Here is a 91,650-nt window from a genome sequence, read left to right as displayed (position 1 = left end):
GGCATCGTTCCACGATCGCGCAAGGGGTTTGACGGATTTATTTCGGCCCCGTCGATTCGGCCTTCCGGCCATGCCCGAGCACGAGACCGCTTATGGCGCAAAGAACGGACTAGAATGTGAGGTTCTTCGCCTCTTTCTATACGTATTTAATATGCGCCAGCGAATCGCCAAACGCCTCCCCCCCGACGCCGACAAACTGGTCGGCCTGTCGCTTGCGCTCTTCGCCTCGGGCAGCCGCATCGAGGATCGCTTCTGGGAAGCGAAGCTCGATGCGCTGCTCGCCAAGATCGTTCGCAACGGCAACCAGACCACGCTCGACGCGGCACTCGATCATCTGCAGCAGAATCACCCGGATGCATACGGCGCGCTCGCCGACATGGCCGAGACGCACAGCGAATCGATGGTGATCGACCACGATGGCCAGCCGTACGATGCCCTGCTGGTCGCCGTCCCCGTGCTCGCCTGGACGCGCTACATGATTCCGTCCGGGCCGCTGAAAGGCGACGTCGCCGACGCGCTGCGGGCTCACCTGCAGGCACACGTGCTCGCATCCGGCACGCTCGTGGGGCTCGCCCCGTTCCTGTACAGCATCGACCAGTTGCCGCGGCACCACGTCGAAACCTACCGGCTCGCGCAGCAACTCGCGCATGCGGCGATCGGTCAGCATGCGGCCAAGCTGGGCTTCGGCGACCTGCCCGAGACGTCGCCGATCCTGGCCGATCCGCGCTTCCTGCTCGCCGTCGTTGCCGCCCCCGCCGGCGCACCGCTGTTCCGTTGGCAGGAAGAAGAGCACGGCAACCGGATCGAACGCGGCCAGTGCCTCGAGCAATGGACGGCCCAGGGCGGCCCGAACCTGTCGGTGGCCCTTCCCGGCTGCGAATTCGAATGCCTGCTTCCGGACGCGTACTACTCCGCTTGCCGCGATGCGGACGAGCGCATTCGTCCGCACACGGTCCGAACGGCGATCCGTTATCTTTTCGACACACTTGGTGCGGCGCCGCAGGAGCTGCGAGCCGTGGTTGCGGGCTTCGGCGAACGGCGGATCGACGAGTATCGCGTCGGCTTCACACGGCGTGCCAGCAACGACGTGATCTACGGCGTCGTGTGGCCGCTCTACGGTCGCGAAAACGGCGACGTGTCGATCGATAGCGCGACGCTCGAAGGCGAAGCACCGATCGACGGGCCGCTCGAGGAAATCGTGAGCCTGCTGAAGGAATGCGGTGTAACCGACGTCCGGCGGCACGCGGGCCGCTTCGAGCCCGAATATTGCGACGACTGCGGCGTGCCGCTCTATGCGGATCCGCTCGGCGAAATCGTGCATGCCGAAATGCCGGAAGACGCGTCGCCCGCGCAACCGCACTTCCACTGATCGCGTCGCAGGCCGGCATGGCCTGCGCGCCCGAGGCCGCTCCCGGTTTCCGCCGGAGCGGCTTTTTTTTCGTCCACCGCTCCAGCCGTCGAAATTTCAGACTTTTCCTAAGCCTTTCAGCCAAGCAGACATCGTGTAAGGTCTTTGTCATTATCGGACCGAAGGCATGCCGACGGCAGCTCAATGACACATCTTACGGAGGTTGAATATGCGGTTCCTGGTGCTGAACTCAGACGCCGAACGGCGTGACGGACTGAAGACCCTGCTGCGGCAGATCGACCGTCACGCCAGCATCAACGATGCGCCCGATGGTTTTCAGGCGCGCCGGCTGCTGCGCACTCAGCGTTTCGACCTGGTCGCGATCAACTGGCCGGACGTCGGCCGGCTCAGCGAACTCCAGGCGCTCGCCAGCGCCTGCTCGCCCACCCCCACCGCGGTACTGATCGACGAATCCACGCCGCAAGCCATCCAGCGCTTCTACAACTACGGCGTCGCGGGCGTGATCCCGCATTCCACGCGGCCGCATCTGATCGTGCGGGCGCTCGAAATCGTCCTGCTCGGCGGCCACTACATCCCGCCGATCGCACTCAGCCTGCTGCCGTCCGCCGCCGCGGCACGCAACGACACCCACTTCCAGAAGCTCGCCGGATCGCTGCCGCGCCGGCCGCCCGTCGGCCTGCTGTCGCCGCGGCAGGCGCAAATCATGCGATTCGTCCACATGGGCAGCACCAACAAGATGATCGCGCGCACGCTCGGCATCAGCGAAGGCACGGTGAAGATCCATCTCGCCAGCATTTTCCAGCAGCTCGGCGCGGCAAACCGCGCCGCCGCGGTCGCGATCTACAACGGCTGGCTGTCGCCGCATCTCGAGGTGCTGCTCGCGAACCGCGACCGCGCCGGCAAGCCGGTCATCGGCGAACGCGGCCCGGTTCCGCTGCGCGCACAACGGAGCGAGCGCCCGTATCCATTGCCGGCGGCAAACACCGGCACCCGCGACTTGCCGCTCGCGGCCGAGCCACCGGCACGGTTTCGGCGCGAGCGCTAGCGGGACAGTCTCGATATTGCGACGGTCGGCATGTGCGAATTCCCACCTTTGATGCTCAACGAGTAATATGAACACATGGGTTTTCTTTTCACACCGCTTCCGCTCTGGGTAGGCGTCGGTGGCTGGATCGCCGCCGCGGCCCTGCTCGCGCTCGCGATCTGGAATCGTCCGTTCGTCCGCCTGCAGGACGCAACGCTCCAGCACGTGTGGCTCGCGCTCGTCACCGCGATCACGGTTCTGTGGGCCTCGAACGCGTGGCTCGAAGACGGGATCGTCATGCATCTGCTTGGCGCGACGCTGCTCGTCACGCTGTTCGACTGGACACTCGCACTGATCGCAATGGGCGCCGTCACGGGTGTCGCGGCGATCGTCTTCGATGCGCCGTGGCAAGGCGTCGGTCTCACCTATCTGGTGTACGGTGCGCTACCGGTCGCGGTATCCGCGTTGCTGCAGCGCGCGGCGATCGCGTGGCTGCCACACAATCTTGCGTCGTTCATTACCGGACAGGGCTTCTTGTCGCCCGCCATCGCAATCGTCGCGGTCGCCGCTGCCGCGGCCGGCGTGCAGCTCGCGCTGGCAGACGGCGTGCCCGTCGTGATTCCCGCCGGCTACGTGCTGAACACCGCGCTGCTCGCGCTCGGCGAAGCGTGGTTCACGGGCATGGCGACCGCGCTCATCGCCGTCTATCGCCCAGCGTGGGTCACGACGTTCGATGTCCGCCGCTATCGTCTCGGCGGCCCGCGCGCCTGAATGGCTCGCCGTCCCGGTGCACGCCGCGCACCCATCGGTCCGCTTGCGCACCGCGGGAGAGTGTGACGTCTACTGCCGCACGACTTTTTTACGCTAAGATTGAACTCCTGATCTTCATCGGGCATCTATACCTGCCCGATGCCTCATTCGCTCCTCACCAATAACCAGATGGACAGCTCTCCTGCCTCGCTCCGGATTTTCCGGGCGCTCGGCAAGCTGGCAGCCTGTGTCGCGGGCCTGTCGCTTGCGCTTCCGGCACCGGTATTCGCCGACCTCCTCGACCAGCGCTCCGAACTGATCAACAAATTCGTCAACGAGATGCACGCCGATCCGATCGTCGCCGATTGTGCGGCGCACGGCAGCTTCATCGCGAGCACGTCGTCGGCGTTCGACCGCGTCGACTTCGCGCCGAACGCATTCGAAAGCGGCAATGCGACGATCACGCCGTGGAACGATTCGTTCGATCAGGGCAAGCAGCGCGTGAAGGTCGACAACATCGTCACCGTGGACGGTCTCGGCGTTCGCAGCGACGGCAGCGCCCCGACACCGCTGAAATTTCGCTGCGGCTACGTCGGTCAGCAGATGCTCGCGTTCAGCTGGAACGATCCCGTCCCGCCGCTGAAGCCGCGCGTCGAGCGCCCGTCTTCGTCGACGAAGAAGTTCAAGGGCAAGTCGCACCGCGGCAAGGTGAAGGCCAAGGCAACCGGCCGCACCGGCAGCAAGAAGGCCGTCGCCACGAAGAAATCGACCGGCACGAAGAAAGCCGTGAAAAAGAAAACCGCGAAGAAGTCCTGATACGACGCAGCGGCAACGACAGAAACAAGAAAGCCGGCGCATCGCACGATGCGCCGGCTTTTTTCATATCGACGAATATCGATGACTGTGCGCTTACGCGAACGTCTCGACGTGCGCGAGGATTGCCGCGAGCATCGCCGCGCCGAGCGCCGCACTGCGCTGGCCGTTCCAGCCGACCCGCTCGTCGGGCAGGTTCGCGTTGTCCTTGAACGGCATCTCGAGCGTCAGCGACAGGCAGCCGAACTGGTGGCCGATGTACTTCGACGCGAGCTTGAGCGCGTCTTCCTTGTACTTGCTCGCTGCGTAGCCGTGCTCGGTCTGGAAATCCGGGCTCGCGACCTTGAACGCGTCGATGAACGCGGTCTGTTCCTCGCGCTGCTGCTCGGTGAAGCTCGGCAGCATCTCCGAACCCGCGACGAACACGTACGGCAGATCCTCGTCGCCGTGAATGTCGAAGAACATGTCGCAGCCGATCGCATGGATCGCATCGCGCACGACCAGCACTTCGGGGCTGCGCTCGGCATCGGGCTCCATCCACTCGCGGTTCAGGTTCGCACCGGCCGCGTTGGTGCGCAGGTTCCCGTGCACGCTGCCATCCGGATTCATGTTCGGCACGATGTAGAACGTCGCGTGGTCGTACAGCTTGCGCGCGACCGGATCGCCGGCCCAGTCGCCCCAGCCGGCGAGCCGCTTGACGAGCCCTTCGACGAACCACTCGGCCATCGTCTCGCCGGGATGCTGGCGCGCGATGATCCATACCTTCTTCTTCGACGCGCCGTCGGCTTCCGGCGTACCGAGCGTCAGCAGCGACATCGGCCGGCCTTCCACCGTGCGGCCGAGCTCGACGACGCTCGCCTGCGGCAGTTGCTGGACCGCGCCGAGGAACGCCGCATGGCGCTCTTCCGAATACGGTTCGAAATACGCGTAGTAGATGCTGTCGAATTCCGGCGTGTGATCGATGGTCATCGTCTTGCCGTCGAAGGTCGTCGGCACGCGGAACCAGTCGACGCGGTCGTAGCTCGCGACCGCGCTGTAGTTGCGCCATCCCGACGGATACGCGCAGTCGGCCGCATTCTCGAACGCCATCACGCAGCGCTCGCCGCGCGCGCCCGTCAGACGGAAGTAGAACCATTGCGCGAACTCGGAACGGCTGTCACCGCGCACGCGCAGACGGAGCGCGTCCGGGCTGTCGCACGACACGACGTCGATCGCGCCCGCGTCGAAATTGCTGGTGATCGAAAGGGTCATCTATCTCTCCAGTTGCGACCGGGACGGGCGGTTTGCCGCATCGCCGGCCTCATGCTCGCACCGGCCGTCTCGTGAACGGCCGGCAGGTCACTCGCCGATTCGCCGGCGATATACGTAAGTCGAATCGTTCGATGCGGCTGCGTCGAACGCATAACCTTCCGCCGCGAACTCCTTCAGCGCCGCCGGTTCGGCGATGCGGTTCTCCACGATATAGCGCGCCATCAGGCCACGGGCGCGCTTTGCGTGGAAGCTGATGATCTTGTAGCGGCCGCCCTTCCAGTCCTCGAACACCGGCGTGACGACCGGCGCGGCCAGCAGTTTCGGCTTCACCGACTTGAAGTACTCGGTGGACGCGCAGTTGACCAGCACACGCGCCGCGCCGACACGCGTCTCGAGCTGCTCGTTCAGCGCCCGCGTGATCCGGTCGCCCCAGAACGCATACAGATCCTTGCCGCGCGCGTTCGCGAAACGGGTGCCCATCTCGAGCCGGTACGGCTGCAGCAGGTCGAGCGGACGCAGCAGCCCGTACAGGCCGGACAGCACGCGCACGTGCTGCTGTGCGTAGTCGAGATCGGCGGCCGACAGCGATTTCGCGTCGAATCCTTCATACACGTCGCCGTTGAACGCGAGCACGGCCTGCTTCGCATTGGCCGGCGTGAAGCTCGGCGACCAGTCGGCGTAGCGCTGGAAGTTCAGCCGCGCGAGCGGGTCGGAGATGTCCATCAGCGTCGCGATGTCCTGCGGCGACAGCTTGCGCAGGCCGTCGATCAGTTCCGACGCGTCGTCGACGAATGCAGGCTTCGTGTAAGACGGGACGTGGGCGGGCGTATCGTAGTCGAGGGATTTGGCGGGAGAGAGAACGATTATCATAGAGGCTCGCTGGCACGCCGTGCCTTGCGGTCAGACGAAAACCACCGATTGTAACGAATGACCCGCTCCCTCGCCCCGCATGACGCGCTTCGCGTCGTGCTCGACTCGAACGTCTGGATCGACATCCTCGTATTCGACGATCCTGCCACACGCCCGATCCGGGCTGCGCTCGAGCGCGGCACGCTGGCCGCCGTGATCGACGGCCGCTGCCTGAACGAGCTCGAACTCGTGCTCGACTATCCGCAGTTCCAGGCACGCGCGATCGACAAGGCCGAAGCGCTCGCGATCGTCGCCCGCCTCACGACGCTCGTCGAGCCGCCGTCCGTCGTCGACGCCGACGCGCTGCCGCTGCCGAAATGCAAGGACCGCGACGATCAGAAATTTCTCGAGCTCGCGCGCGCCGCGCAGGCCGACTGGCTCGTGTCGAAGGACCGTGCGCTGCTCAAGCTCGCGAAGCGCACCGCGCGCGACTTCGGCTTCCGGATCGCGCAGCCCGCGCCGTTTACCGAAGCCTGCGCGCTCGATGCCGCGCCGGCCGTCACTCCCACGCCGGCCTGACGGGCCCGGCACCACCCGCTAGCGACCGTATCGATGAACGCTCCTTCCGACATGCCCAAGACTCCCGTTTTCCCCTCGCGCCTGCCGAACGTCGGCACGACGATCTTCACGGTGATGAGCGCGCTGGCCGCCGAGAAAGGCGCGGTAAACCTCGGCCAGGGCTTCCCCGATTTCGACTGCGACCCGCGCATCGTCGACGCGGTCGCGGCCGCGATGCGCAACGGTCACAACCAGTATCCGCCGATGGCGGGCGTCGCCCCGCTGCGCGATGCGATCGCCGACAAGATCGCGCACGTCTACGGCCGGCGCTACGATCCGGCCACCGAGATCACGGTGACCGCCGGCGCGACGCAGGCGCTGCTGACGGCGATCTTGTGCGCGGTGCATCCGGGCGACGAGGTGATCGTCGTCGAACCGACGTACGACAGCTATCTGCCGTCGATCGAGCTCGCAGGCGGCAAGCCCGTGTTCGTCACGCTGGAAGCGCCCGACTACGCGATCCCGTTCGACCGTCTCGCGGCCGCAATCACGCCGAAGACGCGGATGATTATGATCAACACGCCGCACAACCCGACCGGCACCGTGTGGCGCGAGGCCGACATGCGCAGGCTCGAGGAGATCGTGCGCGGCACCAACGTGCTGATCCTGTCGGACGAAGTGTACGAGCACATGGTGTACGACGGCGCGCGGCACGAGAGCGTCGCGCGCTACCCGGAGCTGGCTGCGCGCAGCTTCATCGTGTCGAGCTTCGGGAAGACGTACCACGTGACGGGCTGGAAGGTCGGCTATGTCGCGGCGCCGGCGGCGCTGACCGCGGAATTCCGCAAGGTCCACCAGTTCAACGTGTTCACGGTGAACACACCGATGCAGATCGGGCTCGCCGACTACCTGCGCGACCCGGCACCGTACCTGACGCTGCCCGACTTCTACCAGAAGAAGCGCGACTTCTTCCGTGCCGGCCTCGGGCGCACGCGCTTCAAGCTGCTGCCGTGCACGGGCACGTACTTCCAGTGCGTCGACTATTCGGCGATCAGCGACCTGCCGGAAGCGGAATTCTCGAAATGGCTCACGTCGGAGATCGGCGTCGCGGCGATTCCGGTGTCGGCGTTCTATCACGAGCCGCACGAATCGGGCGTCGTGCGCTTCTGCTTCGCCAAACAGGAAAGCACGCTCGCGTCCGCGCTCGAACGGCTCGCACGCTTGTAAGTCGGGGCAGCCGGCCAGGCGTGGCCGGCTGGGCGCTACCGGTCAGGGCGGCCGGCTGGGTGCGGCTGGTCACGCGCGGCCCGCCGGCCGCGCGCGACCGCGCTCAGGAACGCGCGGTACCCGCTGCTTCGATATAGGCCTTGCGATCGGCCGCCACGCGCTGCGCGGCCGGCCGCTCGCCGACCAGCTTCGCATGCGCCTTCCAGTCGACGCCCGCGTCGAGCAGGAAATCGCGGCCGAAGACCGCCTTCGTCGCCATTCCGATCACCGGCAGGTGGATTGCCGCGGCGATGTCAGCCAGGCTGAACGTATCGCCGAGCACGTACGGCGAAAACTGCGCCATTCGCTTGAATGCGTCGATCGCGCGCGGCAGGCGCTTCTCGACGTGCGCCTTCATCCCGTCGCTGACCTTGCCGCCGAAAAACGCTTCCGTATAGACCTCGCGCGCGGTCCATTCGAGATATAGCTCGAGCGTTTCGACGAGCTCGCGCACCTTCGCGGCCGCGAACGGACCGGGCGGAAAGATCGCCTTGTCGGGATAACGTGCGGCCAGATACTCGACGATCACCTGCGACTCGAACAGCGGGCCCTCTTCCGTCTTCACGAACGGAATCTTGCCGAGCGGCGAATCGGCGAGCAGAGCCGGATCGCTGATCGGCAAGCCGCACACCGCTTCCTCGAACGGGATGCCGTGCTCGAGCAGCACGAACTTCACCTTGTTGTAGTAGTTGGACAACGGAATACCGCACAGCTGTAGCATCGGAGTCTCCTTCGTTGCTGAAGCGCGGCCGCCGCGATACGGGCCGCATCGGGATGCGTCGCGCTGAAAAGCACGTTCGTGCTAGTCTAAAGCAGTTTCGCGTCCGTCACGACCACATTACATCCGCTGCGGCATCACGCTCGTCTGCATCCCCGACGCACGGCGCCGCAGCGTCGCCATCCGATGGAGACACACTCGCATGAGTGCTGAACTGCTGGCCTCGCGTCCGCCCGAGAGCGAATCGACGCTCGTCCTCACGCTGTCCAATCCCGGCGCGCGCAACGCGCTGCATCCCGACATGTACGCAGCCGGCGTCGAAGCGCTCGCCACCGCCGATCGCGATCCCGCGATTCGCGCCGTCGTGCTCACTGGCGCCGATCGTTTCTTTTGCGCGGGTGGCAACCTGAACCGGCTGCTCGACAACCGCTCGAAAGACCCGTCCTGCCAGGCCGACAGCATCGACCAGCTGGCCGCGTGGATCACGGCGATCCGCGCGTCGACGAAGCCGGTGATCGCGGCGGTCGAAGGCGCGGCGGCCGGCGCGGGCTTCTCGCTCGCGCTCGCGTGCGACCTGATCGTCGCCGCGCACGACGCGAAGCTCGTGATGTCGTACGCGCGCGTCGGCCTCACGCCGGACGGCGGCGGCTCGTGGTTCCTCGCCCGTGCGCTGCCGCGCGCGCTGGCCGCCGAAATCCTGTTCGAGGGCAAGCCCGTCGCGGCCGAACGCCTGCATGCGCTCGGCGTCGTCAACCGACTCGCCGCACCGGGCGCTGCGTTGTCCGACGCGCTCGCATGGGCCGACGCGCTCGCCGGCATCTCGCCGAACGCGCTGACGCGCATCAAGTCGCTGCTCGACGACGCGACCGCGCAGCCGCTCGACACGCATCTCGGCACCGAGCGCGATCACTTCGTCGCGTCGCTGCATCACGCGGATGCGTTCGAAGGCATTACCGCGTTTCTCGAGAAACGCCAGCCGCGCTACAAGCGCTGATTCCGCGAGACTGCGCCGTTCGAACGGCGTTTCCGCCGTCGTGGCGGGGCGCGCGCATGCGTGCGCCCCGCACGTTCCCGCCGCCTGCAGCCCGCGTCGATCCATGCTCTAATGACCGCCTGTCGCGGCGCCCTGCCGGCGCCGTTTTCGCACATGCAACGAAGGAGTTGACGATGATCGACGTCTACAGCTGGGCGACCCCGAACGGCCACAAGATTCACATCATGCTCGAGGAAACGGGCCTCGCCTATCGTGCGCATCCGGTCGATATCGGTGCGGGCGACCAGTTCAAGCCCGAGTTCCTGAAGATCAGCCCGAACAACAAGATCCCCGCGATCGTCGATCCCGACGGCCCCGGCGGCAAGCCGATCTCGCTGTTCGAATCGGGCGCGATCCTCGTCTACCTCGCGGAAAAAACCGGCAAGTTCCTGCCGTCGGATCCGGCGGCGCGCTACGCGACGCTCGAATGGCTGATGTTCCAGATGGGCGGCGTCGGCCCGATGCTCGGCCAGGCGCACCATTTCCGCATGTACGCACCGGAAAAGATCGAATACGCGGTCAATCGCTACACGAACGAAGCGAAACGCCTGTACAACGTGATGGACAAGCGGCTCGGCGAATCCGAATATCTCGCGGGCGACACGTACACGATCGCGGACATCGCGACGTTCCCGTGGACGCGGTCGTGGCAGAACCAGGGCATCGTGCTCGACGAGCTGCCGAACGTGAAGCGCTGGCACGACGCGATTGCCGCGCGTCCGGCCGTGCAGCGCGGCGTCGAAGTACTGACGTCGCTGCGCAAGGCGCTGCAGGACGACAAGGCCCGCGAGGTCCTGTTCGGCGCGACGCAATACGCGAAGCACTGAAACGGCGCACGACGCGCAAGCGCAGCGGCATCCGGCGATGCCGCTGCGCGCGTCAGAAGTAATGCAGCGTGATGAATTCCGCCGCGCACACCAGTAGCGGCGCATCGGGCCGTTCGGCCTGCACCGACACCGACCACGTGACCTGCACGCCACCGCGCGCGGCATCCGCGGTTTCCTTCACCGCGAACAGCGCACGCACGCGCGCACCGACCGGTACCGGCTTCAGGAAGCGCACGCGGTTCAGTCCATAGTTCACGCCCATCTTCTGCTCGAAGCGCATCGCGGCGGTCATCAGCGCCGGAATCAGCGACAGCGTCAGGAACCCGTGTGCGATCGGGCCGCCGAACGGCGACTCGCGCCGTGCACGCTCGGGATCGACGTGAATCCACTGGTGATCGTCGGTCGCATCGGCGAATCGGTCGACCCGGCGCTGGTCGATCTCGATCCAGCCGCTTGCGAACGGCTCCGCGCCGACCAGCGCATGCAGCGCCTGTGTCGATGCGATCAGCGGCAATGTCACGTCCGTCATGCGCCCGCTCCTTGCGGATGGCGCAGCCCGAAGATCACCTTGGTATGGACGGTGATCACCGTGTCGCCGGCGCCGTTGATCCCGATCCACTCCGTCGACACGATGCCGCGATCGGGCTTGCTCGCCGACACGCGCTTGTCGTGGACCTTCTGGTACATCGTGATCGTGTCGCCTGCGCGCACGGGCTTGAGCCAGCGGATCGAATCGATGCCGGGCGAGCCCATGCTGGTCGAGTCCGAGCCGAGCTTCTTGATGAGCAGGCCCATGAATACCGAACAGGTATGCCAGCCGCTCGCGACCAGCCCGCCGAACGGCGATGCCTTGCCGGCTGCCTCGTCGAGGTGGAACGGTTGCGGATCGTAGCGTTGCGCGAACGCCTTGATGTCGTCCGCCTCGAACGTGTAGCGGCCGATTTCGGTCGTGCTGCCGACTTCCAGATCTTCGTAGCTGATACCCACTTGTGTGTCTCCTGTAGCGCGCTCGCGCGTCGCCGTCACGCCGCGTCGGCCTGCGCGAAATCCGGCAGGGCCGCGATGCGCGCAAGGTGATGATCGGTGTCGCCGAGCGTGGTCTCGATGATCGACAGCCGCTTGAACAGGTGCGCGGCAGCAACCTCGTTGGTCACCCCCATCCCGCCGTGCAGTTGCACGGCCTGCTGCCCGACGAATCGCGCGGCCGACCCGACCCGCGCTTTCGCGGCGGACACTGCCTTGCGCCGCGCGTCGGCATCGCCGCCCGCGTAACGCACGGCTGCCAGGTACGTCAGCGAACGCGCCTGCTCCGCGTGGATCAGCATGTCGACCATCCGGTGCTGCAGCGCCTGGAAGCGCGCGATCGGTACGCCGAACTGCTCGCGCGTCTTCGCATATTCGACCGTCGCGCGGTTCAGTTCGTCGAGTGCGCCGATCGCTTCCGCGCACAGCAGGAAGGTCGCGTAGTCGGCAATCTGCTCGAGCGCGGCCGCATCGCGTGTGCCGCCGCTCAGTTGCCGCGCGGGCGATTCATGCAGCTCGATCGTTGCGGCGCGCTGGCCGTCGATCGTCCGGTAGTCGGCGAGCTTCGTGCCCGCGGCATCGCGTTCGACGACGAACAGGCCGATGCCGCCGTCGTCGACGCGCGCGGGCACGATCCACGCATGCGCCTGCGCACCATGCTGGACGACCGATTTCGTGCCGGTCAGCCGGTATGTGCCGCCCTGTTCGCGCGCGTGCGTATCGATTTGGTACAGATCGTAGCGCGCGCGCGGTTCGTGGAATGCGACGGCCAGGCGCTTCTGCCCCTGCGCGACCGCTTCCAGCAGCGCCGCATCGTCGCCCGTGCCGGAGCCGGCAACGCGCAGCGCCTCGATGCCGACCGCCGTCGCCCAGTACGGCTCGACCACGAGCGCGCGGCCAAGCTCCTGCATCGCGACCAGCATGTCGACCGGGCCGCCGCCGAAGCCGCCCTGCGCGTCCGGCACGGGCAGCGCGGTCAGGCCGAGCTCCGCGAATGCGCTCCATTGCGCGTCCGACACGCCCGCGTCGCTGCGCACGATGGCCTGGCGCGCGTCGAAACCGTATTGCTCGCCGAGATAACGGCGCAGCGCATCGGCGAATTGCTGCTGCTCATCGGTAAAGCTGAAATCCATGGTTGTCTCCGTTCCCTGATCACAGCCCCAGGATCATTTGCGCGATGATGTTCTTCTGAATTTCGTTCGAACCGCCGTAGATCGACGTCTTCCGATAATTGAAGTAGTACGCGGCAAGCGGCGCCGCATCGTCGTCGCCGGCGATGCTGTGTTCGCGCTCGCCGGCGAGGAACGGCACGTCGAACGGCGCGGCCAGCGGCCCGATCGCGTCGAACATCAGCTCGGTGAGCGCCTGCTGCACCTCGGTGCCCTTGATCTTCAGCATCGACGCCTCCGGGCCCGGCCCCTTGCCGCTCGTCTCGCGGCTCACGACGCGCAGCACCGTCACCTCGAGCGCCATCAGCTCGACGTCGAGCGCCGCAACCTTCGCGGCGAACACGGGATCGGCGAGCAGCGGCTTGCCGTTCTTGCGCTGGTTCGACGCCACGCGTTTCAGGAACGCGAGCTCACGCTTCGACGCGCCGACGCGCGCGATGCCGGTGCGCTCATGCCCGAGCAGATATTTCGCGTAGGTCCAGCCGCGATTCTCGTCGCCGACGAGATTCTCGACCGGCACCTTCACGTCTTCGAAGAACACTTCGTTGACTTCGTGATCCTCGTCGAGCGTGATGATCGGGCGCACCGTGATACCCGGCGTCTTCATGTCGATCAGCAGGAACGAGATGCCCTCCTGCTTCTTCGCCGCCGGATCGGTGCGCACGAGGCAGAACATCATGTCCGCGTACTGGCCGAGCGTCGTCCAGGTCTTCTGGCCGTTGACGACGTAGTGGTCGCCGTGGCGTTCGGCGCGCGTGCGCAGCGACGCGAGATCGGAACCGGAGCCCGGCTCCGAATAGCCCTGGCACCACCAGTCGGAGCCGTCGAGAATGCGCGGCAAATAGCGGCGCTTCTGCGCGTCGCTGCCGTATTTCATCAGCACGGGCGCGACCATCGACACGCCGAACGGCAGCACGGTCGGCGCACCGATGCGTGCGCACTCCTCGTCCCAGATGTGCCGCTGCGTCGCGTTCCAGCCCGGACCGCCGTATTCCACAGGCCATGCGGGCGCGGACCAGCCGCGCTGGCCGAGAATCCGGTGCCAGCTCGCGAAATCCTCGCGGTCGAGTCGTTTGTGATCGAGTACCTTGGCGCGCAGTGCGTGAGGCAGGTGCGCCTCGAGCCAGGCGCGGACGTCGGCGCGGAACGCGTCGTCGGCGGGGGAATAATCCAGATCCATGCGCAGTGTCTCCTGTCCGCGGCCGTCCCCGGCCAAGGACACACTGCGTACGTCATTGCAGCGGTTCTTTCAGCGCGGCAGGAATCGGCAGCGGCATCACGTCGATGCCTTCTTCGACCAAGGACTGCGCATCCTCCGGCGTCGTGATGCCGCGAATGCTGCGTGCCGGCGCCTCGTTGTAATGGATGCGCCGCGCTTCCTCGGCGAAGCGCTCGCCCACGTTCTCGGTTTTCTCCAGCACCTCGCGCAGTGCACGCATCACCTGCGCCTGCAGCGCGCGCGGATCGGCCGGCTGCGCCTGCGTCGCGCCCGACAGGTTCAGGCGCGGCGCCGACGGCATCCGGTTGATCTCCGTCGTTCCGCATACCGGGCATTCGACCAGCTTGCGGGACAACTGCGCTTCGAATTCATCGGCGGAAGCGAACCAGCCTTCGAACCGATGACCGTGCGGGCACTGTAAATCGAGGACCTTCATGCTGAATCAGGGCGTGTGACGAGTGTAGCGCAAAACGTGCTTTTGTGAACGACCGTGCTAAACCAGGATCGCGCGGCCGGGCGGCCGCCGCGTCACCGGATTGTAACGCGCCACCCCGCCCGCTGCAGACGCCCCGTCAGGCGTGCTCGACAGGGCCGAGCGGCCACGCGCCGGACAGCACCTTGTCGAGCCACATCGTGCCGATGATCGTCTTCACGTCGGTGATCTGGCCCGTGCGCACCCATTCGAGCAGGTCGGGCAGCGTCGCGGTGAAGGTCTCGAGGAATTCGCCTTCGTCGAGCTTGCGCTCGCCGGCAGTCAGCCCGCGTGCGAGATACAGGTCGATGAATTCGGTCGAATAGGAAATGATCGGGTGAATCCGGGCCAGGAACACGTATTCGCGTGCCGTATAGCCGGTTTCCTCGCGCAGCTCGCGCACCGCGCAGGCGAGCGCGCCTTCGTTCGGGTCGAGCTTGCCGGCCGGGAATTCGGCCATGACCTTGCCGATCGGATAGCGATACTGGCTTTCCATCAGCACGCGGCCGTCGTCGAACAGCGGGATCACCATCACCGCGCCCGGGTGCTGCACGTATTCGCGCGTGGCGCGCTTGCCGTCCGGCAGACGGACGGTGTCACGCTTGAGCTTGAGGAACGAGCCTTCGAAAATCGCCTCGCTCTCGAGGCAGGTTTCGGTCAGTGCGGCGTCGTGATTGGGTAGTTCGGCCATCGGCGGGCTCCGGAGGAATGAGCACGCGACGGCCGAAGCCGTCAGCGTCGTTTGACGAGATACTGGAACGTGAAGCCGGGAAATGCGAACACGACGAAGAGACTGAACGTGATCGCGTAAAACTGCCAGCCCTGTTCGAAACGGTTGCCGGCGCGCGACTCGAGCCAGAAGCCGAGCGCGCCGACCACGAAATACAGCACGATCAGCTCGCCGATCCGGATCCACGCGTTCTTCTTCGTCGCGCCGAGCGGCACGACGGCGAAGAGGCGTTGGTTCAGGAACGGCACGTTGGCGCCCGCGAGCGCCAACAGCACGATGAACCAGCCGGCTGCCGACATTACAGCGGCAGCGTGTGACGAATTGCCTGCAGGCAGGCCGTCAGCAGCGGGCTCGGGATCAGGCCGAGCACGACCACCGCGACGCCGTTCAGCACGAGAATCGTGCGCTTGCAGAAGTCGCCGGCGATCGGCGCCGTGTCCTGCGGTGCATCGAAGTAGATCAGCTTCACGATGCGCAGGTAGTAGAACGCGCCGAACAGCGACGTGATCACGGCCAGCACGGCCAGCCACGTGAGGCCCGCGTTGACGGTCGCCTCGAGCACCGCGAGCTTCGCGTAGAAGCCGACGGTCGGCGGAATGCCGGCCAGCGAGAACATCATGACCATCATCACGAACGCGAACACCGGGCTGCGCTTGTTGAGCCCCTTGAAGTCGTCGATCGTTTCCGCTTCGAAATCGCGGCGCGCGAGCAGCATCACCACGCCGAACGAGCCGAGCGTCGTGATCAGGTAGACGATCGCGTAGAACATCGCCGAGCTGTACGCGTTCGCCGGTGCGGCCGCGTCGCCCTTCACGATGCCGGCCAGCAGGCCGAGCAGCACGAAGCCCATGTTCGAGATCGCCGAGTACGCGAGCATCCGCTTGATGTTGCGCTGGACGATACCGGTGATGTTGCCGACGATCAGCGACAGCGCGGCGAGGATCACGAGCGCGGTCTGCCAGTTCTGTGCGAGCGGCAGCAGGCCCATCACCAGGAAGCGCAGGCCCCACGCGAACGCGGCAACCTTCGGGCCGCCGCCGACGAACAGCGTCATCGCGGTCGGTGCGCCCTGGTAGACGTCAGGCACCCACATGTGGAACGGCACGGCGCCGAGCTTGAACGCGATACCGGCGACGATGAAGATCACGCCGAACATCAGCACGGCCGCGTCGGTGTTGCCGCCGACCGCCTTGTACACCTCGCCCAGCTCGAGCGAGCCGGTCGCGCCGTAGAGCATCGAGATGCCGTACAGCACGAAGCCCGACGCGAGCGCGCCCAGCACGTAGTACTTCATCGCGGCTTCGCTCGACTGCGCGGCATCGCGGCGCAGCGCGATGACGGCGTACAGCGACAGCGACATCAGTTCGAGGCCGAGGTACAGCGTCAGGAAGTTGTTGCCCGACACCATCACCAGCTGACCGAGCAGCGAGAACATGCCCAGCAGGAACACGTCGCCGCGGAACATGTCTCGGTCTTCGAGGTACTTGCGCGAATAGACGAGCGTGACCGCGAAGCCGATCGACACGACGGCCTTCATCATGCTCGCGAACGAATCGACGACGATCATCCGCGAGAAGAAATAGTACTGCTGCGGATCCAGCGCCTGCACGGCGAACCACACGCCGGCGACGACCGACGAAACCACCGCGATCAGATAGGTCAGGCGGCGGCCGGCGGCACCGGTAAAGGTGTCGTTCAGCCACGCGACGACGACGGCGACCATCACCAGCGCGTCAGGCAACAGGACATTCATAGGAGCGTTCATGATCTTGAGTTCCTCCGCTCGCGATTACTGGGCCAGCGGCAGCTTCGACTGCGCGACATGGGAGAGGAGGTTTTCCACGGAAACGTGCATCACGTCGGTGAAAGGCTTCGGATACAGGCCCATCAGCAGCGTGAACGCGGCGAGCACGGCCAGCATCACGAATTCGCGACGGCCGATGTCCGTCAGCTTGGCAACGTGATCGTTCGCCACCGCGCCGAAGTACACGCGCTTGTACATCCACAGCGTGTAGGCCGCGCCGAGGATCAGCGTGAATGCCGCACCGAACGCGATCCAGAAGTTGTACTGGACGGCGGCGAGAATCACCATGAACTCGCCGACGAAGCCCGACGTGCCCGGCAGGCCGCAGTTGGCCATCGAGAACAGCATCGCGAATGCCGCGAACTTCGGCATCACGTTCACGACGCCGCCGTAATCGGCGATCTGGCGCGAGTGCACGCGGTCGTACAGCACGCCGATGCACAGGAACATCGCGCCCGACACGAAGCCGTGCGAGATCATCTGGATGATCGCGCCTTCGACGCCGAGCTGGTTGAAGATGAAGAAACCGAGCGTGACGAAGCCCATGTGCGCGATCGACGAATACGCGACCAGCTTCTTCATGTCGGCCTGCACCATCGCGACGAGGCCGATGTAGATCACCGCGATCAGCGACAGCGTGATCACGACCGGCGCGAGGAAGTGGCTTGCGTCAGGCGTGATCGGCAGCGAGAAACGCAGGAAACCGTATGCGCCGAGCTTCAGCATGATCGCCGCCAGCACGACCGAGCCGCCCGTCGGCGCTTCCACGTGCGCGTCCGGCAGCCAGGTGTGCACCGGCCACATCGGCACCTTCACCGCGAACGCGAGGAAGAATGCAATGAACAGCAGGATCTGCGGCGTCATCGCGATCTTTGCGTTCTGCCACGTCGCGAGGTCGAACGAATGCGTCTGCGTGTACAGGTAGATCAGCGCGACCAGCATCAGCAGCGAGCCGGCCAGCGTGTACAGGAAGAACTTGAACGCCGCATACACGCGGTTCGGGCCGCCCCACACGCCGATGATGATGTACATCGGGATCAGGGTCGCCTCGAAGAACACGTAGAACAGCAGGCCGTCGGCCGCCGAGAACACGCCGATCATGATCCCGGACAGGATCAGGAACGCCGCGAGGTACTGCCCGACGTTCTCGGTGATCACTTCCCAGGCGGCGATCACGACGATCACCGTGATCAGCGCGGTCAGCACGACGAACCACATCGAGATGCCGTCGACGCCGAGGTGATACGAGATGTCGAAGCGTTCGATCCAGGTCGACTGCTCGACGAACTGCAGCGCAGCCGTGCTCGAGTCGAAGCCCGTGATCAGCGGGATCGTGACCGCGAGGCCGAGCAGCGAACCGATCAGCGCGACCCAGCGGGCCGTCCTCGGATTTTTGTCGTTACCGACCGCGAGCACGAGGAGGCCGAAGACGATCGGCAGCCAGATCGCGGTACTGAGAATCGGAAAAGCGTGCATTAGTGTTGTCCCCCCGCCTTATTTGCCGCCGAGCGTTACAAACAGGGTCAGGAGCCCCAGCATGCCGATGATCATGGCGAACGCGTAGTGATAGATGTAACCGGATTGGAGGAAGCGGATCACGCCGGCGAACCAGCCGATGAACCGGGCGCTGCCGTTGACGAGGCCGTCGATCACGACGACGTCGCCTTCCTTCCACAGGCCGCGGCCGATCGCCACCGAACCACGGGCGAACACCACTTCGTTGATCTTGTCCATGTAGTACTTGTTGTCCAGCAGCGTGTAGATCGGACCGAACGCGCGGCGGATCGACGCCGGCAGATCCGGACGCTTCAGGTACAGGAACCACGCGACGACGACACCGGCGAGCGCCAGCCACACCGGCAGGCCCGACACCGAGTGCAGGCCCATGCCGACCCAGCCGTGGAACTCTTCGGCCATCTCGGCCAGTGCCGGATGGTTTTCGCCGATGAAGATCACCTTGTCGAAGGCAACGCCGTGCTGGAAGAAGTCGCCGAACAGCATCGGGCCGATCGCGATCGCACCGATGATGATCGACGGGATCGCCAGCAGCACGAGCGGCACCCACACGACCCACGGGGTCTCGTGCGGCTCGTGCGCGTGGTCGTCGTGACCGTGGCCATGGCCGTGATCGTCATGACCGTGGTCGCCGTGGCCGTGCGCGGCCGCCATGCCCATCGGCGATTCCGGATGCTTCGGATTGCGGAAGCGCTCTTCGCCGTGGAACACCAGGAAGTACATGCGGAACGAGTACAGCGCCGTGACGAACACGCTCGCGACGACCGCGAAGTACGCGAAGCCCGAACCCGGCAGGTGCGACAGCTTCACCGCGTCGATGATCGAGTCCTTCGAGTAGAAGCCCGAGAAGAACGGCGTACCGATCAGCGCGAGCGAACCGACGAGCGACGTGATCCACGTGATCGGCATGTACTTGCGCAGGCCGCCCATGTTGCGCATGTCCTGGTCGTGGTGCATGCCCATGATCACCGAACCGGCGCCGAGGAACAGCAGCGCCTTGAAGAACGCGTGCGTCATCAGGTGGAACACGGCGACCGGGTAAGCGGACACGCCGAGCGCGACGGTCATGTAGCCGAGCTGCGACAGCGTCGAGTACGCGACGACACGCTTGATGTCGTTCTGGACGATCCCGAGGAAGCCCATGAACAGTGCGGTGATCGCGCCGATCACCGTGATGAACGACAGCGCGGTATCCGACAGTTCGAACAGCGGCGACATGCGCGACACCATGAAGATGCCGGCCGTCACCATCGTCGCCGCGTGAATCAGCGCGGAGATCGGCGTCGGGCCTTCCATCGAGTCCGGCAGCCACACGTGCAGCGGGAACTGCGCCGACTTGCCCATCGCGCCGATGAACAGGCAGATACAGGCAACGGTCAGCAGGCCCCAGTCGGTGCCCGGGAAGTGCAGGCTCGCGAGCTCTGCGCGCTTCGCGAACACTTCGCCGTAGTTCATCGAACCCGCGAACGCGAGCAGCAGGCCGATGCCCAGCAGGAAGCCGAAGTCGCCGACGCGGTTCACGAGGAACGCCTTCATGTTCGCGTAGATCGCGCTCTCACGCGTGAAGTAGAAGCCGATCAGCAGGTACGACACCAGACCCACCGCTTCCCAGCCGAAGAACAGCTGCAGGAAGTTGTTGCTCATCACGAGCATCAGCATCGAGAACGTGAACAGCGAGATGTACGAGAAGAAGCGCTGGTAGCCGTCCTCCTCCGCCATGTAGCCGATCGTGTACACGTGCACCATCAGCGAGACGAAGGTCACGACGACCATCATCATCGCGGTCAGCGAATCGACGAGGAAGCCGACTTCGAGTTTCAGCGAACCGACGTTCATCCATTCGTAGACGGTCGCGTTGAAGCTTGCGCCGCCCATCACGTCGACGAAGACTTTCGCCGACAGGAGGAACGCGATCAATACGCCGAGGATCGTGATCCGGTGTGCGCCCTTGCGCCCCACTGCGTTCCCGAACAGCCCCGCAATCAGCGAGCCGGCCAGCGGAGCGAGCGGAATCGCCAGCAGCAGGTTTTCATTGAGTGTCGTTGACATAACAGCGTTGCCTGAAATTAACCTTTGAGCTGATCGAGATCCTCGACATTGATCGTGTCGAGCTTACGGAACAGGGTCACCAGAATCGCGAGACCGATCGCGGCTTCCGCTGCGGCGACGGTCAGCACGAAGAACACGAAGATCTGGCCGTGCACGTCGCCGAGGTAGTGCGAGAACGCGACGAAGTTGGTGTTCACCGCCAGCAGCATCAGTTCGATCGCCATCAGGATGATGATGATGTTGCGGCGGTTCAGGAAGATCCCGACGATCGCGATCGCAAACAGGATCGCGCCGAGCACAAGGTAGTGAGCAAGAGTCAGCATGGTTTTCTTTTCCTCCGCTTAGCCGTTGGTGCTCGTATCGGCTTCGCTCTGCGCCGTTTCCGGCTGCGGCTTTTCCGCTTCCATCTTCACGAGGCGCACGCGGTCGTCGCGGCGCACCTTGACCTGATCCGACACGCGCTGGCGCTTGCTGTCCTTGCCCTTGCGCTCGGTCAGCCCGATCGCGGCGATGATCGCGACCAGCAGCACCAGGCCGGCGATTTCAAACGCGAAGATGTAGTCGGTGTAGATGACCTTGCCGATCAGACGCGTGTTCGACCAGTCGGCCATCGCGCCCGTCGCCATCGCGTGCGCCGCGTGCGTGTCGCCGTAGCCGCGCCACAGGATCAGCGCGGTCTCGACCACGATGATCGCGCCGACCACGGTTGCCATCGGCACGAAGCGCTTGAAGTCGCGGCGCAGGTAATCGATGTTGATGTCCAGCATCATCACGACGAACAGGAACAGCACCATCACGGCGCCCACGTACACCAGCACCAGCAGGATCGCGAGGAACTCCGCTTCCAGCAGCATCCAGATCGCGGCGGCGTTGAAGAACGCCAGCACAAGGAAAAGCGCAGACGCCACCGGGTTGCGCGAAGTGATCACCTTCAGCCCTGATACCACCAGGAGCAGCGCGAAGATGTAGAACAGTACGGTCGTGAATTCCATGATTACCGGTTCATCGTTAGGCCATAGTCAGGCGCGGCTTGCGGGACGCCCGCACCCGTCGCGGCGGCTCGGCCCGTCGATCCCGGGCCGGCACTGCAAACACAATCAACGATACGGCGCGTCGGCGGCCTTCGCCGCGGCGATGTCCTTCTCGTAGCGATCGCCCACCGCGAGCAGCATTTCCTTCGTGAAATACAGGTCGCCGCGCTTTTCGCCGTGGTACTCGAGAATCTGCGTCTCGACGATCGAATCGACCGGGCAGCTTTCCTCGCAGAAACCGCAGAAGATGCACTTCGTCAGGTCGATGTCGTAGCGCGTCGTGCGGCGCGTGTTGTCCGCGCGCGTTTCCGATTCGATCGTGATCGCCAGTGCGGGGCACACGGCCTCGCACAGCTTGCACGCGATGCAGCGCTCTTCGCCGTTCTCGTAGCGGCGCAGTGCGTGCAGCCCGCGGAAACGCGGCGAGATCGGGGTCTTCTCTTCCGGGAACTGCACGGTGAACTTGCGCCGGAACGTGTAACGACCGGTCAGCGCGAGCCCCTTCAGCAGCTCCGTCAGGAAGAAGGTCTTAAAGAAGTGTTGGATTGCCGTCATGATTTCGTCCGATCTTTACTTCACCCAGATGTTGAGCGGCGACATCATCCAGAAGCCGACCACGACCACCCAGATCACCGTGACGGGCAGGAACACTTTCCAGCCCAGGCGCATGATCTGGTCGTAACGGTAGCGCGGGAACGTCGCGCGGACCCAGATGAACACCGACAGCAGCGCGAATACCTTCAGCACCAGCCAGAAGATGCCCGGAATGAACGACAGGAATTCGAACGGTGCGTCCCAGCCGCCGAGGAACAGCGTCGCGGCCAGCGCCGAGATCACGATCATGTTGATGTACTCGGCGAGGAAGAACAGCGCGAACGCCATACCCGAGTAATCGATCATGTGACCCGCGACGATTTCCGACTCCCCTTCCACCACGTCGAACGGGTGACGGTTCGTTTCGGCGATGCCGGACACGAAGTAGACGACGAACGCCGGCAGCAGCGGCAGCCAGTTCCACGACAGGAAGTTCACGCCGTGGCCGGCGAAGAAGCCGTGCTGCTGCGAGCCGACGATTTCCGACAGGTTCAGGCTGCCGGCCGTCATCAGCACGAGCACCAGCGCGAAGCCCATCGAGATTTCGTACGACACCATCTGCGCCGCGGCACGCATCGCGCCGAGGAACGCGTACTTCGAGTTCGACGCCCAGCCGGCGAGAATCACCGCGTACACGCCGATCGACGAGATCGCCATCGCGTACAGCAGGCCCGCGTTCACGTTCGCGAGCACGGCTTCGGCCTGGAACGGGATCACGGCCCACACGGCGAACGCCGGCACGACGGTCATGATCGGCGCGATCAGGTACAGCCAGCGGCTGGCGGCGCTCGGCTGAATGACTTCCTTCAGCAGCAGCTTCAGCACGTCGGCGATCGGCTGCAGCAGGCCGGCGGGGCCGACGCGGTTCGGGCCGAGACGCACGTGCATCCAGCCGATCAGCTTGCGTTCCCACAGAATCAGGTACGCGACGCACAGCAGGATCACGACGGCGACGACGAGGATGCGCACGAGCGCCCACACCGTCGGCCACGCGACGCCGAGAAGCTGGGCTCCGCCCGCGTTGATCGTATCGAACAAGCTCATTTACGCCTTCTCCACCACCAGTTCACCGGACAGGCTGCCGAGCGCTGCGCCGGCAGGCGTTGCCGCCGACACGCGAACGACCGTCTCCGCAAGATTCGCGTCGCGCACGGCCGGCAACTGCACCGCGCGCTCGCCCTGGCGCACGCGCACCGCGTCGCCTTCCTTCAAGCCCAGCTTGTCGAACAGCGCAGCCGGCAAGCCCGCGGCGTTCGCCACCTTCGCGGCGGCCGTCAGGTGCAGCGCACCCGCGCGGCGCACGAGTGCGTCGGCATGATAGATCGGCACATCGGCGAGGCGCTCGAAGCTGCCGTTCGCGGCAGGCGCCGCGACGCGAGCCGGTGCGACCGACGCCTGGTTCGACAGACGGTTCGCGACGCCTGCGTCGCCGAGCGCCGCGACGCGCACTTCTTCGGCCGTCTCGTACTCGAAGTTCGGCAGGCCGAGCAGGCTGCCGAGCACGCGCAGCACCTTCCACGCCGGGCGCGTGTCGCCGAGCGGACGCACGACGCCGTTGAAGCTCTGCACCGAGCCCTCGGCGTTCACGTACGTGCCGGCCGTTTCCGTGAACGGCGCGATCGGCAGCAGCACGTCGGCGTAATCGAGGCCGTGCTTGAACGGCGACATCACGACGACCATTTCGGCCTGGTTCAGCGCGGCAAGCGCCTGCGCCGGATCGGCCGTGTCGAATTCCGGTTCGACGTTCAGCAGCACGTAGCCCTTGCGCGGCTGTGCGAACGCTTCGCGCGCGTTCAGGCCGCCTTCGCCCGGCAGTGCGCCGACGACGTGCGCGCCGACCGTGTTCGCCGCTTCCGTCAGGAAGCCGAACGTGGCACCGGTGTTGTCGGCGATCCACTGCGCAACGGCGTGCAGCTTCGCGAATTGCGGATGACGAACCGCGACGTTGCCGAGCAGCACCGCGCGGCGCTCGCCGTTCGCGAGCGACTGCGCGACAGCCTGCGCAGCAGCCGATGCGGTGACGCCCGCGAGCGCGTCCGGCAGCGCGACGCCGCGCAGTTGCGCGACGGCCGCGGCGATACCGGCCAGTTCGTCGAGCCATGCCGACGGCGCAGCGACGATGCGTTGCGCGGTCGGGATCAGCGAGTCGTCGGCGGTCGCATTCAGGAAATGCAGCTTCGCGCCATTCTTCGCGGCCTGACGCAGGCGCGCGGCGAACAGCGGATGGTCGCGGCGCAGGAACGAACCGACGACGAACGCGGCATTCACGTTCGACAGGTCGGCGATCGGCATGCCGAGCCACGGTGCGCCCTGGACCGGCGCCGAGAAATCCAGCTGACGCAGACGGAAGTCGACGTTCGGCGTCTTCAGTTCGTTCGCGAGCTGCTTCACGAGGAACAGCTCTTCAGCGGTGCTGTGCGCGCTCGCGAGCATCGCCAGCGCGTTCGCGCCGTGATCCGCGGCGATGCCCTGCAGGCCCTTCGCGACATATTCGAGCGCGGTCTGCCAGTCGGTCTCGATCCACTGGCCGCCCTGCTTCAGCATCGGCTTCGTCAGGCGCTCTTCGCTGTTCAGGCCTTCGTACGAGAAACGATCCTTGTCCGAGATCCAGCATTCGTTGATCGCTTCGTTCTCGAACGGCAGCACGCGCATCACGCGGTTGTTCTTCACCTGCACGACGAGGTTCGCGCCGACGGAATCGTGCGGGCTCACCGACTTGCGGCGCGACAGTTCCCACGTACGGGCGCTGTAGCGGAACGGCTTGCTGGTCAGCGCGCCGACCGGGCACAGGTCGATCATGTTGCCCGACAGCTCGGAGTCGACCGTCTTGCCGACGAACGTCGTGATTTCCGAGTGCTCGCCGCGGCCCAGCATGCCGAGCTCCATCACGCCGGCGATTTCCTGGCCGAAGCGGACGCAGCGCGTGCAGTGGATGCAGCGCGACATTTCTTCCATCGAGATCAGCGGGCCCACGTTCTTGTGGAACACCACGCGCTTTTCTTCCGAGTAGCGCGACGACGACTTGCCGTAGCCGACCGCCAGGTCCTGCAGCTGGCATTCGCCGCCCTGATCGCAGATCGGGCAGTCGAGCGGGTGGTTGATGAGGAGGAATTCCATCACCGACTGCTGCGCCTTCACGGCCTTGTCGGACTGCGTGCGCACGATCATGCCGGCCGACACGGGCGTCGCGCAGGCAGGCACGGCCTTCGGCATCTTCTCGACTTCGACGAGACACATCCGGCAGTTGGCCGCGACCGACAGTTTCTTGTGATAGCAGAAGTGAGGAATGTACGTATCCGCCTTGTGCGCAGCCTGGATCACCATGCTGCCTTCGGGCACCTCGACCTTCTTGCCGTCTATTTCAAGTTCAACCATGATGGTGAATGGTCCTTAACCTATTTCCGCCCGTTCGCGCGTTCGCCCGACCGTGCGCTCAAATTCCGCAACCGGTGCTTCGCTTCAGGCTGCCGCCGCGTGCGCGTGGCCGCCGACCATGCAGTGCTTGTGCTCGACGTGGTACGCGAATTCGTCCCAGTAATGCTTGAGCATCCCGCGAACCGGCATCGCCGCCGCATCGCCGAGCGCGCAGATCGTGCGGCCCATGATGTTCTCGGCCACCGAGTTCAGCAGGTCCAGATCTTCCTGGCGCCCCTCGCCGTGCTCGATACGATTCACGACGCGATACAGCCAGCCGGTGCCTTCGCGGCACGGCGTGCACTGGCCGCACGATTCCTCGTAGTAGAAGTACGACAGGCGCAGCAGCGAACGCACCATGCAGCGCGTCTCGTCCATCACGATCACCGCGCCGGAGCCGAGCATCGAGCCCGCCTTCGCGATCGAGTCGTAATCGAGATCGGTCTGCATCATGATGTCGCCCGGGATTACCGGCGCCGACGAGCCGCCCGGAATCACGGCCTTGATCTTCTTGCCGCCGCGCATCCCGCCGGCGAGCTCCATCAGCGTCGCGAACGGCGTGCCGAGCGGCACTTCATAGTTGCCCGGACGCTCGACGTCGCCCGACACCGAGAAGATCTTCGTGCCGCCGTTGTTCGGCTTGCCGATCTCGAGGTAGTTCTGCGGTCCGATCGACAGCAGGAACGGCACCGCGGCGAACGTCTCGGTGTTGTTGATCGTGGTCGGCTTGCCGTACACGCCGAAGCTCGCCGGGAACGGCGGCTTGAAGCGCGGCTGGCCCTTCTTGCCCTCGAGCGACTCGAGCAGCGCCGTTTCCTCGCCGCAGATGTACGCGCCGTAACCGTGATGCGCGTGCAGCTGGAACGAGAATTCCGAGCCCATGATGTTGTCGCCGAGGAAACCTGCGGCGCGCGCTTCATCGAGCGCGGCCTCGAAGCGTCGATACACTTCGAAGATTTCGCCGTGGATGTAGTTGTAGCCGACGGTGATGCCCATCGCGTACGCGCCGATGGCCATGCCTTCGATCAGCGCATGCGGGTTCCAGCGCAGGATGTCGCGATCCTTGAACGTGCCCGGCTCGCCTTCGTCCGAATTGCAGACGAGGTACTTCTGCCCCGGGAACTGGCGCGGCATGAAGCTCCACTTCAGGCCAGTCGGGAAGCCCGCACCGCCACGGCCGCGCAGGCCCGACGCCTTCACGTCGGCGATCACCTGCTCCGGAGGAATCTTTTCTTCGAGAATGCGGCGCAACTGCTTGTAGCCGCCGCGCGCAACGTAATCTTCGAGATGCCAGTTCTCGCCGTTCAGACCAGCGAGGATCAGCGGTTTGATGTGACGGTCGTGGAGGGACGTCATTTCGAAAGCTCCTCAAGCAGCTGGTCGATCTTCTCGCGGCTCATGAAGCTGCACATTCTGTGATTGTTCACCAGCAGCACCGGCGCATCGCCGCACGAGCCCATGCATTCGCCTTCCTTCAGCGTGAACTTGCCGTCGGGCGTGGTCTCGCCGAAGCCGATGCCCAGCTTCTGTTTCAGGTAGTCGGCCGTCGCCTCGGCGCCGCCGTGCGGACCGAGCTGGCACGGGAGGTTCGTGCAGAGCGTGATCTTGTGCTTGCCGACCGGTTTGAGCTCGTACATCGTGTAGAACGTCGCGACTTCCTGGACGGCGACGGCCGGCATGCCGAGATAGTCCGCGACGAACTGCATCAGTTCGGGCGACAGCCAGCCGTGCTCTTCCTGAGCGACGGCCAACGCCGACATCACGGCGGACTGTTTCTGATCGGCGGGATACTTCGTCAACGCTCGATCGATTTCCTTCAGGCCTTCAGCTGAGATCATTTTCAGACACGACTCTTTCAATTCCTACCGAACGAACAACCTGCCGCACTGCTGTGCATGGACGGCAGACCTGGCGCTCACTGTTGACAGCTTGCGAAGCCGCGCCGATTCGGCGCATACCGCATGTGACTTCGCGTGTGACTGACTGCTCGCCGCCCGCTCGCACGGGCGGCGCAACCATTAGCGATCGATTTCGCCGAACACGATGTCCTGCGTACCGATGATCGTGACGGCGTCGGCAATCATGTGGCCGCGCGCCATTTCGTCGAGCGACGCGAGATGCGCGAAGCCCGGTGCGCGGATCTTGAGGCGATACGGCTTGTTGGCACCGTCCGACACCAGGTAGATGCCGAACTCGCCCTTCGGATGCTCGACGGCTGCGTATGCTTCGCCTTCCGGCACGTGAAAACCTTCGGTGAAGAGCTTGAAGTGGTGAATCAAGTCTTCCATGTTGGTCTTCATGCCGACACGCGACGGCGGCGCAACCTTGTGATTGTCGGTCATCACGGGCCCCTGATTCTTGCGGAGCCACTCAATACACTGTTTCGCGATCCGGACCGACTGGCGCATTTCTTCGACGCGCACCAGATAGCGGTCGTAGCAATCGCCGTTCACGCCGACCGGCACGTCGAAATCCATGCGGTCGTACACTTCGTACGGCTGCTTCTTGCGCAGATCCCACGCGATGCCCGAGCCGCGCAGCATCGGGCCCGTCAGGCCCATCTGCAGCGCACGTTCCGGGCTGACGACGCCGATCCCGACCAGACGCTGTTTCCAGATCCGGTTGTCGGTCAGCAGCGTTTCGTACTCGTCGATGCACTTCGGGAAGCGCGTGAAGAAGTCGTCGATGAAGTCGAGCACCGAGCCGCTGCGCGCTTCGTTCATCTTCGCGAGCGCCTTCTCGTTGCGAATCTTCGACGCCTTGTATTGCGGCATCGCGTCCGGCAGGTCGCGATAGACGCCGCCCGGACGGTAGTACGCCGCGTGCATCCGCGCACCGGACACCGCCTCGTACACGTCCATCAGGTCTTCGCGCTCGCGGAATGCGTACAGGAACACCGCCATCGCGCCGACGTCGAGCGCGTGCGCGCCGATCCACATCAGGTGGTTCAGCACGCGCGTGATTTCGTCGAACAGCACGCGGATGTACTGCGCGCGCTCCGGCACGTCGATGCCGAGCAGACGCTCGATCGCGAGCACGTAGCCGTGTTCGTTGACCATCATCGACACGTAGTCGAGACGGTCCATGTACGGCACGGACTGGATGAAGGTCTTGTTTTCCGCGAGCTTTTCAGTCGCGCGGTGCAGCAGGCCGATGTGCGGATCGGCACGCTGGATCACTTCGCCGTCGAGCTCGAGCACGAGGCGCAGCACGCCGTGCGCTGCCGGGTGCTGCGGGCCGAAGTTGAGGGTGTAGTTCTTGATTTCTGCCATGACGCCCCCTTAATGTTTCAGACCGCCATAGCGATCCTCGCGGATCACGCGCGGCGTGATTTCGCGCGGCTCGATCGTCACCGGCTGGTAGACGACCCGCTTCTCTTCCGGGTCGTAACGCATTTCGACGTAGCCCGACACCGGGAAGTCCTTACGGAACGGGTGGCCGATGAAGCCGTAGTCGGTGAGGATGCGGCGCAGGTCGGGGTGACCCTCGAACACGAGGCCGTACAGGTCGAACGCTTCGCGCTCGTACCAGTTCGCGGAGCTCCAGATGTCGACGAGCGACGCGACGATCGGCAGATCGTCGTCCGGCGCGAACACGCGCAGGCGCAGGCGCCAGTTGTTCGTGACCGACAGCAGCTGCGACACGGCCGCGAAACGCGGGCCGTCGTACGCGCCGTCGCCGTACGTTTGATAGTCGACGCCGCACAGGTCGATCAGTTGCTCGAAACCGAGCTTCGGATCGTCGCGCAGCGTCTTTGCGACTTCGAGGTAATCGCTCGCCTTCACGACGAGCGTCAGTTCACCGATCGCTTCGGTGAGGCTCACCACGCGCGCGCCGAGCGCGGCTTCGAGGTTTGCCTTGAGGGTCTCGATTTTGCTTGCCATATTGAGGGGACGCTCGGGGCTTTATTGACGGGCGATGGTGTTGGTGCGGCGGATCTTCGCCTGAAGCTGGATCACGCCGTAGACCAGCGCCTCGGCCGTGGGCGGACAGCCCGGCACGTAGACGTCGACCGGCACGATCCGGTCGCAACCGCGGACCACCGAGTACGAGTAGTGGTAGTAGCCACCACCGTTCGCGCACGACCCCATCGAGATCACCCAGCGCGGCTCGGCCATCTGGTCGTACACGCGGCGCAGCGCGGGCGCCATCTTGTTGCACAGCGTGCCGGCGACGATCATCACGTCCGACTGACGCGGGCTCGGGCGGAACACGACGCCGAACCGGTCCAGGTCGTAACGGGCCGCACCCGCATGCATCATCTCGACGGCGCAACACGCGAGCCCGAACGTCATCGGCCACAGCGAGCCGGTACGCGTCCAGTTGATCAGCTTGTCAGCCGTCGTGGTGACAAACCCTTCCTTCAAGACCCCTTCGATACTCATTTGCTTTCCACTCCAGACGAGCGGCCCAGCGTGGCCGCCCATGCAAACCGGCGATTAACCCATCACTCCCAGTCGAGGCCGCCTTTCTTCCAGATATAGGCAAAGCCCAGCAGGAATTCGAGCAGAAAAATCATCATTGCGATGAAACCCGGCCAGCCGATGTCCCGGAGCGCGACGCCCCACGGAAACAGGAATGCGGTTTCGAGATCGAAGATGATGAACAGGATGGCGACGAGGTAGTACCGGACGTCGAATTTCATCCGGGCGTCTTCAAAGGCTTCGAAGCCGCACTCGTACGGTGCGTTCTTGTCGACGTCCGGCTTGTTGGGACCAAGGAGCTTGCCGATGCTGACCAGCGCTATACCTAAACCAGTGCCCACGAGGAGGAACAACAAGACGGGGTAATAGGCTGCGAGGTTCAAGGCAATCCTCTATCGGTTGGTTCTGAGCGTCCGGAGAATACCACTTCCGGCGGAAGGAATCATTTCGGAGTGCAGGCGATCACAAGACAATCGCAAGGCACACCCCAGAAATGAAAAATGCCAGCCACTAGAAGCGGCTGGCATTGAGTAACTTTGGTGCCGACGGCGAGACTCGAACTCGCACAGCTTTCGCCACTACCCCCTCAAGATAGCGTGTCTACCAATTTCACCACGTCGGCACTGCATGCAACTCGGGTCGTACTGCTTGTTTCCCGCGAATCGCTTCAAGAATTAAATTCTAACCCGAGTTCCGGATTTGTTCAACGCACAAACCGAAAAATTTTAACTTTTTATTTCGGGACGTCCTGGCCCGGCGCGCTTGCGGCCGAACCCGCGGCAGCGGACGCGGCCACCGCCGGAACCGACGCTGCGGGGGCCGATGCCGGTGCGGTCGCGGCCGCGCCGAGCACGCCTGCCGACGGCGTCGACTTGTACGAACCGAGGTACGTCAGCGCGAGCGTCGCAACGAAGAACACCGTTGCCAGCACGGCCGTCGTGCGCGACAGGAAGTTCGCCGAGCCCGTCGCACCGAACAGGCTGCCCGACGCGCCGCTGCCGAATGCGGCGCCCATGTCGGCACCCTTGCCGTGCTGCAGCAGCACGAGCCCGATCACACCCAGTGCCGACAGCACCTGCACGACAATAATCAGCGTCTTGAATAACAGCATCACACCCACCCGATTGGATCAGGCGACCGGACCGACCGGCCGCCATCATGGTTCAATTCGATCCCGGACCGCTCAACGTGCAGCCCGGCAGATCGCCAGGAAATCTTCCGCCTTCAGCGACGCGCCGCCGATCAGGCCGCCGTCGATGTCCGGCTGCGAGAACAGCTCTTCCGCGTTGTCCGGCTTCACGCTGCCGCCGTACAGCACGGACACGTCCGCCGCCCCCTTCGCCGCGAGACGCGCACGCAGGAACGCGTGCACGTCCTGCGCCTGCGCCGACGTCGCGCTCTTGCCGGTACCGATCGCCCACACCGGCTCGTATGCGACGACGATGCGTGCCGCTTCGTCGGCGCTCAGCACCGCGAGCACGGCGTCGAGCTGCGCGCCGACCACCTGCTCGGTCGTGCCCGCTTCGCGCTCGTCGAGCGTTTCGCCGACGCACACGACCGGCGTGAGGCCTGCCGCGAGCGCGCGCTGCGCTTTCGCGGCGACCGTCTCGTTGCGCTCGCCGTGATACGCGCGGCGCTCCGAGTGACCGACGATCGCATACTGCGCGCCGAACTCCGCCACCATCGCGGCCGCCACCTCGCCGGTGAACGCGCCCTGCTCGTGCGCGGACACGTCCTGCGCGCCGAACGCGACACGGCTGCCGCCGAGCTGCGCCTGAACCTGCGCGAGGTACGGGAACGGCACGCACACGCCGATCGACGTTTCCGCCGCCACCGCGCCCGCACCCTGCACCACTTCGTTCAGCAGCGCCTGGTTGCCGGCCAGCCGGCCGTGCATCTTCCAGTTGCCGATCACTCGCTTTGTTCGTTGTTTCGACATCGTGTCTGTCTCGTCACTATCTTGTCATTAACGTGCCGGAACCCGGCCGTCAGGTTGGATCTGGCGAAGCAAACCCGCGATTTTACTGCGCGCGGCTTGAACCGGTCAAACCGCGCATGTCAAGCCCGCCGCGCGGGCCGTCACGCGTTCGTACCCCAATCGAGCACGATCTTGCCGATGTGCTCGCCGCTTTCCATCAGCGCATGCGCCTGTGCGGCGTCGCCAGCCGGCAGCACGCGGTAGATCACCGGCTTGATGCGGCCGTCCGCGAGCAGCGGCCACACGCGCGCGTTCAGCTGCGCGGCGATGCGTGCCTTGAACTCGACTGGCCGCGGACGCAGCGTCGAGCCCGTCACCGTGAGCCGGCGGCGCAGGATTTCGTTCAGGTTGACCTCGGCCTTCGCGCCGCCGAGCAGCGCGATCAGCACGAGGCGGCCGCCGTCCGCGAGCGCGGACAGCTCGCGCGGCACGTACGAGCCCGCGACCATGTCGAGGATCACGTCGACGCCGCGATCGTGCGTCAGCGACTTGACGACCTCGACGAAGTCTTCGGTCTTGTAGTTGATCGCACGCTCGGCGCCGAGCGCCTCGCATGCGCGGCATTTGTCCTCGTTCCCGGCCGTCGCGAACACGCGAAAGCCGAGCGCATGCGCGATCTGGATCGCCGTCACGCCGATCCCGCTCGAGCCGCCCTGCACGAGGAGCGTTTCCTGCTCGCCGCCCTCGCCCGCGCCGAGCAGCGCGCGGTCGAACACGTTGCTCCACACGGTGAAGAACGTCTCGGGCAACGACGCGGCTTCGATGTCGGTGAGCGCGTCGGGCACCGGCAGGCATTGCGGCAGCGGCGCGACCGCGTACTCGGCGTAGCCGCCGCCGGCGAGCAGCGCGCACACGCGGTCGCCGAGCTTCAGGCCGAACGGGTTCAGCGCGGGATCCGACAGGTCGCCGCCGACGATCTCGCCCGCGACCTCGAGGCCCGGCAGATCCGACGCACCGGGCGGCGGCGCATACGCGCCCTTGCGCTGGAATACGTCGGGCCGGTTCACGCCGGAAGCCGCCACCTTGATCAGCACTTCGCCGCGCTTCGGTTCCGGGCGCGGACGCTCCGCGAGCTTCAGCACGTCGGGGGCGCCGAATTCGGTGATTTCGATGGCTTTCATGGGAATCGCTCCAGGATCGGAATCGGATGATGCACCGTGCGCGGCACGGGCGCGTCGCCGGCGCTGCTGCGCCGCACAACGATGCTACAGAAAAAACGGCCGGCGCGCTTTCGCACTGCCGGCCGTTCTAACGCCTGTCCGCTTACTGCTGCGGCGGCGTATCCGACTGCGACGCCGCTGCTTCGTTCAGCAGCGCCTTCGCCGACAGACGCACGCGACCCTTCTCGTCCGTCTGGATCACCTTGACCTTCACCTGCTGGCCTTCCTTCAGGTAGTCGTTGATGTCCTTCACGCGCTCGTTGACGATTTCCGAGATGTGCAGCAGGCCGTCCTTGCCCGGCAGCAGGTTCACGATCGCACCGAAATCGAGCAGCTTGAGTACCGTGCCTTCGTACACCTGACCGACTTCGATCTCGGCCGTGATCTGCTCGATGCGCTTCTTCGCTTCGGCCATGCCTTCGCTGTTCGTGCTCGCGATCGTCACGACGCCGTCGTCCGAGATGTCGATGGTCGTGCCGGTTTCTTCCGTCAGTGCGCGGATCACCGAACCGCCCTTGCCGATCACGTCGCGGATCTTTTCCGGATTGATCTTGATCGTGATCATGCGCGGCGCGAATTCCGACAGCTGCGTGTTCGCACCCGAGACCGCCGACGTCATCTTGCCGAGGATGTGCATGCGGCCTTCCTTCGCCTGCGCGAGCGCGACCTGCATGATTTCCTTCGTGATGCCCTGGATCTTGATGTCCATCTGCAGTGCCGTCACGCCCTGCTCCGTGCCGGCCACCTTGAAGTCCATGTCGCCGAGGTGATCTTCGTCGCCGAGGATGTCGGTCAGCACCGCGAACTTGTTGCCTTCGAGGATCAGGCCCATCGCGATGCCCGCGACGTGCGCCTTCATCGGCACGCCGGCGTCCATCAGCGCGAGGCAGCCGCCGCACACCGATGCCATCGACGACGAACCGTTCGATTCGGTGATTTCCGACACGACGCGGATCGAGTAGCCGAATTCGTCGGCGCTCGGCAGGCACTTGACGAGTGCGCGCTTCGCGAGACGGCCGTGGCCGATTTCGCGGCGCTTCGGCGAGCCGACGCGGCCCGTTTCGCCGGTCGCGAACGGGGGCATGTTGTAGTGGAGCATGAAGCGCTCGCGGTATTCGCCTTCGAGCGCGTCGATGATCTGCTCGTCACCCTTCGTGCCGAGCGTCGCGACGACGAGCGCCTGCGTTTCGCCGCGCGTGAACAGCGCCGAACCGTGGGTGCGCGGCAGCACGCCGGTGCGGATCTCGATCGGACGCACGGTGCGCGTGTCGCGGCCGTCGATGCGCGGCTCGCCGTTCAGGATCTGCGAACGGACGATCTTCGCTTCGATGTCGAACAGGATGTTGCCGACGGTGGCCTTGTCGGCCGCGACCGTGCCGGCCGCCAGCGCGTCTTCCTCGAGCTTCGCCGACGTCGCTGCGTACACTTCCTTCAGCTTCGTCGAACGCGCCTGCTTGTCGCGCAGCTGGTAAGCCGCGAGCAGGTCGCCGTGCGCCAGTTCCGTCACGCGCGCGATCAGCGCCTCGTTCTTCGGTGCCGGCTGCCAGTCCCACTCCGGCTTGCCGCCTTCGCGCACGAGTTCGTGGATCGCGTCGATCGCCGTCTGCATCTGCTCGTGGCCGAACACGACCGCGCCCAGCATCACGTCTTCCGGCAGCTGGTCGGCTTCCGACTCGACCATCAGCACCGCACGTTCCGTGCCGGCGACGACGAGGTCGAGGCTCGATGCCTTGAGCTGGTCGCGCGTCGGGTTCAGCACGTACGCGTTGTCGATGTACGCGACGCGCGCGGCACCGACCGGGCCGTTGAACGGCAGGCCCGACACGGCGAGCGCGGCCGATGCGCCGATCAGCGCGGGGATGTCGGCCGGGATTTCCGGGTTCACGGACAGCACGTGGATCACGACCTGGACTTCGTTGTAGAAGCCTTCCGGGAACAGCGGGCGCAGCGGACGGTCGATCAGGCGCGACGTCAGCGTCTCGTGTTCCGACGGACGGCCTTCGCGGCGGAAGAAGCCGCCCGGGATCTTGCCGGCCGAGTAGGTCTTTTCGAGGTAGTCGACGGTCAGCGGGAAAAAGTCCTGACCCGGCTTCGCCGACTTCGCGCCGACGACGGTCGCCAGCACGACGGTATCTTCCACGTCGACGATCACCGCACCGCTCGCCTGGCGAGCGACTTCACCGGTTTCGAGGCGCACCTTGTGCTGGCCCCACTGGAATTCCTTCACGACCTTGTTGAACATGGACATGGTTGCTCCTTTGAATTCATTCATTTCATTCGCCGCCCGGGCCATCCCGCGCGGCGGCGTCCCGACCGAATCACCCGGAGCAAGGTGTGTTTTTTATGCCATTCCAGCGCGGCGCTCGACGCGCAGCGGCGCGCTGGAATGACACAAATCCCGACCCCGGTATCAGCCGTTCCGGCAGCCCGGCACCCACGTGCCGGAGAGCCTGCGGTGCGCGTGACGCTACGCACCGCGCAAAAACAAAATGCCTGCATCAGCGGACTGACACAGGCATCTTGCTGGCGGCAATCGCCTCGATTACTTACGCAGACCCAGCTTCTCGATCAGCGCGCGGTAACGGTCGGCATCCTTGCCCTTGAGGTAGTCGAGCAGCTTGCGGCGGCGGCTCACCATGCGCAGCAGGCCGCGGCGGCTGTGGTGGTCCTTCGCGTGGGTCTTGAAGTGACCCGTCAGTTCGACGATACGTGCGGTCAGCAGTGCGACCTGGACTTCGGGCGAACCCGTGTCGTTGGTACCGCGGGCGAACTGAGCAACGACTTCCGACTTCTTGATATCTGCAACAGACATGTGATTTCCTTTGATTCCTACTTGCTAACTGAACAGGCGGACACGGAAGAATGGCCGTGCCGTGACTTACAACCGGCGGGCATTGTAGCACAACTGCACGCCGTTCCCACCGCCGCCTGTCACGGGCGCGTCATCGAGCACGTGGACGGCATCTGCGTGCGCGGCGCGGGCAGCGCGAGGACCGTGCGGAACCCGTAGCCGGAACCCTCGTTGTCGAAACGCACGCCCGGCGTGCCGGCCTTGTCCATTTCCATCACGTAAAGGGGCTGGATCAGCTGGTGATCCTGCGCGCGCATCGTCGACGCGTGGAAGCCGTCGTCGAATGCCAGCCCTTCCAGCGCCCGCGCCACCGCGACGGGGTCGGCCGACCCGGCGCGGTTCAGCGCGGCGGCCAGCATCTCGACCATCAGGCTCATCCGCCGCACCGGATAGTCGTCCTGCGCGGCCGGGAAACGGGTCCGGAACGCACGATAGAACGCGTCGGACTTCGCGCCGCCCGCATTCGGATGCCAGTCCGCGACCGCCACCACCCGGCCGACGCCCGCGTCGCCGAGCGCGGCCGGCGCGCCGAGGCTGTTGCCGTAGAACGTGTAGAACTTCGCGTTCAGCCCCTGCTCGCGCGCCGCCTTCACGAGCAGCGTGAGATCGTTGCCCCAGTTGCCGGTGACGACGGCGTCCGCGCCGCTCGCGCGGATCTTCGCGATATACGGCGAGAAGTCCTTGATGCGGCCGATCGGATGGAATTCGTCGCCGGCGATCGCCACGTCGGGGCGCCGCTCGGCGAGCGCCTGCCGCGCCAGCGCGCTGACGTCGCGACCGAAGCTGTAGTCCTGGTTCAGCAGGTAGACCTTGTGCAGCGCGCGGTCGCGCGCCATCACGTCCGCGAGCGCGGCCATCCGCATCCCGGCGTGCGCGTCGAAGCGGAAATGCCAGAAGCTGCAGCGTGCGCCGGTCAGCGCCGGATCGTCGGCCGAATAGTTGAGGAACAGCATCCGGTTGTCGGGATTGCGCGCGTTCAGCTTGTCCAGCGCCGCGACGAGCGTGGCCGCGACCGCCGAGCTGTTGCCCTGCGCGACGAAGCCGATGTGCCGGTCAGCCGCTGCGCGCAGCTGCACGAGCGCCTCTTCCGGACTGCCCTTGCTGTCGAGCACGACGAGCTCGAGCGGATGCGCGCCGTCGCGCAGCTTCACGCCGCCCGCCGCATTGACCTGCTCGATGCCGAAGCGCAAATTGCGCTCGACCGCCGCGCCCGCGTTCGCGAACGGGCCCGACATCCCTTCGATCAGCGCGATCCGCACCGGCTCGCCCGCCGCGAGCGCGGACGACGCGACCATCCAGCCGGCGCTCAACGCGAGCGCGCATCGTTTCCACAGCTGCATCGGCTACCTGTCCTTCAATCTGTCCGGGAAGCGCGGATCATAGGCCGGCGGCGCTGCCGCCCGCAAGCATCGCGCGCAAACGAAGGCCGGCAGCGATCCGCACCGATTTTTTCGGCACGATGCGCGGTCGCGCGCCGTCCGTGATACAACTGAGCGGTTCGCGAGTTCTAGTTCTGGAGAATCCCATGCGCATTCGCATTCCCGTGCGCCTGCCGGTGCTGGCCGCCTGCGCGGCGGCGCTGCTCGCCGGCTGCGCACAACCGTGGCAGCAATACCAGGCCGGCCAGGACGAGTCGGCGATCGTCGCGCGCATGGGGCCGCCGCGCGAAATCTACGATCTGCCCGGCGGCGGCAAGCGCCTGATGTGGCCGACCCAGCCGATGGGCGAGGTCACGATCGCGGCCGATGTCGACGCGGCCCACCGGATCGTCAACGTGCGTCAGGTACTGCAGCCGAGCGAGTTCTATCGCGCCGAGATCGGCAAGTGGACCAAGACGGACGTGCTCGTCAACTTCGGCCGCCCGGTCGAGACGACCTACTTCCCGCTGATGAAGCGCGAGGTGTGGACCTACCGGTATCTCGAGGACAACGTCTGGTACATGATGTACAGCTTCTACTTCGACCCGCAGGGCATCCTGCGCACCACGCAGAAAACGCCGGATCCGCTGCACGACCCCGATCGCCGCAATCTGTTCTGATTCGTCGATTACGCATTTACGCGCAATTTTCACAATGGCCATTCACGCATCATTGCGGGAATGGCCATTTCCTTTTTTCCGTCATATTCGATTAACTGCCAATTCGGCGCGGTAATGCTTTCCGACGGATGTCCGCCGGACCGCCATCATTCCAACTCGTTCGCGCCCGGCCAGCCGCGGGAAACAGGCACCCGCAATGCATGTCATGCGTTGTATTGGTGCACTCGATGCACCGCGCCAGATCGAGTTGAAACAATTTGTATCAGTAACACCGGATGCTAGGGCATACCCCTAATATCAGTCGAAATTGAACCTTTCAATTTAGAAAGCATCCTATTGCTCCACTTCGTTCCGGTTTTCATTTATTTGCATTGATCAGAAAGGAGTCCTCATGAACCGCCCCAAGAGCATGCTGGTCGCCAACATCGCCTGGGCCCGCGAGACGCGCGAACATGCGCCCGGCTTCTTCGATGCGCTCGCGCGCGGCCAGAATCCGCGCGTGCTGTGGATCGGTTGCTCCGACAGCCGCGTGCCGGCCGAAACCATCACGCACAGCGTGCCCGGCGAGCTGTTCGTCCACCGCAACATCGCGAACCTGTTCCAGCCCGACGACGACAATTCCGCGAGCGTGCTCGAGTACGCGGTACGCGTGCTCGAGGTCGACCATGTGATCGTGTGCGGTCACTACGGGTGCGGCGGTGTACGTGCGTCGCTGCTGCCGCCGCCGGCCGACCTGCCGCACGTCGCGCGGCGCATCGCGCCGCTCTGCGCGCTTGCGCGGCGCCATCGCGGCACGCTCGACGGGCTCGACGACACGGTCGCCGCCGACCGGCTCGCCGAGCTGAACGTGCTCGAACAGGTGCGGCTGCTGCGCGCGTCGCCGATCGTGCGCGGCCGCGAGCGTTCGCCGCTCGTCCACGGCTGGATCTTCTCGCTCGCCGACGGCCGCCTGAAGGAGCTCGATTCCGGCTACGCGGCGCCGCCGGTCGAAACCGAACCGGAGCCGGCCGCCACGGCCGCCGCGCTCGGCTGAGCCGCGCCTCCCCCAACGTCCATGAAATCGCCCCAACCATGAAACTGAACGAGCGCCTGTCCACCCTGCCGCGCGACATCGTCGCCGGCATCGTCGTTTTTCTCGTCGCGCTGCCGCTCTGTCTCGGCATCGCCAATGCATCCGGCGTGGAGCCGTTCGCCGGGCTCGTGTCCGGCATCGTCGGCGGCATCGTCGTCGCGCTGCTGAGCGGCTCGTCGCTGTCGGTCAGCGGACCGGCCGCCGGCCTCGTCGTGATCGTCGTCGAAGGGATCGCGCAACTCGGCAGCTTTTCCGCGTTCCTGCTCGCGGTGCTGCTCTCCGGCGTGCTGCAGTTCGGCTTCGGCATGCTGCGCGCCGGCCGCTTCGCCGCGTATGTGCCGTCGCCGGTCATCAAGGGCATGCTCGCCGCGATCGGCCTGCTGCTGATCGTGAAGCAGATTCCGTTCGCGTTCGGTATCGGCGGCCCGGCCGCGCAATCGTTTGCTTCGTGGCCGGAGCTGCCGACCGCGTGGGCCGCGACGGCGATCGCAGGTGTGTCGCTCGCGCTGCTGATCGCGTGGGACACGCCCGCGCTCAAGCGCTTCGCGTGGGTGCGCTCGGTGCCGGGGCCGCTCGCGGTCGTCGTGTTCGGCATCGGCGCGACGCTCGCGCTCGGCGTCATCGCGCCGTCGGTCGCGCCCGGTGCCGCGCATCGCGTCACGCTGCCCGAGCTCGAGTCGTTCGCGGCGCTGGCCGCCTCGCTGAAGCATGCGGAGCTGGGCCCGAATTTCGCGCAGCTCGTCAATCCGGACGTGTGGCGCGTCGCGATCACGCTCGCGGTCGTCGCGAGCCTCGAGACGCTGCTGAGCCTCGAGGCGGTCGAACAGATCGATCCGAAGCGCCGCCCGGTGCAGCCGGACCGCGAACTGAAAGCGCAGGGCGTCGGAAATCTCGTCGCCGGCGCGGTCGGCGGGCTGCCGATCACGTCGGTGATCGTGCGCAGTTCGGTCAACGTGAACGCGGGCGCGCAAAGCCGGATGTCGGCGGTCGTGCACGGGATCCTGCTGCTCGCCAGCGTGTTCGCGCTGACCGGGCTGATCAACCTGATTCCGCTCGCGAGCCTCGCGGCGATCCTGATCCATACCGGCTTCAAGCTCGCGAAACCGGCGCTGTTCCGCTCGGTGCTGAAACAGGGGCCGGCCGCGTTCGTCCCGTTCGTCGCGACGATCGCGGGCGTACTGGCGGTCGACCTGCTGTTCGGGATCGCGCTCGGCCTCGCGTGCAGCGTGCTGGCGGTCGCGGTCGCGAACCTGAAGAGCCCCGTCTCGCTCGCGCAGCACGACGACCACTTCCTGCTGTCGTTCCGCAAGGATGTGTCGTTCCTCGGCAAGGTGCAGGTCAAACATCATCTGCGGCACATCCCCGATCGCGCGGCCGTGATCATCGACGCGACACGCGCCGACTACATCGATCACGACGTGCTCGAGCTGCTCGACGCATTCATCGCCGATGCGCCGCGGCGCGGGATCGCGGTCGAATTCCGCCGCCGCAGCCCGGCGGGCCGGCCGGCCGCGCGCCGCTGGTCGTTCCGCACGCCGGCTGCCGAATGACCGGCGCATGAAAAACGCCCCGGGCGGCGCAGGGCCGCACGGGGCGTTTCAGGTACGTCACGCGCCGAACGCGCGGCGCTTACGCGCGCTGCGGGTTGAGCTTGTCGTCCTTCGAGTGCAGCTTGTTCAGCGCCGCGATGTACGCCTTCGCGGACGCCGCGACGATGTCCGGATCGGTGCCGACGCCATTGACGATCCGCCCGCTCTTCGACAGCCGCACCGTCACTTCGCCCTGCGCCTGCGTGCCGGTCGTGATCGCGTTCACCGAGTACAGCAGCAGTTCGGAGCCGCTGCCCACTTCGCTTTCGATCGCGTTCAGCGTCGCATCGACCGGGCCGTTGCCGCGCGCCTCGCCGGTCACTTCCTTGCCTTCGACCGCGAACACGACCTTCGCCTGCGGCTGCTCGCCGGTTTCCGAGTGCTGCGACAGCGACACGAACTTGAAGTGCTCCTGTTCCTGCGCGAGCGCGGATTCCTCGGAGACGATCGCGATGATGTCCTCGTCGAAGATCTCGGCCTTGCGGTCGGCCAGATCCTTGAAGCGCATGAACGCGGCGTTCAGTTCGGCTTCGCTGTCGAGCGACACGCCGAGCTCCTGCAGGCGCTGCTTGAACGCGTTGCGGCCGGACAGCTTGCCGAGCACGATCTTGTTCGCGGTCCAGCCCACGTCTTCCGCGCGCATGATCTCGTAGGTGTCGCGCGCCTTCAGCACGCCGTCCTGGTGGATGCCCGACGCGTGCGCGAACGCGTTCGCGCCGACCACGGCCTTGTTCGGCTGCACGACGAACCCGGTGATCTGCGACACGAGCTTCGACGTCGGCACGATCTGCGTCGTGTCGATGCCGACGTCGAGGCCAAAGTAGTCCTTGCGCGTCTTCACCGCCATCACGATTTCCTCGAGCGACGTGTTGCCCGCGCGCTCGCCGAGACCGTTGATCGTGCACTCGATCTGGCGCGCACCGCCGATCTTCACGCCGGCGAGCGAGTTCGCGACCGCCATCCCGAGGTCGTTGTGGCAATGCACGGAGAAGATCGCCTTGTCCGAGTTCGGAATGCGTTCGCGCAGCGTCTTCACGAGGTTGCCGTACAGCTCCGGCACGCCGTAGCCGACCGTGTCGGCGATGTTGATCGTCGTCGCGCCTTCGGCGATCACGGCTTCCAGCACGCGGCACAGGAAGTCGAGGTCCGAGCGGCTGCCGTCTTCCGGCGAGAATTCGACGTTGTCGGTGAACTTGCGCGCGAAACGCACCGCGAGACGCGCCTGCTCGAACACCTGGTCGGGCGTCATCCGCAGCTTCTTTTCCATGTGCAGCGGCGACGTCGCGATGAACGTGTGGATCCGCGAGCTGTTGGCGGGCTTCAGCGCGTCCGCCGCACGCTGGATGTCCTTGTCGTTCGCACGCGCCAGCGAGCAGATCGTGCTGTCCTTCACGAGCCCTGCGATCGTGTGGATCGCGTCGAAGTCGCCGTTCGAGCTGGCCGCGAAACCGGCCTCGATCACGTCGACCTTCATCCGCTCGAGATGCTTCGCGATGCGGATTTTCTCTTCTTTCGTCATCGACGCGCCGGGCGATTGTTCACCGTCACGCAACGTCGTATCGAAAATGATCAGCTTGTCTGTCATGGGGGGCTCCAGGGCTCTTTATACGGGAATCAAACGTAACAAGATCGCGCCACCGCTGGCGACGCTCAACAACAGACGAGGCTTGACGGAGGGCGAGAACGGTCAGCGCGGCAGGCGCGCCAAAGCTAGCGCGCGTAGCGGCGCACCGGCTAGAAGGAGGGAGAGGCGGGGAAATGCAGTCATGCCGAAGACTATAGCGACATTCCGCCGGGTGCGCAATCGGACGGCGCCCCGGGATGACGGGCTGTGCAGGCGAAAAAGGGGCAAATGAAAACGGCGGCCAGAAGGCCGCCGTTTGTGCGCAAGTTGCGCGTCAGTGATCGCGCTGCGACGAGCGTGCGGGGTTCCCCCGCCCGCGCATCGCCTGGTAGGCCCAGAACACGTAGCCGGACAGCCCGTACAGCACGAACAGGCAGAACAGCATCAGCGGCGGGTCGGACGATACCAGCACGAACGCGACGACGACCAGCAGGATCGCCGCGAACGGCACGCGGTGCCGCACGTCGAGCGCCTTGCCGCTGTAGAACGGCGCGTTGGACACCATCGTCACGCCCGCGTAGATCGTCAGCGCGAACGCGACCCACGGCAGCCAGCCGAGCTTCATCGGCACGCGATTGTCGGTCGCGAGCCACACGAAGCCGGCGATCAGCGCGGCGGCGGCCGGGCTCGGCAGCCCCTGGAAGAAGCGCTTGTCGACCACGCCGATGTTCGTGTTGAAGCGCGCGAGCCGCAGCGCGGCGCCCGAACAGTAGACGAACGCGGCCAACCAGCCCCAGCGGCCGAGATCCTTGAGCACCCATTCGTACATCACGAGCGCCGGCGCGACGCCGAACGACACCATGTCCGACAGGCTGTCGAACTGTTCGCCGAACGCGCTTTGCGTATGGGTCATCCGCGCGACGCGCCCGTCCATCCCGTCGAGCACCATCGCGACGAAGATCGCGATCGCGGCGATCTCGAAGCGCACGTTCATCGCCTGCACGACCGCGAAGAAACCGCAGAACAGCGCGGCGGTCGTGAACGCGTTCGGCAGCAGGTAGATGCCGCGCGTCTTCAGGAACCGCTGGCGCGCGGCGCGGCGGCTTTCGCTGGGCACCGGATCGGGTGCCATCACCTTGTTGCGGCGGAACGGGCGCGGCGTCTGGCTGGTACCGTTGCGCGGCCGGCGCGGTTTGAATGCGGCCATCGTGCGTCCCGCCGCTTACTGTTCGAGCTCTGCGAGGATCGTCGACGACGCGTAGACCTTCTCGCCGATCGACACCTTCGCGCGGCTGCCGAGCGGCAGGTACACGTCGACGCGCGACCCGAAGCGGATGAAACCGTAACGCTGGCCGCGCGACAGCGGCTCGCCGGCGCGCACGTAGCAGAGGATCCGGCGCGCGATCAGGCCGGCGATCTGCACGGACGTGACGGTCTTGCCGCTCGCCGTCTGGATCACGACCGCGTTGCGCTCGTTCTCGGTCGACGCCTTGTCGATCGCCGCGTTCAGGAACGCGCCGGGGAAGTATTCGACCTTCGAGATCGCGCCGTCGACCGGCGAGCGCTGCGAATGGACGTTGAAGACGTTCATGAACACGCTGATCTTCAGCGCTTCGCGATTCGCGTACGGATCCTGCGTGGTCTCGACCGCGACGATGCGGCCGTCCGCCGGGCACAGCACCGCGTTGGGCTGCGCCGGGATCGGGCGCTGCGGGTCGCGGAAGAACTGGACGATGAAGACGAGCAGCAGCCAGAACGGCCATGCGAAGCCGAAGCCCCCGACGGCGTGGATCAACAACGCGATGACGGCTGCAATCGCGATGAACGGCCAGCCTTCGCGCGCGATGATCGGATGAGGATAGTTCATGGGTTCGTTCGGTGTTCGGTGAATTGCAAAGCCCGTAGGATAGCAAAAGCCGCCCGGGGCACTGCTGCCTTCGGACGGCTTTTTGATACCGACCCTCCACTCGAAGGGCCGGAACAGCACGTTTTGCTGCTATCGGTGCTTAGTTCTTCGTCTGGTCGACGAGCTTGTTCTTCGCGATCCACGGCATCATCGCACGCAGCTTCGCGCCGACCTGCTCGATCTGGTGCTCGGCCGTCAGGCGGCGGCGCGACTGCAGCGTCGGCGCGCCTGCCTTGTTCTCGAGGATGAAGCTCTTGGCGTACTCGCCCGTCTGGATGTCGGTCAGGCACTGCTTCATCGCCTTCTTCGTCTCTTCCGTGACGATGCGCGGGCCCGTCACGTACTCGCCGTACTCGGCGTTGTTCGAGATCGAGTAGTTCATGTTCGCGATGCCGCCTTCGTAGATCAGGTCGACGATCAGCTTCAGCTCGTGCAGGCACTCGAAGTACGCCATTTCCGGCGCGTAGCCCGCTTCGACCAGCGTCTCGAAACCAGCCTTGATCAGCTCGACGGTACCGCCGCACAGCACGGCCTGCTCGCCGAACAGGTCGGTTTCGGTTTCTTCACGGAAGTTCGTCTCGATGATGCCGGCACGGCCGCCGCCGTTCGCTGCCGCGTACGACAGCGCGATGTCGCGTGCCGCGCCCGACTTGTTCTGGGCAACCGCGATCAGGTGCGGCACGCCGCCACCTTGCGAGTACGTGCCGCGCACGGTGTGGCCCGGTGCCTTCGGCGCGATCATGATCACGTCGAGGTCGGCGCGCGGGATCACCGCGCCGTAGTGGACGTTGAAGCCGTGTGCGAATGCCAGCGCCGCGCCCTGCTTGATGTTCGCGTGCACTTCCTTCGCGTAGACGTCGGCGATCTGCTCGTCCGGCAGCAGCATCATGACGACGTCCGCGTTCTTCACCGCTTCCGCGACTTCCTTGACCGACAGGCCTGCGTTCTCGGCCTTGCTCCACGACGCGCCGCCCTTGCGAAGGCCGACCGTCACGTTCACGCCGCTGTCCTTCAGGTTCAGTGCGTGCGCATGGCCCTGCGAGCCGTAGCCGATGATCGTGACTTGCTTGCCCTTGATGAGGGAGAGGTCGGCGTCTTTGTCGTAGAAAACGTTCATGATGGTTCCTTCGCTAATTCAAAAATTCAACAATTCGTTCGGATTGGGTACTGCGGGCCGGGACATGACGGCGCACCCGGCGTGCCTTCTTGCAATATCGGCATCACACCTTCAGGATGCGCTCGCCGCGTCCGATGCCGGAGCTGCCGGTCCGCACGGTCTCTAGGATCGCGCTGGCGTCCAGCCCCTGGATGAATGCGTCGAGCTTGTCGCTCGCGCCCGTCAATTCGATCGTGTAGGTCTTTTCGGTCACGTCGATGATGCGGCCGCGGAAAATGTCCGACATCCGCTTCATTTCTTCGCGCTCCTTGCCCACTGCACGTACCTTGATCAGCATCAGCTCGCGTTCGATGTGTGCACCGTCGGTCAGGTCCACCACTTTCACCACCTCGATCAGGCGGTTCAGATGCTTCGTGATCTGTTCGATCACGTCGTCCGAGCCAATGGAAACGATGGTGAGCCGCGACAGCGATTGGTCTTCGGTCGGCGCCACCGTCAAGGTTTCGATGTTGTAGCCGCGCGCGGAAAACAGACCGACCACGCGCGACAGCGCGCCCGGTTCGTTTTCCAGCAGGACGGAAATGATGTGTCTCATGTTCGCTTCTTCCAGAATGTGTCCGTGTCGATTCACTCGCGCCGCGCGCCGCCCGGTGCCGCACCGCCCTTCGTGAAGGCGGCCGCTCCGGCCCCGGCGCGCGTCGCGCCGTTACAGATCTTCCGATCCGAGCAGCATCTCGGTGATGCCCTTGCCGGCCTGTACCATCGGCCAGACGTTTTCGGTCGGATCGGTCTGGAAGTCGAGAAACACGGTGCGGTCCTTCAGGCGCAACGCTTCCTTCAGCGCCGGCTCCACATCCGAAGTCTTTTCGATCCGCATGCCGACATGGCCGTACGCTTCGGCGAGCTTCACGAAGTCAGGCAGCGCATCCATGTACGAATGCGAATAGCGCTTGCTGTATTCGATCTGCTGCCACTGGCGAACCATGCCGAGATAGCGGTTGTTCAGCGAAATGATCTTCACGGGCGTGTCGTACTGCAGGCAGGTCGACAGTTCCTGGATGCACATCTGGATCGAGCCTTCGCCCGTGATGCACAGCACGTCGTCGTCCGGGTGCGCCATCTTGACGCCCATCGCTGCCGGCAGGCCGAAGCCCATCGTGCCGAGGCCGCCGGAGTTGATCCAGCGACGCGGCTTGTTGAAACGGTAGAACTGCGCGGCCCACATCTGGTGCTGGCCGACGTCCGAGCACACGAACGCGTTGCCGTCCGTCAGCTCCCACGCCTTCTCGACCACGTACTGCGGCTTGATGATCTCGCTGTCGCGGTCGAACTTCAGGCAGTCCTTCGCGCGCCAGCTTTCGATGTCCTTCCACCATTGCGCGAGCGCTTCGGTGTCGGGGCCATGCTCGGCCGTCTGCAGCTGCTCGATCAGTTCCTTCAGCACTTCCTTCACGTCGCCGACGATCGGGATGTCGACCTTCACGCGCTTCGAGATCGACGACGGGTCGATGTCGATGTGGATGATCTTGCGCGGACGCGACGCGAAGTGCGCCGGGTCGCCGATCACGCGGTCGTCGAAGCGGGCACCGATCGCGATCAGCACGTCGCAGTGCTGCATCGCCATGTTCGCTTCGTAGGTGCCGTGCATGCCGAGCATGCCGAGGAATTTCCTGTCCGACGCGCGATAGCCGCCGAGGCCCATCAGCGTGTTCGTGACCGGGTAGCCGAGCAGGTCGGCGAACTGGTTCAGCTCGCGCGCCGCGTCGGCGAGGATGATGCCGCCGCCCGTGTAGATGTACGGACGCTTCGCCGCCAGCAGCAGCGACACGGCCTTGCGGATCTGGCCCGAATGGCCTTTCGTGACCGGGTTGTACGACCGCAGCGACACGCTCTTGACCGGCTCGTACTGGCACGGCGTCTTGGAGATGTCCTTCGGGATGTCGATCAGGACCGGGCCGGGACGGCCGGTGCGCGCGATGTAGAACGCCTTCTTGACGGTTTCCGCGAGGTCGCGCACGTCCTTCACGAGGAAGTTGTGCTTCACGCACGGACGCGTGATGCCGACCGTGTCGCATTCCTGGAACGCGTCCTGGCCGATCGCGGCAGTCGGCACCTGGCCGCTGATCACGACCATCGGGATCGAATCCATGTAGGCCGTCGCGATGCCGGTCACCGCATTGGTGACGCCGGGGCCGGACGTCACCAGACAGACGCCGACGTTGCCGGTGGAACGCGCATACGCGTCGGCCGCGTGCACGGCCGCCTGTTCGTGGCGCACCAGCACGTGCTGAATCTTGTCCTGCTTGTAAAGCTCGTCGTAGATGTAGAGTACCGAGCCGCCGGGGTAGCCCCAGATGAATTCGACGTTCTCGTCGGCCAGTGCCTTCATGAGCACGGTGGCGCCGATGGAGTCGCCGCCGATGGAGTCGCTATCGGGAGGGGAATGGGGTTCCGACGTGGAGAATTCCGCGCTGGGCATGTTCATTTTGACCTTTCGAATTTTCGGCAAAAAATTGATCGGGTGCTCTCTGCCGGGCTTGTGGCTCGGGTTCAAGCGGCGCGTCCAGTTGAAGGGCGGGCTTCTTGGGCCAGCCTCAAATGAGACCTTCACTTCATGTTGCGAATCGCTGACGATAGCGGGTCGTGGTGGGGCCGTCAAGCAAAATATCCCGCAGCGCATCATGGCGCCCGCCCGCCGGTCCGCCCACGCGGCTCGCGCGCAACGTGCCGTGCTGCAACCGGTGCCAAGTCGCGCGAAAATTTGTTAGCATCCGCGGGTTTTACGAAATTTTTCGACCTTTCACACGCCGCAGTCCGCAGCGCATACCTTTACGGAATGGCATCAGACAAGGAACTCGCCGACTTTCTGGCGGGCGTCGAAAGGCGCGCGTTCAAGCAGGCTGCGTACGCCGTGCGGGACGACGATGCGTCGCTCGACATCGTGCAGGACGCGATGATCAAGCTGGCGGAGAAATACGGCGACCGGCCGGCGGCCGAGCTGCCGCTGCTGTTCCAGCGGATCCTGCAGAACGCGATCCACGACTGGTTCCGCCGCCAGAAGGTCCGCAACACGTGGGTCACCCTCTTCTCGTCGCTGAACAACACGGACGACGACGACTTCGATCCGCTGGAAACGCTCGAATCCGCGGACGACAATGCAGGTGTCGAGAGCACGGAACATCGCCTCGAGCGGGAACAGGTTCTGGCCCTGATCGACGAAGAGATCCAGAAACTTCCGACGCGTCAACGGGAAGCGTTCCTGATGCGTTATTGGGAAGATATGGATGTCGCCGAGACTGCCGCCGCAATGGGGTGCTCCGAAGGCAGCGTCAAGACGCACTGCTCGCGAGCCACCCACACCCTGGCGCAAGCGCTCAAGGCCAAAGGAATCACGCTATGAGCTCCGCTCCCGTAAATCGAGAACACGAATTCGCGCTGAAGGTACGCCGCGCGCTGGACGAACGTGCCGCGGCGCTGCCTGCCGCGACCACCGACCGTCTGGCCGCCGCGCGCCGGGCCGCGCTCGCGCGCAAGAAGCCGGAAGCCGCGACCGCGCCGGTGTTCGTGCCGGCGTTCGCCGGTGCGGCCGGCACGTATGGCACGCCGCCCGCGAGCCGCCCGCGCGCGTCGTTCGCGCGCCGCCTGCTGCGCGCGTGGCCGCTCGCACTGCTGCTCGCGGGGCTCGTCGGCATCGCGTACTGGGAAGACATGCAGCGCACCGCCGAACTCGCCGACATCGACGCGGCGATGCTCAGCGACGACCTGCCGCTCAACGCGTATCTCGATCACGGGTTCAACGCGTATCTTTCGCACGCACGCTAACGGACAATAACGAGGGGATCGCACGGGTGAGTCAGAAACGCGGCCTGGCCGTATTTTTCGGATGCGTGATCGCGATCGCCATATCGTACGTCGCCACCTATTCCCGATTCAACCCGCCCCCCGCGGCTTCCGCCGCGGCCAGCAGTGCACCCGCGCCGACCTCGGCCGCGGCCGGCCTGACCACCGAACTCCCGCCGCTGCCCCTGCCGCTGCCGGCCGCCAACGGCCCGCTGTCGTGGGCGCGCCTGACGCCCGCGCAACGCGCGGCGCTCGCGCCGTTCGCCGACCAGTGGGACGGCTTCAGCGACGCGCGCAAGCGCAAATGGCTGAAGATCGCATCGCGTTTCGCGAAGTTGACGCCCGATGCGCAGAAACACCTGCAGGAACGGATGTCCGAATGGGTGCGGATGACGCCCGAGCAGCGCCGCGTCGCGCGCGAGAATTATCAGAGCGCGAAGGAACTGTCCGCACAGGCGCGCGAGCGTGCATGGAAGGCCTACCAGCAGCTGCCTGAAGAACAGAAGCAGCGCCTCGCCGCGACCGAGCGCCGGCGCAAACCCAGCGTCGTCAGCGCGCCGCCGACCGTCGCCGACCGCGATGTGCGCCGCCTCGTCAATTCGCACGACCATCCGGCGAGCAGCGCGGCGCCCGCGCCGGTGCCCGCATCGGCCGGCGCCGGCGTACCGCCGCCTGCCGCGTCGGCGACGTCCGGCACCGGGCCCGCCGCCGCGCCGGCTGCCGTCTCGCCGGTATCGCCCGCCGACGCCCCGTCGCTGTTCAAGGGTTCCTGAGCGGCCGTGACGCACGTGCCCGCCTCCGCCGCTGCGGCCGCCCCGGCCGTCACCGCGCCGTCCGTGCGCCGCCGCCTCGCGGCGATGCTGTACGAAGCCGTGCTGCTGTTCGGCGTGGTGTTCTTCGCCGGGCTCGCATTCGGCCTCGCGACGCAGCAGCGCAACGGCCTCGTCCATCACAACCTGCTCGCCGCATGGATCGCGCTCGTCGTCGGCGCGTATTTCGTGTGGTTCTGGACCCACGGCGGCCAGACGCTGCCGATGAAGACCTGGCGGCTGCGGCTCGAATCGTCGAGCGGCCGGCCGCTGAACGCCGGCCACGCGCTCGTGCGCTACGCGCTCGGCTGGCTGTGGTTCCTGCCGCCGCTCGCGCTGCATCCGCTCGTCGGCCTGACGGTGCCCGTCACGCTCGCGATCGCGGCCGCATGGATTGCCGCGTGGGCCGCCGCCGCGCGCCTGCACGCCGGCCGCCAGTTCCCGCACGACCGCCTCGCGCGCACCCGCGTCGTCGCCATTCCGCGCTGACGCGGCGGATTCCGCGCAACCGGCGCTGCACCCGCAGCGAGCGTTCGGCCCGCGCCGCGCGGCAGCACATCCATCCGGCGAAATCCGTCGAAAACGCGCGCGGGACCGCCCCGCCCGGCCTGCCCGATACCGTCGCACCGGTCGGTTCGGCAGATTACGCAACGCCGCCGCATTCACTGCTAAACACGCGACAACGACAGTAATAAGAACGTCTCGTGACTGTCACGGCATGGTCACGCCCGCATGGCGCAATGCGTGCATGTCAACCGGCGCGAGTCATGCATGGGCCAGAAAACGTCCGCGACCTCCCTGTTCCGTCAACCGCTCGGCGCCCGCGCCGTCACCGCGTTCCTGTCCGGCGCGGCCGCAACCGATGCGCTGTCGTCGCACGAGCCGGCGACCACGCACGCCGCGCATGACGATCCCGAACCGTCCGCCCACCGCTACCGCACGATCTGGCTGTCCGACATCCACCTCGGCTCGAGCGGCTGCCAGGCGCCGTACCTGCTCGACTTCCTGCGCCACAACGATTCGGAATACCTGTACCTCGTCGGCGACATCATCGACGGCTGGCAGCTGAAGAAGGGCTGGTACTGGCCGCAGGCGCACAACGACGTCGTGCAGAAGATCCTGCGCAAGGCGCGCAAGGGCACGCAGGTCGTCTACATCCCGGGCAACCACGACGAAGGCGCGCGGCAGTTCTGCGATCTCGCGTTCGGCGACATCCAGGTGCGCGGCGAGGCGTTCCACACGACGCTCGCAGGCAAACGTTTGTGGATCGTGCACGGCGACCTGTTCGACGGCGTGATCCAGCACGCGAAATGGCTCGCGTATCTCGGCGACACGCTGTACACGCTGATCCTCGTGCTGAACCGCTGGTTCAACCGGATCCGCAGCCGGCTCGGCTTCCAGTACTGGTCGCTGTCGCAGTATCTGAAGCACCAGGTGAAGAACGCGGTCAACTTCATCTCGCAGTTCGAGACCGTGATGACCGACGAGGCGCGCCGCCGCGGCTGCGACGGCGTCGTCTGCGGGCACATCCACAAGGCGGAGATCCGCGACATCGACGGCGTGCTGTACTGCAACGACGGCGACTGGGTCGAGAGCCTGTCCGCGCTCGTCGAAACAATGGAAGGCGAACTGAAGATCGTCTACTGGACGGTGATGCGCAGCGCGCCGTCCGCCGCCCCGTCGCGCAAGGCCAAGGCCACCGCCTGACACCACTCCACTTACAGGACACATGCCGCGATGAAGATCATGATCGTCACCGACGCGTGGGAACCGCAGGTCAACGGCGTCGTGCGCACGCTGAAGAGCACGTCCCGCGAACTCGCCGCGCTCGGCCACCGGGTCGAAATGCTGACGCCGCTGGAATTCCGCACGGTGCCCTGCCCGACCTACCCGGAGATCCGCCTGTCGATCCTGCCGTACCGCAAGCTGCGCGCACGAATCGATGCGTTCGCGCCCGACGCGCTGCACATCGCGACCGAAGGCCCGCTCGGCCTCGCCGCGCGCCGCTATGCGCGCGCGCGCAAGCTGCCGTTCACGACCGCGTACCACACGCGCTTTCCGGAATACGTGCAGGCGCGCTTCGGCATCCCGCTCGCGGCGACCTACAAGTTCCTGCACTGGTTCCACGGACCCTCGCTCGCGGTGATGGCGCCGACCCCGGTCGTGAAGCAGGACCTCGAGAAGTTCGGTTTCACGAACGTCGTGCTGTGGACGCGCGGCGTCGACCTCGACATCTTCCGGCCGATGGAGTCGAAGGTGCTCAACACCGCGCGGCCGATCTTCCTGTACGTCGGCCGCGTCGCGATCGAGAAGAACGTCGAGGCGTTCCTGCGGCTCGACCTGCCCGGCTCGAAATGGGTCGCGGGCGAAGGCCCGGCGCTCGCCGAGCTGAAGTCGCGCTATCCGGAAGCGAACTATCTCGGCGTCCTGTCCCAAGCGGAGCTCGCGAAGGTGTATGCTGCGGCCGACGTGTTCGTGTTCCCGAGTCGCACCGACACGTTCGGCCTCGTGCTGCTGGAGGCGCTCGCATGCGGCACGCCGGTCGCCGCCTACCCGGTCACGGGCCCGATCGACGTGCTCGGCGGGGGCCATGCCGGTGCGATGCACGAAGACCTGCAGGAAGCCTGCCTCGAGGCGCTGAAGATCGAACGCGAGACCGCGCGCGCATGGGCGGAACGCTTCTCGTGGCGCGCGGCGTCCGAGCAGTTCGCATCGCACCTGAAGCCGCTGCCGAAGACCGCGTACTCGCCCGCCGAAGGTGCCGCCGTTTGAAACGAGACCTGAACGACAACCACCACCCGCCCCCTGCCGCGGCGGCGCATCGGCATCGTCCGTTCGACGAGGAAGAGCCGCACGCCGACGCGGACCTGCACCCGCACGAACCGCTCGGCCCGGACGATCGTCTGGCGCCGCTGCCGCCGAACCCGTACAAGCGCCACCGCGGCATCACGCGCGCGTGGTACGCGCTCAAGCATTCGCTGAACGGCTTTCGCGTCGCGATCCGCGAGGAAAGCGCATTTCGCCAGGAACTCACGCTCGCGGCGCTGATGCTGCCGATCGGCGCGTTCTCGCCGGTGCCGGCCGCGTCGCGCGCGCTGCTGATCGGCTCGGTGCTGCTGGTGCTGATCGTCGAGCTGCTGAACTCGAGCGTCGAGGCCGCGATCGACCGCATCTCGCTCGAGCGCCACGAACTGTCGAAGCGCGCGAAAGACCTCGGCAGCGCGGCGGTCACGGTCGCGCTGTTCGCGTGCGTGACGACGTGGGGCTTCGTGCTCGGCCCGGTCGTCGCGGGCTGGCTGGGGTTCTAGCCGCATCCGGCGGCGCCCGCCGCGATGCGGGCTTGCGGCGGTGCAGCACGCCGCCGCATGCATTGCGCACACGAAATGCGCCCGTTGTAAGGAAACAGCGGTTTATAATCGTCCGCCAGACTTAGAACAGCAACCCGCGCCGGACGAATCTCGCAGCATCGATTGCAGCGCCCGCCAGTCCGGCACACACAGGGCCGGACGACATGGAAGCGAAACCTCCCCGCCGCACCCGCGAACGGATTCTCGAGTTGTCGTTGAAACTCTTCAACGAGATCGGCGAGCCGAACGTCACGACCACGACGATCGCCGAGGAAATGGAAATCAGTCCAGGCAACCTGTACTACCATTTCCGCAACAAGGACGACATCATCAACAGCATCTTCGCGCAGTTCGAGCAGCAGATCGAACGGCGGCTGCGCTTCCCCGAAGATCACCGTCCGACGATCGACGAGACCTGGTCGTACCTGCAGTACATGGCCGATTTCATGTGGACCTACCGGTTCCTGTATCGCGACCTCAACGACCTGCTCGCACGCAACCGCACGCTCGAAACGCATTTCAAGCAGATCATCAGCCACAAGGTGCGCTTCGCGCACGACATGTGCGAGCTGCTCGTGTCCGATGGCGAAATGGTCGCGACGCCCGCCGAGATCGAAGTCATCGCCACCAACATGGCCGTGATCTCGACGTACTGGCTGTCGTATCAGTACGTGATGCACCCGCGCAAGTACAACGACCAGGACGCGATCCGCGAAGAGCTGCACCAGGTCAGCATGCACGTGATCTCGGTCATGGCGCCGTACCTGCGCGGCCGGTCGCGCCAGCTGTTCGACGATCTCGTCTCCGGCAAGCTGCCGAAGCGCCAGTTCACCGACTACCTGCCGCCGCGCGACGGTTCGCCGCGCCCGGCGGGCAGCCCGGTCGTGACCAAACCCGCCGCGAAGGATACGAAACAATGAAGGCAGTCTGCGTGTATTGCGGCTCGTCGTCCGGCGCGCGGCCCGTCTATGCGGATGCCGCGCGCGCGTTCGGCCGTGCGCTCGTCGACGCGGGCCTGACGCTCGTCTACGGCGGCGGCCGCGTCGGCCTGATGGGCGTGATCGCCGATGAAGTGATGGCGGCCGGCGGCCGCGCGGTCGGCGTGATTCCCGAGCTGCTGGTCGACAAGGAAGTCGGCCATACGGGGCTTTCCGAGCTGCACGTCGTGCCCGACATGCACCACCGCAAGAAGATGATGGCCGACCTCGCCGACGCGTTCGTCGCGATGCCCGGCGGCGCCGGCACGCTCGAGGAACTGTTCGAGGTCTACACGTGGGCGCAGCTCGGCTATCACCGCAAGCCCGTCGCGCTGTACAACATCGATTCGTTCTACGATCCGCTGATCGCGCTGCTGCGCCATACGGTCGACGAAGGCTTCATGCGCGCGACCTACTTCGACGCGCTGTGCATCGCTTCCGAGCCCGTCGCGCTGATCGAACAGCTGCGCGGCTATCAGCCGCCCGCCCGCGACAAGTGGGCATCGGGCGCGGCCAAGTAACGCTTTTCCGGAGCCGCACGCGATGTCCGCACCATCCGAGCGCAAGGCCGTCCTGATCACCGGCGCGAGCCGCGGCATCGGCCGCGCGACCGCGGTGCTCGCGGCCGCGCGCGGCTGGGACGTCGGCATCAACTACGCGCGCGACGCGGCGGCCGCCGAGCTGACCGCGCAGGCCGTGCGCGATGCCGGCGCACGCGCGTGCGTGGTCGCCGGCGACGTCGCGAGCGAAGCGGACGTCGTCGCGATGTTCGACACGGTGACGGCCACGTTCGGCCGCCTCGACGCGCTCGTCAACAATGCGGGGATCGTCGCGCCGTCGATGCCGCTCGCCGACATGCCGGTCGACCGGCTGCGGCGGATGTTCGACACCAACGTGCTCGGCGCATACCTGTGTGCGCGCGAAGCCGCGCGCCGGCTGTCGACCGACCGCGGCGGGCGGGGCGGCGCGATCGTCAACGTGTCGTCGATCGCGTCCCGGCTCGGTTCGCCGAACGAATACGTCGACTACGCGGGCTCGAAGGGCGCGGTCGATTCGCTGACGATCGGCCTCGCGAAGGAACTCGGCCCGCACGGCGTGCGCGTGAACGCGGTCCGTCCCGGCCTGATCGAGACCGACATCCATGCGAGCGGCGGCCAGCCGGGCCGCGCGGCGCGCCTCGGCGCGCAGACGCCGCTCGGCCGCGCGGGCGAAGCGCAGGAAGTCGCCGAAGCGATCGTCTGGCTGCTCGGCGACGCGGCGTCCTATACGACGGGCGCCCTGCTCGACGTCGGCGGCGGGCGCTGATCGTGCCCCGTAAAACGCCCAAATGGGCCGTCTGAAGCCCGCCGCGGTCACGACACCACAAATCTCCACAATATCGTGACGCTTTCAGTAAACATTCGTAACAGATCCGTGCTTTACTAGCGCCGAGTCGAACAGTCGGTCATCCGGCTGTCATTTCGCCACGATGCGACCCTTAATGGTCCGGCCCATGTCGCCGGACCGGCTTGACCCGACCGAGATCTTTTCCATGCCAGGAACCGCAGCGCCCGGCCGGCGACGCACGTCCGTGCCCGCTCCGGCCACGCCCGCCCGCTCAGCCGCCGATCCCGACCTCAGCTCGACACTCCATGCCGCCGGCACGCCCGCCGCGTCCGACACGGCCGCGCCGGACGCCTCCCGCGATCGCTTGCTGGGGCTCGGCTGGCGCGTGTGGCTGCTGGTCGCCGCGCTCGTCTGCGCGTATACGCTGCCCGGCGTGCTCGGCCACGATCCGTGGAAGCAGGACGAAACCTACACGTTCGGCATCATCCAGCACATGCTCGAGACCGGCGACTTCGTCGTGCCGACCAACGCCGGCCTGCCGTTCATGGAAAAGCCGCCGCTCTACGCGTGGGTCGCGACGAGTCTCGCATGGCTGCTGCAGCGCGTGATGCCGCTGCACGACGCCGCACGGCTCGCGAGCGCGTTGTTCGCGGTGCTCGCGTTCGGCTTCATCGCACGCGCGGCGCGCACTGCGAGCCGCGCCGAGCGCTGGCTCGACCTGCGCGTGATCGGGCCGGTCGTGCTCAGCGCCGGCACGCTCGTCGTCATCAAGCACGTGCACGACATGATGACGGACGTCGCGCTGTTCGCCGGCACCGCGATCGGCTTCTGCGGACTGCTCGAACTGGTGATGCAGCACGTCGCACGCGGACGGCAGATGCAGCACGGGCTGCCGGTGCGGCCGGCCGGCCGCTGGGCCGCGCCGATCTTCGGCGCGGGCGTCGGCATCGCGCTGATGGCGAAGGGGCTGTTCGTGCCGCTCGTGTTCGCGGCCACGGTCACGGGCGCGCTCGTGCTCTACCCCGCCTGCCGTACGCGCGCGTTCGCGCGCTCGCTCGGCGTCGCCGCGCTCGTGTTCGCGCCGTTCGCGCTGATCTGGCCGACCGCGCTGTTCCTGCGCTCCGAAACGCTGTTCATGACGTGGTTCTGGGACAACAACGTCGGCCGCTTCTTCGGCTTCTCGGTGCCGGAACTCGGCGCGGAAAACGACAAGCCGTTCTTCATCCTGCGTGCGTTCCTGCTGGTCGGCTTCCCGGTCGCGCCGCTCGCGATCGTCGCGCTCGCGCGCGGCGCCTGGCGCGACTGGCGCACGCCGCGCATCGCGCTGCCGGTGCTGTTCGCGGGCATCGGCCTCGCGGTGCTGCAGGTGTCGGCGACCTCACGCCAGCTCTACATCCTGCCGTTCTTCGCGCCGCTCGCGCTGGTCGCCGCGCAGGCGATCGAGCGCCTGCCGCGCGGACTGCATCTCGCGTGGGACTACCTGAGCCGTCTGCTGTTCGGCACCGTCGTCGCGCTCGCGTGGGGAATCTGGGCGGTGATGGCCGATCCGAATGCATCGCACGCGAGCGTCGCACTGCTCGGCCGCTGGCTGCCGCTCGACTGGACGATGCCGATCGTGCCAGCGCTCGTGCTCGGCGCACTCGTGCTGACGGTCGGCTGGCTGACGCTGCTGCCGAAGCTGCGCACGACCGGCCCGTGGCGCGGCGCGCTGTCGTGGGGCGCGGGCGCGCTGGTCGCATGGGGGCTCGTGTATACGTTGCTGCTGCCGTGGCTCGACGTCGCGAAGAGCTACCGCTCGGTGTTCGACGACCTGAACGCGCATCTGGCGCTCGAATGGAGCGACGGCGACTGCATGGCGAGCCTGCACGGGCTCGGCGAATCCGAAGCGCCGATGCTGTACTACTTCTCCGGGATCCAGCACACGCCGATCGACGACGCGAAGACGACGCGCTGCACGTGGATGATCGTCCAGGGCGTGCGGGCCGTCGATCCGGCACCGGGCAGCGAATGGAAGCTGTTCTGGACCGGTGCGCGCCCGGGCGACAACGAGGAACTGCTGCGCGTCTACGTGCGCACGCCCGAGGAACACGGCGTGCAGTAACCGAAACCGGCGCCGCTCGACGGCGCCGTCGTCATCCGCCCGGCGGCTGACGGAAGCTGCCGCGCGCGGCGCGAGAAAGCGGCTTCACTTCGGCCGCGCCGCCTCCCCGGCCCGTCAGAACGACGAACCCGGCTGCCGCAGGAAGGCCGCCTCGTCGTCGGTCGACGTACGGCCGAGGATCGCGTTGCGGTGCGGGAACCGGCCGAAGCGCTCGACCACGGCCGCGTGGCGCAACGCGTAGTCGTGATAGCTCTCGCATCCGGCCTCGCCGCGAATGCCCGCGCACAGCCGCACCGCCTCCCGCTGGCTTTCATCCGATTCGTCATGCTCGAACGGCAGGTACGCGAACGCGCGGTGATGGCCGCTCGGCAGCTGCGCGTCCCACCCCGCCGCGACGACCCGCCGAGCAAGCGCCAGCGCCTTCGGATCGGCGGCAAACGCGCGCGGCGTGCCGCGATGGATGTTGCGCGAGAACTGGTCGAGGACCACGATCAGCGCGAGCGCGCCGAGCGGCGTGCGCGCCCAGTGGTCGCACGCGCCGTCGCATGCGGCGTCGAGCAGCGCGCCGTAACGCGTGCGCAGCTCGTCGTCGAACGCCGCGCCGCCGTTGAACCACACCTTGCGCGCGTGGCCGAACGCCGCCGAATCCGGCGCGCCGAACCAGAAATCGAGAATCTCGCGCGCTTGCGGATCGAGCGCCGCGGCGCCGTCCGTCCGGTGATGGTCGTCGATCGTCATGCAAACTCCAGTACGAGGCGCCGTGTCCGCGCGCTCTTCTTTTCAAGTTTCGCGACCCGCAGGTCGCCGATTTCCAACGTATTGCGCACGTGCGTGCCGCCGCACGGCTGCAGGTCGATGCCGTCGATCCGCAGCAACCGCACGCGGCCGAGCCCCATCGGCGGCTTCACGCTCATCGTGCGCACGAGTTCGGGCCGCTCGGCCATTTCCGCGTCGGTGATCCATTCGGTCGTGACCGCATGCGCGCCGTGCACCAGCGCCGCGAGGCGGCGTTCGACGTCGGCGCGGTCGATCGCGTCCGACGTCGCGAAATCGAGCCGCACGTAGTCGGCCGTCACGCTGCAGCCGTCGACCGGATACGGCAGTACCGCGCACATCAGGTGCGCAGCCGTATGCAGCCGCATGTGCCGGTAGCGGCGCAGCCAGTCGATGTCGGCGACCACGCGCGCGCCGGGTGCGAGCGCCGCGAGGCGCGCCTCCTGGCCGGCTGCCGGCACGTGCACGGCATCGTCGGGCGTGGCGCCGTCGAACTTCGCCTTGCGCGTGTCGGCGATCGCGATCGTGCTGCCGTCGCGCAGCGTCAGCGTGCCGCTGTCGCCGGCCTGCCCGCCGCCGAGCGGATAGAACACCGTGCGATCGAGCCGGATGCCGTCATCGCCGACGGCCGCGACGATCGCGTCGCACTGCGTCAGATATGCATCTTCGCGAAACAGGGCCTGGGTCGTCATCGGGCGAGCCTCGTATCGATGGGGAAACGGTCAGTGTCGCGCCGCGCCGGACAGCCGCCCAGACGCAGATCGGCCGGCAGCCGGACAGCAGCGTACCGGTCGATCAACCGGGCCGGTTGCGCATCCAGTCGGCCGTGTCGTAGAACGAATGCATCAGCCGTTCGCGCAGCGGCTCGGCAAGCCCGATGTCGTCCATCGCCCATGCCATGCAGCGCAGCCACTGGTCGCGCTCGACCGACGCGATCGGGAACGGCAGGTGCCGCGCGCGCAGCCGCGGATGGCCGAACCGGCTGATGTAGTGGTCGGGGCCGCCGAGCCAGCCGCACAGGAACCAGAACAGCTTGTCGCGCGAGCCGTCGAGCGACGCCGGATGCAGCGCGCGAATCTCCGCGAACTCGGGTTCGAGATCCATCAGGTCGTAGAAGCGGTCCACCATGTCGCGCACGCGGGTTTCGCCGCCCACGAGCTCGAACGCCGTCGGCTGCGACGGCGCTTCATCATTCACATCGGTCATACGGATAATCGGAAACGGGATGGTCGGGGCCGCCGGCGACGCTCATGCGTCGCGCAGCGACTGCAGCGCCGGGCGCCGCAACACATTATGCAGGCTCAGCCAGCCGGCCGCACCGGCGCACGCGACGCCGGCCGCGATGCCAGCCGGCACGAGCCACGGATCGACGGCGAGCTGGAAGTCGAACACGCGCGACGCGAGCACCCAGCCGACCGCGATCGCGCCCGCCGACGCCAGCGCGCCCGCCAGCGCGCCGACGACGACGAATTCCGCGCGCTGCACCGCATTCACCTGCGCACGCGACGCGCCGAGCGCGCGCAGCAGCGCGGCCTCGCGCACGCGCTCGTCGCGCGAGCCGGCGAGCGCGGTGTACAGCACGAGCACGCCGGCCGCGAGCGTGAACGCAAACAGGAACTGCACCGCGCCGACGACCTGCAGCATCATCCGCTGCAGCTGCGCGAGGATCGGCGCGACGTCGATCGCCGTCAGGTTCGGGTAGCGCGCGATCAGCGGATCGAGCAGCGCCGCCTGCGCGGCCGGCAGGTGGAAGCTCGTCAGGTACACGGCCGGGAAATCCTTCAGCACCGGCGGCGGCATCAGCACGAAGAAATTGACGCGAAACGAGCCCCAGTCGAGCTTGCGCACGCTGGTGATCGGCGCGTCGACGGTCAGCCCCGTCACGTCGAAGCGCAGCGTGTCGCCCGGCTTCACGTTCAGCGTCTTCGCGAGCCCGGCCTCGATCGAGATCTGCGGCCGCGCCGAATTGCCGAACCAGTCGCCTTCGACGATCCGGTTGTCCGCCGGCAGCTCGGTCGTATACGACAGGTTGAACTCGCGGTCGACGAGGCGGCGCGCTTCGTCGGACGGATACGCATCGGGATTCACCGGCTTGCCGTTGATCGCGACGAGCCGGCCGCGCACCATCGGCGCGGGCACCGCGTCGCGCACGCCGTGCGCGGCGAGCCACGCGGCGACGTCGTCGCGCTGGTCGGGCTGGATGTCGATCAGGAACTGGTTCGGCGCGTCGGGCGGCGTCGACTGCCGCCAGCCGGCGACGAGGTCGTTGCGCGTGATCGCGATCAGCAGCAGGCACATCAGGCCGAGCGCGAGCGCGGTGATCTGCAGCGCGCTCGCCGTGCCGCGCCGGTGCAGCGATGCAAGCGCGTAGCGCCAACCGATGCCGGCGGCCACGCGTGCATTGCGCACCGCGCGCGCGGCGGCGTACAGCACGAGCCGCACGATCAGCGCGAACCCGACCAGCGCGCCCGCGAACCCGCCCGCGACGATCAGGCCGAGCTTCAGGTTGCCGGCCGCGACGATCAGCAGCCCCGCGAACAGCACGACGCCGAGCGCGTACGCGGCCCACGCGGTGCGCGCCGCGTCGCCCCAGTCGCGGCGCAGCACGCACACCGGCGGCACGCGCGTGAGCGGCGCGAGCGGCGGCAATGCGAAGCCGAGCAGCAGCACGAGCGCGGCGCCGATTCCGACGAGCGCCGGCCAGAGCGTCGGCGGCGGCAGCACGACGTCGATCAGGCCGCCGAGCGCGGCGAGCAGCGCCCAGTGGCCGCCGTAGCCGAGCACCGCACCGGCGACGCCCGACACGATGCCGATGCCGGCGAATTCGAGCGCGAACAGCGCGCCGAGCGTGCGCCGGCTCACGCCGAGACAGCGCATCGTCGCGCAGCCGTCGAGATGGCGCCGCATGTAGCGCTGCGCGGCCATCGCGATCGCGACCGCCGCGAGCAGCGCGGTCAGCAGCGCGACGAGCGTCAGGAAATGGCGCGCGCGATCGAGCGTCTGGCGCACTTGCGGCTGGCCTTCCTGCAGCGATTCGAGACCGACGCCGCGCAGCTTGCCGCCGTCGACGCGACCGTGCGCATAGGCCTCGAAGCGCGCGACGGCCGGCGTGTCGCCGGCGACCAGCAGCCGGTACGTGACGCGGCTGCCGTAGCCGGTGAGCCCCGTCGCCGCGAGTTCGTCCGCGCGCATCATCAGCCGCGGCGAGAAATTGACGAACGAGAAGCCGCGATCGAGTTCGCGGGAGATCGACGCGGCGACCGTGAACGTGCGCAAGCCGACGCGCACGGTGTCGCCCGCCTTCAGATGCAGCGCATCGAGCAGCGCGGGATCGGCCCACACGGTGCCGGGCGCGGGAATCGCGGTCGCCTTCAGCGCGACGCGCGCGCCGGCCGGCACGATCTCGACTGCGCCGCGCAGCGGATAGCCGGGAGACACGGCCTTCACGGCCGCGAGGCGTGAAGGCGCCGCGCCGCCCGCCTGCGCGCCGGCGGCCGGCGCGATCATGCTCGGGAAGATCGCGGTCGTCGCGGTGCGCAGCCCGAGCGCGCGCGCTTCGCGATCGAACGACGGATCCACCGGATGGTCGGCGCGCACGACGAAATCGGCGCCGAGCATCTGGCGCGCGTCGCGCTCGAGCCCCTGCCGCAACCGGTCGGCGAGAAAGCCGACGCTCGTCAGCGCGGCGACGGCCAGCACCAGCGCCAGCACGAGCAGCGTGAGCTCGCCGGCGCGCCAGTCGCGCGCGGTCATGCGCGCGGCCTGGCGGATCAGGTCGTGCCAGCCGAAGCGGCCGGCATGGGCAGGCCGCCCGGCCGGCGCGTCAGTGTGCCGCGGCTCGACGGGTGACGGCGCCTTCAATCGCGCTTGCCCCCGATCGAATTGAGCCGCGACACCATGTGGTTCGCCATCCCGCGGAAGCCGCCCGACACGCCGCGCCACAGACGCGGCAACGCCCACGCCGATGCCGCGATGAACGCCGCGAGCAGCACGAGGAACGCGAGCGGCACGAAGAACGCGAGCGCGAGGCCGCCGAACACGAGCCCGTCCTCGGTGGACGATGCGACCCAGTTCGAGATCGGTTCGGGAGACAGGTTGATCAATGCGCGCGTGCCGGCCTTCGCGACGTGCGCGGCACCGGCGAGCGAACCGCCGGCGAGCCCGGCGACCGCGAGCACCGTCGGGTCGGCATGGCCGAGCGCGCCGGCGGCGAGCACCGCGCCGGCCGGGATGCGGATGAACGTGTGCACGGCATCCCACAGCGAGTCGAACGCGGGGATCTTGTCGGCAAGGAATTCGGTGACGGCGAGCACGGCGGCAGCGCCGATGACCCACGGCGACGTCAGCACCGCGAGCGTATCGGGCAGATGGAGCCAGCCGACCCGCGCGAGCACGCCGGCGATCAGCACCGTCAGGTAAAGGCGCAGCCCGCTCGCCCACGCGAGCCCCGCGCCGAGCGAAATGGCTTCGATCATGGCCCTCTCCTTGCACTTTCCGTGCGATTTGCCGATTGATCGGATCGAGTCGGTATGACCGGCCGCGCGGCGCGTGGCGACCAGTGCCGCGTGCCGCGCACGGCACGACGGCATTCAGGCCCGAATACGTTCCATTATAGACAGGCTCTCGGGAGGGCCGGCGCAATTCCGCGGTGCATCACGGACGGGTGCGGGTGCGGGTGCGGGTGCGGGTGCGGGTGCGGGCAAGCGGCGCGCGGCGGCGCCCGCCGCGTCGGCATGTCGGCGTCAGGCGGCCGACGACAGTTTCAGTCCGATCAGCCCGATCACGATCAGCGACGCGCTCGCGACGCGGGCGACGGTCAGCGCCTCGCCCATCATCACGATGCCGAACACGAACGCGCCGACCGCGCCGATGCCCGTCCATACCGCATACGCGGTGCCGAGCGGCAGCTGGCGCATCGCGACCGCGAGCAGCCCGAAGCTGGCCAGCGCCGTGACGATCGTAAACACCGATGGTCCGAGTTTCGTGAAGCCCTCGGACGATTTCATGCCGGCCGCCCAGGCCACTTCCAGCAAACCGGCGATCAACAACAATACCCACGCCATCTCGACGTACTCCGTACCGGATGGGGCCGTCCCCGTTGAAGCGAATGACCCGCGGTCGTCCGCGGGCGGCGCCGAGTATAACAAGACGCTTACGAGGCTGCCGGATCGAGCCGGCGCCGGCCGGCCGTCGCGGGCGCCGCCGCGGTATGGCCCGGAAAGCGCTTTCCCGCCGCGCTCAGTCGCTCTGCGACGCGCGCCTGGCGCCGACGCCGCCGACGCAGCGGTCGTCGCGGTACAGCGCCCATTCGTCGCACACGCGGCCGTCCTTGAACACGCACATCCCGACCTGCCCGCGCGGCAGGTTGCGGATCACGTGCCGGCCGCCGAGCTTCTCGCAATTGACCGACGCGGGATTGGCGAGCGCCGCGCGCGGCGGCGCGGAAGGCTGCTGCCCCGGCGGCAGCGGCTGCGCGAGCGCGCCGGACGCGGCAAGCGCCAGCGCAGCGATGACGACCAGACGGACGGACATTGCACGCTCCTCGGATTCGTTCGCGGAACGGTCAGCATAGCGGGGAATGCGCGGCCGGTGTGCTTGGCACGCGCCCGCGGCGGCAGTGTCGCGCCGATGCCACTTCACCGGCCTGCGGCCTTGCATTCCGGCCGCATCACGCGGCATGGCGGCACGTCACGCGGCGCCGACGAGCCGGTAGCCGACGCCCGTTTCGGTGACGATGTGCTCGGGCTGCGCGGGATCGCGCTCGAGCTTCTGGCGCAGATGCGCCATGTAGATGCGCAGATAGTGCGGGCTTTCGACGTGCGACGGCCCCCACACGTCGCGCAGCAGCTGCCGGTGCGTGAGCACGCGCCCCGCGTGCCGCACGAGCGTCGCGAGCAGCCGGTACTCGAGCGGCGTCAGATGCACGATCTCGCCATCGCGCCACACCTGGCGCAGCGCGAGATCGACCGTCACGTTGCCGAAGCCCACCTTCGGCGACTCGTGCGCGCCGCCCTGGTTGCGCCGGCGCAGCTGCGCGCGAATCCGCGCGCGCAGCTCGGACACGCCGAACGGCTTGGTCAGGTAGTCGTCGGCGCCCGCGTCGAGCGCGGCCACCTTCTCCTCTTCCTGCGTGCGGGCCGACAGCACGATGACCGGCACCTCGGACCAGCCGCGCAGCTCGCGGATCACGTCGAGGCCGTCGGTGTCGGGCAGACCGAGGTCGACGATCACGAGATCTGGCTTGCGCGTCGCCGCGTCGATCAGCCCCTGCTTGCCTGTCTCGGCCTCGAACACTGCGATGTCCTCCTCCTCGAGCGCGGCGCGCACGAAGCGGCGGATCTGTTTTTCGTCCTCGATCAGGACGACGGTCAGGCTCGGTTCACTCATGGTCTGGCAAGGGCTCGGAGGAAGACGGCGCGCCGGGCGCGTCGAGGTCGTCGTCGGGTACGGCGGGCACGGGCGGCGGCGTGTCGACCGGCAGCGTGAACCAGAAGCGCGCACCCGTCACGCGGCCATCGGGCCCGGTACGGTTGAGCGCGCCGATTGTACCGCCGTGCGCGTCGACGATCGCGCGGCAGATCGCGAGGCCCAGGCCGATGCCGGGCGTCGCCGACTCCTTCTCGCCGCGCGTGAACTTGTCGAAGATCCGCGTTTCCATCCCGGCCGGCAGGCCGGGGCCGTGATCGTCGACGTACACGCGCACGAACGCCTGGCCGGCGTCGGTCACGCGTTCGGCGCCGATGTCGATCGGCGCGTCGGCCGGCGTGTACTTCGCCGCGTTCTCGAACAGGTTCGCGAACAGCCGCTCCATCAGCACCGCGTCCGTCTGCAGCAGCGGCAGGTCGGCCGGCAGCGCGACGTGCACCGGATGGCGCGCGAGCACGCGCTTGCACGCGGCGAGCGCAGCGCCGACGGTTTCCTCGAGCAGCGACCACTGGCGCTTGAGCTGCAGGCTCCCGGCCTGCAGACGCGCCATGTCGAGCAGGTTCGTGACGATTCCGGTCATCCGCAGCGCCTCGTCGTGGATCGCGTCGACGAGCTCGGCTTCGCGTTGCGCGGACCGCTCGGCCGCCGCGTCGCCGGCCGGCGCGCGGGCCGCGGCCGCGCGGCCGTTCGCGAGCATCGACGAAAAACCGACGATCGTCGTGAGCGGTGTGCGCAGGTCGTGCGAGATCGCCGACAGCAGCGAGTTGCGCAGCCGTTCCGATTCCATGCTGACGAGCGCGTCGCGCGCGATCTCGACGTAGTGCACGCGTTCGAGCGCAAGCGCGATCTGCGCGGCGAACGCATCGAGCATCCGCTGCTGCTCGGGCACCTCGAGTTCGCGCGGCTCGCGCGAGGCGACCGCGAGCACGCCGCGCGTGCGCATCGGCGCCTTCAGCGGCAGGTACAGCGCGGCGGTCGCGGGCAGCGTGTCGGTGCCGCGGCCGGCCGGCTTCTGCTGGTCGTACACCCACTGGCCGACATCGCTGTCGAGGTCCGCGCCGGTCAGCGTCACGGCCGCGTCGGGCTCCTCGATCTTCTGCCGCACCTGGTCCGCGCTGTCGGGCAGCAGGAACGCGACGCGCGCGCGGAACACCTCGCTCACGTGCCGGCTGCCGATCTCGACGATCTGCTCGGTCGTCAGTGCCGCGCCGAGTTCGCGCGCCATCGCGTAGATCGCGCCCGTGCGGCGCTCGCGGTGCTGCGCGACGCTCGCCTGGCGCGTGAGCGTCGACGTCAGGTGGCTGATCACGAGCGACGTGAGCAGCATCCCGAAGAAGGTCAGCAGATATTGCGTGTCGCTGACCGAGAACGACATCCGCGGCGGCACGAAGAAGAAGTCGAACGCGGCGACCGACAGGAACGACTGCAGCACGCCCGGGCCACGCCCGAGCCGCACGGCCGAGAACACGACGCCGAGCAGGTACAGCATCACGAGGTTGGTCAGGTCGAGCCGCGCGGACACGACGCTCGCGACGCCGGTAATCGCCGCGCAGATCGCGGCTGCATACACATAGTGGCGCGGCGGCGAACGCCGCGTGCCGAACTGCGCGAACGCATCGCGCCAGTCGCGGGCGCGCGCGTCGCGCGGCGCCGCCCGCGCGTCGTCGCTCGCCGATGCGCGGATCAGCATCAGGTCGACGTCGCCCGCGCGCTCGGCGAGCCGCTCGCCGAACGGCCGCGCGAAGCGGCGTGCGAGCCCGACCTTCGACGAGCCGCCCGCGACGATCTTCGACACGTTGCGCACCTTCGCATAACCGATCAGCGCGGCGAGCGCGTCGTCGCCGGCGAGCGTGGCCGTCTCCGCGCCGAGCTCGGCCGCGAGCTTCAGCGCGTCGAGCGTGCGCTGCCGTTGCGCGTCCGGCAGCCGCTGCAGCCGCGGCGTCTCCACGTATACGGCGATCCAGTCGGCCTTCACGCTCGTGGCGAGCCGCGCGGCCGCGCGCACGAGCGTCGGCGCTTCGGGGCCGGGCCCGACGCAGACGAGCAATCGCTCGCGCGCCTGCCAGATGCGCTGGATCGAACGGTCGGCGCGGTACTCGCGCATCTGCGCGTCGACGCGATCGGCCGTGCGCCGCAGCGCGAGTTCGCGCAGCGCGATCAGGTTGCCCTTGCGGAAGAAGTTGCGCACCGCGCGCTCGGCCTGCTGCGCGAGATAGACCTTGCCGTCGCGCATCCGCTCGAGCAGTTCCTCGGCCGGCAGGTCGACCAGCGTGACCTCGTCGGCCGCGTCGAACACGCGATCGGGCACGGTTTCCCATACGCGAATGCCGGTGATCGCGCCGACCACGTCGTTCAGGCTTTCGAGATGCTGGACGTTGACCGTCGTGTACACGTCGATACCCGCGTCGAGCAGTTCGTAGACGTCCTGCCAGCGCTTCAGATGACGTGCGCCCTGCACGTTCGAGTGCGCGAGTTCGTCGACGAGGATCAGCTGCGGCGCACGCGCGAGCGCGCCGTCGAGATCGAACTCGCCGAGCGTGCGGCCGCGATACTCGATGCGCGCGAGCGGCAGCACGTCGAAGCCGTCGAGCAGCGCCGCGGTTTCGCTGCGGCCGTGCGTCTCGACGATGCCGACGACGACGTCGACGCCGTCCTGCAGCCGCTGGCGCGCGGCCTGCAGCATCGCATAGGTCTTGCCGACACCGGCGGACGCGCCGAAGAAGATCTTCAGTTGGCCGCGCCGCTGCTTTTCTTCATCGCGCTGCAGCTTGTCGAGGAGTTGGTCGGGATCGGGGCGGTTCATGCGTCAGGATGGCGAAGCGCCGGTTGGCGCGCGGGATACACGCATTGTGGTTCCAAATCGCTGCAAAAGGCAAAGACGGCGCATGCGCCGTCGGTCAATGCCGGCGCGGCGCGCAGCATGCCGCGCCGCGCCGCGAGGCCGTCGCTCAGTGCGCGGCTTGCGCCGCGTCGAGCGCGAGGTTCAGCTTGAGCACGTTCACGCGCGGCTCGCCGAGCACGCCGAACTGGCGGCCCGTCGTGTTCGCGGCGACGAGCTGCGCGACCGCGTCGGTCGTGAGCTTGCGCGCCTTCGCGACGCGCTCGACCTGGTACGCGGCGGCGGCCGGCGTGATCTCCGGATCGAGGCCGCTCGCGGACGCCGTCACGAGGTCGGCCGGCACGGGCTTCGACAGGTCGGTACCCGCGTCGCGCAGCGCGGCGATGCGCGCCTTCACCTGGTCGGCGAGCGACGGATTCAGCGGGCCGAGGTTCGAGCCGCCGGAGCCGGCCGCGTTGTACGGCATCGGCGACGTGGCCGACAGCCGGCCCCAGAAGTACTTCGGCGCATCGAACGACTGGCCGATCAGCGCGGAGCCGACCACCTTGCCGTCCCGCTCGATCAGGCTGCCGTTCGCCTGCGACGGGAACACGGCCTGGCCGAACACGGTCATCGCCGCCGGGTAAGCGAGCCCCGTCACGGCGGTCAGTACGACGAAGATCACGACGAGCGGGCGAAGCAACGTTTTCATGATGGTTGTTCCTTTCAGGTATCGCGCATCACGCCCAGCCGAGCGCGGCGAGCGTCATGTCGATCAGCTTGATGAACGGGAACGGCAGCAGCACGCCGCCGAGGCCGTACACCAGCAGGTTGCGGCGCAGCAGCGACGCGGCGCCGAGCGGCCGGTACGTGACGCCCTTCAGCGCGAGCGGGATCAGCGCGACGATGATCAGCGCGTTGAAGATCACCGCCGACAGGATCGCCGACGCGGGCGACGTGAGGTGCATGATGTCGAGCACCTTCAGCTGCGGGTACGTCGTCACGAACGCGGCCGGGATGATCGCGAAATACTTCGCGATGTCGTTCGCGATCGAGAACGTCGTCAGCGAGCCGCGCGTCATCAGCATCTGCTTGCCGATCTCGACGATCTCGATCAGCTTCGTCGGGTTCGAATCGAGGTCGACCATGTTGCCGGCCTCCTTCGCCGCCTGCGTGCCGGTGTTCATCGCGACGGCGACGTCGGCCTGCGCGAGCGCCGGCGCGTCGTTGGTGCCGTCGCCCGTCATCGCGACGAGGCGCCCGGCCGCCTGGTGCTCGCGAATCGTCGCGAGCTTGGTTTCCGGCGTCGCTTCCGCGAGGAAGTCGTCGACGCCCGCCTCCGCCGCGATCGCCGCGGCCGTCAGCCGGTTGTCGCCCGTCACCATCACCGTCTTGATGCCCATCTTGCGCAGTTCCGCGAAGCGCTCCTTGATGCCGCCCTTCACGATGTCCTTCAGCTCGATCACGCCGAGCACGCGCGCGACGCCGTCCTGCAGCTCGGCCACGACGAGCGGCGTGCTGCCGCGGCGCGCGACGTCGTCGACCGCGCGGCGCACCTCGTCCGGGAAGCGGCTGCCGTGCGTCTCGACGTAGCGGCGGATCGCATCGGCCGCACCCTTGCGGATCTCGCGGCCGCGCGCGCCGGCGGACGTCCCCTGCGGGGCGAGATCGACGCCGCTCATCCGCGTCTGCGCGGAAAAGCCGAGGAACGTCGCATGCAGTTGCGCCATGTCGCGCTGACGGATGTTGAAGCGCTCCTTCGCGAGCACGACGATGCTGCGGCCTTCCGGCGTTTCGTCGGCAAGCGACGACAGCTGCGCGGCGTCGGCGAGTGCTTCCTCGGTCACGCCCGGCGCCGGCACGAACATCGACGCCTGACGGTTACCGAGCGTGATCGTGCCGGTCTTGTCGAGCAGCAGCACGTCGACGTCACCGGCCGCCTCCACCGCGCGGCCCGACGTCGCGATCACGTTCGCCTGCATCATCCGGCTCATCCCGGCCACGCCGATCGCGGACAGCAGGCCGCCGATCGTCGTCGGGATCAGGCACACGAGCAGCGCGACGAGCGCGGTGATCGTCACCACGTGGCCGGACTTCATCGCCTCCACCGAGAACATCGAGAACGGCAGCAGCGTCGCGGTCGCGAGCAGCATCACGATCGTCAGCGCGACGAGCAGGATCGTCAGCGCGACCTCGTTCGGCGTCTTCTTGCGCTTCGCGCCTTCGACCATCGCGATCATCCGGTCGAGGAACGCCTCGCCCGGGTTCGCGGTGACCGTCACAACGATCCAGTCGGACAGCACGCGCGTGCCGCCCGTCACCGACGAGAAGTCGCCGCCCGACTCGCGGATCACCGGCGCGGATTCGCCGGTGATCGCCGATTCGTCGACCGACGCGACGCCGTCGACGACTTCGCCGTCGGCCGGGATCACGTCGCCGGCCTCGACCAGCACGACGTCGCCTTTACGCAGGTCGGACGCGGTCGTGATGCGGATCGGCGACTTCGGGTGCGGCTCGTTCAGCTTCTTCGCCATCACGTCCTTCTTCGCGCTGCGCAGCGACGCGGCCTGCGCCTTCGAACGCCCTTCGGCGAGCGCTTCGGCGAAGTTCGCGAACAGCACGGTGAACCACAGCCACAGCGCGATCGCGAGGATGAAGCCGGCCGGCGCCTCGGCCTGGCCGGAGAGTGCCGCGATCCACAGGATCGTGGTCAGGATGCTGCCGACGTACACGCAGAACATCACCGGGTTGCGGAACTGCGTGCGCGGCGTAAGTTTCTTGAACGAATCCACGATCGCCGGACGCAGCAGCGCCGGATCGAACATGGACCGTGTTGCGGAATGTTGAGTCATTGCGATCTCTTCAGCTTTTTCAATGTATCGCCATGCGGACGGGTCAGGCGCCCAGCCACATCATCAGATGCTCGACGCCCGGGCCGAGCGCGAGCGCCGGCACGTAGGTCAGCGCGCCCACCAGCATCACGGTACCGAGCAGCAGCACGACGAACAGCGGGCCGTGCGTCGGCAGCGTCCCGCTCGTCACCGCGATGCGCTTCTTCGCGGCGAGCGAGCCGGCGATCGCCAGCACCGGCACGATCGTGCCGAAGCGGCCGAACCACATCGCGATCGCGGTCATCCAGTTGTAGAACGGCGTGCCGACCGTCAGGCCCGCGAACGCGCTGCCGTTGTTGTTCGCGGCCGAGCTGAACGCATAGAGGATTTCCGAGAAGCCGTGCGGGCCCGGGTTCGCGATGCCCGCCTTGCCCGCGTCGGCGAGCACGGCGATCGACGTGCCGACCAGCACGAGCAGCGGCGTGAGCAGCACGACGATCGACACCATCTTCATTTCGTACGACTCGATCTTCTTGCCGACGTATTCGGGCGTGCGGCCGATCATCAGGCCGGCGACGAACACCGCGAGCAGCGCGAACACGAGCATCCCGTAGAGGCCGGAGCCGACGCCGCCGTAGATCACTTCTCCGAGCTGCATCAGCAGCATCGGCACGAGGCCGCCGAGCGGCGTCAGCGAGTCGTGCATCGTGTCGACCGCGCCGCACGACGCGGCCGTCGTCGCGACCGTGAAGATGCCGGTCTGCGCGATCCCGAAGCGCGTTTCCTTGCCTTCCATGTTGCCGCCCGGCTGCAGCGCGCTCGCCGACTGGTCGACGTGCAGCGCGGCGAGCGTCGGGTTGCCACCCTGCTCGGCGCTGATCTCGACGCCGACCGCGACCGCGAACGCCACCGTCATCGCCGCGAGCACCGCGATGCCCTGCCGCCGGTCGCCGATCATCCGGCCGAACACGAGGCACAGCGCGGCCGGGATGATCAGGATCGCGAAGATCTGCACGAAGTTCGCGAACGGCGTCGGGTTCTCGTACGGATGCGCGGAGTTCGCGTTGAAGAAGCCGCCGCCGTTGGTGCCGAGCATCTTGATCGCTTCCTGCGACGCGACCGGGCCCATCGAGAGCGTCTGCTTCACGAGCGGGGTTGGCACCGTGACCGGATTGCCCTTGTCGTCCTTGATCGCGTTGCCCTGCGCGTCGAGCTTCGGCGCCGCGTAGGTGCTCGCCTGCAGCACCGGCACGTCCTGGTACGCCTTCATGTTCTGGATCACGCCCTGGCTCATCAGCAGCGCGGCGATCACGACCGACATCGGCACGAGCACGTACAGCGTCACGCGCGTGAGGTCGACCCAGAAATTGCCGATCGTCTGCGCGGTGTGACGCGCGAAGCCGCGGATCAGCGCGATCACGACGACGATGCCTGTGGCCGCCGACAGGAAGTTCTGCACGGTCAGGCCGAGCATCTGCGTCAGGTAGCTGACGGTCTGCTCGGGCGTGTAGTCCTGCCAGTTCGTGTTGGTGACGAAGCTGACGGCCGTGTTGAACGCGCCGTCGACGGTCATCGCGCCGAACTGCTGCGGATTGCCCGGCAGCAGGCCCTGCAGCCGCAGCAGGCCGTAGAGGAACAGCGCGCCGAGCGCATTGAACGCGATCGTCGCGAGCGCGTATTGCTTCCAGTTCATTTCGGTGCCGGCATCGACGCCGGCGATGCGGTACAGCGCGCGCTCGAGCGGCCCGAACACGCGCACCGCGCGCGATGTGCCGTCCATCACACCCGTCAGGTAGCGCGCGACCGGCACGGCCGCGGCCAGCAGCACGACGATGAACAGCAGCGTCTGAAACAGGTTGTTCGCGTTCATTCGATGTCCTCCGCGCGCAGCAGCGCAAAGACGAGATACGCGAACAGCAGCGCCGTCGAGGCGCCGGCCAGCCAAAGCATCCAGCTCATGCGCGCCCCCCGCGGCCGTATTGCGCGAGCTTCTCGCAACCGGCGATCAAACCGAGGATCAGCGCGGTGAAGACCACCAGTGCGCCGATGAAAACCCCATCCATTTTTGTTCTCCATCGTCGAAATCGGACGACTGGAACGTTATGGGAACGCGCGTAAAGGACGGGACAAAGGTGATCGGCCCGGTATAAAAAACGCGTAAACGCGTGCGGCGCGGAGCGGCAGGCGCAACGGTTGGCGCGACTTCGGCGGGTCGGGAGACAGGACGGGCGGCACACCGGTGCCGCCCGCCATGGAACGTGCCGGCGTGATGCCGGCACGGAGGGGATGCGTCAGGGAACGAGGACGGTCGAGCCGGTGGTCTTGCGCGACTCGAGGTCGGCATGCGCGCGACCGACTTCCGCGAGCGGATAGCGCTGGTTGATGCTCGTCTTCACGTTGCCCGACAGGATCACGTCGAACAGCTCGGCGGCCGCGGCTTCGAGATCGGCACGCTTCGCGATGTACGAGAACAGCGTCGGCCGCGTGAAGAACAGCGAGCCGCGCGACGAGAATTCCTTCGAGTCGATCGCCGGCAGCGGGCCCGACGCGTTGCCGAAACTGACGAAGTAGCCGAGCGGCGCGAGGCAGTCGAGCGAGCCGATGTAGGTGTCCTTGCCGATCGAATCGTAGACGACCGGCACGCCCGCGCCGTTCGTGATCTCCTTCACGCGCTGCGTGAAGTTCTCGCGCGTGTAGACGACCGGATGATCGCAGCCGTGCGCCTTCGCGAGCGCGGCCTTCTCGTCCGAGCCGACGGTCCCGATCACGGTCGCGCCGAGCGCCTTCGCCCACTGGCACACGAGCAGGCCGACCCCGCCGGCCGCCGCGTGGATCAGGATCGTGTCGCCGGCCTTCACCGGGTACGTGCGGCGCAGCAGGTAGTGCGCGGTCAGCCCCTGCAGCATCACCGACGCCGCGTCGTCGTAGCTGATCCCGTCCGGCAGCTTCACGACACGCTCGGCCGGCATCACGCGCTCCTGCGCATACGCGCCCGGCGGCTGCCCGACATACGCGACGCGGTCGCCGGCCTTCAGCGCGGTCACGCCGTCGCCGACGGCCGTCACCTCGCCCGCCGCCTCCATCCCGAGGCCGCCGGGCAGCGGCTGCGGATAGAGGCCCGTGCGGAAATACACGTCGATGTAGTTGAGCCCGACCGCGTGCTGCCGGATGCGGACTTCGCCCGCCTTCGGCTCGCCGACCTCGACATCGACCCACTTCATCACGTCCGGGCCGCCCGGCTGGTCGTATCGGATTGCTTTCGGCATCGTTTCGCTCCTCGTTTCAGAATCGGTCAGGGGATAGTCGGGCCGCGGGCGTGCGGACCTGCGCCGGCCGCTGCGCGCCGCGACGCCCGATTCTCGCGCGTCGCCGCCGCGCGTGCATGGCCCTGCCGTCAGCAGGGGCAATCGGGCTCGCCGGCGATCAGCACACGTCCTGCATGTTCCGCGCCAGATCGTCGAGCAGCATCCGCGCGGTTGCGACGTTGGTCGCGACCGGCACGTCGTGCACGTCGCATGCGCGCACCAGCGCGGTGATGTCCGGATCGTGCGGCTGCGCGGTCATCGGGTCGCGCAGGAACACGACGATGTCGACGCGGCCGTCGGCCAGCTCCGCACCGATCTGCAGGTCGCCGCCGAGCGGCCCCGACAGCTTGCGCTCGACGTCGAGCCCGTGCGCGGCGGCGATGCGGCCGCCGGTCGTGCCGGTCGCGACCAGCCGGCATTGCGCGAGCGTCTCGCGGTACTGGCCCGCGAGCGCGACGATCTCGTCCTTCTTCGCGTCGTGCGCAATCAATGCGATGCGGGGTTTGCTCATCTCCGTTCCTTCGTCGTTCAGTGGTTGTCGTAATCGTGAATGGCGCGGCGCGCGTCGGGCATCAGAACGTGCCCGGATACGCACCGCCGTCGAGCAGCCAGTTCTGCCCGGTGATGTAGCCGGCATGCACGCTGCACAGGAACGCGCATGCCGCGCCGAATTCCGCGCGCGTGCCGAGCCGTCCGGCCGGGATATCCTTGGTGCGGCGCGCGCGCAGTTCGTCGACCGTCACGCCCTGCGCCTGCGCCGATGCGGCGAGCGTCGTCGCGATCCGGTCGGTGTCGAACAGCCCCGGCAGCAGGTTGTTGATCGTCACGCCCTGCCCCGCGACCTTGCGCGACAGCCCCGCGACGAAGCCGGTCAGCCCCGAGCGCGCGCCGTTCGACAGCGCGAGCACGTCGATCGGCGCCTTCACGGCCGAACTGGTGATGTTGACGATCCGGCCGAAGCCGCGCGCGATCATCCCGTCGATGGTCGCGCGGATCAGCTCGATCGGCGTCAGCATGTTCGCGTCCAGCGCGCGGATCCAGTCGTCGTGCGAGAAATCGCGGAAGTCGCCCGGCGGCGGGCCGCCGGCATTCGTCACGAGAATGTCCGGCTGCGGGCACGCGGCGAGCGCGGCCGCGCGCCCGTCGGGCGTCGTGATGTCGCACGCGACCGCGGTGATCGACACGTCGGACGCGGCGCGGATCTCTTCCGCGGTTTGTTCCAGCGTGTCGCGCGTGCGCGCGACGATCACGAGATTCACGCCCTCGGCGGCCAGCGCTTCCGCGCAGCCGCGCCCGAGCCCCTTGCTCGCCGCGCACACGAGCGCGGTCTTTCCTGCGATGCCGAGATCCATCGTCGATTCCTTTGTGGCGACGCGCGCCGGCGCCTGCCCGCCGCGGCGCTGGACCGGCGACCGGACGCGAACGGCCGGAAGCCGGCCGAGCACCGGCCGAGAACCGGCGAACGCGGCGCGCGGATTGTCGTGAGACGTCGATAATATCCGGATCGCGCGGCGCGCCTTGCTAAAATTGCGGCCATAAGCGGCAACCGGCCCAGCGCCGCCGCCCCCGATCCTCTTTTGCCGCCAAGGCACCCCGTCATGAAACAGGACAGCCGTTTCCCGAACCTCTTCATCACCGATCACCCGCTGATTCAGCACAAGCTCACGCACATGCGCGACAAGGACACGTCGACGCGCACGTTCCGTGAACTCCTGCGCGAGATCACGCTGCTGATGGGCTATGAGATCACCCGCAACCTGCCGATCACGACGAAGCGGGTCGAAACCCCGCTGGTGGCGGTCGACGCGCCGGTGATCGCGGGCAAGAAGCTCGCGATCGTGCCGGTGCTGCGCGCAGGCATCGGGATGTCGGACGGCCTGCTCGACCTGGTGCCGTCCGCGCGCGTCGGCCATATCGGCGTGTACCGCGCCGAAGACCACCGTCCGGTCGAATACCTGGTGCGCCTGCCCGATCTCGAGGATCGCATCTTCATCCTGTGCGACCCGATGGTCGCGACCGGCTATTCGGCCGTGCACGCGGTCGACGTGCTCAAGCGCCGCAACGTGCCGGCCGCGAACATCATGTTCGTCGCGCTGGTCGCCGCGCCCGAGGGCGTGCAGGTGTTCCAGGACGCGCACCCGGACGTGAAGCTGTTCGTCGCGTCGCTCGACTCGCACCTGAACGAGCACGCGTACATCGTGCCGGGCCTCGGCGACGCGGGCGACCGCCTGTTCGGCACGAAGAACTGACGGGGACGCCCCCGCAGGCACGCCGGGACGGCCCGTCCGGCCGTTCGGCCATGCGCGGCGGCCCCGAAGCGGCGGCCGCCGCGTGATAAAATCACGTTCCACTCGACACGCGCGGCCCCGCGGCATCACGCCCGCCCACACGGCCGCCGATTCAACGACACATTGGCACAATCGCCCGCGCGAGCGCGCCCGGGCACGGAGAAAGGTATGGCTGGTCATTCGAAATGGGCCAACATCAAGCATAAGAAGGCAGCGGCCGACGCGAAGCGCGGCAAGATCTGGACCCGTCTGATCAAGGAAATCCAGGTCGCGGCCCGCCTCGGCGGCGGCGACGCGAGCTCGAACCCGCGTCTGCGTCTCGCGGTCGACAAGGCGGCCGACGCGAACATGCCGAAGGACAACGTCAAGCGCGCGATCGATCGCGGCGTCGGCGGCGCGGACGGCGCGAACTACGAAGAAATCCGTTACGAAGGCTACGGCATCAGCGGCGCGGCGATCATCGTCGACACGCTGACCGACAACCGCACGCGCACGGTCGCGGAGGTCCGCCACGCGTTCTCGAAGTTCGGCGGCAACATGGGCACCGACGGTTCGGTCGCGTTCATGTTCGATCACGTCGGCCAGTTCCTGTTCGCGCCCGGCACGTCGGAAGACGCGCTGATGGAAGCGGCGCTCGAAGCCGGCGCGGACGACGTCAGCACGAACGACGACGGCTCGATCGAAGTGCTGTGCGACTGGCAGGCGTTCTCGGCGGTGAAGGATGCGCTCGAAGCCGCGGGCTTCAAGGCCGAACTCGCCGAAGTGACGATGAAGCCGCAGAACGAAGTCGAATTCACCGGCGACGATGCGGTGAAGATGCAGAAGCTCCTGGACGCGCTCGAGAACCTCGACGACGTGCAGGAGGTGTATACGAACGCCGTCATCGTCGAGGAATGACATGCCGGCCGCCGTGCGCATCGTCGCGGCGGCGGCCCGACCGATTTCGCGGCCGGCGCGCCTGAGCGTGCCGGCCGCCCTGTTTTCTAGTCTGCGGGGAATCCCATGAAACTACTCGTCGTCGGTTCCGGCGGCCGCGAACATGCGCTGGCGTGGAAGCTCGCGCAGTCGCCGCGCGTCCAGATGGTCTACGTCGCGCCCGGCAATGGCGGCACGGCGCAGGACGAGCGTCTGAAGAACGTCGACATCACGTCGCTCGACGCGCTGGCCGATTTCGCGGAAAGCGAAGGTGTCGCATTCACGCTCGTCGGGCCGGAAGCGCCGCTCGCGGCCGGCATCGTCAACCTGTTCCGCGCGCGCGGCCTGAAGGTGTTCGGCCCGACGCGCGAAGCCGCGCAGCTCGAAAGCTCGAAGGATTTCGCGAAGGCGTTCATGAAGCGTCACGGCATTCCGACCGCCGACTACGAAACCTTCTCGGATGCCGCGGCCGCGCACGCGTACATCGACGCGAAGGGTGCGCCGATCGTCGTGAAGGCCGACGGCCTCGCGGCCGGCAAGGGCGTCGTCGTCGCGATGACGCTCGAAGAAGCGCATGCGGCGGTCGACATGATGCTGTCGGGCAACAAGCTCGGGGACGCCGGCGCACGCGTCGTGATCGAGGAATTCCTCGACGGCGAGGAAGCGAGCTTCATCGTGATGGTCGACGGCAAGCATGCGCTGGCGCTCGCTTCGAGCCAGGACCACAAGCGCCTGCTCGACGAGGACCGCGGCCCGAACACCGGCGGCATGGGCGCGTACTCGCCCGCGCCGATCGTCACGCCGCAGATGCACGCACGTGTGATGCGCGAAATCATCATGCCGACGGTGCGCGGGATGGAGAAGGACGGCATCCGCTTCACGGGCTTCCTGTATGCGGGCCTGATGATCGACAAGGAAGGCAATCCGCGCACGCTGGAATTCAACTGCCGGATGGGCGACCCCGAGACGCAGCCGATCATGGCGCGTCTGAAGAGCGATTTCTCGAAGGTCGTCGAACAGGCGATCGCGGGCACGCTCGACACGGTCGAGCTCGACTGGGACCGCCGCACCGCGCTCGGCGTCGTGCTGGCCGCGCACGGCTATCCGGACGCGCCGCGCAAGGGCGACCGCATCAACGGGATCCCGGCCGAGACCGAGCAGGCAGTGACGTTCCATGCGGGCACGACGCTCGCCGACGGCGACAAGCTCGTCACGTCGGGCGGCCGCGTGCTGTGCGTGGTCGGCCTCGCCGATTCGGTGCGCGAAGCGCAGCAGCATGCGTACGATGCGATCAACCAGATCAACTTCGAAGGCATGCAGTACCGCCGCGACATCGGTTTCCGCGCGCTGAACCGCAAGAGCGCGTGACGTTTCGCTTCGGGCGCGCCGCGACGCTGCGCGCCCGCTCCTCTGCCGGGGTTCGCTAGAATGCCCGGCAGATGCCTTTTTTACGGCCCCTGCTTCGTGCGCGGGCACCCAGTTCAGACATGACCGATTCGACCTACGACGTGGCGCGCGTGCGCACGTACCTCCAGGGCCTGCAGACACGCATCGCCGACGCGCTCGGCGCGCTCGACGGCACGCCGCTCGCGACCGACGCGTGGCAGCGCGGGCCTGAAGAGCGCCTGCGCGGCGGCGGCTGCACGCGGATTCTCGAAGGCGGCCGCGTGTTCGAGCGCGCGGGGATCGGTTTTTCCGACGTCGCGGGCGACGCGCTGCCGCCGTCGGCGAGCGCCGCACGCCCGCAGCTGGCCGGCCGCGGCTTCGAGGCGCTCGGCGTGTCGCTCGTGCTGCACCCGCGCAACCCGTACTGCCCGACCGTGCACATGAACGTGCGGATGCTGATCGCGACGAAGCCGGGCGACGCGCCGATCTTCTGGTTCGGCGGCGGCATGGATCTGACACCGGTTTATCCGTTCGACGACGACGCGCGGCATTTCCACCAGACCTGCAAGGGCGCGCTCGACCCGTTCGGGGCCGAGTTGTATCCGCGTTTCAAGACGTGGTGCGACGGGTATTTCTTCCTGAAGCACCGCAACGAGACGCGCGGCGTCGGCGGGATCTTCTTCGACGATTTCTCGGAACCCGGATTCGAACGCTCGTTTGAGATGATGCAAAGCGTCGGCGATGCGTTCCTGAACGCGTACCTGCCGATCGTCGAGCGCCGCGCCGCGCTGCCGTACGGCGAGCGCGAGCGCGATTTCCAGGCTTACCGGCGCGGCCGCTACGTCGAATTCAACCTTGTGTTCGACCGCGGCACGCTGTTCGGCCTGCAAAGCGGCGGCCGCACCGAATCGATCCTGATGTCGATGCCGCCGGTCGCGAACTGGCGCTACAACTGGCAGCCAGAGCCCGGTTCGCCGGAAGCGCGCCTCGCCGAATACCTCGTGCCGCGCGACTGGGTCTGACCCGCCGCTTGGCCGCTTCAAGAACAGGACACGTTTTTCTGGACACCACCGCCCGCCCCGCCCCGCAGCCGCGCCCGCTGTCACGTCGCATCGGCCTGCTGGGCGGCACGTTCGACCCGATCCACGACGGCCACCTCGCGCTCGCGCGGCGGTTCGCCGACGTGCTCGGCCTGACCGAGCTCGCACTGCTGCCGGCCGGACAGCCGTACCAGAAACGCGACGTGTCGGCCGCCGAGCACCGGCTCGCGATGACGCGCGCCGCTGCCGGCGCGCTGTCGCTGCCCGGCGTGACGGTTACCGTCGCGACCGACGAGATCGAGCACGACGGGCCGACCTATACGGTCGAGACGCTCGCGCGCTGGCGCGAGCGGATCGGCGCCGATGCATCGCTGTCGCTGCTGATCGGCGCCGACCAGCTGGTGCGGCTCGACACGTGGCGCGACTGGCGCAAGCTGTTCGACTACGCGCACGTGTGCGTGTCGACGCGCCCCGGTTTCGACCTCGGCGCGGCGCCGCCCGCGGTCACGCACGAAATCGCGCGGCGCCGGGCCGGCGCCGACGTGCTGAAAGCCACGCCGGCCGGCCATCTGCTGATCGACACGACGCTGGCGTTCGATATCGCCGCAACCGACATCCGTGCGCACCTGCGCGAATGCATCGCGCGTCATGCGCAAATGCCCGATGCGTCGGCCGAGCATGTGCCGGCCGCCGTCTGGGCCTATATTCTTCAACATCGTCTCTACCATTCCTGATTCCATGGATATCCGCAAACTGCAGCGCGTGATCGTCGACGCTCTCGAAGACATCAAGGCGCAAGACATCAAGGTGTTCAACACCAGCCACCTGACCGAACTGTTCGACCGCGTGATCGTCGCGTCGGGCACGTCGAACCGCCAGACCAAGGCGCTCGCATCGAGCGTGCGCGACAAGGTCAAGGAAGCCGGCGGCGACATCGTCAGCTCCGAGGGCGAAGACACCGGCGAATGGGTGCTGGTCGATTGCGGCGACGCGATCGTGCACATCCTGCAGCCCGCGCTGCGCCAGTACTACAACCTCGAGGAAATCTGGGGCGACAAGCCCGTACGGATGAAGCTCGGCGGCGGCAAGGGCCCGAACGGTCTCGCGACCGCCAGCGAAGACGAGGACGACGAGGAAGAAGCAGCGCCCGCGCGGCCGGCGCGCAAGACGGCGGCGCGCCGCCGCTGAGTCGCGGGTCGTCCCGATGAAGCTTTTCATCCTCGCGGTCGGCCACAAGATGCCCGGCTGGATCGCGTCCGGCTTCGACGAATACACGAAGCGGATGCCGCCCGAGCTGCGCATCGAGCTGCGCGAGATCAAGCCCGAACTGCGTTCGGGCGGCCGCAGCGCGGAAAGCGTGATGGCGGCCGAGCGGCAGAAGATCGACGCCGCGCTGCCGAAGGGTGCGCGCATCGTCGCGCTCGACGAGCGCGGCCGCGACTGGACCACGATGCAGCTCGCGCAGGCACTGCCCGGCTGGCAGCAGGACGGCCGTGACGTCGCGTTCGTGATCGGCGGTGCAGACGGGCTCGATCCGGAACTCAAGGCGCGCGCCGACCTGCTGCTACGCATCTCGAGCATGACGCTGCCGCACGGGATGGTGCGCGTGCTGCTCGCCGAACAGCTTTACCGGGCGTGGAGCATCACGCAGAATCACCCCTATCACCGCGCATGACGCGTCGTCCTCGGGACGCGCGCCGCGCGCGCTCAACGAGATAACGACACCATGCCGTCCAGCACGCCCTCCCCGCTTTCTCCGACCCCGCTGTTCCAGACGCTTTACCTCGCCTCCCAAAGCCCGCGCCGCCAGGAGCTGCTGCAGCAGATCGGCGTGCGCTTCGAACTGCTGCTGCCGCGCCCGGACGAGGACGCCGAGGCGCTCGAGGCCGAGCTGCCCGGCGAAGCCGCCGATGCGTACGTGCAGCGCGTGACCGTCGCGAAGGCCGAGGCCGCGCGTGCGCGCCTCGTCGCGAGCGGCAAGCCGGCCGCGCCGGTGCTCGTCGCGGACACCACGGTGACGATCGACGGCCGGATCCTCGGCAAGCCGGCCGATGCCGACGACGCGCTCGCGATGCTGACCCGCCTCGCCGGCCGCGAACACGCGGTGCTGACGGCCGTCGCGGTGATCGGCGCCGACGGCGAACTGCTGCCGCCCGCGCTGTCGCGCTCGTCGGTGCGCTTCTGCGCCGCCCCGCGCGCGGCGTTCGAGCGCTACGTCGACACCGGCGAGCCGTTCGGCAAGGCCGGCGCGTACGCGATCCAGGGCCGCGCGGCCGAATTCATCGAGCGAATCGACGGCTCCCATTCGGGTATCATGGGTCTGCCCCTTTTTGAGACTGCCGCGCTGCTGCGCCGCGCGCGCGTCGCCTTCTGAATCCCACCATGAACGAAGAAATCCTGATCAACCTCACGCCGCAGGAAACGCGGGTCGCACTCGTCCAGCAAGGCGCGGTGCAGGAGCTTCACGTCGAACGCACGCTGTCGCGCGGGCGGGTCGGCAACATCTACCTCGGCAAGGTCGTGCGCGTGCTGCCCGGCATGCAGTCGGCGTTCATCGACATCGGCCTCGAGCGCGCGGCGTTCCTGCACGTCGCGGACATCTGGCATCCGCGCCTCGCCGGCGAGCCGCAGTCGGGCGCGCCGCACCAGCCGATCGAGAAGACCGTGTTCGAAGGCCAGACGCTGATGGTCCAGGTGATCAAGGATCCGATCGGCACGAAGGGCGCGCGGCTGTCGACGCAGGTGAGCATCGCGGGCCGCACGCTCGTGTACCTGCCGCAGGAGCCGCACATCGGCATCTCGCAGAAGATCGAGAGCGAGGCCGAGCGCGAGGCCGTGCGCGCGCGGCTGACCGCCGTGATCCCGCCGGACGAGAAAGGCGGCTACATCGTGCGCACGATTGCCGAGGATGCGACCTCCGACGAACTGGCCGGCGACGTCGCGTACCTGCGCAAGACCTGGGCGACGATCGTCGCGCAGGCGCAGCGGCTGCCGGCGACGAGCCTGCTGTACCAGGACCTCGACCTCGCGCAGCGCGTGCTGCGCGATTTCGCGAACGACGACACGACGCGCATCCAGGTCGACTCGCGCGAAACCTACCAGCGCCTCGCGGAATTCGCCGGCGAGTTCACGCCGGCGGTGAGCCCGAAGCTGCATCACTACACCGGCGAGCGGCCGCTGTTCGACCTGTACAACATCGAGACGGAGATCCAGCGCGCGCTGTCGCGCCGCGTCGACCTGAAGTCGGGCGGCTACCTGATGATCGACCAGACCGAGGCGATGACGACGATCGACGTGAACACCGGCGGGTACGTCGGCGCGCGCAACTTCGACGACACGATCTTCAAGACCAACCTCGAGGCCGCGCACACGATCGCGCGGCAGCTGCGGCTGCGCAACCTCGGCGGGATCATCATCATCGACTTCATCGACATGGAGAACGCCGAGCATCGCGACGCGGTGCTGTCCGAGCTGAAGAAGGCGCTGTCGCGCGACCGCACGCGCGTGACGGTCAACGGCTTCTCGCAGCTCGGGCTCGTCGAGATGACGCGCAAGCGCACGCGCGAATCGCTCGCGCACGTGCTGTGCGAGCCGTGTCCGACCTGCCAGGGCAAGGGCCAGGTGAAGACGTCGCGCACCGTGTGCTACGACATCCTGCGCGAGATCCTGCGCGAGTCGCGCCAGTTCAATCCGCGCGAATTCCGCGTGATCGCCGCGCAGCAGGTGATCGACCTGTTCCTCGACGAGGAATCGCAGCATCTCGCGATGCTGATCGACTTCATCGGCAAGCCGGTGTCGCTGCAGGTCGAGTCGAACCTGAGCCAGGAGCAGTACGATATCGTGCTGATGTAACGTTCCGCTGCCCGCCGCCGGCGTTGCCGCGCGGCGCCCGAGGCGGTGCCCGCCGCCGCTTCCTTTCCCTCTTCCCGTTCATCACACACCATGAGCAAACGCCACAACCGCCGCCAGCGCAAGAAACTCCACATCGCCGAGTTCCAGGAACTCGCGTTCAACGCGACCGCGCAATACCGCAACGAGCTGTCCGATCTCGAGCGCGGCCAGCTGATCGACGCGTTCATCGATTTCGTCGAAGCGAACGGGCTGCTGACCGTCGCATCGGCCGACGAAGGCATCGGCGCGTACGTGATCTCCGGCGCACCGCGCGGCACGACGACCGACGCCGATCGCGAAGCCGTGCGCGGATGGCTCGCCGCACGTCCGGAGCTGACCGACGTCCGGGTCAGCGAATTCAGCGACGCGTGGTATCCGGACGCCTGACGCTCCAGTCGCTTCGCACGTCGCGCGGCGCCCGCGCGCTGCCCGCCGGGATCGGCGGGCAAGCCGGGCGCCATGCCGGCGTCTTCCCGCCTTCCCGCCTTCCCGTCTTCCCGTCTCCGCGCACCCCGCCCGCAAGTCCCCCTCCTCCCGACAGCGCCCAATCACACGATTCGCGTCGCGTCGACGGTGATTACCCCGACGCCGGCATTGAATCGGACGCTTACTTCAATTTAACGATCATTAAAAGACGGCTGACGCCGGCGGACCTACTCTGATCGCACGAATCCGGTGATTTCCGGCACGATCGGCAAGCAAGACGAAAGAATGCAAACGGCTCGTCCTGCAAGCGCTCCGGATTCCGACTCAGGCGAATACGCGACACGGCGACAGGTCAATCAGGGAGACAACAACGATGCGCCCGACGCTTCACTTCCGCAGCGACGACATCCCGGCGCACACGAAGCCCGCCTGATCCATTTCCATAATCGAGACGAGGACGACATGAACACGCCAACCATCCATCAAGCAGGACTCCGAATGATCATGATCGCGGCCGGCGCCGCGGCGCTGATGTCGCTGTCCGCATGCGGCGGCTCCGGCTCGCTGAGCCAGGGCACCGGCGGCTCCGGATCAGGGTCCGGCGACACGACGGCATCGACCGGCGGCACGGGCAGCGGCACGAGTGGCACAAGCGGCGCGTCGGCCAACGGCGTCGGCCAGACCACCGCGGCATCGAGCAACATCGTGACGGCCGGCGGCGGCGCCATTTCGGGTGTCGGCACGACGATCGCGGAGCAGTCGGTGCCCGGCACGAGCCCCACGACGACTCAGGGGCTCGGCGCGGTCGTGCAGGACGTCGGCGCGGCGGTCACGACGCTCGGCACCGGCCTCGGTTCGGGCCTCGGCCAGCTCGGCGCGACGTCGGACCCGGTCGGCACGACGGTCGCGAGCACGGGCGGCGTGGTCACGAACCTCGGCAATGCGGTGGCCGCGACCGGCGGCGTCGTGTCGAGCCTCGGCGCCAGCGGCTCGGCACTGGCGCCGCTCGCGCCCGTCACGTCGCCGGCCGGCGGTGCGGTGACGACGCTCGGCAACACGATCGCGGGCGCCGGCGGCACGCTCGGCACGCAACTGTCGACCGGCCCGGTCGCGCAAGTGACGGGCACGGCCAGCTCGGTGATCACGCCGATCACGACGACCGTCGGTTCGCTCACGCAGACGGCCGCGGCCAGCACGCCGCTCGGCGCGCCGCTGACGAACCTCGTGACGACCGTCGGCACCGGTGTCGCGAACGCGGGCACGACGATCGCGAAGACGGGCGGCAATCCGGTCACGACCGGCGTCGGCAACGTCGTGACCGCGACCGGCAACACGGTCGCGACCGCCGGCACGGCGCTGCTCGGCGGCGGCTCGGCCGCGACGAATCCGCTCGCACCGGTGACGGGGCTGCTGTCGACCGGCACGCTCGGCAGCGCGACGGGCGGCAGCAACGCGGCCGCTGCGCTCACGTCGACGGTCGGCGGCCTCACGGGCGGCACCGGCGGCACCAGCGGCACCGGCGGCGGCACGCTGTCGAAGACCGGCGGCGGCCTGCTCGCGCCGGTGACGACGGCACTCGGCTCGCTGGCCAGATAACGTCGCCAGGTAACGTCGAGCCGGACCATGCGGCGCCCGTACCGTCGTCGACGGCCGGGCGCCGCGTTCGTTGCGGCCCCGACGCCGCCCCTCCGGCGATCCATCCCGCGTCCGCCAAACCGCCCCGCAATCCTCCGCAGAAATCGGTCCTGAAAGGAAGACACGTTAAACTCTCACCTCGCGTGGTGCGCCGCCCGCACCCGCCATCCATCGCCAGCCGCGAGCCTTCGGGCGCGCCCCCGACCCATGGAGTGAGTGTCAATGAGCGGCGGACTTCCGTTTCCCGCATCCCGCATGCCGTTCCCGTCCTCGACGGTCTTCCTCGTTCTGGCCGCCGCCGCGCTGCTGTCCGGCTGCGGGCTGCTGCCGACGCAGAACCCGCCCGCACCGATCAGCGAGGCGCTCGTCGAGCCCGTCGGGGAAGCCGCCGGCGAACCGCTGACGATGCCGCCCGTGCCGCCGCTCGTGCAGCCCGAGGAACCGGAAGCGCCGAAGAAGCCGCACCGCGAGGCGCCGCGGCCGAAGCCGGTGCAGCGCCCCGAAACGCCGACACCGCCGCCCCCTCCACCGCCTCCGCTGGTCGCGACGCGCCCGGTCGAGCGCAGCCAGATCCATGCGCTGCTCGACAGCGAAGTCGCGCGCCGCAACGGCAAGGTGATCGGCCGGGCGGTCGACATGGTCGTCGATGCGGGCGGCAAGCCGCGCGAGATGATCGTCAACCTGCAGGGCTTCATGGGCATCGGCGACCGCAAGGTCAGCTTCCCGTGGAACGTGTTCCGCTTCACGCCGGGCGGCAAGCAGGAGCCGATCGTGCTCGACGTGCCGTCGGGCGACCTTCCGCCGGCCGCGCGGCCCAAGGCCGTGCCGCTGTCGGGTTCGGCCGCCGCCTCGCCCGCGACGCGCCTGCCGATGCTCGACAGCGACGTCGAGCGCCCGAACGGCACGAAGATCGGCCGCGTCGTCGACGTGCTGATCGACCGCGCCGCGCAGCCGCAGGCCGTCGTGCTCGACCTCGGCGGGCTCGTGAACACCGACCGCCGGTCGATCGCCGCGAGCTGGGGCGCGCTGCGCTTCGTCACGCGCGACAAGGCACTGCATCCGCAGCTCGACCTGAACGACGCGCAGATCAAGGCGTCGCCGCCCTACGCGGCCGACAAGCCGATCGTCGTGGTGTCGCCGCCGATTCCCGCCGCCGTACCGGCTTCGTCTGCGAGTACTGCCCGATGACGATCAAGCATTCCGTCAGCGTTCGCAGTCTCCGGGCCCTCGACTGGCTCAACTTCTTCGTTGCAAACGTTCAGACCGGCTTCGGTCCGTTCATCGCGTCCTACCTCGCATCGCACAAGTGGACGCAGGGCGAGATCGGCATGGTGCTGTCGATCGGCACGATCAGCGCGATGGTCAGCCAGGTGCCGGGCGGCGCCGCCGTCGACGCGCTGAAGAACAAGAAAGGCGCGGCCGCGTGGGCGATCGCCGCGATCATCCTGTCCGCGGTGCTGCTCGCATCGAGCCCGACGATCGTGCCGGTGATCGCGGCCGAGGTATTCCACGGCTTCGCGAGCTGCATGCTCGTGCCGGCGATGGCCGCGATCTCGTTCTCGCTCGTCGGCCGCGCGGATCTCGGCGACCGGCTCGGCCGCAATGCGCGCTGGGCGTCGATCGGCAGCGCGGTCGCCGCGGGCCTGATGGGGCTCACCGGCGAGTACTTCTCCGCGCGCGCGGTGTTCTGGCTGACCGCCGTGCTCGCGTTGCCCGCGCTGTTCGCGCTCGCGATGATCCAGCCGACGCACGAAGTGATTCCGCATGCGTCGAAACCCGACGAGCGCGACGATCACGACGAAGGCGAGGAACGCGAGACGCTGCTCGAACTGCTGCGCGATCGCCGGATGCTGACCTTCGCCGCGTGCGTCGTGCTGTTCCACCTGTCGAACGCGGCGATGCTCAACCTCGCGGCCGGCGAAGTGACGGCCGGGATGGGCGAGAACGTGCAGCTCGTGATCGCCGCGTGCATCATCGTGCCGCAGGCGATCGTCGCGATGCTGTCGCCATGGGTCGGCCGCTCCGCGCAACGCTGGGGGCGCCGGCCGATCCTGCTGCTCGGCTTCTCGGCGCTGCCGGTGCGCGCCCTGCTGTTCGCCGGCGTGAGCAGCCCGTACCTGCTTGTGCCGGTGCAGATGCTCGACGGCATCAGCGCGGCCGTGTTCGGCGTGATGCTGCCGCTGATCGCGGCCGACGTCGCGGCCGGCAAGGGCCGCTACAACCTGTGCATCGGGCTGTTCGGCCTGTCGGCCGGGATCGGCGCGACGCTCAGCACGGCCGTGGCCGGCTACGTCGCCGATCACTTCGGCAACGCGGTCAGCTTCTTCGGACTCGCGGCCGCGGGCGCGCTCGCGGTGCTGCTGGTGTGGCTCGCGATGCCGGAAACGCGCGTCGACAACGGCGACTCGACCACCGACGAGGCGGCCACCGCGCCGTCGGAGCAGACGCACTGACGCGCTCGCCCCGCACCGCTTCCCGCCACGCAGACGATGGATACGATCAGGACCCTCAACGAAGCCCGCCGGCAGATCCAGCAGTCGATCTTCGATCTGTTCAAGGGGCTGACCTTCGGCGAACGGCTCACGCAAGGCGCGCTGATGGCGCTGCAGGCCGTCTGCGGCGCATGCGTCGCATATGCGATCGGCCGCGCGCTGCACACCGAGCAGGCCGTGTGGGCGGCGATCACCGCGATCGCCGTCACGCAGCACAACTACTCGGACACGATGTCGCTGTCGCGCGACCAGTTCGTCGGCGCGATGATCGGCGGCCTGCTCGGCTTCGCGGGCGCGGCGCTCGGCGGCGATCGCCTCGTCGCGTATGCGCTGGCGGTCGCGATCACGATCGTCGCCTGCTGGTGCCTGAACGTCGGCAGCGCGGCACGGCTCGGCGGCGTGACCGCGACGATCGTGCTGCTGTTTCCGGGCAACGGCCCGCTCTGGGACATTCCGCTGATGCGACTCGGGGAAGTGGCGCTCGGCACCGTGTGCGCGCTCGGCGTGTGCTGGCTGATGTCGCGGATCGAACGGCTTTGGCTCCGCCGGGCGGCGGACCGTCGCAAGGACGGCAACGCATGACGCGGTTGCCGGGCGCATGCCCGGCAACCGGATGAATCGGTGATCGGCGGAAAACGTTACGGACCGACGCGCAGCACGATACCGGAGCCGATCTGCACGAGCAGATAGTCGCCGCCGACGCCGACCCAGTGATAGCCGCGCGGCGGCGGGCTCAGGTGGTAGCCGCGCCAGTCGTCGACCACGTACTGGCGGTCGCGGAATTCGCTCGGAAGCCGGTCGCCCTTGTGCCAGTCGCGGCGCGGCTGGTCGGCCCAGCGCGGCGGCACATCGTCGTCGCGATGCATCGCCTGGCCTGGCGGCATGTGCTTCGGGCCGTGACCGCGCTGCATGCCGGGGCCGCCGTGATCGTTGTCGTTACCGTGCCCCTGCGCCATCGCGGCCGGCGCCGCGACTCCCGCCGCGAGCAGCGCGGCCAGCATCATCCCGTGCATCTTCCTCATCGTTCTTCCCTCCGTATCGTCACGTCGAATCGGAAACAACTGGACTGCACAGTCAAGCCTAGCACACGCGCCTGACGCGACGTCACGCCGCCTGCTGCTGGTACTGGATCCGGTGGAGGTGCGCGTACAGCCCGCCGTGGCGCAGCAGTTCGTCGTGGCTGCCCTCTTCGACGATCTTGCCGGCCTCGAGCACGAGGATCCGGTCCGCCCGCTCGATGGTCGACAGCCGGTGCGCGATCACGAGCGTCGTGCGCCCTTCCATCAGCCGCTCGAGCGCGGCCTGCACGTGACGCTCGGATTCCGAATCGAGCGCGGAGGTCGCCTCGTCGAGGATCAGGATCGGCGCGTCCTTGTAGATCGCACGCGCGATCGCGAGCCGCTGGCGCTGGCCGCCCGACAAGCGCATCCCGTTGCCGCCGACCAGCGTGTCGAGCCCGTCGGGCATCGCGGCGACCGCATCGGCGAGGTTCGCAGCCTCGAGCGCCGCCTGCACGCGTGCGCGATCGGGCGTCTGCCCGTACGCGACGTTCGCTGCGATCGTGTCGTTGAACAGCACGACGTCCTGGCTGACCATCGCCATCTGCCCGCGCAGCGCGTGGAGATCGTAGTCGGCCACCGGCACGCCGTCGACCAGGAGCGCGCCGCTCGTCGGATCGAAGAAGCGCGGCAGCAGGTTCACGAGCGTCGTCTTGCCGCTGCCCGACGGGCCCGCGAGCGCGATCATCTCGCCCGGCGCGACCTTGAACGAAATGCGGTCGAGCGTCGGCCGCTCGGATGCGCCGTAGTCGAACGACACGTCGCGGAACTCGATCTCGCCGCGCGCGTGCGGCAGCGCGCGGCCGCCGCCCTGCGGCTCGGCCGGCTCGTCGATCAGCCCGAAGATCAGCTCGGCGGCCGTCATCCCGCGCTGCAGCGGCTGGTTGACGTCGATCAGGTGCTTGAGCGGCGAAATCACCAGCAGCATCGACGTGACGAACGCGACGAAGCCGCCGACCGTCGTCTGGTCGTTGGACGACTGCACGACCGCAATCGTGATCACGACCGCGAGCGCGATCGACGCGAGGAACTGCGTGAGCGGCTGCGCGAGCCCGCCCGAGATCGTCATGCGCATCGCATAGCCGCGCAGGCGCTTGCTCATCGTCGTGAAGCGGTCCATCTCGTACGCCTCGCCGTTGTGCACCTTCACGACCTTGTAGCCGCCGACCGTCTCCTCGACGATGTACGACAGCTCGTTGGTCAGCGTCTGGTGCTCGCGGTTCAGGCGGCGCAGCCGGCGGTTGATCTTGCTGACCAGCCAGCCGATGCCCGGCAGGATCACCGCGACGATCAGCGTGAGCCGCCAGTTCAGGTAGAACAGGTAGCCGAGCAGGAACACCACGGTCAGCGAGTCGCGCACGAGCGTGACCATCACGCCGGTCAGCACCGACAGGATCTGGTTGACCTCGAACACGATCGCGTTGATCACGGTGCTGGCCGTCTCGCGCTGGAAGAACGACGCGCCGGTGTGGATCATCCGCTGGAACATCTCGAGCCGCAGCTGCAGCAGGATGCGGTTCGACACGTAGTTGAGCAGGTAGTTGGACGTGTACTGCGACACGCCGCGCACGAGCGCGAGGCCGATCACCGCGATCGGCACGTACCATTTCGCGCGGTCGCTGCCGTGCGAGCCGAAGCCGTGGTCGAGCAGCGGCTTGAGCAGCGCCGGAATCCCGGCCTCGGTGGCCGCGACGACGCCCATCGTCATCACGGCGAGCACCACGATGCCGATGAGCGGCCGGATGTACGGCCACAGGCGCTTGAGAACCGTGATCGGCGACGTACCGGTGCCGTCCATCGGTTTGCGAAGAGTGTTCTGGGTTTCCAAGGCAATCCTTCTTGAGCCGCGACGCGGCGCCCGGAGCGTGGTTGCCCGGGATTCGTCCCTGTCCGGCGGGTGCCGAAAAAGGCCCAACATTATAGCTGTACCGCCCCGCCGGCACGGCCGTTGCCGAAGCGGCCGGCAGCCGGCGCGCGGGTATACTGCCGCTCACCGTTTTCTCCGCCTTTTCGACGATTTCATGGCAGAACCCACCCTCGGCGTCGCCCTCATCGCCCTCAACGCGGCCGCGCGGCTCGCGCAGTGCCTCGACGCGCTGACCTTCGCCGACGACGTCGTCGTGATCGACGGCGGCAGCACCGACGATACCGTCGCGATCGCCCGCGCGCATGGCGCCCGCGTGATCGTCGAGCGCGACTGGCCCGGCTTCGGCCCGCAGAAGAACCGCGCGCTCGACGCGCTCGACACCGACTGGATCCTGTCGCTCGACACCGACGAGGTGGTCAGCCCGGAGCTCGCGCAATCGATCCGCGCGGCCATCCGCGCGCCGGCCGCGCAGGTCTACGCGCTCGACCGGCTGTCGAGCTTCTGCGGCCAGTGGATCCGGCACAGCGGCTGGTATCCGGACTGGGTGCCGCGGCTGTTCCGGCGCGGCGCCGCGCGCTTTTCCGACGACCTGGTGCACGAACGGCTCGTGTTCGACACGCCCGCGCAGCGGCTTGCGGGCAAGCTGATGCACTATTCGTACGAGGATTTCGAGACCGTCGTGCGCAAGCTCGACGCGTATTCGACGGCCGGCGCGCGCCAGCGCCGCGCGGCCGGCCAGCGCGGCGGCTTCGGCAAGGCGCTCGCGCGCGGCGCGTGGGCGTTCGTGCGCACCTACGTGCTGCGGCGCGGGTTCCTCGACGGGCGGGCGGGCTTCATGATCGCCGTGTTCAACGCGGAAACGGTGTATTACCGGTTCCTGAAGCTCGGCCACGAAACGGCCCGCTGAGCGCGCGCCGCCTG

89 protein-coding genes, 1 tRNA gene and 1 pseudogene are annotated in these 91,650 nt (G+C 67.3%); 36 read left to right on the top strand and 55 right to left on the bottom strand.

What is annotated here, in order from left to right; translation table 11 throughout:
* Positions 1–151: 151 nt before the first annotated feature.
* The 4 genes from Q3A80_RS13665 (at position 152) to Q3A80_RS13650 (ending at position 3,959) form a co-directional block, all read left to right on the top strand.
* Positions 152–1,369 carry a DUF2863 family protein gene (locus Q3A80_RS13665; RefSeq protein ID WP_446329499.1) on the top strand — a complete coding sequence of 406 codons (1,218 nt, stop codon included), beginning with the start codon at positions 152–154 and terminating at the stop codon, positions 1,367–1,369.
* 208 nt (positions 1,370–1,577) lie between these two features.
* Entirely contained in the window at positions 1,578–2,414 is an 837-nt protein-coding gene (locus Q3A80_RS13660) for a LuxR C-terminal-related transcriptional regulator (protein WP_446329498.1), read from the top strand.
* 75 nt (positions 2,415–2,489) lie between these two features.
* Entirely contained in the window at positions 2,490–3,164 is a 675-nt protein-coding gene (locus tag Q3A80_RS13655) for an energy-coupling factor ABC transporter permease (RefSeq protein WP_446329497.1), read from the top strand.
* Between the two features lie 138 nt (positions 3,165–3,302).
* Positions 3,303–3,959 carry a BspC domain-containing protein gene (locus Q3A80_RS13650; protein WP_446329496.1) on the top strand — a complete coding sequence of 219 codons (657 nt, stop codon included), beginning with the start codon at positions 3,303–3,305 and terminating at the stop codon, positions 3,957–3,959.
* A 93-nt stretch (positions 3,960–4,052) separates the two neighbouring features.
* Here Q3A80_RS13650 and Q3A80_RS13645 read toward each other — a convergent pair whose 3' ends face one another.
* The gene (locus Q3A80_RS13645; protein ID WP_446329495.1) at positions 4,053–5,207 is read right to left on the bottom strand and encodes a M14 family metallopeptidase; all 1,155 of its coding nucleotides are present in this window, start codon (positions 5,205–5,207) and stop codon (positions 4,053–4,055) included.
* Between the two features lie 87 nt (positions 5,208–5,294).
* Positions 5,295–6,077 (bottom strand): peroxide stress protein YaaA, encoded by a 783-nt coding sequence (yaaA, locus tag Q3A80_RS13640; protein ID WP_446329494.1) that lies wholly within the window; start codon positions 6,075–6,077, stop codon positions 5,295–5,297.
* Between the two features lie 57 nt (positions 6,078–6,134).
* On the opposite strand from yaaA, the gene Q3A80_RS13635 reads away from it, so the two are divergent.
* Together Q3A80_RS13635 and Q3A80_RS13630 are read left to right on the top strand one after the other, a co-directional pair.
* Complete coding sequence (locus Q3A80_RS13635) at positions 6,135–6,635, top strand: putative toxin-antitoxin system toxin component, PIN family (protein WP_446329493.1); 501 nt, start codon at positions 6,135–6,137, stop codon at positions 6,633–6,635.
* Positions 6,636–6,668: 33 nt separating this feature from the next.
* Complete coding sequence (locus Q3A80_RS13630) at positions 6,669–7,841, top strand: pyridoxal phosphate-dependent aminotransferase (RefSeq protein ID WP_446329492.1); 1,173 nt, start codon at positions 6,669–6,671, stop codon at positions 7,839–7,841.
* 103 nt (positions 7,842–7,944) lie between these two features.
* Here Q3A80_RS13630 and Q3A80_RS13625 read toward each other — a convergent pair whose 3' ends face one another.
* Positions 7,945–8,601: a glutathione S-transferase gene (locus tag Q3A80_RS13625; RefSeq protein ID WP_446329491.1), complete on the bottom strand. Its 657-nt coding sequence runs from the start codon at positions 8,599–8,601 to the stop codon at positions 7,945–7,947.
* Positions 8,602–8,800: 199 nt separating this feature from the next.
* Between Q3A80_RS13625 and Q3A80_RS13620 the strand changes: the two genes are divergently transcribed.
* Complete coding sequence (locus Q3A80_RS13620) at positions 8,801–9,592, top strand: oxepin-CoA hydrolase, alternative type (protein ID WP_446329490.1); 792 nt, start codon at positions 8,801–8,803, stop codon at positions 9,590–9,592.
* A 173-nt stretch (positions 9,593–9,765) separates the two neighbouring features.
* Positions 9,766–10,458, top strand: a complete 693-nt coding sequence (locus tag Q3A80_RS13615; protein WP_446329489.1) for a glutathione binding-like protein — start codon at positions 9,766–9,768, stop codon at positions 10,456–10,458.
* A gap of 52 nt (positions 10,459–10,510) precedes the next feature.
* Here Q3A80_RS13615 and Q3A80_RS13610 read toward each other — a convergent pair whose 3' ends face one another.
* From Q3A80_RS13610 to Q3A80_RS13475, 28 genes are all read right to left on the bottom strand, one after another.
* Positions 10,511–10,987 (bottom strand): MaoC family dehydratase, encoded by a 477-nt coding sequence (locus Q3A80_RS13610; protein ID WP_446329488.1) that lies wholly within the window; start codon positions 10,985–10,987, stop codon positions 10,511–10,513.
* Positions 10,984–11,445 carry a MaoC family dehydratase gene (locus Q3A80_RS13605; RefSeq protein ID WP_446329487.1) on the bottom strand — a complete coding sequence of 154 codons (462 nt, stop codon included), beginning with the start codon at positions 11,443–11,445 and terminating at the stop codon, positions 10,984–10,986. Before Q3A80_RS13605 ends, Q3A80_RS13610 begins: the two co-directional genes overlap by 4 nt.
* A gap of 35 nt (positions 11,446–11,480) precedes the next feature.
* Entirely contained in the window at positions 11,481–12,614 is a 1,134-nt protein-coding gene (locus Q3A80_RS13600) for an acyl-CoA dehydrogenase family protein (RefSeq protein ID WP_446329486.1), read from the bottom strand.
* Between the two features lie 19 nt (positions 12,615–12,633).
* Positions 12,634–13,830 (bottom strand): acyl-CoA dehydrogenase family protein, encoded by a 1,197-nt coding sequence (locus Q3A80_RS13595; RefSeq protein WP_446329485.1) that lies wholly within the window; start codon positions 13,828–13,830, stop codon positions 12,634–12,636.
* 52 nt (positions 13,831–13,882) lie between these two features.
* The gene (locus Q3A80_RS13590) at positions 13,883–14,305 is read right to left on the bottom strand and encodes a DUF1178 family protein (RefSeq protein ID WP_446329484.1); all 423 of its coding nucleotides are present in this window, start codon (positions 14,303–14,305) and stop codon (positions 13,883–13,885) included.
* Positions 14,306–14,441: 136 nt separating this feature from the next.
* Positions 14,442–15,032 (bottom strand): NUDIX domain-containing protein, encoded by a 591-nt coding sequence (locus tag Q3A80_RS13585; protein WP_446329483.1) that lies wholly within the window; start codon positions 15,030–15,032, stop codon positions 14,442–14,444.
* Positions 15,033–15,073: 41 nt separating this feature from the next.
* Positions 15,074–15,370 (bottom strand): DUF2818 family protein, encoded by a 297-nt coding sequence (locus Q3A80_RS13580; RefSeq protein ID WP_446329482.1) that lies wholly within the window; start codon positions 15,368–15,370, stop codon positions 15,074–15,076.
* On the bottom strand, positions 15,370–16,824 hold the full coding sequence (nuoN, locus tag Q3A80_RS13575) for an NADH-quinone oxidoreductase subunit NuoN (RefSeq protein ID WP_446329509.1): 1,455 nt from the start codon (positions 16,822–16,824) through the stop codon (positions 15,370–15,372). The genes Q3A80_RS13580 and nuoN overlap by 1 nt, the downstream gene beginning before the upstream one ends.
* A gap of 36 nt (positions 16,825–16,860) precedes the next feature.
* Entirely contained in the window at positions 16,861–18,351 is a 1,491-nt protein-coding gene (locus Q3A80_RS13570; RefSeq protein WP_446329481.1) for an NADH-quinone oxidoreductase subunit M, read from the bottom strand.
* A gap of 18 nt (positions 18,352–18,369) precedes the next feature.
* Positions 18,370–20,439, bottom strand: a complete 2,070-nt coding sequence (gene nuoL, locus Q3A80_RS13565; protein WP_446329480.1) for an NADH-quinone oxidoreductase subunit L — start codon at positions 20,437–20,439, stop codon at positions 18,370–18,372.
* Positions 20,440–20,456: 17 nt separating this feature from the next.
* The gene (gene nuoK / locus Q3A80_RS13560; RefSeq protein ID WP_004185739.1) at positions 20,457–20,762 is read right to left on the bottom strand and encodes an NADH-quinone oxidoreductase subunit NuoK; all 306 of its coding nucleotides are present in this window, start codon (positions 20,760–20,762) and stop codon (positions 20,457–20,459) included.
* Between the two features lie 18 nt (positions 20,763–20,780).
* A complete protein-coding gene (locus tag Q3A80_RS13555) occupies positions 20,781–21,431 on the bottom strand; it encodes an NADH-quinone oxidoreductase subunit J (RefSeq protein WP_446329479.1) in 651 nt (216 codons plus the stop codon).
* Positions 21,432–21,536: 105 nt separating this feature from the next.
* Positions 21,537–22,025 (bottom strand): NADH-quinone oxidoreductase subunit NuoI, encoded by a 489-nt coding sequence (nuoI, locus tag Q3A80_RS13550; RefSeq protein ID WP_006398806.1) that lies wholly within the window; start codon positions 22,023–22,025, stop codon positions 21,537–21,539.
* Between the two features lie 15 nt (positions 22,026–22,040).
* Positions 22,041–23,108, bottom strand: coding sequence for an NADH-quinone oxidoreductase subunit NuoH (nuoH, locus tag Q3A80_RS13545; protein WP_446329478.1), 1,068 nt, complete (start codon positions 23,106–23,108; stop codon positions 22,041–22,043).
* A complete protein-coding gene (gene nuoG / locus Q3A80_RS13540; protein WP_446329477.1) occupies positions 23,109–25,439 on the bottom strand; it encodes an NADH-quinone oxidoreductase subunit NuoG in 2,331 nt (776 codons plus the stop codon).
* A gap of 84 nt (positions 25,440–25,523) precedes the next feature.
* On the bottom strand, positions 25,524–26,834 hold the full coding sequence (nuoF, locus tag Q3A80_RS13535; RefSeq protein WP_006478267.1) for an NADH-quinone oxidoreductase subunit NuoF: 1,311 nt from the start codon (positions 26,832–26,834) through the stop codon (positions 25,524–25,526).
* Positions 26,831–27,316, bottom strand: a complete 486-nt coding sequence (gene nuoE, locus Q3A80_RS13530; RefSeq protein ID WP_006478266.1) for an NADH-quinone oxidoreductase subunit NuoE — start codon at positions 27,314–27,316, stop codon at positions 26,831–26,833. Before nuoE ends, nuoF begins: the two co-directional genes overlap by 4 nt.
* A gap of 180 nt (positions 27,317–27,496) precedes the next feature.
* Complete coding sequence (locus tag Q3A80_RS13525; RefSeq protein WP_446329476.1) at positions 27,497–28,750, bottom strand: NADH-quinone oxidoreductase subunit D; 1,254 nt, start codon at positions 28,748–28,750, stop codon at positions 27,497–27,499.
* A gap of 9 nt (positions 28,751–28,759) precedes the next feature.
* Entirely contained in the window at positions 28,760–29,362 is a 603-nt protein-coding gene (locus tag Q3A80_RS13520; protein ID WP_446329475.1) for an NADH-quinone oxidoreductase subunit C, read from the bottom strand.
* Positions 29,363–29,383: 21 nt separating this feature from the next.
* Complete coding sequence (locus Q3A80_RS13515; protein WP_006398799.1) at positions 29,384–29,863, bottom strand: NuoB/complex I 20 kDa subunit family protein; 480 nt, start codon at positions 29,861–29,863, stop codon at positions 29,384–29,386.
* A gap of 62 nt (positions 29,864–29,925) precedes the next feature.
* Positions 29,926–30,285, bottom strand: coding sequence for an NADH-quinone oxidoreductase subunit A (locus Q3A80_RS13510; protein ID WP_059448012.1), 360 nt, complete (start codon positions 30,283–30,285; stop codon positions 29,926–29,928).
* Positions 30,286–30,439: 154 nt separating this feature from the next.
* A tRNA-Leu gene (locus Q3A80_RS13505) sits at positions 30,440–30,524 on the bottom strand.
* Between the two features lie 111 nt (positions 30,525–30,635).
* The gene (secG, locus tag Q3A80_RS13500; RefSeq protein ID WP_446329474.1) at positions 30,636–31,013 is read right to left on the bottom strand and encodes a preprotein translocase subunit SecG; all 378 of its coding nucleotides are present in this window, start codon (positions 31,011–31,013) and stop codon (positions 30,636–30,638) included.
* A 72-nt stretch (positions 31,014–31,085) separates the two neighbouring features.
* Positions 31,086–31,841, bottom strand: coding sequence for a triose-phosphate isomerase (gene tpiA, locus Q3A80_RS13495; protein ID WP_446329473.1), 756 nt, complete (start codon positions 31,839–31,841; stop codon positions 31,086–31,088).
* Between the two features lie 140 nt (positions 31,842–31,981).
* Positions 31,982–33,001 carry an NAD(P)H-quinone oxidoreductase gene (locus Q3A80_RS13490; protein WP_446329472.1) on the bottom strand — a complete coding sequence of 340 codons (1,020 nt, stop codon included), beginning with the start codon at positions 32,999–33,001 and terminating at the stop codon, positions 31,982–31,984.
* 142 nt (positions 33,002–33,143) lie between these two features.
* A complete protein-coding gene (pnp, locus tag Q3A80_RS13485; protein ID WP_446329471.1) occupies positions 33,144–35,288 on the bottom strand; it encodes a polyribonucleotide nucleotidyltransferase in 2,145 nt (714 codons plus the stop codon).
* Between the two features lie 294 nt (positions 35,289–35,582).
* The gene (rpsO, locus tag Q3A80_RS13480) at positions 35,583–35,852 is read right to left on the bottom strand and encodes a 30S ribosomal protein S15 (RefSeq protein WP_006398792.1); all 270 of its coding nucleotides are present in this window, start codon (positions 35,850–35,852) and stop codon (positions 35,583–35,585) included.
* 119 nt (positions 35,853–35,971) lie between these two features.
* Positions 35,972–37,231: a branched-chain amino acid ABC transporter substrate-binding protein gene (locus Q3A80_RS13475; RefSeq protein WP_446329470.1), complete on the bottom strand. Its 1,260-nt coding sequence runs from the start codon at positions 37,229–37,231 to the stop codon at positions 35,972–35,974.
* 185 nt (positions 37,232–37,416) lie between these two features.
* Between Q3A80_RS13475 and Q3A80_RS13470 the strand changes: the two genes are divergently transcribed.
* Positions 37,417–37,929 (top strand): hypothetical protein, encoded by a 513-nt coding sequence (locus Q3A80_RS13470; protein ID WP_446329469.1) that lies wholly within the window; start codon positions 37,417–37,419, stop codon positions 37,927–37,929.
* A 504-nt stretch (positions 37,930–38,433) separates the two neighbouring features.
* Positions 38,434–40,551 (top strand): annotated as a pseudogene (locus tag Q3A80_RS13465) (SulP family inorganic anion transporter); the annotation flags it as partial.
* Between the two features lie 79 nt (positions 40,552–40,630).
* On the opposite strand, the gene Q3A80_RS13460 reads toward Q3A80_RS13465, so the two are convergent.
* The 6 genes from Q3A80_RS13460 to Q3A80_RS13435 all read right to left on the bottom strand — a co-directional run bounded on the left by Q3A80_RS13460 (position 40,631) and on the right by Q3A80_RS13435 (position 47,662).
* A complete protein-coding gene (locus Q3A80_RS13460; protein WP_446329468.1) occupies positions 40,631–42,175 on the bottom strand; it encodes a 2-isopropylmalate synthase in 1,545 nt (514 codons plus the stop codon).
* A 313-nt stretch (positions 42,176–42,488) separates the two neighbouring features.
* Positions 42,489–43,361, bottom strand: a complete 873-nt coding sequence (pssA, locus tag Q3A80_RS13455; protein ID WP_446329467.1) for a CDP-diacylglycerol--serine O-phosphatidyltransferase — start codon at positions 43,359–43,361, stop codon at positions 42,489–42,491.
* 15 nt (positions 43,362–43,376) lie between these two features.
* Entirely contained in the window at positions 43,377–44,021 is a 645-nt protein-coding gene (locus tag Q3A80_RS13450) for a phosphatidylserine decarboxylase (RefSeq protein WP_446329466.1), read from the bottom strand.
* Positions 44,022–44,160: 139 nt separating this feature from the next.
* Positions 44,161–45,177, bottom strand: a complete 1,017-nt coding sequence (ilvC, locus tag Q3A80_RS13445) for a ketol-acid reductoisomerase (protein WP_040144685.1) — start codon at positions 45,175–45,177, stop codon at positions 44,161–44,163.
* A gap of 103 nt (positions 45,178–45,280) precedes the next feature.
* Positions 45,281–45,772 (bottom strand): acetolactate synthase small subunit, encoded by a 492-nt coding sequence (gene ilvN, locus Q3A80_RS13440; RefSeq protein ID WP_006750445.1) that lies wholly within the window; start codon positions 45,770–45,772, stop codon positions 45,281–45,283.
* 111 nt (positions 45,773–45,883) lie between these two features.
* Entirely contained in the window at positions 45,884–47,662 is a 1,779-nt protein-coding gene (locus Q3A80_RS13435) for an acetolactate synthase 3 catalytic subunit (protein ID WP_446329465.1), read from the bottom strand.
* A 351-nt stretch (positions 47,663–48,013) separates the two neighbouring features.
* Here Q3A80_RS13435 and Q3A80_RS13430 point away from each other — a divergent pair, with 351 nt between their 5' ends.
* The 11 genes from Q3A80_RS13430 to Q3A80_RS13380 all read left to right on the top strand — a co-directional run bounded on the left by Q3A80_RS13430 (position 48,014) and on the right by Q3A80_RS13380 (position 57,577).
* The gene (locus Q3A80_RS13430) at positions 48,014–48,577 is read left to right on the top strand and encodes an RNA polymerase sigma factor (protein WP_014896488.1); all 564 of its coding nucleotides are present in this window, start codon (positions 48,014–48,016) and stop codon (positions 48,575–48,577) included.
* On the top strand, positions 48,574–48,999 hold the full coding sequence (locus Q3A80_RS13425; RefSeq protein ID WP_446329464.1) for a DUF3619 family protein: 426 nt from the start codon (positions 48,574–48,576) through the stop codon (positions 48,997–48,999). The genes Q3A80_RS13430 and Q3A80_RS13425 overlap by 4 nt, the downstream gene beginning before the upstream one ends.
* Positions 49,000–49,025: 26 nt before the next feature.
* Positions 49,026–49,790 (top strand): DUF3106 domain-containing protein, encoded by a 765-nt coding sequence (locus tag Q3A80_RS13420; protein ID WP_446329463.1) that lies wholly within the window; start codon positions 49,026–49,028, stop codon positions 49,788–49,790.
* A 15-nt stretch (positions 49,791–49,805) separates the two neighbouring features.
* Positions 49,806–50,315 (top strand): RDD family protein, encoded by a 510-nt coding sequence (locus Q3A80_RS13415; RefSeq protein WP_446329462.1) that lies wholly within the window; start codon positions 49,806–49,808, stop codon positions 50,313–50,315.
* Between the two features lie 282 nt (positions 50,316–50,597).
* Complete coding sequence (locus Q3A80_RS13410) at positions 50,598–51,533, top strand: UDP-2,3-diacylglucosamine diphosphatase (RefSeq protein WP_446329461.1); 936 nt, start codon at positions 50,598–50,600, stop codon at positions 51,531–51,533.
* Between the two features lie 30 nt (positions 51,534–51,563).
* The gene (locus Q3A80_RS13405; protein ID WP_446329460.1) at positions 51,564–52,598 is read left to right on the top strand and encodes a glycosyltransferase family 4 protein; all 1,035 of its coding nucleotides are present in this window, start codon (positions 51,564–51,566) and stop codon (positions 52,596–52,598) included.
* Positions 52,595–53,134 carry a diacylglycerol kinase gene (locus tag Q3A80_RS13400; RefSeq protein WP_446329459.1) on the top strand — a complete coding sequence of 180 codons (540 nt, stop codon included), beginning with the start codon at positions 52,595–52,597 and terminating at the stop codon, positions 53,132–53,134. The genes Q3A80_RS13405 and Q3A80_RS13400 overlap by 4 nt, the downstream gene beginning before the upstream one ends.
* Before the next feature lie 203 nt (positions 53,135–53,337).
* Positions 53,338–54,093 carry a TetR/AcrR family transcriptional regulator gene (locus Q3A80_RS13395; protein WP_446329458.1) on the top strand — a complete coding sequence of 252 codons (756 nt, stop codon included), beginning with the start codon at positions 53,338–53,340 and terminating at the stop codon, positions 54,091–54,093.
* Positions 54,090–54,671: an LOG family protein gene (locus tag Q3A80_RS13390; protein ID WP_446329457.1), complete on the top strand. Its 582-nt coding sequence runs from the start codon at positions 54,090–54,092 to the stop codon at positions 54,669–54,671. Before Q3A80_RS13395 ends, Q3A80_RS13390 begins: the two co-directional genes overlap by 4 nt.
* A 22-nt stretch (positions 54,672–54,693) precedes the next feature.
* Positions 54,694–55,455, top strand: coding sequence for an SDR family oxidoreductase (locus Q3A80_RS13385; protein WP_446329456.1), 762 nt, complete (start codon positions 54,694–54,696; stop codon positions 55,453–55,455).
* Between the two features lie 226 nt (positions 55,456–55,681).
* A complete protein-coding gene (locus tag Q3A80_RS13380; protein WP_446329455.1) occupies positions 55,682–57,577 on the top strand; it encodes a glycosyl transferase in 1,896 nt (631 codons plus the stop codon).
* 114 nt (positions 57,578–57,691) lie between these two features.
* On the opposite strand, the gene Q3A80_RS13375 is transcribed toward Q3A80_RS13380, so the two are convergent.
* From Q3A80_RS13375 to Q3A80_RS13300, 16 genes are all read right to left on the bottom strand, one after another.
* Positions 57,692–58,315 (bottom strand): DUF924 family protein, encoded by a 624-nt coding sequence (locus Q3A80_RS13375; RefSeq protein WP_446329454.1) that lies wholly within the window; start codon positions 58,313–58,315, stop codon positions 57,692–57,694.
* On the bottom strand, positions 58,312–59,043 hold the full coding sequence (locus Q3A80_RS13370; protein ID WP_446329453.1) for an alanyl-tRNA editing protein: 732 nt from the start codon (positions 59,041–59,043) through the stop codon (positions 58,312–58,314). The genes Q3A80_RS13375 and Q3A80_RS13370 overlap by 4 nt, the downstream gene beginning before the upstream one ends.
* A gap of 103 nt (positions 59,044–59,146) precedes the next feature.
* On the bottom strand, positions 59,147–59,557 hold the full coding sequence (locus tag Q3A80_RS13365; protein WP_446329452.1) for a group II truncated hemoglobin: 411 nt from the start codon (positions 59,555–59,557) through the stop codon (positions 59,147–59,149).
* Between the two features lie 42 nt (positions 59,558–59,599).
* Positions 59,600–62,104 (bottom strand): ABC transporter permease, encoded by a 2,505-nt coding sequence (locus Q3A80_RS13360; RefSeq protein WP_446329508.1) that lies wholly within the window; start codon positions 62,102–62,104, stop codon positions 59,600–59,602.
* Between the two features lie 104 nt (positions 62,105–62,208).
* Positions 62,209–62,826, bottom strand: a complete 618-nt coding sequence (locus tag Q3A80_RS13355) for a DUF4126 domain-containing protein (protein ID WP_040144699.1) — start codon at positions 62,824–62,826, stop codon at positions 62,209–62,211.
* Between the two features lie 267 nt (positions 62,827–63,093).
* The gene (gene sugE / locus Q3A80_RS13350; RefSeq protein ID WP_446329451.1) at positions 63,094–63,414 is read right to left on the bottom strand and encodes a quaternary ammonium compound efflux SMR transporter SugE; all 321 of its coding nucleotides are present in this window, start codon (positions 63,412–63,414) and stop codon (positions 63,094–63,096) included.
* Between the two features lie 175 nt (positions 63,415–63,589).
* Complete coding sequence (locus Q3A80_RS13345; protein ID WP_446329450.1) at positions 63,590–63,883, bottom strand: putative hemolysin; 294 nt, start codon at positions 63,881–63,883, stop codon at positions 63,590–63,592.
* Positions 63,884–64,039: 156 nt separating this feature from the next.
* Entirely contained in the window at positions 64,040–64,738 is a 699-nt protein-coding gene (gene kdpE, locus Q3A80_RS13340; protein WP_446329449.1) for a two-component system response regulator KdpE, read from the bottom strand.
* Complete coding sequence (locus Q3A80_RS13335) at positions 64,731–67,580, bottom strand: DUF4118 domain-containing protein (RefSeq protein ID WP_446329448.1); 2,850 nt, start codon at positions 67,578–67,580, stop codon at positions 64,731–64,733. The genes kdpE and Q3A80_RS13335 overlap by 8 nt, the downstream gene beginning before the upstream one ends.
* Positions 67,581–67,725: 145 nt before the next feature.
* On the bottom strand, positions 67,726–68,307 hold the full coding sequence (gene kdpC / locus Q3A80_RS13330; protein WP_446329447.1) for a potassium-transporting ATPase subunit KdpC: 582 nt from the start codon (positions 68,305–68,307) through the stop codon (positions 67,726–67,728).
* Positions 68,308–68,335: 28 nt separating this feature from the next.
* Entirely contained in the window at positions 68,336–70,447 is a 2,112-nt protein-coding gene (kdpB, locus tag Q3A80_RS13325) for a potassium-transporting ATPase subunit KdpB (protein WP_446329446.1), read from the bottom strand.
* A 43-nt stretch (positions 70,448–70,490) separates the two neighbouring features.
* A complete protein-coding gene (gene kdpA, locus Q3A80_RS13320) occupies positions 70,491–72,296 on the bottom strand; it encodes a potassium-transporting ATPase subunit KdpA (RefSeq protein ID WP_446329445.1) in 1,806 nt (601 codons plus the stop codon).
* On the bottom strand, positions 72,293–72,385 hold the full coding sequence (gene kdpF, locus Q3A80_RS13315; protein WP_040144707.1) for a K(+)-transporting ATPase subunit F: 93 nt from the start codon (positions 72,383–72,385) through the stop codon (positions 72,293–72,295). Before kdpF ends, kdpA begins: the two co-directional genes overlap by 4 nt.
* A 332-nt stretch (positions 72,386–72,717) precedes the next feature.
* A complete protein-coding gene (locus tag Q3A80_RS13310; protein WP_446329444.1) occupies positions 72,718–73,692 on the bottom strand; it encodes a quinone oxidoreductase family protein in 975 nt (324 codons plus the stop codon).
* Positions 73,693–73,849: 157 nt separating this feature from the next.
* Complete coding sequence (locus Q3A80_RS13305; RefSeq protein WP_034208002.1) at positions 73,850–74,242, bottom strand: methylglyoxal synthase; 393 nt, start codon at positions 74,240–74,242, stop codon at positions 73,850–73,852.
* Positions 74,243–74,303: 61 nt separating this feature from the next.
* The gene (locus Q3A80_RS13300) at positions 74,304–75,083 is read right to left on the bottom strand and encodes an SDR family oxidoreductase (RefSeq protein ID WP_446329443.1); all 780 of its coding nucleotides are present in this window, start codon (positions 75,081–75,083) and stop codon (positions 74,304–74,306) included.
* A 246-nt stretch (positions 75,084–75,329) separates the two neighbouring features.
* Between Q3A80_RS13300 and upp the strand changes: the two genes are divergently transcribed.
* The 14 genes from upp to Q3A80_RS13230 all read left to right on the top strand — a co-directional run bounded on the left by upp (position 75,330) and on the right by Q3A80_RS13230 (position 88,386).
* Complete coding sequence (upp, locus tag Q3A80_RS13295) at positions 75,330–75,980, top strand: uracil phosphoribosyltransferase (protein WP_006478229.1); 651 nt, start codon at positions 75,330–75,332, stop codon at positions 75,978–75,980.
* A gap of 207 nt (positions 75,981–76,187) precedes the next feature.
* Entirely contained in the window at positions 76,188–76,916 is a 729-nt protein-coding gene (locus tag Q3A80_RS13290) for a YebC/PmpR family DNA-binding transcriptional regulator (RefSeq protein WP_446329442.1), read from the top strand.
* A gap of 105 nt (positions 76,917–77,021) precedes the next feature.
* Positions 77,022–78,302 (top strand): phosphoribosylamine--glycine ligase, encoded by a 1,281-nt coding sequence (gene purD, locus Q3A80_RS13285; protein ID WP_446329441.1) that lies wholly within the window; start codon positions 77,022–77,024, stop codon positions 78,300–78,302.
* A 119-nt stretch (positions 78,303–78,421) separates the two neighbouring features.
* Complete coding sequence (gene hemF / locus Q3A80_RS13280) at positions 78,422–79,342, top strand: oxygen-dependent coproporphyrinogen oxidase (RefSeq protein ID WP_446329440.1); 921 nt, start codon at positions 78,422–78,424, stop codon at positions 79,340–79,342.
* Positions 79,343–79,350: 8 nt separating this feature from the next.
* On the top strand, positions 79,351–80,094 hold the full coding sequence (locus tag Q3A80_RS13275; RefSeq protein WP_446329439.1) for a nicotinate-nucleotide adenylyltransferase: 744 nt from the start codon (positions 79,351–79,353) through the stop codon (positions 80,092–80,094).
* A gap of 4 nt (positions 80,095–80,098) precedes the next feature.
* On the top strand, positions 80,099–80,548 hold the full coding sequence (gene rsfS / locus Q3A80_RS13270) for a ribosome silencing factor (RefSeq protein ID WP_446329438.1): 450 nt from the start codon (positions 80,099–80,101) through the stop codon (positions 80,546–80,548).
* A gap of 16 nt (positions 80,549–80,564) precedes the next feature.
* Complete coding sequence (gene rlmH / locus Q3A80_RS13265; RefSeq protein WP_446329437.1) at positions 80,565–81,035, top strand: 23S rRNA (pseudouridine(1915)-N(3))-methyltransferase RlmH; 471 nt, start codon at positions 80,565–80,567, stop codon at positions 81,033–81,035.
* Positions 81,036–81,086: 51 nt separating this feature from the next.
* The gene (locus Q3A80_RS13260; RefSeq protein WP_446329436.1) at positions 81,087–81,734 is read left to right on the top strand and encodes a Maf family protein; all 648 of its coding nucleotides are present in this window, start codon (positions 81,087–81,089) and stop codon (positions 81,732–81,734) included.
* Positions 81,735–81,742: 8 nt separating this feature from the next.
* Positions 81,743–83,212: a ribonuclease G gene (gene rng / locus Q3A80_RS13255; protein ID WP_446329435.1), complete on the top strand. Its 1,470-nt coding sequence runs from the start codon at positions 81,743–81,745 to the stop codon at positions 83,210–83,212.
* Between the two features lie 90 nt (positions 83,213–83,302).
* Positions 83,303–83,638 carry a YggL 50S ribosome-binding family protein gene (locus Q3A80_RS13250; RefSeq protein ID WP_446329434.1) on the top strand — a complete coding sequence of 112 codons (336 nt, stop codon included), beginning with the start codon at positions 83,303–83,305 and terminating at the stop codon, positions 83,636–83,638.
* A 501-nt stretch (positions 83,639–84,139) separates the two neighbouring features.
* Complete coding sequence (locus Q3A80_RS13245; RefSeq protein WP_446329433.1) at positions 84,140–85,273, top strand: collagen-like triple helix repeat-containing protein; 1,134 nt, start codon at positions 84,140–84,142, stop codon at positions 85,271–85,273.
* Positions 85,274–85,534: 261 nt separating this feature from the next.
* Entirely contained in the window at positions 85,535–86,500 is a 966-nt protein-coding gene (locus Q3A80_RS13240; protein WP_446329432.1) for a PRC-barrel domain-containing protein, read from the top strand.
* The gene (locus Q3A80_RS13235; protein ID WP_446329431.1) at positions 86,497–87,765 is read left to right on the top strand and encodes an MFS transporter; all 1,269 of its coding nucleotides are present in this window, start codon (positions 86,497–86,499) and stop codon (positions 87,763–87,765) included. Before Q3A80_RS13240 ends, Q3A80_RS13235 begins: the two co-directional genes overlap by 4 nt.
* Before the next feature lie 36 nt (positions 87,766–87,801).
* A complete protein-coding gene (locus Q3A80_RS13230) occupies positions 87,802–88,386 on the top strand; it encodes an FUSC family protein (protein ID WP_446329430.1) in 585 nt (194 codons plus the stop codon).
* Between the two features lie 56 nt (positions 88,387–88,442).
* Here Q3A80_RS13230 and Q3A80_RS13225 read toward each other — a convergent pair whose 3' ends face one another.
* Entirely contained in the window at positions 88,443–88,826 is a 384-nt protein-coding gene (locus Q3A80_RS13225; RefSeq protein ID WP_446329429.1) for an RcnB family protein, read from the bottom strand.
* A gap of 82 nt (positions 88,827–88,908) precedes the next feature.
* Positions 88,909–90,660, bottom strand: a complete 1,752-nt coding sequence (gene msbA / locus Q3A80_RS13220) for a lipid A export permease/ATP-binding protein MsbA (protein ID WP_446329507.1) — start codon at positions 90,658–90,660, stop codon at positions 88,909–88,911.
* A 223-nt stretch (positions 90,661–90,883) separates the two neighbouring features.
* Here msbA and Q3A80_RS13215 point away from each other — a divergent pair, with 223 nt between their 5' ends.
* Positions 90,884–91,636 (top strand): glycosyltransferase family 2 protein, encoded by a 753-nt coding sequence (locus Q3A80_RS13215; protein ID WP_446329428.1) that lies wholly within the window; start codon positions 90,884–90,886, stop codon positions 91,634–91,636.
* Positions 91,637–91,650 lie beyond the last annotated feature (14 nt).

The organism is Burkholderia sp. SR8, from assembly GCF_052851275.1.
The sequence above is the reverse complement of the archived record's forward strand: the minus strand, read 5'-3'. Positions and strand labels throughout refer to the sequence as shown.

Bases quoted from the DNA above. Each gene is read 5' to 3' on its own strand.
- Q3A80_RS13665 (WP_446329499.1), top strand. From the start codon at position 152: ATGCGCCAGCGAATCGCCAAACGCCTCCCCCCCGACGCCGACAAACTG.
- Q3A80_RS13660 (WP_446329498.1), top strand. From the start codon at position 1,578: ATGCGGTTCCTGGTGCTGAACTCAGACGCCGAACGGCGTGACGGACTG.
- Q3A80_RS13655 (WP_446329497.1), top strand. From the start codon at position 2,490: ATGGGTTTTCTTTTCACACCGCTTCCGCTCTGGGTAGGCGTCGGTGGC.
- Q3A80_RS13650 (WP_446329496.1), top strand. From the start codon at position 3,303: ATGCCTCATTCGCTCCTCACCAATAACCAGATGGACAGCTCTCCTGCC.
- Q3A80_RS13645 (WP_446329495.1), bottom strand. From the start codon at position 5,207: ATGACCCTTTCGATCACCAGCAATTTCGACGCGGGCGCGATCGACGTC.
- yaaA (WP_446329494.1), bottom strand. From the start codon at position 6,077: ATGATAATCGTTCTCTCTCCCGCCAAATCCCTCGACTACGATACGCCC.
- Q3A80_RS13635 (WP_446329493.1), top strand. From the start codon at position 6,135: ATGACCCGCTCCCTCGCCCCGCATGACGCGCTTCGCGTCGTGCTCGAC.
- Q3A80_RS13630 (WP_446329492.1), top strand. From the start codon at position 6,669: ATGAACGCTCCTTCCGACATGCCCAAGACTCCCGTTTTCCCCTCGCGC.
- Q3A80_RS13625 (WP_446329491.1), bottom strand. From the start codon at position 8,601: ATGCTACAGCTGTGCGGTATTCCGTTGTCCAACTACTACAACAAGGTG.
- Q3A80_RS13620 (WP_446329490.1), top strand. From the start codon at position 8,801: ATGAGTGCTGAACTGCTGGCCTCGCGTCCGCCCGAGAGCGAATCGACG.
- Q3A80_RS13615 (WP_446329489.1), top strand. From the start codon at position 9,766: ATGATCGACGTCTACAGCTGGGCGACCCCGAACGGCCACAAGATTCAC.
- Q3A80_RS13610 (WP_446329488.1), bottom strand. From the start codon at position 10,987: ATGACGGACGTGACATTGCCGCTGATCGCATCGACACAGGCGCTGCAT.
- Q3A80_RS13600 (WP_446329486.1), bottom strand. From the start codon at position 12,614: ATGGATTTCAGCTTTACCGATGAGCAGCAGCAATTCGCCGATGCGCTG.
- Q3A80_RS13595 (WP_446329485.1), bottom strand. From the start codon at position 13,830: ATGGATCTGGATTATTCCCCCGCCGACGACGCGTTCCGCGCCGACGTC.
- Q3A80_RS13590 (WP_446329484.1), bottom strand. From the start codon at position 14,305: ATGAAGGTCCTCGATTTACAGTGCCCGCACGGTCATCGGTTCGAAGGC.
- Q3A80_RS13585 (WP_446329483.1), bottom strand. From the start codon at position 15,032: ATGGCCGAACTACCCAATCACGACGCCGCACTGACCGAAACCTGCCTC.
- Q3A80_RS13580 (WP_446329482.1), bottom strand. From the start codon at position 15,370: ATGTCGGCAGCCGGCTGGTTCATCGTGCTGTTGGCGCTCGCGGGCGCC.
- nuoN (WP_446329509.1), bottom strand. From the start codon at position 16,824: ATGAATGTCCTGTTGCCTGACGCGCTGGTGATGGTCGCCGTCGTCGTC.
- Q3A80_RS13570 (WP_446329481.1), bottom strand. From the start codon at position 18,351: ATGCACGCTTTTCCGATTCTCAGTACCGCGATCTGGCTGCCGATCGTC.
- nuoL (WP_446329480.1), bottom strand. From the start codon at position 20,439: ATGTCAACGACACTCAATGAAAACCTGCTGCTGGCGATTCCGCTCGCT.
- nuoK (WP_004185739.1), bottom strand. From the start codon at position 20,762: ATGCTGACTCTTGCTCACTACCTTGTGCTCGGCGCGATCCTGTTTGCG.
- Q3A80_RS13555 (WP_446329479.1), bottom strand. From the start codon at position 21,431: ATGGAATTCACGACCGTACTGTTCTACATCTTCGCGCTGCTCCTGGTG.
- nuoI (WP_006398806.1), bottom strand. From the start codon at position 22,025: ATGACGGCAATCCAACACTTCTTTAAGACCTTCTTCCTGACGGAGCTG.
- nuoH (WP_446329478.1), bottom strand. From the start codon at position 23,108: ATGAGCTTGTTCGATACGATCAACGCGGGCGGAGCCCAGCTTCTCGGC.
- nuoG (WP_446329477.1), bottom strand. From the start codon at position 25,439: ATGGTTGAACTTGAAATAGACGGCAAGAAGGTCGAGGTGCCCGAAGGC.
- nuoF (WP_006478267.1), bottom strand. From the start codon at position 26,834: ATGACGTCCCTCCACGACCGTCACATCAAACCGCTGATCCTCGCTGGT.
- nuoE (WP_006478266.1), bottom strand. From the start codon at position 27,316: ATGATCTCAGCTGAAGGCCTGAAGGAAATCGATCGAGCGTTGACGAAG.
- Q3A80_RS13525 (WP_446329476.1), bottom strand. From the start codon at position 28,750: ATGGCAGAAATCAAGAACTACACCCTCAACTTCGGCCCGCAGCACCCG.
- Q3A80_RS13520 (WP_446329475.1), bottom strand. From the start codon at position 29,362: ATGGCAAGCAAAATCGAGACCCTCAAGGCAAACCTCGAAGCCGCGCTC.
- Q3A80_RS13515 (WP_006398799.1), bottom strand. From the start codon at position 29,863: ATGAGTATCGAAGGGGTCTTGAAGGAAGGGTTTGTCACCACGACGGCT.
- secG (WP_446329474.1), bottom strand. From the start codon at position 31,013: ATGCTGTTATTCAAGACGCTGATTATTGTCGTGCAGGTGCTGTCGGCA.
- tpiA (WP_446329473.1), bottom strand. From the start codon at position 31,841: ATGTCGAAACAACGAACAAAGCGAGTGATCGGCAACTGGAAGATGCAC.
- Q3A80_RS13490 (WP_446329472.1), bottom strand. From the start codon at position 33,001: ATGAAAGCCATCGAAATCACCGAATTCGGCGCCCCCGACGTGCTGAAG.
- pnp (WP_446329471.1), bottom strand. From the start codon at position 35,288: ATGTCCATGTTCAACAAGGTCGTGAAGGAATTCCAGTGGGGCCAGCAC.
- rpsO (WP_006398792.1), bottom strand. From the start codon at position 35,852: ATGTCTGTTGCAGATATCAAGAAGTCGGAAGTCGTTGCTCAGTTCGCC.
- Q3A80_RS13475 (WP_446329470.1), bottom strand. From the start codon at position 37,231: ATGCAGCTGTGGAAACGATGCGCGCTCGCGTTGAGCGCCGGCTGGATG.
- Q3A80_RS13470 (WP_446329469.1), top strand. From the start codon at position 37,417: ATGCGCATTCGCATTCCCGTGCGCCTGCCGGTGCTGGCCGCCTGCGCG.
- Q3A80_RS13460 (WP_446329468.1), bottom strand. From the start codon at position 42,175: ATGACAGACAAGCTGATCATTTTCGATACGACGTTGCGTGACGGTGAA.
- pssA (WP_446329467.1), bottom strand. From the start codon at position 43,361: ATGGCCGCATTCAAACCGCGCCGGCCGCGCAACGGTACCAGCCAGACG.
- Q3A80_RS13450 (WP_446329466.1), bottom strand. From the start codon at position 44,021: ATGAACTATCCTCATCCGATCATCGCGCGCGAAGGCTGGCCGTTCATC.
- ilvC (WP_040144685.1), bottom strand. From the start codon at position 45,177: ATGAACGTTTTCTACGACAAAGACGCCGACCTCTCCCTCATCAAGGGC.
- ilvN (WP_006750445.1), bottom strand. From the start codon at position 45,772: ATGAGACACATCATTTCCGTCCTGCTGGAAAACGAACCGGGCGCGCTG.
- Q3A80_RS13435 (WP_446329465.1), bottom strand. From the start codon at position 47,662: ATGAACATGCCCAGCGCGGAATTCTCCACGTCGGAACCCCATTCCCCT.
- Q3A80_RS13430 (WP_014896488.1), top strand. From the start codon at position 48,014: ATGGCATCAGACAAGGAACTCGCCGACTTTCTGGCGGGCGTCGAAAGG.
- Q3A80_RS13425 (WP_446329464.1), top strand. From the start codon at position 48,574: ATGAGCTCCGCTCCCGTAAATCGAGAACACGAATTCGCGCTGAAGGTA.
- Q3A80_RS13410 (WP_446329461.1), top strand. From the start codon at position 50,598: ATGGGCCAGAAAACGTCCGCGACCTCCCTGTTCCGTCAACCGCTCGGC.
- Q3A80_RS13405 (WP_446329460.1), top strand. From the start codon at position 51,564: ATGAAGATCATGATCGTCACCGACGCGTGGGAACCGCAGGTCAACGGC.
- Q3A80_RS13395 (WP_446329458.1), top strand. From the start codon at position 53,338: ATGGAAGCGAAACCTCCCCGCCGCACCCGCGAACGGATTCTCGAGTTG.
- Q3A80_RS13390 (WP_446329457.1), top strand. From the start codon at position 54,090: ATGAAGGCAGTCTGCGTGTATTGCGGCTCGTCGTCCGGCGCGCGGCCC.
- Q3A80_RS13385 (WP_446329456.1), top strand. From the start codon at position 54,694: ATGTCCGCACCATCCGAGCGCAAGGCCGTCCTGATCACCGGCGCGAGC.
- Q3A80_RS13380 (WP_446329455.1), top strand. From the start codon at position 55,682: ATGCCAGGAACCGCAGCGCCCGGCCGGCGACGCACGTCCGTGCCCGCT.
- Q3A80_RS13375 (WP_446329454.1), bottom strand. From the start codon at position 58,315: ATGACGATCGACGACCATCACCGGACGGACGGCGCCGCGGCGCTCGAT.
- Q3A80_RS13370 (WP_446329453.1), bottom strand. From the start codon at position 59,043: ATGACGACCCAGGCCCTGTTTCGCGAAGATGCATATCTGACGCAGTGC.
- Q3A80_RS13365 (WP_446329452.1), bottom strand. From the start codon at position 59,557: ATGACCGATGTGAATGATGAAGCGCCGTCGCAGCCGACGGCGTTCGAG.
- Q3A80_RS13360 (WP_446329508.1), bottom strand. From the start codon at position 62,104: ATGACCGCGCGCGACTGGCGCGCCGGCGAGCTCACGCTGCTCGTGCTG.
- Q3A80_RS13355 (WP_040144699.1), bottom strand. From the start codon at position 62,826: ATGATCGAAGCCATTTCGCTCGGCGCGGGGCTCGCGTGGGCGAGCGGG.
- sugE (WP_446329451.1), bottom strand. From the start codon at position 63,414: ATGGCGTGGGTATTGTTGTTGATCGCCGGTTTGCTGGAAGTGGCCTGG.
- Q3A80_RS13345 (WP_446329450.1), bottom strand. From the start codon at position 63,883: ATGTCCGTCCGTCTGGTCGTCATCGCTGCGCTGGCGCTTGCCGCGTCC.
- kdpE (WP_446329449.1), bottom strand. From the start codon at position 64,738: ATGAGTGAACCGAGCCTGACCGTCGTCCTGATCGAGGACGAAAAACAG.
- Q3A80_RS13335 (WP_446329448.1), bottom strand. From the start codon at position 67,580: ATGAACCGCCCCGATCCCGACCAACTCCTCGACAAGCTGCAGCGCGAT.
- kdpC (WP_446329447.1), bottom strand. From the start codon at position 68,307: ATGAAAACGTTGCTTCGCCCGCTCGTCGTGATCTTCGTCGTACTGACC.
- kdpB (WP_446329446.1), bottom strand. From the start codon at position 70,447: ATGACTCAACATTCCGCAACACGGTCCATGTTCGATCCGGCGCTGCTG.
- kdpA (WP_446329445.1), bottom strand. From the start codon at position 72,296: ATGAACGCGAACAACCTGTTTCAGACGCTGCTGTTCATCGTCGTGCTG.
- kdpF (WP_040144707.1), bottom strand. From the start codon at position 72,385: ATGAGCTGGATGCTTTGGCTGGCCGGCGCCTCGACGGCGCTGCTGTTC.
- Q3A80_RS13310 (WP_446329444.1), bottom strand. From the start codon at position 73,692: ATGCCGAAAGCAATCCGATACGACCAGCCGGGCGGCCCGGACGTGATG.
- Q3A80_RS13305 (WP_034208002.1), bottom strand. From the start codon at position 74,242: ATGAGCAAACCCCGCATCGCATTGATTGCGCACGACGCGAAGAAGGAC.
- Q3A80_RS13300 (WP_446329443.1), bottom strand. From the start codon at position 75,083: ATGGATCTCGGCATCGCAGGAAAGACCGCGCTCGTGTGCGCGGCGAGC.
- upp (WP_006478229.1), top strand. From the start codon at position 75,330: ATGAAACAGGACAGCCGTTTCCCGAACCTCTTCATCACCGATCACCCG.
- Q3A80_RS13290 (WP_446329442.1), top strand. From the start codon at position 76,188: ATGGCTGGTCATTCGAAATGGGCCAACATCAAGCATAAGAAGGCAGCG.
- purD (WP_446329441.1), top strand. From the start codon at position 77,022: ATGAAACTACTCGTCGTCGGTTCCGGCGGCCGCGAACATGCGCTGGCG.
- hemF (WP_446329440.1), top strand. From the start codon at position 78,422: ATGACCGATTCGACCTACGACGTGGCGCGCGTGCGCACGTACCTCCAG.
- rsfS (WP_446329438.1), top strand. From the start codon at position 80,099: ATGGATATCCGCAAACTGCAGCGCGTGATCGTCGACGCTCTCGAAGAC.
- rlmH (WP_446329437.1), top strand. From the start codon at position 80,565: ATGAAGCTTTTCATCCTCGCGGTCGGCCACAAGATGCCCGGCTGGATC.
- Q3A80_RS13260 (WP_446329436.1), top strand. From the start codon at position 81,087: ATGCCGTCCAGCACGCCCTCCCCGCTTTCTCCGACCCCGCTGTTCCAG.
- rng (WP_446329435.1), top strand. From the start codon at position 81,743: ATGAACGAAGAAATCCTGATCAACCTCACGCCGCAGGAAACGCGGGTC.
- Q3A80_RS13250 (WP_446329434.1), top strand. From the start codon at position 83,303: ATGAGCAAACGCCACAACCGCCGCCAGCGCAAGAAACTCCACATCGCC.
- Q3A80_RS13245 (WP_446329433.1), top strand. From the start codon at position 84,140: ATGAACACGCCAACCATCCATCAAGCAGGACTCCGAATGATCATGATC.
- Q3A80_RS13240 (WP_446329432.1), top strand. From the start codon at position 85,535: ATGAGCGGCGGACTTCCGTTTCCCGCATCCCGCATGCCGTTCCCGTCC.
- Q3A80_RS13235 (WP_446329431.1), top strand. From the start codon at position 86,497: ATGACGATCAAGCATTCCGTCAGCGTTCGCAGTCTCCGGGCCCTCGAC.
- Q3A80_RS13230 (WP_446329430.1), top strand. From the start codon at position 87,802: ATGGATACGATCAGGACCCTCAACGAAGCCCGCCGGCAGATCCAGCAG.
- Q3A80_RS13225 (WP_446329429.1), bottom strand. From the start codon at position 88,826: ATGAGGAAGATGCACGGGATGATGCTGGCCGCGCTGCTCGCGGCGGGA.
- msbA (WP_446329507.1), bottom strand. From the start codon at position 90,660: ATGGACGGCACCGGTACGTCGCCGATCACGGTTCTCAAGCGCCTGTGG.
- Q3A80_RS13215 (WP_446329428.1), top strand. From the start codon at position 90,884: ATGGCAGAACCCACCCTCGGCGTCGCCCTCATCGCCCTCAACGCGGCC.